118 protein-coding genes, 2 CRISPR repeat arrays and 1 riboswitch (1 of these 121 running past the window's edge) are annotated in these 115,343 nt (G+C 47.6%); of the genes, 60 read left to right on the top strand and 58 right to left on the bottom strand.

All coding sequences use genetic code 11. The annotated features are described in order from the left end of the window. From cas10 (DESPODRAFT_RS12650) to cas2 (DESPODRAFT_RS12570), 17 genes are all read left to right on the top strand, one after another. A protein-coding gene (gene cas10, locus DESPODRAFT_RS12650) for a type III-B CRISPR-associated protein Cas10/Cmr2 (RefSeq protein WP_004073969.1) crosses the window boundary here: on the top strand, positions 1-1,328 show its 3' portion. It extends 445 nt beyond the left edge of the window; 1,328 of the gene's 1,773 nt are visible here — the last part of the coding sequence; the start codon falls outside the window, past its left edge; the stop codon is at positions 1,326-1,328. A gap of 12 nt (positions 1,329-1,340) precedes the next feature. Next, positions 1,341-2,492 (top strand): type III-B CRISPR module-associated Cmr3 family protein, encoded by a 1,152-nt coding sequence (locus DESPODRAFT_RS12645; protein WP_004073968.1) that lies wholly within the window; start codon positions 1,341-1,343, stop codon positions 2,490-2,492. Between the two features lie 10 nt (positions 2,493-2,502). After that, a complete protein-coding gene (cmr4, locus tag DESPODRAFT_RS12640) occupies positions 2,503-3,414 on the top strand; it encodes a type III-B CRISPR module RAMP protein Cmr4 (RefSeq protein ID WP_004073967.1) in 912 nt (303 codons plus the stop codon). A gap of 1 nt (position 3,415) precedes the next feature. Further along, on the top strand, positions 3,416-3,799 hold the full coding sequence (gene cmr5, locus DESPODRAFT_RS12635) for a type III-B CRISPR module-associated protein Cmr5 (RefSeq protein ID WP_004073966.1): 384 nt from the start codon (positions 3,416-3,418) through the stop codon (positions 3,797-3,799). Beyond that, positions 3,796-5,193 carry a type III-B CRISPR module RAMP protein Cmr6 gene (gene cmr6, locus DESPODRAFT_RS12630; RefSeq protein ID WP_004073965.1) on the top strand — a complete coding sequence of 466 codons (1,398 nt, stop codon included), beginning with the start codon at positions 3,796-3,798 and terminating at the stop codon, positions 5,191-5,193. The genes cmr5 and cmr6 overlap by 4 nt, the downstream gene beginning before the upstream one ends. A gap of 39 nt (positions 5,194-5,232) precedes the next feature. Next, the gene (csx2, locus tag DESPODRAFT_RS12625) at positions 5,233-6,609 is read left to right on the top strand and encodes a TIGR02221 family CRISPR-associated protein (RefSeq protein ID WP_004073964.1); all 1,377 of its coding nucleotides are present in this window, start codon (positions 5,233-5,235) and stop codon (positions 6,607-6,609) included. Beyond that, positions 6,602-7,717, top strand: a complete 1,116-nt coding sequence (locus tag DESPODRAFT_RS12620) for a putative CRISPR-associated protein (protein ID WP_040015977.1) — start codon at positions 6,602-6,604, stop codon at positions 7,715-7,717. The genes csx2 (DESPODRAFT_RS12625) and DESPODRAFT_RS12620 overlap by 8 nt, the downstream gene beginning before the upstream one ends. After that, the gene (gene cas2, locus DESPODRAFT_RS12615; RefSeq protein ID WP_040015976.1) at positions 7,718-7,996 is read left to right on the top strand and encodes a CRISPR-associated endonuclease Cas2; all 279 of its coding nucleotides are present in this window, start codon (positions 7,718-7,720) and stop codon (positions 7,994-7,996) included. It begins immediately after the preceding gene. Positions 7,997-8,196: 200 nt separating this feature from the next. Next, positions 8,197-9,459: a CRISPR direct-repeat array (repeat unit 36 nt; unit sequence GTCCGAAAGATTGCCTCGATTAGAGAGGATTGAGAC). A 269-nt stretch (positions 9,460-9,728) separates the two neighbouring features. Then, a complete protein-coding gene (gene cas6 / locus DESPODRAFT_RS12610) occupies positions 9,729-11,063 on the top strand; it encodes a CRISPR system precrRNA processing endoribonuclease RAMP protein Cas6 (protein ID WP_004073962.1) in 1,335 nt (444 codons plus the stop codon). Next, a complete protein-coding gene (csx20, locus tag DESPODRAFT_RS12605) occupies positions 11,060-11,476 on the top strand; it encodes a CRISPR-associated protein Csx20 (RefSeq protein ID WP_004073961.1) in 417 nt (138 codons plus the stop codon). The genes cas6 and csx20 overlap by 4 nt, the downstream gene beginning before the upstream one ends. Positions 11,477-11,491: 15 nt before the next feature. Beyond that, on the top strand, positions 11,492-12,826 hold the full coding sequence (gene csx2, locus DESPODRAFT_RS12600; protein WP_004073960.1) for a TIGR02221 family CRISPR-associated protein: 1,335 nt from the start codon (positions 11,492-11,494) through the stop codon (positions 12,824-12,826). 73 nt (positions 12,827-12,899) lie between these two features. After that, positions 12,900-15,443: a type III-A CRISPR-associated protein Cas10/Csm1 gene (cas10, locus tag DESPODRAFT_RS12595; protein ID WP_004073959.1), complete on the top strand. Its 2,544-nt coding sequence runs from the start codon at positions 12,900-12,902 to the stop codon at positions 15,441-15,443. Beyond that, positions 15,436-15,837 (top strand): type III-A CRISPR-associated protein Csm2, encoded by a 402-nt coding sequence (gene csm2 / locus DESPODRAFT_RS12590; protein WP_004073958.1) that lies wholly within the window; start codon positions 15,436-15,438, stop codon positions 15,835-15,837. The genes cas10 (DESPODRAFT_RS12595) and csm2 overlap by 8 nt, the downstream gene beginning before the upstream one ends. 17 nt (positions 15,838-15,854) lie before the next feature. Continuing rightward, positions 15,855-16,553: a type III-A CRISPR-associated RAMP protein Csm3 gene (gene csm3 / locus DESPODRAFT_RS12585; RefSeq protein WP_004073957.1), complete on the top strand. Its 699-nt coding sequence runs from the start codon at positions 15,855-15,857 to the stop codon at positions 16,551-16,553. Between the two features lie 10 nt (positions 16,554-16,563). Continuing rightward, positions 16,564-17,547, top strand: a complete 984-nt coding sequence (gene csm4, locus DESPODRAFT_RS12580) for a type III-A CRISPR-associated RAMP protein Csm4 (protein ID WP_004073956.1) — start codon at positions 16,564-16,566, stop codon at positions 17,545-17,547. Next, positions 17,531-19,018 (top strand): type III-A CRISPR-associated RAMP protein Csm5, encoded by a 1,488-nt coding sequence (csm5, locus tag DESPODRAFT_RS12575; RefSeq protein ID WP_004073955.1) that lies wholly within the window; start codon positions 17,531-17,533, stop codon positions 19,016-19,018. Before csm4 ends, csm5 begins: the two co-directional genes overlap by 17 nt. A 64-nt stretch (positions 19,019-19,082) precedes the next feature. After that, positions 19,083-19,361: a CRISPR-associated endonuclease Cas2 gene (gene cas2, locus DESPODRAFT_RS12570; protein ID WP_004073954.1), complete on the top strand. Its 279-nt coding sequence runs from the start codon at positions 19,083-19,085 to the stop codon at positions 19,359-19,361. 200 nt (positions 19,362-19,561) lie between these two features. Beyond that, a CRISPR array of direct repeats spans positions 19,562-20,029; the repeat unit is 36 nt; unit sequence GTCCGAAAGATTGCCTCGATTAGAGAGGATTGAGAC. Positions 20,030-20,100: 71 nt separating this feature from the next. On the opposite strand, the gene DESPODRAFT_RS21735 is transcribed toward cas2 (DESPODRAFT_RS12570), so the two are convergent. Further along, positions 20,101-21,654 (bottom strand): PD-(D/E)XK nuclease domain-containing ATP-binding protein, encoded by a 1,554-nt coding sequence (locus DESPODRAFT_RS21735; protein ID WP_004073953.1) that lies wholly within the window; start codon positions 21,652-21,654, stop codon positions 20,101-20,103. 370 nt (positions 21,655-22,024) lie between these two features. Between DESPODRAFT_RS21735 and DESPODRAFT_RS12560 the strand changes: the two genes are divergently transcribed. The 11 genes from DESPODRAFT_RS12560 (at position 22,025) to thyA (ending at position 33,336) form a co-directional block, all read left to right on the top strand. After that, positions 22,025-22,504 (top strand): hypothetical protein, encoded by a 480-nt coding sequence (locus DESPODRAFT_RS12560; RefSeq protein ID WP_157488478.1) that lies wholly within the window; start codon positions 22,025-22,027, stop codon positions 22,502-22,504. Further along, a complete protein-coding gene (locus DESPODRAFT_RS12555; protein WP_004073951.1) occupies positions 22,501-23,553 on the top strand; it encodes a hypothetical protein in 1,053 nt (350 codons plus the stop codon). Before DESPODRAFT_RS12560 ends, DESPODRAFT_RS12555 begins: the two co-directional genes overlap by 4 nt. Positions 23,554-23,562: 9 nt before the next feature. Next, complete coding sequence (locus DESPODRAFT_RS12550; protein WP_004073950.1) at positions 23,563-24,714, top strand: hypothetical protein; 1,152 nt, start codon at positions 23,563-23,565, stop codon at positions 24,712-24,714. Continuing rightward, the gene (locus DESPODRAFT_RS12545; RefSeq protein ID WP_004073949.1) at positions 24,711-26,822 is read left to right on the top strand and encodes a magnesium chelatase domain-containing protein; all 2,112 of its coding nucleotides are present in this window, start codon (positions 24,711-24,713) and stop codon (positions 26,820-26,822) included. The genes DESPODRAFT_RS12550 and DESPODRAFT_RS12545 overlap by 4 nt, the downstream gene beginning before the upstream one ends. A 69-nt stretch (positions 26,823-26,891) precedes the next feature. Further along, positions 26,892-28,268: a tetratricopeptide repeat protein gene (locus DESPODRAFT_RS12540; RefSeq protein WP_004073948.1), complete on the top strand. Its 1,377-nt coding sequence runs from the start codon at positions 26,892-26,894 to the stop codon at positions 28,266-28,268. A 124-nt stretch (positions 28,269-28,392) separates the two neighbouring features. Then, positions 28,393-29,580, top strand: coding sequence for a CRISPR-associated primase-polymerase type A1 (locus DESPODRAFT_RS12535; protein ID WP_004073947.1), 1,188 nt, complete (start codon positions 28,393-28,395; stop codon positions 29,578-29,580). A gap of 16 nt (positions 29,581-29,596) precedes the next feature. Then, positions 29,597-30,610, top strand: coding sequence for a CRISPR-associated endonuclease Cas1 (gene cas1 / locus DESPODRAFT_RS12530; RefSeq protein WP_004073946.1), 1,014 nt, complete (start codon positions 29,597-29,599; stop codon positions 30,608-30,610). A 133-nt stretch (positions 30,611-30,743) separates the two neighbouring features. Next, complete coding sequence (locus DESPODRAFT_RS12525) at positions 30,744-30,971, top strand: TA system antitoxin ParD family protein (protein ID WP_004073945.1); 228 nt, start codon at positions 30,744-30,746, stop codon at positions 30,969-30,971. Then, on the top strand, positions 30,968-31,234 hold the full coding sequence (locus tag DESPODRAFT_RS12520) for a type II toxin-antitoxin system RelE/ParE family toxin (RefSeq protein ID WP_004073944.1): 267 nt from the start codon (positions 30,968-30,970) through the stop codon (positions 31,232-31,234). The genes DESPODRAFT_RS12525 and DESPODRAFT_RS12520 overlap by 4 nt, the downstream gene beginning before the upstream one ends. 87 nt (positions 31,235-31,321) lie before the next feature. Then, positions 31,322-32,452, top strand: coding sequence for an ATP-binding protein (locus DESPODRAFT_RS12515; RefSeq protein ID WP_004073943.1), 1,131 nt, complete (start codon positions 31,322-31,324; stop codon positions 32,450-32,452). A 17-nt stretch (positions 32,453-32,469) separates the two neighbouring features. Beyond that, on the top strand, positions 32,470-33,336 hold the full coding sequence (thyA, locus tag DESPODRAFT_RS12510) for a thymidylate synthase (protein WP_004073942.1): 867 nt from the start codon (positions 32,470-32,472) through the stop codon (positions 33,334-33,336). 67 nt (positions 33,337-33,403) lie between these two features. Here the strand turns inward: thyA and DESPODRAFT_RS12505 are convergent, their stop codons facing one another. The 4 genes from DESPODRAFT_RS12505 to DESPODRAFT_RS12490 form a co-directional block, all read right to left on the bottom strand. Then, positions 33,404-34,369 carry an electron transfer flavoprotein subunit alpha/FixB family protein gene (locus tag DESPODRAFT_RS12505; protein WP_004073941.1) on the bottom strand — a complete coding sequence of 322 codons (966 nt, stop codon included), beginning with the start codon at positions 34,367-34,369 and terminating at the stop codon, positions 33,404-33,406. A gap of 2 nt (positions 34,370-34,371) precedes the next feature. Beyond that, positions 34,372-35,157, bottom strand: a complete 786-nt coding sequence (locus DESPODRAFT_RS12500; protein ID WP_004073940.1) for an electron transfer flavoprotein subunit beta/FixA family protein — start codon at positions 35,155-35,157, stop codon at positions 34,372-34,374. 97 nt (positions 35,158-35,254) lie between these two features. Next, a complete protein-coding gene (locus DESPODRAFT_RS12495) occupies positions 35,255-37,324 on the bottom strand; it encodes a (Fe-S)-binding protein (RefSeq protein ID WP_004073939.1) in 2,070 nt (689 codons plus the stop codon). Between the two features lie 200 nt (positions 37,325-37,524). After that, the gene (locus tag DESPODRAFT_RS12490; RefSeq protein ID WP_004073938.1) at positions 37,525-38,109 is read right to left on the bottom strand and encodes a TetR/AcrR family transcriptional regulator; all 585 of its coding nucleotides are present in this window, start codon (positions 38,107-38,109) and stop codon (positions 37,525-37,527) included. A 488-nt stretch (positions 38,110-38,597) separates the two neighbouring features. Between DESPODRAFT_RS12490 and DESPODRAFT_RS12485 the strand changes: the two genes are divergently transcribed. The 4 genes from DESPODRAFT_RS12485 (at position 38,598) to DESPODRAFT_RS12470 (ending at position 41,333) form a co-directional block, all read left to right on the top strand. Continuing rightward, complete coding sequence (locus DESPODRAFT_RS12485) at positions 38,598-39,884, top strand: class II fructose-bisphosphate aldolase (protein ID WP_004073937.1); 1,287 nt, start codon at positions 38,598-38,600, stop codon at positions 39,882-39,884. 60 nt (positions 39,885-39,944) lie between these two features. Then, on the top strand, positions 39,945-40,379 hold the full coding sequence (locus DESPODRAFT_RS12480) for a DVU0524 family FlgM-associated protein (RefSeq protein WP_004073936.1): 435 nt from the start codon (positions 39,945-39,947) through the stop codon (positions 40,377-40,379). A 1-nt stretch (position 40,380) separates the two neighbouring features. After that, a complete protein-coding gene (flgM, locus tag DESPODRAFT_RS12475) occupies positions 40,381-40,695 on the top strand; it encodes a flagellar biosynthesis anti-sigma factor FlgM (protein ID WP_004073935.1) in 315 nt (104 codons plus the stop codon). Positions 40,696-40,880: 185 nt separating this feature from the next. Next, entirely contained in the window at positions 40,881-41,333 is a 453-nt protein-coding gene (locus DESPODRAFT_RS12470; RefSeq protein WP_004073934.1) for a hypothetical protein, read from the top strand. A 56-nt stretch (positions 41,334-41,389) separates the two neighbouring features. Here DESPODRAFT_RS12470 and mazG read toward each other — a convergent pair whose 3' ends face one another. Beyond that, complete coding sequence (gene mazG, locus DESPODRAFT_RS12465; protein WP_004073933.1) at positions 41,390-42,184, bottom strand: nucleoside triphosphate pyrophosphohydrolase; 795 nt, start codon at positions 42,182-42,184, stop codon at positions 41,390-41,392. After that, complete coding sequence (locus tag DESPODRAFT_RS12460) at positions 42,172-42,693, bottom strand: CvpA family protein (protein ID WP_004073932.1); 522 nt, start codon at positions 42,691-42,693, stop codon at positions 42,172-42,174. Before DESPODRAFT_RS12460 ends, mazG begins: the two co-directional genes overlap by 13 nt. Positions 42,694-42,841: 148 nt before the next feature. On the opposite strand from DESPODRAFT_RS12460, the gene DESPODRAFT_RS12455 reads away from it, so the two are divergent. Genes DESPODRAFT_RS12455 through DESPODRAFT_RS12435 form a run of 5 tightly spaced genes read left to right on the top strand, consistent with a single transcriptional unit; the run spans position 42,842 to position 48,261 of the window. Next, on the top strand, positions 42,842-43,783 hold the full coding sequence (locus tag DESPODRAFT_RS12455) for a PhoH family protein (RefSeq protein WP_004073931.1): 942 nt from the start codon (positions 42,842-42,844) through the stop codon (positions 43,781-43,783). Beyond that, entirely contained in the window at positions 43,767-46,157 is a 2,391-nt protein-coding gene (locus DESPODRAFT_RS12450; RefSeq protein WP_004073930.1) for an HD family phosphohydrolase, read from the top strand. Before DESPODRAFT_RS12455 ends, DESPODRAFT_RS12450 begins: the two co-directional genes overlap by 17 nt. Continuing rightward, positions 46,054-46,518 carry an rRNA maturation RNase YbeY gene (gene ybeY / locus DESPODRAFT_RS12445; protein ID WP_040015974.1) on the top strand — a complete coding sequence of 155 codons (465 nt, stop codon included), beginning with the start codon at positions 46,054-46,056 and terminating at the stop codon, positions 46,516-46,518. Before DESPODRAFT_RS12450 ends, ybeY begins: the two co-directional genes overlap by 104 nt. A gap of 21 nt (positions 46,519-46,539) precedes the next feature. Next, positions 46,540-47,259: a pyridoxine 5'-phosphate synthase gene (locus tag DESPODRAFT_RS12440; protein WP_004073928.1), complete on the top strand. Its 720-nt coding sequence runs from the start codon at positions 46,540-46,542 to the stop codon at positions 47,257-47,259. Positions 47,260-47,268: 9 nt separating this feature from the next. Then, entirely contained in the window at positions 47,269-48,261 is a 993-nt protein-coding gene (locus DESPODRAFT_RS12435) for a response regulator (RefSeq protein ID WP_004073926.1), read from the top strand. A gap of 3 nt (positions 48,262-48,264) precedes the next feature. Here the strand turns inward: DESPODRAFT_RS12435 and DESPODRAFT_RS12430 are convergent, their stop codons facing one another. From DESPODRAFT_RS12430 to DESPODRAFT_RS21130, 6 genes are all read right to left on the bottom strand, one after another. Continuing rightward, positions 48,265-49,110: an HAD family hydrolase gene (locus DESPODRAFT_RS12430; protein WP_004073924.1), complete on the bottom strand. Its 846-nt coding sequence runs from the start codon at positions 49,108-49,110 to the stop codon at positions 48,265-48,267. Between the two features lie 22 nt (positions 49,111-49,132). Continuing rightward, positions 49,133-50,638 (bottom strand): 30S ribosomal protein S1, encoded by a 1,506-nt coding sequence (locus DESPODRAFT_RS12425; RefSeq protein WP_004073922.1) that lies wholly within the window; start codon positions 50,636-50,638, stop codon positions 49,133-49,135. Positions 50,639-50,793: 155 nt separating this feature from the next. Further along, positions 50,794-52,614 carry an excinuclease ABC subunit UvrC gene (gene uvrC, locus DESPODRAFT_RS12420; RefSeq protein ID WP_004073916.1) on the bottom strand — a complete coding sequence of 607 codons (1,821 nt, stop codon included), beginning with the start codon at positions 52,612-52,614 and terminating at the stop codon, positions 50,794-50,796. 44 nt (positions 52,615-52,658) lie between these two features. Then, positions 52,659-53,033: a HepT-like ribonuclease domain-containing protein gene (locus tag DESPODRAFT_RS12415; RefSeq protein ID WP_004073915.1), complete on the bottom strand. Its 375-nt coding sequence runs from the start codon at positions 53,031-53,033 to the stop codon at positions 52,659-52,661. Further along, the gene (locus tag DESPODRAFT_RS12410) at positions 53,026-53,316 is read right to left on the bottom strand and encodes a nucleotidyltransferase family protein (protein WP_004073913.1); all 291 of its coding nucleotides are present in this window, start codon (positions 53,314-53,316) and stop codon (positions 53,026-53,028) included. Before DESPODRAFT_RS12410 ends, DESPODRAFT_RS12415 begins: the two co-directional genes overlap by 8 nt. A gap of 80 nt (positions 53,317-53,396) precedes the next feature. Then, positions 53,397-53,618: a rubredoxin gene (locus DESPODRAFT_RS21130; RefSeq protein WP_004073911.1), complete on the bottom strand. Its 222-nt coding sequence runs from the start codon at positions 53,616-53,618 to the stop codon at positions 53,397-53,399. A 737-nt stretch (positions 53,619-54,355) separates the two neighbouring features. Next, a riboswitch (cyclic di-GMP riboswitch) is annotated at positions 54,356-54,435 on the top strand. 113 nt (positions 54,436-54,548) lie between these two features. Here DESPODRAFT_RS21130 and DESPODRAFT_RS12395 point away from each other — a divergent pair. From DESPODRAFT_RS12395 to DESPODRAFT_RS12380, 5 genes are all read left to right on the top strand, one after another. Beyond that, positions 54,549-55,289, top strand: a complete 741-nt coding sequence (locus DESPODRAFT_RS12395) for a PEP-CTERM sorting domain-containing protein (RefSeq protein WP_004073909.1) — start codon at positions 54,549-54,551, stop codon at positions 55,287-55,289. 445 nt (positions 55,290-55,734) lie between these two features. Continuing rightward, complete coding sequence (locus DESPODRAFT_RS12390; protein WP_004073907.1) at positions 55,735-57,684, top strand: PKD domain-containing protein; 1,950 nt, start codon at positions 55,735-55,737, stop codon at positions 57,682-57,684. Between the two features lie 20 nt (positions 57,685-57,704). Further along, complete coding sequence (locus DESPODRAFT_RS21490; protein ID WP_280985088.1) at positions 57,705-57,830, top strand: hypothetical protein; 126 nt, start codon at positions 57,705-57,707, stop codon at positions 57,828-57,830. A gap of 587 nt (positions 57,831-58,417) precedes the next feature. Continuing rightward, on the top strand, positions 58,418-59,701 hold the full coding sequence (ltrA, locus tag DESPODRAFT_RS12385) for a group II intron reverse transcriptase/maturase (protein ID WP_216594003.1): 1,284 nt from the start codon (positions 58,418-58,420) through the stop codon (positions 59,699-59,701). A gap of 191 nt (positions 59,702-59,892) precedes the next feature. Next, entirely contained in the window at positions 59,893-60,723 is an 831-nt protein-coding gene (locus tag DESPODRAFT_RS12380; RefSeq protein ID WP_004073903.1) for a PKD domain-containing protein, read from the top strand. Between the two features lie 261 nt (positions 60,724-60,984). On the opposite strand, the gene DESPODRAFT_RS20635 is transcribed toward DESPODRAFT_RS12380, so the two are convergent. From DESPODRAFT_RS20635 to uvrB, 4 genes are all read right to left on the bottom strand, one after another. Next, positions 60,985-61,188, bottom strand: a complete 204-nt coding sequence (locus DESPODRAFT_RS20635; RefSeq protein ID WP_216594002.1) for a type II toxin-antitoxin system PemK/MazF family toxin — start codon at positions 61,186-61,188, stop codon at positions 60,985-60,987. 207 nt (positions 61,189-61,395) lie between these two features. After that, positions 61,396-61,656: a DUF2442 domain-containing protein gene (locus tag DESPODRAFT_RS12370; protein ID WP_004073901.1), complete on the bottom strand. Its 261-nt coding sequence runs from the start codon at positions 61,654-61,656 to the stop codon at positions 61,396-61,398. An 8-nt stretch (positions 61,657-61,664) separates the two neighbouring features. Then, complete coding sequence (locus DESPODRAFT_RS12365) at positions 61,665-61,913, bottom strand: DUF4160 domain-containing protein (protein WP_004073899.1); 249 nt, start codon at positions 61,911-61,913, stop codon at positions 61,665-61,667. 88 nt (positions 61,914-62,001) lie between these two features. Continuing rightward, entirely contained in the window at positions 62,002-64,002 is a 2,001-nt protein-coding gene (uvrB, locus tag DESPODRAFT_RS12360; protein ID WP_004073896.1) for an excinuclease ABC subunit UvrB, read from the bottom strand. Between the two features lie 74 nt (positions 64,003-64,076). On the opposite strand from uvrB, the gene DESPODRAFT_RS12355 reads away from it, so the two are divergent. Both DESPODRAFT_RS12355 and DESPODRAFT_RS12350 read left to right on the top strand, forming a co-directional pair. Further along, entirely contained in the window at positions 64,077-64,469 is a 393-nt protein-coding gene (locus DESPODRAFT_RS12355) for a CoA-binding protein (protein WP_004073894.1), read from the top strand. 54 nt (positions 64,470-64,523) lie between these two features. Beyond that, complete coding sequence (locus DESPODRAFT_RS12350) at positions 64,524-66,200, top strand: glutamine--tRNA ligase/YqeY domain fusion protein (RefSeq protein ID WP_004073891.1); 1,677 nt, start codon at positions 64,524-64,526, stop codon at positions 66,198-66,200. A gap of 140 nt (positions 66,201-66,340) precedes the next feature. Here the strand turns inward: DESPODRAFT_RS12350 and cysS are convergent, their stop codons facing one another. From cysS to DESPODRAFT_RS12330, 4 genes are all read right to left on the bottom strand, one after another. After that, on the bottom strand, positions 66,341-67,783 hold the full coding sequence (cysS, locus tag DESPODRAFT_RS12345; protein WP_004073889.1) for a cysteine--tRNA ligase: 1,443 nt from the start codon (positions 67,781-67,783) through the stop codon (positions 66,341-66,343). 18 nt (positions 67,784-67,801) lie between these two features. Continuing rightward, positions 67,802-68,287, bottom strand: a complete 486-nt coding sequence (ispF, locus tag DESPODRAFT_RS12340; RefSeq protein WP_004073887.1) for a 2-C-methyl-D-erythritol 2,4-cyclodiphosphate synthase — start codon at positions 68,285-68,287, stop codon at positions 67,802-67,804. A 226-nt stretch (positions 68,288-68,513) separates the two neighbouring features. Further along, positions 68,514-68,894: a CGGC domain-containing protein gene (locus tag DESPODRAFT_RS12335; protein ID WP_004073886.1), complete on the bottom strand. Its 381-nt coding sequence runs from the start codon at positions 68,892-68,894 to the stop codon at positions 68,514-68,516. 164 nt (positions 68,895-69,058) lie between these two features. Next, complete coding sequence (locus DESPODRAFT_RS12330; RefSeq protein ID WP_004073885.1) at positions 69,059-69,643, bottom strand: NifB/NifX family molybdenum-iron cluster-binding protein; 585 nt, start codon at positions 69,641-69,643, stop codon at positions 69,059-69,061. Positions 69,644-69,910: 267 nt separating this feature from the next. Between DESPODRAFT_RS12330 and DESPODRAFT_RS12325 the strand changes: the two genes are divergently transcribed. The 5 genes from DESPODRAFT_RS12325 to DESPODRAFT_RS12305 are packed head-to-tail and all read left to right on the top strand — an operon-like array spanning position 69,911 to position 75,842. Next, positions 69,911-71,905 (top strand): ABC transporter ATP-binding protein/permease, encoded by a 1,995-nt coding sequence (locus DESPODRAFT_RS12325; RefSeq protein ID WP_004073884.1) that lies wholly within the window; start codon positions 69,911-69,913, stop codon positions 71,903-71,905. A 41-nt stretch (positions 71,906-71,946) separates the two neighbouring features. Then, positions 71,947-72,519: a DNA-3-methyladenine glycosylase I gene (locus tag DESPODRAFT_RS12320; protein WP_004073883.1), complete on the top strand. Its 573-nt coding sequence runs from the start codon at positions 71,947-71,949 to the stop codon at positions 72,517-72,519. 16 nt (positions 72,520-72,535) lie between these two features. Further along, the gene (locus DESPODRAFT_RS12315; protein WP_004073882.1) at positions 72,536-74,095 is read left to right on the top strand and encodes a bifunctional ADP-dependent NAD(P)H-hydrate dehydratase/NAD(P)H-hydrate epimerase; all 1,560 of its coding nucleotides are present in this window, start codon (positions 72,536-72,538) and stop codon (positions 74,093-74,095) included. After that, on the top strand, positions 74,092-74,565 hold the full coding sequence (tsaE, locus tag DESPODRAFT_RS12310) for a tRNA (adenosine(37)-N6)-threonylcarbamoyltransferase complex ATPase subunit type 1 TsaE (RefSeq protein WP_004073881.1): 474 nt from the start codon (positions 74,092-74,094) through the stop codon (positions 74,563-74,565). Before DESPODRAFT_RS12315 ends, tsaE begins: the two co-directional genes overlap by 4 nt. A gap of 38 nt (positions 74,566-74,603) precedes the next feature. Continuing rightward, positions 74,604-75,842, top strand: a complete 1,239-nt coding sequence (locus tag DESPODRAFT_RS12305; RefSeq protein WP_004073879.1) for an aspartate kinase — start codon at positions 74,604-74,606, stop codon at positions 75,840-75,842. 48 nt (positions 75,843-75,890) lie between these two features. Here DESPODRAFT_RS12305 and pyrF read toward each other — a convergent pair whose 3' ends face one another. After that, entirely contained in the window at positions 75,891-76,625 is a 735-nt protein-coding gene (gene pyrF, locus DESPODRAFT_RS12300) for an orotidine-5'-phosphate decarboxylase (protein WP_004073876.1), read from the bottom strand. A gap of 301 nt (positions 76,626-76,926) precedes the next feature. Here pyrF and DESPODRAFT_RS12295 point away from each other — a divergent pair, with 301 nt between their 5' ends. From DESPODRAFT_RS12295 to moaA, 11 genes are all read left to right on the top strand, one after another. Continuing rightward, positions 76,927-77,979 (top strand): GGDEF domain-containing protein, encoded by a 1,053-nt coding sequence (locus DESPODRAFT_RS12295; protein WP_004073874.1) that lies wholly within the window; start codon positions 76,927-76,929, stop codon positions 77,977-77,979. A 187-nt stretch (positions 77,980-78,166) separates the two neighbouring features. Then, entirely contained in the window at positions 78,167-79,489 is a 1,323-nt protein-coding gene (locus tag DESPODRAFT_RS12290; protein ID WP_172635729.1) for an HDOD domain-containing protein, read from the top strand. After that, positions 79,470-80,876 (top strand): L-seryl-tRNA(Sec) selenium transferase, encoded by a 1,407-nt coding sequence (gene selA / locus DESPODRAFT_RS12285; RefSeq protein ID WP_004073870.1) that lies wholly within the window; start codon positions 79,470-79,472, stop codon positions 80,874-80,876. The genes DESPODRAFT_RS12290 and selA overlap by 20 nt, the downstream gene beginning before the upstream one ends. A 6-nt stretch (positions 80,877-80,882) precedes the next feature. Then, positions 80,883-82,112, top strand: coding sequence for a tetratricopeptide repeat protein (locus DESPODRAFT_RS12280; protein ID WP_004073868.1), 1,230 nt, complete (start codon positions 80,883-80,885; stop codon positions 82,110-82,112). A gap of 39 nt (positions 82,113-82,151) precedes the next feature. Further along, complete coding sequence (locus DESPODRAFT_RS12275; protein WP_004073867.1) at positions 82,152-82,724, top strand: D-sedoheptulose-7-phosphate isomerase; 573 nt, start codon at positions 82,152-82,154, stop codon at positions 82,722-82,724. Then, a complete protein-coding gene (locus DESPODRAFT_RS12270) occupies positions 82,714-83,715 on the top strand; it encodes a GSU2086 family protein (protein ID WP_004073865.1) in 1,002 nt (333 codons plus the stop codon). The genes DESPODRAFT_RS12275 and DESPODRAFT_RS12270 overlap by 11 nt, the downstream gene beginning before the upstream one ends. A 260-nt stretch (positions 83,716-83,975) precedes the next feature. After that, complete coding sequence (locus DESPODRAFT_RS12265; RefSeq protein WP_004073862.1) at positions 83,976-85,190, top strand: M20 family metallopeptidase; 1,215 nt, start codon at positions 83,976-83,978, stop codon at positions 85,188-85,190. Positions 85,191-85,300: 110 nt separating this feature from the next. After that, a complete protein-coding gene (locus DESPODRAFT_RS12260; protein WP_004073860.1) occupies positions 85,301-85,555 on the top strand; it encodes an FmdB family zinc ribbon protein in 255 nt (84 codons plus the stop codon). Positions 85,556-85,557: 2 nt separating this feature from the next. Continuing rightward, entirely contained in the window at positions 85,558-86,484 is a 927-nt protein-coding gene (gene hemC, locus DESPODRAFT_RS12255) for a hydroxymethylbilane synthase (protein ID WP_040015972.1), read from the top strand. After that, complete coding sequence (cobA, locus tag DESPODRAFT_RS12250) at positions 86,481-88,031, top strand: uroporphyrinogen-III C-methyltransferase (protein WP_004073855.1); 1,551 nt, start codon at positions 86,481-86,483, stop codon at positions 88,029-88,031. Before hemC ends, cobA begins: the two co-directional genes overlap by 4 nt. A gap of 8 nt (positions 88,032-88,039) precedes the next feature. Beyond that, positions 88,040-89,023, top strand: coding sequence for a GTP 3',8-cyclase MoaA (gene moaA / locus DESPODRAFT_RS12245; RefSeq protein ID WP_004073853.1), 984 nt, complete (start codon positions 88,040-88,042; stop codon positions 89,021-89,023). A gap of 284 nt (positions 89,024-89,307) precedes the next feature. Here moaA and rplQ read toward each other — a convergent pair whose 3' ends face one another. The 36 genes from rplQ to rplJ form a co-directional block, all read right to left on the bottom strand. Further along, positions 89,308-89,664 (bottom strand): 50S ribosomal protein L17, encoded by a 357-nt coding sequence (gene rplQ, locus DESPODRAFT_RS12235; RefSeq protein ID WP_004073849.1) that lies wholly within the window; start codon positions 89,662-89,664, stop codon positions 89,308-89,310. Positions 89,665-89,669: 5 nt separating this feature from the next. Then, a complete protein-coding gene (locus DESPODRAFT_RS12230; protein WP_004073846.1) occupies positions 89,670-90,692 on the bottom strand; it encodes a DNA-directed RNA polymerase subunit alpha in 1,023 nt (340 codons plus the stop codon). 47 nt (positions 90,693-90,739) lie between these two features. Beyond that, the gene (gene rpsD / locus DESPODRAFT_RS12225; protein WP_004073844.1) at positions 90,740-91,366 is read right to left on the bottom strand and encodes a 30S ribosomal protein S4; all 627 of its coding nucleotides are present in this window, start codon (positions 91,364-91,366) and stop codon (positions 90,740-90,742) included. 245 nt (positions 91,367-91,611) lie between these two features. Beyond that, positions 91,612-92,007, bottom strand: coding sequence for a 30S ribosomal protein S11 (rpsK, locus tag DESPODRAFT_RS12220; protein ID WP_004073842.1), 396 nt, complete (start codon positions 92,005-92,007; stop codon positions 91,612-91,614). Between the two features lie 25 nt (positions 92,008-92,032). Next, positions 92,033-92,401 (bottom strand): 30S ribosomal protein S13, encoded by a 369-nt coding sequence (rpsM, locus tag DESPODRAFT_RS12215; protein ID WP_004073840.1) that lies wholly within the window; start codon positions 92,399-92,401, stop codon positions 92,033-92,035. Positions 92,402-92,415: 14 nt separating this feature from the next. Next, complete coding sequence (rpmJ, locus tag DESPODRAFT_RS19520; protein WP_004073839.1) at positions 92,416-92,529, bottom strand: 50S ribosomal protein L36; 114 nt, start codon at positions 92,527-92,529, stop codon at positions 92,416-92,418. Positions 92,530-92,592: 63 nt separating this feature from the next. Then, positions 92,593-92,811 (bottom strand): translation initiation factor IF-1, encoded by a 219-nt coding sequence (infA, locus tag DESPODRAFT_RS12210; RefSeq protein ID WP_004073836.1) that lies wholly within the window; start codon positions 92,809-92,811, stop codon positions 92,593-92,595. Positions 92,812-92,841: 30 nt separating this feature from the next. After that, complete coding sequence (secY, locus tag DESPODRAFT_RS12205; RefSeq protein WP_004073835.1) at positions 92,842-94,161, bottom strand: preprotein translocase subunit SecY; 1,320 nt, start codon at positions 94,159-94,161, stop codon at positions 92,842-92,844. A 26-nt stretch (positions 94,162-94,187) separates the two neighbouring features. Further along, the gene (gene rplO, locus DESPODRAFT_RS12200) at positions 94,188-94,625 is read right to left on the bottom strand and encodes a 50S ribosomal protein L15 (RefSeq protein ID WP_004073833.1); all 438 of its coding nucleotides are present in this window, start codon (positions 94,623-94,625) and stop codon (positions 94,188-94,190) included. A 1-nt stretch (position 94,626) separates the two neighbouring features. After that, positions 94,627-94,809 (bottom strand): 50S ribosomal protein L30, encoded by a 183-nt coding sequence (gene rpmD / locus DESPODRAFT_RS12195; protein WP_004073831.1) that lies wholly within the window; start codon positions 94,807-94,809, stop codon positions 94,627-94,629. Between the two features lie 11 nt (positions 94,810-94,820). Further along, positions 94,821-95,321, bottom strand: a complete 501-nt coding sequence (rpsE, locus tag DESPODRAFT_RS12190; RefSeq protein ID WP_004073829.1) for a 30S ribosomal protein S5 — start codon at positions 95,319-95,321, stop codon at positions 94,821-94,823. 16 nt (positions 95,322-95,337) lie between these two features. Next, positions 95,338-95,706: a 50S ribosomal protein L18 gene (rplR, locus tag DESPODRAFT_RS12185; RefSeq protein ID WP_004073828.1), complete on the bottom strand. Its 369-nt coding sequence runs from the start codon at positions 95,704-95,706 to the stop codon at positions 95,338-95,340. 19 nt (positions 95,707-95,725) lie between these two features. Next, a complete protein-coding gene (gene rplF / locus DESPODRAFT_RS12180; protein ID WP_004073827.1) occupies positions 95,726-96,268 on the bottom strand; it encodes a 50S ribosomal protein L6 in 543 nt (180 codons plus the stop codon). Positions 96,269-96,283: 15 nt separating this feature from the next. Next, positions 96,284-96,682 (bottom strand): 30S ribosomal protein S8, encoded by a 399-nt coding sequence (rpsH, locus tag DESPODRAFT_RS12175; protein ID WP_004073826.1) that lies wholly within the window; start codon positions 96,680-96,682, stop codon positions 96,284-96,286. Positions 96,683-96,739: 57 nt separating this feature from the next. Beyond that, positions 96,740-96,925, bottom strand: coding sequence for a type Z 30S ribosomal protein S14 (locus tag DESPODRAFT_RS19515; protein ID WP_004073825.1), 186 nt, complete (start codon positions 96,923-96,925; stop codon positions 96,740-96,742). Positions 96,926-96,946: 21 nt separating this feature from the next. Continuing rightward, on the bottom strand, positions 96,947-97,486 hold the full coding sequence (rplE, locus tag DESPODRAFT_RS12170) for a 50S ribosomal protein L5 (RefSeq protein WP_004073824.1): 540 nt from the start codon (positions 97,484-97,486) through the stop codon (positions 96,947-96,949). A 22-nt stretch (positions 97,487-97,508) separates the two neighbouring features. Beyond that, the gene (gene rplX, locus DESPODRAFT_RS12165; RefSeq protein WP_004073823.1) at positions 97,509-97,829 is read right to left on the bottom strand and encodes a 50S ribosomal protein L24; all 321 of its coding nucleotides are present in this window, start codon (positions 97,827-97,829) and stop codon (positions 97,509-97,511) included. Between the two features lie 28 nt (positions 97,830-97,857). Next, on the bottom strand, positions 97,858-98,226 hold the full coding sequence (gene rplN / locus DESPODRAFT_RS12160) for a 50S ribosomal protein L14 (RefSeq protein ID WP_004073822.1): 369 nt from the start codon (positions 98,224-98,226) through the stop codon (positions 97,858-97,860). A gap of 18 nt (positions 98,227-98,244) precedes the next feature. Further along, complete coding sequence (gene rpsQ, locus DESPODRAFT_RS12155) at positions 98,245-98,505, bottom strand: 30S ribosomal protein S17 (protein WP_004073821.1); 261 nt, start codon at positions 98,503-98,505, stop codon at positions 98,245-98,247. 15 nt (positions 98,506-98,520) lie between these two features. Then, entirely contained in the window at positions 98,521-98,721 is a 201-nt protein-coding gene (rpmC, locus tag DESPODRAFT_RS12150) for a 50S ribosomal protein L29 (protein ID WP_004073820.1), read from the bottom strand. Further along, the gene (gene rplP / locus DESPODRAFT_RS12145; RefSeq protein WP_004073819.1) at positions 98,721-99,131 is read right to left on the bottom strand and encodes a 50S ribosomal protein L16; all 411 of its coding nucleotides are present in this window, start codon (positions 99,129-99,131) and stop codon (positions 98,721-98,723) included. The genes rpmC and rplP overlap by 1 nt, the downstream gene beginning before the upstream one ends. A 23-nt stretch (positions 99,132-99,154) precedes the next feature. Beyond that, entirely contained in the window at positions 99,155-99,808 is a 654-nt protein-coding gene (rpsC, locus tag DESPODRAFT_RS12140) for a 30S ribosomal protein S3 (protein WP_004073818.1), read from the bottom strand. A 16-nt stretch (positions 99,809-99,824) separates the two neighbouring features. Beyond that, a complete protein-coding gene (gene rplV, locus DESPODRAFT_RS12135) occupies positions 99,825-100,160 on the bottom strand; it encodes a 50S ribosomal protein L22 (protein ID WP_004073817.1) in 336 nt (111 codons plus the stop codon). Positions 100,161-100,189: 29 nt separating this feature from the next. Beyond that, complete coding sequence (rpsS, locus tag DESPODRAFT_RS12130; RefSeq protein WP_004073814.1) at positions 100,190-100,465, bottom strand: 30S ribosomal protein S19; 276 nt, start codon at positions 100,463-100,465, stop codon at positions 100,190-100,192. 10 nt (positions 100,466-100,475) lie between these two features. Beyond that, positions 100,476-101,309: a 50S ribosomal protein L2 gene (gene rplB, locus DESPODRAFT_RS12125; RefSeq protein ID WP_004073812.1), complete on the bottom strand. Its 834-nt coding sequence runs from the start codon at positions 101,307-101,309 to the stop codon at positions 100,476-100,478. Between the two features lie 12 nt (positions 101,310-101,321). Beyond that, a complete protein-coding gene (rplW, locus tag DESPODRAFT_RS12120; RefSeq protein WP_004073810.1) occupies positions 101,322-101,609 on the bottom strand; it encodes a 50S ribosomal protein L23 in 288 nt (95 codons plus the stop codon). Between the two features lies 1 nt (position 101,610). Beyond that, a complete protein-coding gene (rplD, locus tag DESPODRAFT_RS12115; RefSeq protein ID WP_004073808.1) occupies positions 101,611-102,231 on the bottom strand; it encodes a 50S ribosomal protein L4 in 621 nt (206 codons plus the stop codon). A gap of 137 nt (positions 102,232-102,368) precedes the next feature. Then, positions 102,369-103,001, bottom strand: coding sequence for a 50S ribosomal protein L3 (gene rplC, locus DESPODRAFT_RS12110; RefSeq protein ID WP_004073806.1), 633 nt, complete (start codon positions 102,999-103,001; stop codon positions 102,369-102,371). A 24-nt stretch (positions 103,002-103,025) separates the two neighbouring features. After that, positions 103,026-103,334, bottom strand: a complete 309-nt coding sequence (rpsJ, locus tag DESPODRAFT_RS12105; RefSeq protein WP_004073804.1) for a 30S ribosomal protein S10 — start codon at positions 103,332-103,334, stop codon at positions 103,026-103,028. 23 nt (positions 103,335-103,357) lie between these two features. Beyond that, entirely contained in the window at positions 103,358-104,551 is a 1,194-nt protein-coding gene (tuf, locus tag DESPODRAFT_RS12100) for an elongation factor Tu (protein WP_004073802.1), read from the bottom strand. Between the two features lie 47 nt (positions 104,552-104,598). Beyond that, a complete protein-coding gene (rpsG, locus tag DESPODRAFT_RS12095) occupies positions 104,599-105,066 on the bottom strand; it encodes a 30S ribosomal protein S7 (protein WP_004073800.1) in 468 nt (155 codons plus the stop codon). A gap of 76 nt (positions 105,067-105,142) precedes the next feature. After that, the gene (gene rpsL / locus DESPODRAFT_RS12090; RefSeq protein ID WP_004073793.1) at positions 105,143-105,514 is read right to left on the bottom strand and encodes a 30S ribosomal protein S12; all 372 of its coding nucleotides are present in this window, start codon (positions 105,512-105,514) and stop codon (positions 105,143-105,145) included. 102 nt (positions 105,515-105,616) lie between these two features. Next, positions 105,617-109,999: a DNA-directed RNA polymerase subunit beta' gene (rpoC, locus tag DESPODRAFT_RS12085; RefSeq protein ID WP_004073792.1), complete on the bottom strand. Its 4,383-nt coding sequence runs from the start codon at positions 109,997-109,999 to the stop codon at positions 105,617-105,619. A 10-nt stretch (positions 110,000-110,009) separates the two neighbouring features. After that, positions 110,010-114,140 carry a DNA-directed RNA polymerase subunit beta gene (rpoB, locus tag DESPODRAFT_RS12080; RefSeq protein WP_004073791.1) on the bottom strand — a complete coding sequence of 1,377 codons (4,131 nt, stop codon included), beginning with the start codon at positions 114,138-114,140 and terminating at the stop codon, positions 110,010-110,012. Between the two features lie 112 nt (positions 114,141-114,252). Further along, positions 114,253-114,645, bottom strand: a complete 393-nt coding sequence (gene rplL, locus DESPODRAFT_RS12075) for a 50S ribosomal protein L7/L12 (RefSeq protein ID WP_004073789.1) — start codon at positions 114,643-114,645, stop codon at positions 114,253-114,255. 69 nt (positions 114,646-114,714) lie between these two features. Further along, entirely contained in the window at positions 114,715-115,239 is a 525-nt protein-coding gene (gene rplJ / locus DESPODRAFT_RS12070) for a 50S ribosomal protein L10 (protein WP_040016348.1), read from the bottom strand. Positions 115,240-115,343: the final 104 nt, after the last annotated feature.

Here is a 115,343-nt window from a genome sequence, read left to right as displayed (position 1 = left end):
CAAAACTTGGCGGCCGAAAATCCCTTCGGGAGTTTAAGGCGCCGGCCTGGGATGGAACAGGCCTTGCCAAATCCAGCTTGGACGGCATCAGAGAGGCCGTGCTTACAGGCATACAAGAGAAGGATAAACGCAGTTTTCAGCTGAAAAAAGGGGAACACCTTGATGTGCTGGGTGTGGTCAAACGGTTCGGCCCTTGGAATAGTGCCGGTCGCCCCCATTTTGACAATATGGCACAGGTCGCTGCCCGGCCCTATCTGGCAGGGCTTCAAAAAGAAGTTATAAAAAGCAAAAGGGTTGCAGAACTGATTCCAGATATGGAAATTGTGAAAAACCTTTATCCCGGCTTGCCGGAAGGCAGCCCCCTTGCAGATCCTCCGTTGTGGGAGGGCTGGCCCAAAGGACTGTCCAGCGATCTCCTTCACCCGGCTGTATTGGAAGAGGAGAAAAAACTTATTGAACCAGGCCGGGAAAAAGCCTGGGCTGCACTTGAAAAAATATTGAAAAAACTGTGGGCTGCAACCAGTCAGCCCTCGCCATACGCCTGTCTGCTTCTTGGCGACGGGGACAACATGGGCAAAACCTTAGATGCCATTGTAACCGTTGACGGACACAGGGCGTTTTCCGCGTCTCTTGAAAGCTTCGCCTCAGGTATTCATGAAATAGCCGAAAGCTATAACGGGCGAATTGTTTATTCCGGGGGCGATGATGTTCTGGCCTATGTACCGCTTGACAGCGCCCTGTCCTGTGCTGAAGCGTTTAACAATCTGTTTTTTGAGACTATGGAAAAGGTTGGTAAAAAATTAAAGCTTGCCCCGCCCACGTTTTCTTTAGGTATGGTCATTGTTCATCAGCGAACGCCCCTGGCCGATGCCCTGACCCTGGCCCGCCAGGCAGAACATATAGCCAAAGATGTCGGGGGGAAAAACTGTCTTGCCGTCATTCAGGATAAACGCAGCGGTTCGCCTATAAGCATTCATGGGCCCTGGCAGGGGGACTCAGGTTTGCCTGCAAGACTTAACCGCTATCAGGAAGCCATCATTGCAGAAAGGCTGCCCAGCACCCTGGGATATCAGCTGCGCCTGATTGCGGATCAATGCGGTCCCAGCCTGGCATGGCAAAACAGCAGTGAACCTGCAAATCCCGCATGTGCAGAAGCGTTGCGAATAATCGGACGTAAACGGGACAGATCCACAAAACAGCTTTGCTCGGATGATGCAGCCTTCATTATTCAAGGAGAAACGGATTTGCGGCATATTTCAGATGAGCTTGTCATTGCCCTTCAATTGGCCAAAGCAAAAAAACTGGCCAACGCTAACTGGTCAAAATAAGGAGATGAACTGATGAATTTCACCATAACAAGCAGTGATCCTCTCATTTTTCGTGACGGTCGCCCCTTTGGTGAGCAGGGCCATGTCCACGGCGGAGCTCTGCGCTGGCCCTGGCCTTCTACGATCAGCGGATTGATCCGAACAAAAATCGGCGAGCAGCGGGCCAAAGATTATTTTACTGGGCCTGACCGGCTAAAGAATATTGAAATGATTCGAAAGGTTCGCAACTGTTGCCTGCCGTTATGGCGGAATGCGCTTGGCCAGGACTGGCAGCCCCTTTTCCCCGCTCCGGTTGATGCCTTTTGTTTTCAGGAAAAAAATCAGAATTCAAATGAGTTGAATATAATTCCTTTTTCTTATCAAGCCGCTGACGAGACAGGCGGAACAGATTTTAATGTGTCAAACTGGATGATTCCGATCCGGGAGGTAAATTCAAAACCAGCCAAAAGCAAACCGGATCTTTGGTTTAAGGATGTATTTTTGTATTGGCTGAAACATGGCAAACTTGAGAAACGCCTCTGGCAGGCTGAAAATTTAGGACTTAGCTGGCCACAACTGGAGTTGCGTATTCATACCGCCATTTCCGCCCATACCGGCACTGCAGATCACGGCCGTCTGTTTTCTTCCCAGGGAATACGGCTGGAAAGTGGCGGCCAGGCAGAAAGGCCGGGATACTTTGCCATCGGCATACAGGTGAACGGCATAGAGAGTAATGATCACCTGAAAGGCTCCTGTCATTTAGGCGGAGAAAGACGGGTTGCACAGATCGAACCGATCCGGACGTTTTTACCGCCTTGTCCGGACTGGCTGAACAATAAAAAATATTTGCGCCTGATCCTGGCAAGTCCGGGTAAATTCGGCGGATGGGCACCGGATTGGATGCTCCCCGATGAAAAGAACGAATTTAAAACGCACCCTGGAAGCGGCATCAAGGTCCGTCTGCGCAGTGCTCATGTGGAACGGTGGCAAGCCGTGAGCGGCTGGGAGTTTGAAAAACATGGGCCTAAGGCATTTTCCAAGCTGGTACCCGCCGGCAGTGTTTACATTCTTGAACTCAAAGAGAGCAGCAATTCCCAAACACTTGCCGAAGAATTATGGGGACACTCCCTGAATGATGATCCAGACGGATTCGGTTTAACTTTTATCGGCAATATTTCACTTTAAGGAAAATATTATGAAACAAAGAGTATACACGATCCTTACACGATCCGGACTGCATTGCGGTATTGGCCAAGGCCTTTCCGATATCGACCTGCCAACGGCAAAGGAGTCTGTAACAGGTTTTCCCTTTATTCCGGGATCATGCTTGAAAGGTGTTCTCCGGGACAGGTTCGATGACGGCAGCACTAACTTTCGGGCGGCCTTTGGACCTGACCCTGAAAATGCCGGTGATTACGCCAGCGCTTTAAGCTTTTCTGATGCCCGGCTGGTCTGCCTTCCGGTCCGGTCATGGTTTGGCACGTTTGCCTACATGACCTGCCCCACGGCGCTTGGCATTTGCCGTCAGATCCTTGGGCAGCCAGATACTGACAATCTGCCCTCTATTCCTTCGTTAAACAGAATTCATGAAAGCTATCAGGTGGCCTTGACTTCCGAAAGCGTGCTGACACCGCCCAACCATAACGATGCCGCACAGATTCTGCTGGAAGATTTGGACCTGACGGTGGCCGGTGCAGAGCAGGACAAGGCAGATGCCTGGGCTGGTTTGCTTGCAAAGTTATTTTATCCTAAAGCCCCGGAAGCACGGCCTTCCTTCATAAAACGGTTTGCGGTGGTTGACGATGATATTATGGCCTTTTTGTGTGAAACCGGTCTTCCTGTGGCTGCGCATAATGCCATCGAAGAGAATGGCACAGTCAAGGCCGGCGCCCTTTGGTACGAAGAATTCGTCCCTGCTGAAACATTCTTTGCAGGTGCCATTTATGCATCCACCCCTAAGCTTCCCAAAACAAATGAAGAAACATCCTGCACGGATCAGGGGCTGCTTAATTATTTCTGCACAAGTCCTGTCCATACTCAGGTCGGCGGCAGTGCAACCACGGGACGCGGATTGATTACCATCAGTTTTTCCGGCATGGAGGATTAATATGCAGACCAATAATCAGCGGTATTCCAATGAGGTCTTCCAGAAAATTCAGTCCATGGCGGAAGATCAGCAGGCAGGAAAGTATAAAACCATTTGTAAGAAGGCGGGAAGTCTTGTACGAAATTCAGGACTTATGCAGACCCTGGCGTTTATGAAAGCCCGGGGACAAAGGTCCAGCGAGGCCCACCACCACACCTTGCTTGATCATCTGCGGGACGAACTGATTAGCCTTGGCTGCGTTCCGGCTGGTATAAACGACCTGCCGGATTATATTCGGACGGTTTCGTTATCCAGCTATATGATACATACCCGTCAGGTGCTGCTGCTGTTAAACTGGCATAAGCGGCTGGCAGACACACTGATTTCACAGGAGGAAGAGCAATGATTCCGGCAATACGTGAAGATGTTCATAAGATTAGTAACGCTGGCTACGGCATCCCCCAGGGGCAGTTTGATAATAAGTCATTGATGTTTAACCGGCTTTGCAGAGAAATTGACGAACCAGTTCATAATGAAACAAACGCGAAAGAAAATGCGTTACTAGGGCTGATATCGGGGTATACCGAGGGATGCATACAGCTTTATAAGCAAGCATTCGATAACTGGCGCGGGTTTCTTGCCGGCCAGCAAGATGTCATCCTGTTTGAGATGCAAAATATAAGTCCGCTGATTGTGGGTAAGGGGGATCAAAATGTTCATGAATTCGGCATGACACTCCAATCTCCCTGGGCTACACCGGTTATCCCCGGGTCAGCAGTTAAAGGCGTTGTTTCCACATTTGCCCATGAAACCGCAGACCTGAACTGGCGCAAATCCTTTAGCCCGGAATCATATTCCGGCGCATACAGTCTTGTCATGTTCGGAGGTGTCAATGAACAGGGCAAGCAGTTTGCCGGTGCGGTTGATTTTCTGGATGCCTGGTGGATACCAAAAATCCAGACGCCTTTTTCCAAGGATATCATTAATACCCATAACCGATCCTGGTATCAGGCTGATTACGGGCATGGCCCGGAAAATTGGCCGGATGGCATGGATAACCCAGTGCCGGTTTTTTTTGCAACTGTCAAACCCGGGCAACGGTTTCTATTTGCTCTGCGCGGTCCTGGTATTTGGGCCGAACTTGCCAAAAGAATTATTGTTGAAGCAGGTATACAAAACGGATTTGGCGCAAAAACCCGGGTCGGGTACGGCATGTTTGAGTATCTTCCTTCGGATGAAGAAATAGCGGCTGACCTTCAACGTATGTCAGATGATCAGCTACTTAATGTATATAAAGAAAAGGGAAGCTCGGCTGAGCCGGTTCTCCAGGAGGCGTTTCGTAAAAGAGCAGAACAAGCGAACTATTCACAATCTCTTGAGCCGTTGTTGAAAAAATATAGGCCTGGGATGGTCATGCGGAATAAGTTGGAACAAATTCCCTTAAAAAATTTAAAGCAGGTAAAAAATATTTATGACCAGTTTAAAAGCGTTTTTGATATAGAACCAGTTAAAACAAGCGATCCTGATATACAAAAGATCTTTAACATCTGCATACAGTTTGAAGATGAGCTTAAAAAAATGCCGCCCGAGGCCTGGGTATGGCAGTTTGCTCCAAATGCGAAAGATTTTTTTGTGGGTAAAGACGCCGAGCAGTTGAATGATTTTATCGAGAATTATGATCAGACCTATCCGCCTCTGCGGGATTTCCGTCCAGCAATTGAGGAACTAAGGCTGGACGAGGAGGAAAAAGAGCTTCTTCTCATGGCCCTTGACGAGAGAATTGAAAAAATGCAGAAATGACGGCAAAAATTTTTAATAAATAAAAATGAGGTACCAGGCATGGGAAAAATATTTATCAGTTTTCTTGGAAGGAACAATTATAAATACTGCAATTATTATTTCAACGATGATGAATCAGATGTCGTTAAGGACGTACGCTTCGTTCAGGAAGCGTTGCTTAAAAGGCATTGTTCTTCCTGGGGAAAAGATGACCGGGCCTTAATTTTCCTGACGCCCGAGGCTGAGGATTGCAACTGGCAAGAGAACAAAATAGAAGAGAAGCTCCCACACGGCCTTGATTATTCCCTGTCGCAATTAGGGCTTTCCCTTTCCATAGAACCCATAAAAGATATCCCCATGGGCTACAATGAATCTGAGGTATGGGAACTGTTTGATTTGATCATTGAGAAAATAAATGAGGGTGATGAAATCTATCTTGATATTACCCACGGGTTTCGCTCCCTGCCCATGCTTGGCCTGGTTCTGGTCAACTATCTGAAAGTCACCAAAAATATCAGTGTTGGTGGCATTTATTACGGGGCTTTTGAAAAGCTGGGGCCAAGTCACGAAATAGACAAAATACCAATGGAAAAAAGAAATGCACCGGTTCTGGATCTGACTTCATTTCATATTTTACAGGACTGGGTCATGGGTGCCGACAATTTTATCAACTACGGCATTACGGGAAAAATTGAACAGGTAATTTCAGAAGAGATTAAAACCACGTTAAAAGAAACAAAAGGGCAGGACCCTAAAGCCGCAGCACTCAAGCAGTTTAACAATCAACTGAAGGAAATTCCAGCCGGTTTCCAAACTGTTAGAGGAAAAGAAATAATTGAAGGCACAAGCATCCAAAATTTAAAAGAGCAAATAAACAACATTAAACTGTTTAAACAGAATGCCCCACTAAGAAATATTCTGGACAAAATCAGCAGAAAACTGGCAGGCTTTAAAAAGGACGATGTTAAAAACGGCTTTTTAGGTGTTCAGTGGTGTATTGATCACGGCATGATCCAGCAGGGAATTACCCTGTTGCAGGAAAACACCATTACCTGGGTATTGACAGCATTAAAACGGAACTACACCGGGCCGCTTAACCTGGATTATACCGATAAGGAGATGAGAACGCTTGTTTCCCAATCTTTTCATATTCTGGGACGAGGGGACAGAATAACAAAAGAAGGGTGGAAAGACCCTTCGAAATCGTATCCTGATGATGCAACATATATTCAGAATTTTATTAAAACTACAGGGCTACTCAGCGCATACGCCAGTCTGTCAGAGTATCGAAATGATATAAATCATGGGGGCGTCACTAATACGCCTTCCAAGGGTCATAAATTCAAGCAGGTTCTGGAAAAAAGCTACCTGGAGCTGATGAAAAAAATAACAACCTATGAATCTGTCCGGCAGGAAAGAACGCAGCAACATGGATAGACGAAAATACATTTTATCCCCCTGCGGCACAAGTCTTTTGACCAATTTTACAAAGGATGGCGCACAGCGAAATCTGATTTATAAATATGCAAATGCAAAAAACAAATCAGATGTTCCGGAAGCTGACAGGGCCGTTCTTGCCGAACGGATTGAACAGCTTGCCCTGGAGATTGAAACTGCAGGATATGAACAGGCCCAGGATATGTCTGCCGAACTGAACAGCATCATTACGTTTTACGGCGGGGTTCTGCCAAAAGCCAATGACTTTCACCTGCTGGTCTGTTCAGATACCTGGCTTGGTGAGGTGACAGCCCGGTTTGTATCAAAATGGATTTTGCGGGCCTGCCCTGATATGGCCGTGGTCATTCACAGACAGGAAGGCCTGCAGACCGGGGAAATGACATCCTTTCAATGGGCATTGTCTGATCTTGTGAAAAAATTTTATGAAGAGCTGCCCAAATATAAGGCTGCCGGTTATGAGATTATCTTTAATCTGACAGGCGGGTTTAAGGCGGTACAGGGTTTTCTGCAAAGCATTGCCAACTTCTTTGCTGATGAAACAGTGTATATTTTTGAAAAATCTGACATGCTCATGCGTATTCCCCGGCTGCCGGTGAGACTGGATGCTGCTGAAATTGTGGAAAAGAATCTGGGCTGCTTCCGCAACCTTGCCATGGGGGTGCCATATAAAGGGGACGTCACGATTCCGGAAACCATGATTCTCAGCCTGGACGACGTTGTTGAACTTTCAGCCTGGGGCGAGGTGTTGTGGAATGAGGCAAAGGAACAATTATATAAGGCGCAATTGTGGCCCTCACCGAATCCGGAAAAAATCAGATATGGACCGGGGTTTCAAAAAAGCACCGCATCCATTGGGCCTGACCGGATGCGGCATGTGAATAATACCATAGATCAACTCAACCGGTTTGTTCACGACAACAAAGCCAATTTGAATTCCCTTGATTTCAAAGCGTTGAAAGGGGGTAAAATGCCCCCGTCAACCCATGAAGTAGACGCATGGGCAGATAGTGATGCAAGACGAATCTTTCTGCACAAAGATGAGAACGGCTGCTATATCCTGGACAAGCTGGCCAGGGGGCTTCATTAAATATTTTTCCTGGTCTGCTTTGACATCGTTGACAACCAGGTCCGGTACAGGGTAGTAAAGATCCTGAAAGGATACGGGACCCGGGTTCAAAAATCCGTGTTTGAATGCGCCAACATGACGGAACACAAATTCATGAAAATGCAGTCTGATCTGGAGGAGATCATTGACCATGGTGAGGATACCATCCGCTATTATCCGCTTTGCAGGCATTGCGTAGGTCAGGTGGAATTCTCCGGCACCGGGAATCCGCCCAATACACGGGCCTATTCGGTGTTATGAGGCTGCCACGATCTTTGATAATTTGTTCAAAAAATACCTTAAGGAGGTCCGTCATTTTTGTATCTCTTTTAAAATCAGAATGTTGCGCTAAAAACAGCATAAATTTAAGTGTGAAGTTTTTTTCCGAAACCCCAAAACGGGGTAGGTCCGTCAAATCGGCCCTGGAAAGCCTTGACAGATAAGTGTTTCAGATACCCACAGTCCGAAAGATTGCCTCGATTAGAGAGGATTGAGACTGAGCGGATGGGTTATTCATAAACACATTCATTTCCAGTCCGAAAGATTGCCTCGATTAGAGAGGATTGAGACTTCTCCACTTGCTGATACCATCTCCCAGGACATGAAGGTCCGAAAGATTGCCTCGATTAGAGAGGATTGAGACCACTATAATATGGGCTTCCGTCCCTATCTGTTGCTGTGTCCGAAAGATTGCCTCGATTAGAGAGGATTGAGACAGAGCCGTACTTTAAAGGGTTAAAAGACCTTCTTTAATGTCCGAAAGATTGCCTCGATTAGAGAGGATTGAGACTAGATTGGACCGAAATCTGGTTCGATCCAAGGATTTAGTCCGAAAGATTGCCTCGATTAGAGAGGATTGAGACCTTTATGCCTTCGCGCCTTGCCTTGCCTTGCCCTGTCCGAAAGATTGCCTCGATTAGAGAGGATTGAGACTTAACCGCACATTCTCCGCGCTTACCCTGTAGCCACCAGTCCGAAAGATTGCCTCGATTAGAGAGGATTGAGACTGAGCGGATGGGTTATTCATAAACACATTCATTTCCAGTCCGAAAGATTGCCTCGATTAGAGAGGATTGAGACTTGGTAAAGGTTGGAGATTGACAATAGAATAAGTCCGAAAGATTGCCTCGATTAGAGAGGATTGAGACTTCTTTCCAAATCTTCCAACAATTCCTCTAACGTACGTCCGAAAGATTGCCTCGATTAGAGAGGATTGAGACAGGTTGTTATCGTTTAGTGGGTGATCTTATCGTATGTCCGAAAGATTGCCTCGATTAGAGAGGATTGAGACTAAATGCTGCCTTGCTTGATGTAGTTATCGTCATTACGTCCGAAAGATTGCCTCGATTAGAGAGGATTGAGACTTAATCAGCTCATCTTTGTCGGTATGACCATTGTGTCCGAAAGATTGCCTCGATTAGAGAGGATTGAGACATAGTCTCCTTTTGCATTATGACGGCTTCCTATTTCGTCCGAAAGATTGCCTCGATTAGAGAGGATTGAGACGCCCTGCACCCACCGTTGATCGCCCACTTAACAAGTCCGAAAGATTGCCTCGATTAGAGAGGATTGAGACTATGTCATTACTGCAGCAATATATCTATACCGGGTCTTGTCCGAAAGATTGCCTCGATTAGAGAGGATTGAGACGTTATATCCTTCAGGGTAAGGTATATTATATATCTTCAGTCCGAAAGATTGCCTCGATTAGAGAGGATTGAGACTTTATAACAATGCTGATTCCCATTCCAAGGAATTTGCTGATTATAACGGATTTGGGGGACTGGGTCGGAAAGCGATGAAATAGACTGGAAAAATTCATTTGCTGAGTTATAGTTGAAGCGCTAACAGCAACTATAACAATTAAAGAAAATGATGATTTCACCATCTAACACCGCTCCTTCGACTGAATCGAACTATTTGTATGCATGGTTGTCAACCACAATATTACATCATCATTCAACATACCATCCAATTTCGGATGATATTAGGCATGCTCATCAAGGAACATCCTGAACTTTTTCCGCCTGAAATCGCCTTCGGATACAAAATGAAGGAGATCAGAGTCTCAAAAAAACTGAATTTGAAAATCAGAAGAATAGTCATAGCTGGTGTCAGTTACACAATAAGGCCGTCTTTTGCCATGCCCTATATGACTGGATTTGTAAAAGATGTTGATGAAAAACATACCCGCCTTTTGGGAGAAAAGACCTATATTGCCACGACGACTGGAAGCAAGCTTTCTTTTAGAGTCTTCCATGAGAGGGCTCTTAGCCTTCATGGAAACTTCAAAAACTTTTTCCAGGCAAATTTTTTTGAAAAACCGCCCACCAGCTCCGCAGATAGAGTAAACGGCAAAAAAATTAAATCCAAGGGATTATACACACCCATGAAATTCGGAAAATACCTGTTCCACATCACACTGACCCGGGACGCTGTTTTACCCGCGTACAAAGGATCCACATTCAGAGGGCTTCTGGGCCATGCCTTGAAACGAACCGTATGTGCGCTTAAAAACCAGACCTGCGCCACCTGTATTTTAAGGCAGAACTGCACCTATGCCCTGGTATTTGAAACCGCCCATGCCCTGCCGGCTCCGGAAAACGCCAAGATATCGGCCCCACCGCACCCCATGGTCCTGGAACCGCCTTTAACGGAAAAAAGAGAGTTCGCTGCCGGCGACACCCTGGCATGCGGCATGGTCCTTTTCGGGGACCTGAACCGGAACCTGCCCTATTTCATCTATGCCTTTGACCAGATGGGCCGTATCGGCCTGGGCAAAAGCCTGAACGGCACCCGGGCCGGGTTTACGCTGGAATCCGTCACCTTTGGGGATGAAACGGTTTATTCAAAAGAGGACGGCCGGGTGACATTGCCGGATATTCTGCCTGCGCTTGACCTGACACCGGATCAGGACGAAAATCCGGAACATGTCACACTCAAACTGCAAACCCCGTTCAGGATCAGCACGGACACGGGCCAGGCCCCAAATCTGCCCTTTGACCTTTTAATGCGTTCCCTGATCCGCCGGTGTACCGCCCTGTTCAACACATATGGGGATGGTGAGCCACCCCTGAATTACCCGGAGTTGGTGAAAAAAGCCTGCCGGGTGAACCTGACAGACAACAGCCTGGCCTGGTTTGACTGGCAGCGATACTCCTCCCGACAGGAGGCAAAAATGTATATGGGCGGACTTTTGGGACAAGTAACCTACCAGGGAGACCTTGGACCTTTTCTGCCGTTTCTGCGCATGGCGCAAACCGTTCATGCCGGAAAAAATACGGCGTTTGGGCTGGGCAAAATTGATTTGGAGACAATGAACAAATGAATGCCAAAAAACCGGCAAACCCTGAAAACATGTTCCTGATGTTTAATCACTCACTGTCCAAAGACCAGGAAACTGATGCCCAAAATATCTGGGGAGCGCAACTGCAATTTGTTGGGCTTCCGGCGCAGTTGAAGGCGCTTTGGGCACAAATTCCTGCAGATAAACAAGAGCTTTTTGACACGCTGGCTCCTTTTCGAACATGGCTTGAAAAGCAATCCCGGCCTAATGATCTTGTATTGATCCAGGGGGATTTCGGTGCCACCTGGCTCATGGTTCAATATGCACTGAACACCAATCTTGTACCGGTTTATTCTGTTACCGTAAGACTGGCCAGTGAAGAGAGATCACCGGACGGCATGGTAAAAAACACGCACTTTTTCAAACATCAAATGTTCCGACTATACGGCATATAAAATCAGGAGGGAAGTATGGCTAATGTTTTTATCAGTTTTCTTGGAATAGGCAGTTTCAACAAAAAACCGGGGTATGAGCGGGCCGAATATGTCTGGACGGAAAAGACACCGCAAACCATAACCTGCTGTTTTGCCCAGACCGCCATTCTTGCTGCTCTGGAAGCGTGTAAAAACGAAAACGATAGCGTGGACCGTGTGGTTCTGTTCTGCACACGGGAATCCTATGACAAACATTTTGAAGCGTTAGAGGATGAGTTCAAACACCATCTTAAACAGATGCCCAAAATCATTATCCCGGATCTGGTACCCACGGATATGACCGCAGAGAACCAGTGGAACTGGTTTGAACAGCTTCTGGACAATGTGGGCTTTGGAGACAGGCTGATCATAGATTTTACCCATGGCATGCGGGCCGTCCCCATTATCTTTTCCAGCGCCATCGGATTTCTGACAAGGGCAAAGCACATCACCCTGGAACATGCGTTGTATGCCTGGTACGACCAGAAGCGCCAGAACGGTGAGCCCCATCCCATTGTGGACATGAAAGATTTTTATGTCATCAATGACTGGGCCGAATCCGTGGCACGCTTAACCGACGATGCCGATGCCAGGAAACTGGGAGAAATGGCAAAACAATCCCGAGTAGATGCCCTGGCCCCTCTGGCCGATGAAGATCTGATAGCCGCTTTCCAGGAGATGACCGACTGCATCCGGAACGTGGATGTAAACAACGTCTCTCAGAAGGTCAATGACGCCCTGGCATACGTCCAACAAAGCCGCACCAAAGTAGGCGGTTCAGCCCGACTGATGCTGGATCTGGTCTGGGAAAAGTTCTGCGCCCTGGCCACGGACGATCCCCCCAGCGGCCGGTATGACCAGCCCTATTTTGAGACCCAGATCAAGATTATCGAAGTGTTGATGGAACACCGGCTTTTCATGCAGGCGTTTACGGTGATGCGCGAGCTTGTGGGCGCTATAGGGATGGCAGGTATCGGCGGCAAATATGCCAAGAAAAAAATGGCGTCAGGCGACGGCAAAAAATACAGAAAACGGTTTGCAGAAGTCTTTGTCAATATGATGCAGTTTCCGGTTGATGGCTGGAAATTTTCCGGTTTTACGGAAGAAACCCGCCTGAAACTGATGCCCTGGTTTGAAAATCTGCAAAAGGCCGGAATCGAACCGCAACTTCGGGAGATTGTCGATGACATGGTCAAAATCCGCAACGGGTTTGACCATGCCTGGACTTCGGAGAATGCGGCATTCCCCGGAATTGAAGATAAAGGAAAAGAATATTTGACGGTATTACACAACATTGTACGCCGAATGGCGGATCAGGAGTTGTTTTCCTGATTGACAGATCATTGGTTTAAGCAGTCCGGTGCACACCACGGCTCTGCTTTTAAAACATCATACGGAGAGGCTTATGAACAAAACCACATTAAAAATAGCCATGGCTGCTTTTTTCCATGACCTGGGGAAATTTATTGACCCCAAGGTACTGGAATTACCAGCAGGATATGCCGACGAGAATGCGGGCGCTTTCCTGCCGTCATTTGATGGAAAGTATTCCCACTGGCATGCCCTGTACACAGCCGGGTTCATTGAAAAAACATCGAAACATCTTCCTGCTGAACTCAACACCGGGAACTTTGGAGATGGTGATGCATTTATCAGGCTGGCTGCCGCCCACCATGACCCCTCATCAGCCATGGAATGGATTGTGGCTCTGGCGGATCGCATCAGCAGCGGCATGGACAGAAAAACCTTTGACAAGGAGAGCATGCAATCTGTCCAAATCAAGGATTATAAGACAACCCGGCTTTTACCTGTGTTTGAACATATGACCCTGGCTGATGCCCCTGAATCCCTGACAGCAGAAAAATGCAGGTTCAGATATCCGTTGAAACCTCTGACGGCCGAATCTATTTTTCCGATTCAACAGAAAAATGATTCACCGGCAAACCGTGCATCCGCCACTGCCGAATATCAGGATCTCACAAAAGACTTTCTCGCGCAGATGGGCAGACTGGCTCACGCGGAAACCGACACAGCGCTTTGGTTTGAACATTTTGATTCCCTGGTCAAGGAATATACCTGGGCCATTCCTGCCGCACGGGTGGGAAAAGTGATACCGGATGTTTCCCTGTATGACCATTTAAGGACATCTGCGGCAATTGCCACAGCAATGTACCTGTTTCATGCAGATTCCCATACATTGGAACCCCGGGCCGTTCAAAATATCGACGATGAGAAGTTTTTGCTGATTTCCGGCAGTTTCAGCGGCATTCAGAACTTTATTTTTTCCAGCGGCGGGGAGTCTGCCAAATACCGGTCAAAAATACTGAGGGGCCGTTCGTTTTATGTTTCCCTTCTTTCAGATCTTGCCGCACAGCTTTTATGCAGAAAAATTGGCCTGCCCCATACCGCTGTGATGTTTAATGCCGGCGGGCGGTTTACCCTGCTGGCCCCGAACACGGAGAGTGCTGCTGACGCTCTTGTTGCTGCTGAAAAAGAGATCAACGATTGGTTGGTAGCACGAACTTATGGTGAAACCAGCATGATCTTTTCATCTGTCACCGCAAAAAGCCGCGACTTTGAATCTACCCATTTCTCAGCATTGTGGGAACGGCTGGTAAACGCAGGGGATGAAAAAAAATATTCAAAACTGGATCTGGCCGCCTATGGTGGGGCAGTTGAAGATTATCTGGACAAATTCTGCAATGATCTGTCTTCCGCGCTCTGCCCGCTATGCGGCAAACGACCGGCCGAACGTGATGTTGCAGTACATGATATTCCGTGCTGTGCTCTGTGCAGGGATCACGTATTTCTTGGAGAAAACCTGGTGAAACATCCTTATGTTTTGATCACAGAAAAGAATGCTGATTTTCCGGGGAAACGGCTCTTTGATCCGGTTTTTGAGCAATTTCAGCTCTATTTTTCAACGACCGATCCCGCCCGGACCACCAGGTCCCGCACAATACTCAAGTACTGGTGCCTTGATGTCGGACAGGCAGATACTGATTTTGCCAGGGTCACCGGTCGGCAACTTAACGGGTATGTTCCAATATATTCGGATACAGAGGAGGGAGAAGATGCGGAACCGGGTATGCCGAAAACGTTAAACGACCTTGCCACCAGCGCGGCGACAAACGGCCAGGGGGTTGAAGCACTGGGCGTTCTTAAAGCGGATGTGGATAATTTGGGGTTGCTTATGGCATGCGGGTTAAGAAAGCATCTTTACACGGTATCGAGAATGGCCAGTTTAAGCCGGCAACTGGACCACTTTTTCTCGCTTTTTCTGCCGGATTTTTTGTCAAATTCGGAAAAATTTCAAAATATATATACGGTGTTTGCCGGTGGTGATGACCTTTTTCTGATCGGGCCGTGGAATCGTATTATTGAACTGTCCACGGTTCTTGAGAATAAATTCAAGGCGTATGTGTGCCAGAATCCGGAAATAACATTTTCCGCCGGTATCAGCCTGCACAAACCCCACACACCGATCAATACCCTTGCCAAAGCATCGGAAGACGCCCTGGAAAAATCCAAGCATGGCGGCAGAAAACGGATCACCCTGTTCGAACATACCGTGACGTGGCCTGTTTTCAAAGCGCTTGATGCGGTGCGTGACGAACTTTATCAATGGACGGCAGATCAATGGATCAGCCTGGTGTTTCTTTACCGGATCAACTTTTTTATTGCCATGGCAGAAGAGGAGAAACTGCTGTTCACCTCTTCACAAGAAGGAATACCCCTTGACCGGATGAACTGCACCCAGTGGCGCGCCAAACTGGCATATTCCCTGGAGCGAAGTGCTCTGCCCGGCATTGATCCAGGCCAAAGAAAGGAACGTCTGAACCATGTCAGAGAAAAAATGGCCATGTGGCTGACGGTTTACGGCGGTGATCTGAGAATCGCTTTATGGGTTTTACAATACAGCTTAAGAAAGGAGAGTAAAAATGGATAAAATAGAGTTCTGGAAAGACAGGGGGAAAAAGATCATTGATCCGGAATTGTTTTCAAAAAAAGCGGAGAACTTTGCCCTTAAAATTGCAAAGGATAATGAACAGTCCAGAGGCGTCAACAAAAGGACCCAGTTGAGAAAATTTTTTGATGAAATCGTCAGTCTCAACATGCGGGCCAAAACATCTCCCCACGCGTGGGAAAACATTCTCCCTCTGGTTCATATGGTAACGGCAAAAGCCGCGTATGCCAAAGGGCGCAAACTGATATCAGATAATTTTCTCAATTTTATTAAGGAGTCGGTAAACCAGGTAGAGGAACCTTGTGACCTGGATGTGTTCAACTCTTTTTTTGAATCTTTTATTGGTTTTTACAGACTTCACGGACCCAGTAAATAAGCGAAAGGATAGATAAAATGAAACTTGTGGATATAAAGGAAATTACCGGCACCATTCAGTTGAAAAGCGGACTCCACATCGGCGCAGGTGACACGGAAATGCGTATCGGCGGCACAGACAATCCTGTTGTGAAACATCCCCACACCAATGAACCCTATATCCCGGGGTCTTCCCTGAAAGGCAAAACCCGATCGCTTCTTGAACTCTCCTCAGGGCTTATGGGAAGGACCGGCGGGGCACCTCTGGGTATAAAAGATTATAAAAAGCTTGATGGCGTGGACAAAGCAACCTGTAAAGCCATTCTCTCCCTGTTTGGCGCCAGCGGGGCCGATGCTGATGAAAAAAATGAAATCGGCGTGACCCGTCTCTCCTTTGCCGATGCCCCGTTAAGTGAAAATTGGAAGGAAAAAGCGCTGGCAGGTCATCTTGCGTTCACTGAAGTGAAATCTGAAAATTCAATCAACCGTATCACGGGAACGGCCCGAGACCCCAGATTCACGGAGCGGGTACCGGCTGAAACGGAATTCAGCTTTTCAATTTCCCTGAAAGTACTGCAGGGGGACGAAGGGCTTGAAGACCTTTTATTTAAAGGGCTGAAACTGCTGGAGCAGGATGCGCTCGGCGGTTCGGGCAGCCGGGGGTATGGTAAAATTAAATTCTCGTTCGACCAGCCGGAAATACAGGAAAAATTTAATAACGCATCCCCTTTGATTTAGGAGGTGAGCATTGGAATTTTATAAAATAACCATCCGACCGGATTCAGGCTTCGGGACAAGTCTAAAGGGAGATACATTGTTCGGCCACTTCTGCTGGCAGGCGGCCCATGCCCCGGACCTTCTGAAAACAGATCTGGATACGGCCATTGAACAATACGCCCGAAAACCCTTTGCTGTTTTTTCTTCGGCCGTGCCAACGGATGCCGCCCAAGATGCCCCCCACTGTTTTAAACGGCCGGATATTCCGCTGGACTGGTTTATGTCATCTGAACATTTGTCAAAAAAAGAAAAAATCCTGGCGACCAAAGAGCTAAAAGGGAAAAAGTGGCTCAAGGGCAATGCCGATCTGATACTTGATGCCACACGGACAAATCTTGCGGCCGATACTGATTTTAAGGACAATGGGCTGGCTGAAACCGGGACATGCGCTCATAACACAATTAACCGGATGACCGGTACGACCGGTAAAGGTCGATTTGCCCCGTTTGAAACCTCTGTGTTCCGGTTTTATCCCAACGTTCTTCTTTCCTTGTTTGTCCTGATTGATCCAAAATTTCTCGACAAGGACCATCTGGTAAAAGGGATGTCAAGAATCGGAAAGTTTGGTTTTGGACGGGACGCCTCCACCGGCATGGGGCGGTTTACAATTATTGACACCTGTCCGCTTCCCCTGCCTGATCTCTCTGCGGGGGACGGTCTTTATACCCTTGCACCCTGCCTGCCGGAGAAAGGCAGGTTCAATCAAACCTGGTTCACCCCGTTTGTCCGGTTCGGCAAACACGGAGATCTGCTGGCAGGTGTGCGCCAGCCATTTAAAAATCCTGTAATCATGGCTGATGAAGGCGCTGTCTGCGTTCCGGCCGAAACCATTGACACCCCGTACATCGGCTGTGCCGTTACCAATGTATCAAAGGCCATGCCTGAAACTGTTGTGCAGGCGTATGCACCTGTGCTGCCCATCCGTATAGGAGCTCTCCATGAAAACAACCTATAAATGCGTTATTATAGTTAACTCTCCTTTGCACATCGGTTGTGACGAAGTGTATCAACCTATGGGATTTGTGCTGGACGAGGAACAAAAGACACTGATCGCCTTTGATCCCGTATCATTTATAAGCAGTTTGTCCCGGGCCGACAAGGACACCCTTTCTTCCCTGTGCCGTTTAGGGGATCTTCCTTCAATCCTTCGGATTTATAAGTTTTTCCAGGGCAGGAAAGCCGAGGGGAGAAGAGTCCGCGTGGCCCAGGCCTTTATAGACCATTATCGCAGCACATTAAAGATTCCCGAAAACAAAATCCAACAGGAACTCAACAAATTTGTTGTCGAGCGTACGGCATTTCGAACGGCTGACAACCGGCCTTTCATCCCGGGCTCGTCTATCAAGGGAGCCTTGCGGACAGGATACTTGAATCATGTATGCGGCGGAAAAAATATGCGGGCAAGAGATGCTGAGGCGCTTGAAAAAAAACTGCTGGATTATCAATCCATCGAACAGGATCCTTTTGGGCATGTAAAAGTGTCGGATTTCCAACCTGCCGGAGATGTTAAAACCAGGATCGTATATGCCGTCAACAAGAAAAAAAAGGTATCGGACAAAGAAGCCCGCGGGCCTTATCAGATTCTGGAAGTCATTGAGCCCGGATCCACTTTTACCGGGGAGATAACCGTTGGGCGACCGGACTCTAAAAGCCCTGTCCGGCAGCCGGTTCAGCTCAAAACGCTTTTGTCCGGCACCCACGACTTTTATGCAGGAGAACACAAAAGGGAAAACCGGGAACTTCGCTCAGTGGGTATTCCTGCCCAGGATTTTATTCAACCGGATACCCTGTTGATGCGTATGGGACGTCATTGCGGCGCTGAATTCGTTACCATTGCAGGAAACCGGAATATCATGATTAAAAAAGGTCCTAAAAAAGACCAAAAAGACTACCTTGATCATGCCACAACCCTATGGCTGGCTTCTCCTGCCCGGAAAGATGAAAATGTCAAAGGGCTTCACCCTTTTGGCTGGACCGGTATCTCCCGTCTTGATGCTGACCTTGAAACCAGGTTGGCTGAACGGGAAAACGCCTATACAGTCCTGAAAGTCCAGGAGGAGAAAAAACAGCTGGCTGAAGCGCAGTTACAGGTTCAAAAGGCCACTGAAGCCCAAAAAGCGCTGGAGGAGAAGGCAGCCCGTGAAGCGGCTGAAGCAGCGGAAAAAGAAAAGAAACAAAAAGCGCTGGAAGCCATGTCTCCCCAGGAACAGGAACTGGCTCAAATATTTGATGAGAACCCGGTTAATGAAAATAAGGTAGTGGGGCTGTATAACCGACTTGATGAAATGGAAGACGACTTCAAGCTCAAGTGCGCTAAAAAGATAAAGGCGTTTTATATCAGTGAAAATAAATGGAGCGTGAATAAAACGAAGAAAAAACAATTTGCAAAAATTCAGCATCTCAAAACGATTCTGGGTGAGTCCTGATATCTGAACAATGCAAATGGGAATTGCTATGTTTTTGAAAAAAATAGCCAAGAGGCTTTTTTAAATGTTTTTCCTGGTCTGCTTTGACATTGTTGACAACCGGGTCCGGTACAGGGTAGTAAAGATCCTGAAAGGATACGGGACCCGGGTTCAAAAGTCCGTATTTGAATGTGCAAATATGACCGAATACAAATTCATGAAAATGCAGTCGGATCTGGAGGAGATCATTGACCATGGTGAGGATACCATCCGCTATTACCCGCTTTGCAAACATTGCGTAGGCCAGGTGGAATTCTCCGGCACCGGGAATCCGCCCAATACACGGGCCTATTCGGTGTTATGAGGCTGCCACGATCTTTGATAATTTGTTCAAAAAATACCTTAAGGAGGTCCGTCATTTTTGTATCTCTTTTAAAATCAGAAGTTTGCGCTAAAAACAGCATAAATTTAAGTGTGAAGTTTTTTTCCGAAACCCCAAAACGGGGTAGGTCCGTCAAATCGGCTCTGGAAAGCCTTTACAGATAAGTGTTTCAGATACCCACAGTCCGAAAGATTGCCTCGATTAGAGAGGATTGAGACATACCTTGTTTATCATATCCACAAATCATTTTAGCAGTCCGAAAGATTGCCTCGATTAGAGAGGATTGAGACGTATAGTATTCTATGTAAGCTTCAATAGCTTGTGGTCCGAAAGATTGCCTCGATTAGAGAGGATTGAGACTATTTGCAATTAGCTATCAGAGAATCTTTAGCATTCTGTCCGAAAGATTGCCTCGATTAGAGAGGATTGAGACATGAAAACCCAGTGGCCTTTTTGCAGTCTGTCAACGGTCCGAAAGATTGCCTCGATTAGAGAGGATTGAGACTCGTTTATTATTCAAGCATATGTTTTTTTGCTTTTTCTGTCCGAAAGATTGCCTCGATTAGAGAGGATTGAGACTTACAAGCTCGGACATGGCTGCTTCAATGATCGCAGTCCGAAAGATTGCCTCGATTAGAGAGGATTGAGACCTATTCGCCACGCCCTTAGACTCTGCCACGCCCTCAGGTCCGAAAGATTGCCTCGATTAGAGAAGTGATCATTATCCTTGCGAAAATTGTTCCCATTCAAACCGGATAATATTGCGCCGGCCCCGGTCGAATTCCACACCGATCAGGTAAATTTCATCGGTGATTCCCCGGTATTTATCTGCATAACCCTTTTGTTTGATCTGGTTCAGGGCCGTCTGCTGAGATTTATCAACGTCCACCACCTTGAATTCAAAGATATAGATTCTGCCGTCTATTCGCACCGTCATATCAATACGGCCGTGACTGGTCGTATCTTCAGCAGTCACATCCAGGCCAAGCGCCGTAAAATAGCAATAAAAGACCGACGCATAATACCCTTCGTATTCAAAAAGCTTATTTTTACGGTACCAGTCATGGGGGATGGAAGAGAACAACGCCTGAAAAACCGTGTTCAGGGCATCCGGATTATTTTCCTGGAAAGCCCGGTAAATTTGAAGCTGCACCTTTTCTTTGACCACCCTGTCATGAGAATACCTGTTCAGGATATAATCCGATAAACTGGCTTTGACTTCCATGTTCGGGTACCGGAGTTTATAAAAGATCTTGCCCGCCACTCTTTGTCCTTGCTCAATGGTAAGATAGCCTGCCTGGAAAAGAAGGTTTTCGGGTTCGATAAAATCAATATCAAACGCGCCGATCAAGGATTCAGACGCCTCGATATTTTCAATACCCGGGATATAATATCTGTTTTTTTTCAGCAGATTGATCAGGAAGGTTGGTGTTCCGGTCTCAAACCAATAGTTGCGGAACGCTCCGGTTCGAAGGTAATTGAGGATGCTGAAGGGATTATAAACCTTCTCCCCAAGCCAGGAATAGCCATTGTACCATTTGCGGATATCTTCCCGGGATTTGTTTTTCAGATGATTTGAAAAAACCTGGGTCAGCTCATCTTCTGAATAACCGCAACTTGCCGAATATTCGGGATCCAGGGAAATATCGGTCAAATTGTTCAGTCCGGAAAACAGACTTACCTTGGAAAATTTGGATACGCCGGTAAGGAACGCAAACTGAATATTGGCATCTTGCCCTTTAATGACCGAATAGAGGTTTTTCAGCCCTTCCCTCATCTCTTCGGCGATTATTGGTTCAGTGATATTATCCAGGATTGGTTTGTCATATTCATCAATCAGGACAACAGTACGAAGGCCGTATTTTTCCTTTGCTTTGCGGATAACCCCACTGAACAGACTGGAGATACTGTCCTGATATTCACAAGTAATGCCTAATCGTTTTTGATTTTCATCAAGGATCGTTAGAATTTTACCGTCTAACTCCGCTCTGTTCCGAAGCACGCCCTCGGCAAAGGAGATGTGAATCACGGGAAACCGCTTTTCCCAGTCCCAGTTGTCACACAGCCACAGGCTTTGAAAAAGCGCTTTATTCCCTTCAAACGCCTCTTTAAGCGTGTCAACAAACAATGATTTTCCAAACCGCCCGGGCCGGGCAAGAAAGTAGTACTTCCCCCGTTCAACAAGGTCATAGACAAACCGGGATTTATCCACATACGCATAACCTTGTTCAATAATTTCTTTTAAATTGCTGATACCCACAGGTAGTTTTTTCACGGTTACATCTCCGGTGATTTAAAAATATCGAAACAAACAACAAAGTAAGCGTGGAGTTAAAATATAACCCTAACAAGCTTGACAACCATATCATAGTATATAAAAGAAAAAATCCAATTCAAAAAACTTTCTTTCAGCGTTTAAAAATCAGGGTAAAATGGCAGTTGAACGCTATATTTGTAACATTTTCAATACCGTCCCATATTTTCTTTTGACAACAACCTATGTACCTCCGTATCTGGAATTAGGCGCTTATCGCCATTTAAACCTCTGCTGGTCTGCTTCAGGGCTTGTTTTAGAAAAAAGAAAAAGGTATGGTGCAAAAAATCAACAATTCCAATATTCATCATTTGTTCAAAAGCGAGGATTTATGACCCGCAACACGTCCCGTCTCACCTTTGACGCCATCTGGGGAACACCGCCCGGAACCATGACGGCGCAAACCGACCTTGAACGGATTCTTGTGGAGGGGGCCCGCCTTCCTTTGGCACACTGGCGCAGCAATTTCTTTTTCATGGGGGGCCTGAACCGTACCCTTTCAATCCTGACCCGGGGGCAGTTCCCGGCCAAGGCCGATCCCGACGGCACACATCCTGTATTTGCCCTGCATCCGGTTGCCAGTGGTGCCGGTTTTGCGGTATGTCCATCTTCATCCTCCGGCCGGAACAGCCTGAAATGGGTAACCCGGAACACAAAACTGCTTCATACCGGATATCTCATGGAAAAGACCTCTTATATCATTGACCGGATACGGTTCAACATCCCGGCTTCCGAAGCCTCAAAACTGAGTTTCAAGGGAGAGATACCCGTATCCGCCATTCAAACCATTTCGCAGACATGTTCGCAATGATGAAAAGAAACGCCTTGACCACACAATTCCAGAGCTGGCTGGCAAAGCCGGAAAATGCCCGGGCACTGGACACCCTGGCGGATGCGGTTCACCGTAAAATGAAAATTGCACGGCTGGACTTGTATGGTTGTGCCCCGGAGCAGGTTGACCGGCAAGATATCCGGCAGGAGCTGATCGTATTTCTTCTCAGGGATGAAAATATGCTTTCCGGGCTTATGGGAAGGAAACCCGGCGCCATAAAACAGGTGCGGCAATTTTTGTGGCACCGGATGATTGATCTTTCCAGAAGCAAAGACGCTGGTCAGGATATTCACAAGGATACCTGGCGTCTTTTCTACCGCCATGTTCTGGAGGTTTTAGCTGAATCCGACGATTTCATCAGGGACAGGGGTGCAGCGAAAGGAAAAATGCGTTTCAGCATGACGGAAAATCCTGCACAAACGCTGATCATGGCGGATGATTTTATGACCATTGCGTTTCCGCCTGACCTGCCCGGGGAGTTCGGCAGACTGAACACCCGGGAGAACATTCTTACGCTGGCCCGGCATTTCTGGAGCTCCTCAGCCCGTGCCGCCGGGGTTCATGACCTGTGCATGAAGATCCAGGATTTCCTGGCCTGGGTGAACAGGCATGTGGTTCTCCAGCCCGGGGTGGAGAGCTATCCGGTAACCGACGGGGAGAAAGATGCCTTTAACCCGTTGACCGAACGTCCGGCACCGGGCGGTCTGGATAACATGAAAAAAAATATGCTGACGGTCTGGGCCCAAAATTTCTTCAACCGGCTGAAAAATACCGAACGGAAGATCTTTTTTTATTACGACTGTGAAGGTCTTACCCACAAAGCTGTTTCCGAACTTATGAAAAAAAAAGCCGGCCTCTCTTACCAGCGGGACAAGATCAGGGAAAAGCTCAGATCTTTTTTGAGGGCATTGGACTGGGTCTCCCCTGACTATGATACCAAAGGACAGGACGGCAGAGACTTTGAATTTTTTCTTCTCAATCTGTGTGACAACCTGGGCTCCTGGGTTAATCTTGGTGAAAAGGGGTAAAGAAAACAGATGTACACCAGAAAACAGGCACTGGCGCTGGCAAGGCAGTTGAGAACCTGCCCGCCGCTATCCGTAAAAAATGATCGCAAACATGAGGAGCAGGTCCGTCGTCATACGGCAATCTGTCCTTTTTGCGCCACGGCACTCAGGGATGATATAGATGCCTTGGATATTTTGTCGGAAAAACTGAAAACGGCATTTGCCAAGAACCCAATTACCCCTGAAATGGGGCCGGGTCAAATTCGGGCCATTGACCCCGGACTTTCCTGCTGGCGGGATAACTATTTTTACAATCCGCCCGAAGTTGTCGTGCTCGAAACCGGCCCGGGCAATATGGTGCAGGTGGCCCAGATCTGGACGGATAATGCCCTGGCAGGCCCCGGGGATCTTGTCTTACCGGAGAGGATGAGAAAAGGTTTTTCAGAGCTGTTTATTGAACCCTGGAATATCTACACCCTGAACAAAAGTTTTCTTGGGGCTTGTACCGGTACGCTGGATCCGGCCGTGATTGACAGTGTGCTAAAAATGGCAGATACGCCGAACTGGCGGCCGGACTGGGCGCTGCCCCCCATGCCCATGAAAGAAAATGACCCCAGAATATATTTCCGAGAGCTTGAAATAGAGGTCGGGTACACCTTTGCATCCATGGCAGTGGGTACGCTTGTATCCGGAATTGAAACCGCCGGGTTTCCCCTTGAACTAGAGTCCCTTATAACCCGATTAAAGGAAAAATTTTCAGGCATCGCCTGGGACTGGGACCCCCTGAACGTTGAGGAGTGCCTGGCTGCCCTGCGACTGCCTTCCCATGTGCTGCCCATGGCTGCGGCTGACCGGGATCAAAAAATGCTGACAGCCGTGTATGTCTGCGTTGACGACCGGGATCTGGTGGAAATACGCCCGGTGCAGTGTCGCATAGACTACACTGCACCACCGCCCGATCCTTATTCCGCCAGCGGTGTCATTGAAGATCTGCCTGACGGTATCCCGGCAGATGCTTTCCAGTGCCGGATCAAAGAGAGTCAGAACAAACGGCTAAGCCCCTGTGCCTGGTCATGGAAGGATGAAGAAAAAAGGTTCGTGGCCGTATTTGACAGGCCGTTGTCCGGGGATGAGACGCTTGTACTTTTCATTGTTCATCACACAGACAGCCCTTTTCCATGAGTCCGGCATTTAACATCCGGAGCCTTGCCTTTGCCGCTGAAAAAAATACCGGACATTTTCAGGCCATGGTAACAGATCTCGCCTGTGTGCCATGGTGCGACATTGGGCGCGATGATTTCTGCACCTGCTTTGAAAACATGATCTCCCATATGAATGACCCGGCCCTGAAACAGCTGTTTGAACTCAGCCTGGGGGCAAATTTTTTGATTGCATCTTCCAGGCCGGCATGGATCAGGGACTTTCTGACTGAAAATACGGGGTTTGTATCCATGCCGGGGCACGATATCGGGGTGCTTGAACAGGGGAAATGGATTAAAATCCCGATTCTTCTCGCCAATGACCATTGCGCCGGGGTGGTCTGGTTCATTGCCGGTCTTGTCGCCCTGAAGGCCGATGCCGTCCATATCCCTGAATGGGCGGCCCAGATGATGGATGCCCGGTTCATTGACGCGATAGACACGGCTGAGCAAGTTGTCCGGCGATGCGCCCCTGATCCGTTAAACCACCGGTTTATTCTTTTCCCGGTTTCGCAGATCAGCACAGAGATCCGTTTCACAGGCGGATCAGCATCCCTGCCCATTGCCCTTGGCCTGAAAAGCCTTTTGCAGGGCACGCCGCTTTCAAAACGATTCATTGCCACAGGATGCCTGGACAATTCGGGCAACGTGCGGCCCGTGGCATACCTGGACGCCAAACTCAAGGCATCCCGTGACCGGGGGTTCACATGTGTGATCCTGCCTGCCGAAAATCATTATAGAATAAACCACAGCAATAAAGGGATCATACCGGTATCAAGCATGGATCAGGCATGGACCATGGTATCCCTGTATTCGGAAAAACAGGAAAACCTGCTGTTCTTCTTTTCCCGGGCACTGCAGGAGCCCGCATCATTTATTGATAAAATGGACAGCCTGCCCGGCCGCTGGATGGAGAAGGAGCAGGTGGCGATAAAAGACCTTTTACACCGGATTTTCAATGATCCCGGTCTGTTTGACCGGTTTACCCGTAAATTTTACGACATGGTTGCAAACTATGCGCTGGACAGGTGCCGGGCCATTGCCGCCCTTGCACCTGAAACACTGCCCGAAACATGGCCCATGGCATCAATCAGGTGGTGCACAGCCAACCTTGGGCTTGCCAACCACCTTGGCCGGGTGGCGTCGGCAGAAAAATGGGAGCTGCGTGGGCAACTCCTTTTAAAACAGGTGATGCAACTGGATCTCAACCTTGCAGCTGATTTTTTCAACCATACGCTTGTGGCGGCCCATAATCGCTATGCGTTTTCCCCGGACGTGCCGGACAGCCTCACGCGGCTGCTCGGATTCATGGAAAAACGCCATGACATGCAGCAGGAGTTTGGCTGTGTTGCAGATCCCTGCCTGGAACGAATTTACGGCACCCTGGTTCAGAACTCGGCCTTTTGCGGTCCCCGGCATATCGGACAAACAGAAGCCTTATCCCGGAAAGCCAGGCTTGCGCTTGGGGAAAATTATTCACAAGAGCTTAAACCTGAATGGGTGCGCCAATACCATTATCTTGGGTTTGCCCGGCTGGATGCCGGGGATGTTGAAGGCGCACGCATCTGCCTGACAACCTGTCTTGGCATCCGGGATCTGAATATGGACGTTTACCGGTGCCAGGATCTGACCGCCTGGCAGTTTTTTCTGCTCTGCAGATATCTTGCAGAAACCGTCTCGGATTATTCTTCCGCCCTGTTGTTTACTTCTCTGGTTCAAACAGCCTTAAAAAATTTCACCCAACACCATCCATGGCAGCTTATCTTTTTCAACCTTGGCCGGGCGGCCCTTTTGCGCGGGGACAGGGAGCAGGCCCTGCGTCTTATGCAAAAGAGCTTTGATATCTGCCTTAAAACGGGTGAAGGGCCGACCATTGAAATCATGGCGTTAAAACCCCTGGCGTTTCTGGAAAAAATTGTCCCGGCAGAACAGTTTGATGCCGGGTGTTATGGGTGGGAAAAACAGTTACGGCAGGCGGCTGTCCATCTGGATACCCATCATTTTTCATTTTTTCATCAAAGAACGTTTAAAGAGGCCCTTGATCATGTCAGGAAAAACCATGACGCTCTTTTTCCGTTTTCGTATGGATAATATTTGAAAGATTTCCAACCCGCCTCCGTATGGGTTTTTAGACGATTGAAAATTCCAAAGGAGGCGATCATGGTAAAACTTCAGGCCGCAGCAAGAATTATTCAGACCCCCCAAAGCAAAACACCGGCACCGATGGATACCCCCTGTACCGGCACCCAGGCAGATCTGTTTTCCGACCAGGAGCTGTTTGGCGTTAAAAAAGGGGAATTCATCAAAAAATCCCGAAACCGGGTCCTGGCCGATATTGAGGATCTGTCCAAAAACAACCGGTGGGATGATATCTTAAGCCTATACCATCCTGTGGGCGATAAGTTGCCGGATCTTATCCGGGCAGGTGCCGATATCCCGGTGCGCCAGAAAATTGCATTTGCACTGGGACAGACCGGCGCGTTTGATGACGCCATTAAAGAATTGATGGTGTGTGTCCGCGCAGAACCGGATAATTTCATGGCCCGGGCATCCCTGGCCTATACGGCCTATAATTGTCTGTATGCCGCAAAAAACAAAAAGGTTTTTCTGGCAGGTGAAGCCAGAACCAAACGTATCGCCCTGGCCCATGAGCATTTTAAAAAAGCCCAGGAGCTGCGCCCGGACGGCATCACAAACTTCTACAGACAGGGGATGCTGTTTTCCCAGATTGAAAACAAACCCGGACCGGGCCTGGAAAAATTTGACATCGCCTGTTTTAACTGGGAGCGTCTGACTGACGAGGAAAGGGCGGAAAGGCAGCAGGAAAAAAAGAATTATGTGAAATCCCTTTACAGATCTGCGTCCCTTTTGCTGGCAGCGGGAAACGGAACGAAGGCGCTTGAGCGGATTACGGCCTGCCTGAAACAGGATGAACAGACCAATTACATCAGTCTGGCATTCAAATACTTTGCCCTGGGCAAGGTGCAATTCTGCATGGATCGCTATGACGAAGCCAAAAGCGCCCTGCTTTTCGCCCTGCAGAGCAGCAGCCGGAATGCCTCAACGGATTTCATCCATGAACTTCTGGCCCGGACCTACCTGGCGATGGGGAAAACCGACAAGGCCATGGAAGCCATCGGAGGTATTCCGGAGAAATTCAGAAGGCCCTATTACCGGTGGACCGAGGCAGATGTCCTGTGTACGGCCGGTCAGTTTGAACAGGCGAAAACGATTCTTAACGCAGCAGCTGCCGGGGATTCCAGATCACGGCATATCAGCCTGATCCGGCTGGCAAAAATCGAGTACAGCTTAAAAAATTACACCCAGGCCTTGGAACATGCGGCAAAGGCAGGCGAATTTTTCACCAGCAACTGGGGCAACCCATACCTTGAAGGACTGTTCTGGCAAAGCCTGTGTGCCTTTCAAGCAGGTCAACTCCAAAAGGCGGACCGGCTTTTGACCGAACTGGAACGTCATAGCCGGTTTTATCCTAACCTGGACAGGCTCAGAGCAATGATCCGACATTCTGACGATTAAACCAACGATAAAGGGAAAAGAGCAGTGATGGAACAAAAGGCACAGGAAATATTCACAGGTCAAGCCAGTACAGATTATACGCTTCTGCTCAAACGCATCGGTCAGGTCCTTGTCAGGGATACGGATGCATACCAGGCAGGCCCTGGTGTCACACTTCATGGGTCTGTTTTTCAGCCGGACCGATGTGTTTGCACGGCAGTGGGCGGACAAGCAGCAGGGGAGATCCGGCTATGTTCCGGTCAGGCGGGCGATTACCCCACAGGATCTGGAAGATCATTTCAGGGGCATCAAAACCTATGGGTTTTACCTGATGGACACGAATGCCACAGTCCGGTGTGCAGTCATTGATGCAGACCTGGTACCGGACCTGCGGCAATCTACAGGCAAGGCTTTGGCCAAAGCCCGGGCTGATATCCACAAGGACCGCGCATATATGGTATCCAGGATCACGGATTCAGCACAAGATATGGGCCTGTTTCCTGTGATCGAATTCAGCGGCGCAAAGGGGTATCATTTCTGGTTTTTCATGGAGACCCCGGTAAAAGCGGCCCGGATCCGACAGGCACTGACCGCCGTATGCGATCATCTGGCCCCGGATCTTTCCTGTTTCAGTCTGGAGGTATTTCCCAAGCAGGATCACTTGTCGGGCAAGGGCATGGGGAATCTGGTCAAACTGCCTTTAGGCATTCACCGGCAAACCGGCAAACGCTCTTTTTTCATAAAATGCTCCCAAAGGGAGATTGAGGCCCAGCTGGAATTTTTAAGGAATGTTCCCCGTTCAGATCCGGATCGGATTCAGTGTAGAAAAAAGGAGACTGGCAGCGCGCCCCTGGTGCTTCATCCGGGGATGAAAGAATTGAATGATAAATTTTCAGATCTTTTTGAACTGGGGAAAAAATGCCCGGCACTGGGCAGATTGTTCGCCCTGGTGCGGGAACGACACAGCATCGGAATCAGGGAAGAAAAAATCCTGTTCCAGACCCTGGGGTTTCTGCCCCGGGGCAAACACATGCTGCACTATCTGCTGGCCTGTGATCCGGAATACAACCCTCACCTGGTGGACTATAAGCTCAGCCGTGTCAGGGGAACGCCCCTGGGCTGCCGGCGGATCCACGCGTTGACCGGTTATGACAGGGACTTTTGCCGGCTTGAGCCTGACGAGACCGGCTACCTGCATCCCCTGATCCATCTGGCCTCATGGGCGTCGATCCCGGGCGGGAATCCTGGGAAATCCGAAAAAATTGAAAACCTTTCCGACGCGGTCATGAACATGAAAACCGCTCTTGTTCAGCTTGAACGATTTTTAAAGTAACGGGACAGGATAAGCCATGGAAACGCTTTATGTGGTGGAACAGGGTGCATATATCCGAAAAAACGCAGAGAGCCTGGATATTATCAAAAAGGGCCAGGTGCTGGAATCTGTGCCCGCCAAAGGGTTGGAAAAACTGGTACTGACCGGCTATGTCTCCTTAAGCGGTTCGATGATGGATTTTTTAATCAAAAACCGTGTGGAAACCGTTTTTCTGACACCCACCGGCCGGTTTCGGGCCAGGCTCATGATTGATGAGCATAAGCATGTGGCGCTGCGCAAAGCCCAGTACCTAAAACTGGAAGACCCTGTTTTCAAACTGGCGGTTATGAAGGTGATTGTTGCAGGCAAACTCAATAACATGGTTATGTTTTTAGCCCGGCGGGGCAGGGATTACAAGGAGCCCCGGCTTGGGTCTGCCGCGGCCGGAATCAAGGCGCTGAAGTCTTCACTTGAAAAAGCAGAGACCCCTGACGAGGTGCGTGGGTTTGAGGGGGCAGGTTCCAGGATCTATTTCAGCGTATTTAAATTGCTCATACGAAACGACCGTTTTTTCTTTAATAACCGGAACAGGCGTCCGCCCAAGGACCCGGTAAATGCCCTGCTCTCCTTTGTTTATACCTTATTGACGAATGAGGTGATCTCGGCAATAAAAACATGCGGGCTGGATCCATATATGGGCACCCTGCATGAGATCGCTTACGGCCGGCCGTCCCTGGCCTGCGACCTGGTTGAAGAGTATCGATGCCTGATCGGCGACCGCTTTGTATTGAATCTGCTCAACCGAAAAATGATTCGCCCGGAAGATTTTCTTTTCAGGGATAAAAAAATCGAAGCCTATGCCGATGAAAAGGAGCTGGTCGCCCAACGGGTCGTGGAAATGAAGCCCCATCTCTATCGCACCTTTATATCCGCCTATGAGGAGCTTATGCGGGGCACATCTTCATTTCGCAGGACCATTCAGACCCAGATCCGGGGATTTGCAGACTGTCTTCTGGATTCCGGAAAGACTTACCGGCCCATGACCTTTTGAATGAATCTGCGCTCTTTGACAATTTGTTCCGCCTCCAGGTCTCCCCAACGCACAATGAAGCCATAATGCAATTGTGTATTGCATTATGCAGCACAGCGCATTATGCTTAAAAAAATACAATAAGGGGATTATCATGACAACAGCAGTAAGAATAACTGACGAATTGGTTCGGGAAGCAAAGATATTCAGCAAAATAGATAAACGATCTTTAACTGGGCAAATTGAGCATTGGGCCCGGATTGGAAAATGTGCTGAAGAAAACCCCGATTTAACCTATAACCTTATAAAAGAGATCCTCATCGGCATCGCTGAATTGGAACACGAAGCAATAAGTGAATATAAATTTGGGCAGCAGAAATGAAAATTTTTCAATCCCGATCTTTTGAACGCAAGGTTAAAAAATTCACTACGCAAGAAAAAAATAGACTTGATGACGAAGTGAAAAACATTGCTGAAAACCCAACGATCGGCGCAGAAAAAAAGGGAGATCTTAAAGGGGTTTTTGTTCATAAATTTAAAATAAAAGCAATTCAATATCTGCTTGCTTACCGTTTTGTGGGCGATGATCTTGAATTAATCATGATCGGACCACATGAAAATTATTATAGAGATTTAAAGAGTTAAGTACCATCCGGACCAACAAATCGACTTTATCGAATCTGATTCCGAAAAAGTCTTGACTATTTCGGAATTCATGTCAGAATAACCATCATGAAACGATATCTTACAAAATATATTCAAGAAGATTTGAATAATAAAATTATCCTGCTGACCGGGCCGCGCCAGACCGGAAAAACGACGCTGTCAAAAATGCTCGAAAATAATTTTGATTATTTCAACTATGATAATATTGATGATCGGTTAGACTTACAGGAAAGATCCTGGGACCGCTCAAAGCCCATGGTTATCTTTGATGAACTGCATAAGCTGAAAAACTGGAAAGCATGGTTGAAGGGCATTTATGACAAAGAAGGCATTCCACCAGCAATCCTTGTTACGGGCAGTGCACGATTAGATACCTATAAAAAAGTGGGTGATTCCCTTGCAGGAAGATTCTTCCAATTCAGATTGCATCCTCTGGATCTTAAGGAAATCAGCACTTTTTTAAAACCCGACAACCATGACGTTGAATTAGACAAGCTTTTATCGTTTGGTGGTTTCCCAGAGCCTTTTTTGAATGGAACAAGTCGTTTCTATAACCGCTGGAAAAAATCTCATCTTGATATCATTTTAAAACAAGATCTCATTGACATTGAAAATGTTCAGCAGATCACCCAGATTGAAACGATGATTCAGCTATTAAAGCACCGGGTAGGCAGCCCAATTTCCTATAGTTCCCTGGCACAGGATATACAATGTTCAGATAAAACGGTAAAAAGGTGGTTAACGATACTCGAAAATATGTATGTGCTTTTCAAAATATCACCCTTCCATAAAAACATTGCCAGGGCTATTCAGAAAGCACCTAAGTTTTATTTCTACGATACAGGCCAGGTTATTGGTGATCAAGGCATTAAGCTGGAAAATGCCGTGGCATGTGCCATACAAAAAGAATTGCATTTCCGGGAGGATTGCCTGGGAGAAGAAGGAAAGCTATTTTATGTAAAAAATAAGGACGGCAAAGAGATCGATTTCTGTATTTCAAAAGAGGATCGCCCGTCCTTATTGTTAGAGGTAAAATGGAACGATAATAATTTGAGCCCGAATTTTGAAATATTTAAAAAATTTTTTCCTGAAATCAAAATGGTGCAAATTTCAAAAAAACTGGACAGAGAAAAAACTTTTCCAAACGGAGCAGAAATCAGGCTTGCATCCAACTGGCTGTCAGAATTAAACTTTTAATACAAACGGACACACACATGGACGCCTATTCAAATATTGTCAAAAAAGTCCTTAACCAGGGACAGATCAAGGAGAACCGCACCGGGGTGAACACCATTGCCATTGCCGGGGCCATGTTTGAACATGACATGGACCAAGGATTTCCATTGCTCACTACCAAATATGTGCCCTTTGCCCTTGTGGCCTCGGAACTGGAATTTTTCATCAAAGGCATCACAGATAAAAACTGGCTGCAGGACAGAAACAACCATATCTGGGATGAATGGTGCTCACCGGCCAAGGTCGCCTACGGGCATGATGATGAAACCAGAAAAAAAATGATGAAAGAACGGGAACTTGGCCCCATTTACGGGTTCCAGTGGCGACATTTCGGCGGCGGATACCAGGCCTGGGACAAGGCACCGGTCCCGTCCGGGGTGGATCAGCTTAAACACCTGGTGGCCACCCTGAAAACCAATCCCGATGACCGGCGCATGATCGTGTCGGCCTGGAATCCCATGGATATCGGCCAGATGGCCCTTCCGCCCTGCCACTACGGATTTCAGGTCACCGTCATCAATGGCCGGCTTAATCTGCTGTGGAACCAGAGGTCCGTGGATACTGCCCTGGGTCTTCCCTTCAACATTGCAAGCTATGGACTTCTTCTGACGCTTCTGGCCCTGGAATCAGGATTTAAACCGGGCACTCTTGTGGGCTTCCTGGGGGATACGCATATTTATGAAAACCATGTGGAAGGAGTGACACAGCAGCTTGAAAGAAAACCCTTTACCCTGCCTGGTATAGAAACCACTGCTTTTTCCTCTATTTTTGACTGGCAGTACAAGGATACGGTTTTAACGGACTACCGGCACCACCCGGCCATTCGATTTGAAATTGCTGTTTAGACAATAAAAAGCCCTGCAGGCATTAAAAAATCCGCAGGGCTTTGTTGTACTTTCCGCTTATGCCTGTTTAAAGAGCCTCAATGGCTTCCTGGAGTGCAGGCATAAACTCAAGGATATCTTCCACAATCCCCACATCAGCAACCTGGAAAATGGGTGCTTTGGGATTTTTATTCACGGCAACGATAAAGGGATTGCCCTTGATGCCGCCCATGTGCTGGAAGGAACCGGAAATACCCATGGCCATGTAGACTTTGGGTTTAACGGTCTGGCCGGAAGTACCAACCTGGCGGGATTTTTCAAGCCATTTGGCGTCAACGATGGGACGTGAGCAGGAAACCACCGCACCCATGGCGTCAGCCAGTTCCTGGGCAATCGCAATATTGTCTCCATCTTCAATACCACGGCCAATGGAAACCAGAACGTCGGATTTGGTGATATCAACATCGCCGACTTCAGCTTCAACCACTTCCAGGAAGGTTCTTTTGGCCGAAAGATCACCGGCATCACCGGACTTGTCAACCACGGAACCGGAAGCACTACCCTCAGCCGGGGCAAATGCACCCGGACGGATAGTGAGGACAGCGCCCGCAGATGCATCGCAGGTCGCATGGGTGGAGACAGCGCCGCCCAGTTCCTGACGGACGAGTTTCAGGGCATCACCGTCCATACCTTCAACGTCGACAACGTCGGCAGCATAGGCTGAATCCAGTTTTATGGAGAGACCAGGGGCCAAATCCATGCCAAAGGTATCATGGGCCACCAGCACAATGGCATCGGATGGAATGATATTGGTCAGGGCTTTTCTCACGATCTCGGCATTGGGATAGGCCAAGGCGGGATTGTCGATTTTGATCACTTCTGCGTAAGTCTTGGTCAGCGCGTTGGCCACTTTGTCCAGATCCGCGCCGGAACCGGCAACCACGGCAGTAAGAGAGGCACCGGCATCAATCTTTTTTGCAGCACCCGGGAATTCCATGGCCACATCTTCGGCCACCCCGTTTTTAAATGGAACATATGCAAAAATCTGTGTCATGATCAAAGACCTCCTTTGGCTTTCAACTTCTCAATCAATTTTTCAATTATTTCATCAGTGGAGCCTTCAAGCATTTCAGCACCATCACCCAGATCGGGTACAAAATAATCCACGCGTTTGGTCTTTGCACCGGCTTCCCCCACGCTGCCCGGATCCACACCAAGGTCAGCGGCACCCTTTACGGGAATCTCAACGCCGGCCACCTTACGGATACCGCGGATGCCGACATAACGGGGTTCGTTGATACCGGTCTGAATGGAAAGCACGCAGGGCAACTCAATTTCGTTCATCTCCTGGTTGCCGCCTTCAATTTCCCGACCCACTTTAATTTTTGCATCAGCAGGCTCAATCTTGTTCACCAAAGAGGCATAGGGGTAATCCAGCATCGCTGCAAGCATGCCGCCAACCTGGCCTGCGCCGTCATCAGCCTGGGCGCCGGTAAGAATCAGATCATAATTGCCTTTTTCAACTTCAGCTTTGAGGATGGCGGCAATACCTCTGCCGTCAGATCCTTCAAAGGCGTCATCAAAGAGAAGAACGCCGTTATCAGCACCCATGGCCATTTCACGTCGCAGGACTTCTTCAGCGCCGTCATCACCCACGGTTACGACAGTTACGCTGCCGCCCACCTTATCCACGATCTGGATGGCCTCTTCAACGGCATAGTTGTCCCACTCGTTCACGGAATAAACCAGATCATCACGATCCAGATCATTTCCTTCGGAATTGAGTTCAAATTCGTTCTCAGCAGTATCCGGAACGCGTTTGACGCACACCAAAATTTCCATTATTTCCTCCTTAAACTTATTTTTTTTGGGGTCTGCCGTGCTTATTAAACCAAACCCGGCAGAGAACTTATGTTAAGCGTTTTATGTTAAGCGTTGATTATGCTAAATGTTCCTCGATCAGTTGCGTAAAATCAAGGGCTTCCATCTCGCCTTCTTTTCCGGCCACTTTAATGGCATCCTGGATATTCACCAGACAGAAAGGACAGGCCGTGACAATAACATTGGCCCCGGCTTCTGCTGCCATATTGACCCTGAGAACCCCCATGCGGGTCTCTTCTTCGGGCTCATAAAACAGCATCAGGCCGCCGCCGCCGCAGCAGAAGGAGCGGTCACGGCTCTTTTCCAGTTCCACCCGTGTCAGGCCGGCAATGGCATCCATCGCCTCTCTGGGGGATTCATAAATACTGTTGTGGCGCCCCAGATAGCAGGGGTCATGGTACACATATACTTTATCCCGGTCCTTGCACGGTTTCATGGTCAGGGCACCGGATTTAATCTTTTCAGCCACAATTTCACTGATGTGTTTGACCGGTGGCAGGCCCGTGTAGTCATTTTTCAAAGCATTCAGGGCATGGGGGTCTGCCGTGACAATCTGTTTCACACCGGATTCAAGGATGGCTTGGGTATTGTGGGCTTTGAGATCCTGGTAAAGCATCTCTTCACCAAACCGGATCACCTCGTTGCCGCTGTCTTTTTCCTCCTTGCCCAGGATGCCGAAATCCACGCCTGCCTTTTCAAGGATGATGGCGGTTCTGCGGGCTATCTCCTGAATATTGTCGTCATAGGAGGTGATACTGTCTACAAAGTAGAGGGTATCGGCGCTCTCTTCACCCAGATCTTTGACCGTATGGGTTTCGGCAAATGTTTTTTCCAGGGCCCAGTCCGCGCGTTTTTTCTCCATTTTGCCATAGGGATTACCGCGTTTTTCAAGGGCTTTAAGGGGTTTTTGCAGGGACTGGGGCACCATGCCCTCATCCACCATGCCACGACGCAGGTCAACCATCTTGTCAATATATTCAATCCCCAGGGGGCACTCCTCTTCACAGGCACCGCAGGTGGTACAGGACCAGATCTCATCCTCCGTATAAATGTCCTCCACCAGCAGTTTGTCGGATTTATAGATCACACCGGACTTGATGGGATAATTCTTAAAAATAAGATCCCGGGCCTTGATGGTGATAAACCGCGGAGACAAGGGGCGGCCGGCTGCATTGGCAGGACACTGATCGGAACAGCGGCCGCAATCTGCACAGGAGTAGAAATCAAGCATCTGCTTCCAGGTGAAATCCTCAAGTTTTTTAACGCCAAAGGACGCCAGATCATCCAGTTCCTCATCGGAAACACCGTACTTAACCGGTTTGATATTGCCTTTTTTCACCCGCATGAAAAAAACGTTGAAAATTGAGGTGATGACGTGGAAATGTTTGCCCATGGGCAAAAAGCACAGAAAAAAGAAAAAGGTAACATCATGCACATAATACATAAAAATGTGCAGGCCCTGGAGAAATTCCAAAGATCCAAACTGAAATGTTTTTGAAAAAACCCAGGCCAGGGAAAAAGGTGCCAGGAAGTGGGATTCACCAAGGGACTTATAGTTGTAAGCGACAGCTGACGCGTCAAACATACTTTCTGAAATCATCAGGGTGCAGATGATACCCAGAACAAACACCGCTTCTGCAGTATGGTCGTGACCATATTTTTCAGGCACGGCATAGCGGGCAGGCTTTTTTATGCCCCGGCGGTAAGCCGCGATGATACAGGCCACAAAAACGGCCGTGGCTGCATAATCTTTAATGAAATTATAAACGACACCCAGGAAACCGCCCAAGCCGGGAAACACAAAGCCGTCATAGAGGCCGATAATAACAAGGCTGATGGAGCGGATGGAAAGAATTAAGAAACCGGCAAATATAATGATGTGCAGCACACCTGCCTGCATGTATCTGGGCTGACGGATCTGACCTAACCAGACCACGATCAGATTTTTAATCCGTTCCGGAATATTGTTAAACCGATAGTCCGGATTGGCCCGGACCAGAGGCGCAATTCTTCGCGCGATGATGTAGGTAAACAGACCTACACCAATGACCGGCAAAAGAAACGAAAAAATCACTGTTGGAAAAAAGCCGAACAACAGATAGTGTGCCGGAGCAATAATCATAGACATACTTAACTTACCTCCATTTATATTTGAGTAATGAATTCAGGCTCATTGTGCTTTAGTAAACATCAAGTTTGGCGTCAAGGAAAAAGCATAAATTTCACGTCAACGCAACGATCCCTCCCCGGAAATATCCGGGCTGAAATTTCTGTTTAAATTCAGGAAAGGAAAAAACAATGTCAGATCATCTCTGATAGGGACCGGTTTTACCCCCCTCGAACGCCCGTCATATAAAGGTCCACCAAAGGTTCTGCCATGGTCGTAAGATCGTAACGGCCATCGGCGCTTACCCATGTCGAAATCACACCTTCCACCGCTCCGAGGATAAATCGTTTCACAAGCCCCACAAAGAGATCCTGACGCATGGTGCCCTCGACCTGACCCTGCTCTATAATATCGGACAAAAGATCAAAGTACATCTTTGAGATATCCTTGACCTGGGACTCAATATCCCGAAGATATCTCACCTCTGATTGGAAAATAATTGCCATGTTTTTGTCTCTTTGAAACTCCTCAAGATGACAGCGAATCAGATTTCTCAGTTTGCTTTCCGCATCTGTGCCTTTGGCCACGGCAGCATTCATTTTTTCAAACACCACATCTGTTTTAAAGCTCAGGTACTGATAAAGGATATCGTCCTTGTTCTTGAAATAAAGATATAACGTGCCGTCCGCCACCCCTGCTCTGGCAGCAATCTGTGAAATAGTGGATTTGTAAAAACCATGCTCTGCAAACACTGCTCCGGCACAGTTTAAAATGTTATGATATTTATCGGACTTACGTTTCTGCAAATGAGCACATCCTTCTCTTACCTAAATGAATAACGGATCATCCACCTGAAATTTGATCGATGCAAGCTAACAATAGATCCATCCAAATGTCAAGCTTTGTAACAAAATTCAAACACAAGACATTCTGTTAATATATATAGATAGTTATAAATCATTAACTCATAAAATTTTTATCGGACCCAAATCAGCCTATTTTTAATCCCCACCATCAAAAAAAGATGAACATTGATTCATCTAAAAATTCCCCATACGGTGGCAGCTTATATGAATTTTTCAAATAACAGGGATGGGCTGATATAAGTTTTTCACCGCGGCTCAACCTATAATAAAAATTGTAGGTTCAGTGTAGGTTATACAGACTTTCATTTAAAATTACGTTCATTTCTTTTATTGAGCTTGATTTTAGGTTATTTTAATGTAAAAAAATTTATGATTCCTAACCATTCTTAATATACAAGACATTACTTAGCGTACGGGAGGATTCCATCATGACCCATTCACAATCCGAAGAATACCGCAAACTGCTTGACTACGGCAGACCCCCCAATGTGAAAAAATGCTTTCCCAATTCAAAAGCATTAATTGTCAGCGGGAAATATATTGACCGTGCCATGCTGGCTAAAGGCGGCTGCATGACCATCGCGGCCAATGGGAGGAACGCCTTTGTCATCAAAGGAACCCTTGCCGCAGCCCAGCGTGCCAATGCTGCCGTTATCATCGAAATTGCACGTTCCGAGGGAGGCACCGGGGCCTATTGTTCCACCAGCCTTTGGAATATTGCAAGACAGACAGATGCGTATATGAATGAAATGGGGATAACCATACCCGTGGCCATACATGCAGACCATTTCGGAATAAAAAAACCCGAAGATATTGAACCGGCAAAAACCGAAATCCGGTCTTTATTTGATGCCGGCATTACCTCTATTGCCATTGACGCATCCCACATGCCCGACGACCAGAACCTTTTGGCCAATCTCGAATTAAATCCTTTTGTGCCTGAATGGGCCGGCCTCGAAACTGAAGTTGGTGAAATAAAAGGAAAACTTGGTCTCTCAACCCCTGAAGAAGCGCTGTTTCTTATTCAGGGGCTCAATGCCAACGACATTTTTCCTGACTGGATCGCCCTGAACAACGGCACCACCCACGGCATTGAGCAAAGCGATGCAGGCATCAATGTCGCATTGACTGTGCAAATTCATGAAGCCCTTGCCCCCTACGGGATCTCCGGAGCCCAGCACGGCACATCGGGGAACAATTCCGACCGGTTGCGCCAGATTGCAAAAAAAACAAAAACCACAAAGGCCAATGTTGCCACAGCCCTTCAGATGATATCCTGGGGGGTGAAGGTTAATGATTTCGGCAATGCCATCATGGATGAATCGGGCAGCTTCATCAAGGAGGCCGGCAAAGGGGTCTCTCGGGCCACCTGGGAAAAGATGTGCGCGTTTGCCGCAGCCAATAACTGGCAAAAGGGGAATTTTAAAAACCTGAACCTTCCTTTTGAAAATATTCTGACTGCCCAGGATGCACCAATTCGGGAGCGGATGATCAAAGGCGTTGAAGATTTTGTATTTACGCTGCTCACGGACGTGTTCAACACGGCAGATACAGCGGACCTGGTAAAAAAACAAATATTTGAAACCCAATCACACACGCCCGGCTTCAAAACGAAAAGAATTGAACAAAAAAATGAATGGACCCGGGAAAAAATTATTGAAAAGGCATCCAAAATCGCAGTAAATAAAGGCCCTGAAGGGGATTTTGATGATTAAACATTTTTTCTAAAGTTTTAATTTTACCAAGCCGATATTGGTTTTAAGGAGAAAATTAAAATGCAGATACCTTCATACCAAATACAAAATGTTTTGAAAGTGTATTCAAGGCAATTCAGTCAAGGCAAACTGCTGGGGAAAAATAAATTCAGCGATGCCAACAAGGTTTCTGCAGACAGTGTCAGCATCTCATCGGAAGGCAAACGTCAGGCCATTATAGATAAGGTTGCAAGCAACATTGTTGACAAGATTATCATCGAAGGCCCAAATGAAAAGGATGAGACCCAGATCACTGATCAAATTGAGAAAGAGCTGGGGAAAAAGATTGATTTCAGCAAAGGGAGAAATCAATTCACTTATACCTCGGTTGATGCAAATAATAACAAGGTCGTCCAGACCTTATCCGTGGAGGATTCCAGGTTTGTTTTTGAACGGATGACGGAACTGGCTCGCCAGGTGGCTGATTCCAACATGGAATCCCAGGAGGGTGTTTAAAATGAAAATTAATTCCACACAGCAGTATATCAATCAAAGTTACGCTGCAAATAATGTCAAGGCCAACACCAGCGCCAGCGCTAATACTCCGGCGGATCAGGGCAAACAGTCTGAAGAGACCCTATCAGACACAATTAATTTGTCCTCCACCACCAGGGACCTTCAGAAAATTTCCGCCGCATCTGCTGAAGAACCAAAGGGCAGAGCCCAGATGGTTGAAAACCTCAAACTACAGGTTCAGTCCAATCAGTACACCGTGAATGCCGAGCAGGTAGCGGAAAAAATGATCGGCTCCATTATGAACGAAGTGGGTTAAGCAGGCGGCATTTTTTTCCCCTTCTGCCTGAAGCATTCAGGGCTTCAGGCAGAAGAATTTATTCCATCACAAGATAACTGCCTTATTTTTAAAAAAATCAAAACACCTTCCAAGCGTCAAAAAACCACACACAACCGGCACGTTTGTTGCTTAATTCTTCCTTAAAGAAAAAAAAGGAGGACTATATGACCAGTATTAACAACATCCAAGGTATCACTCCAATACCTGGCACTCAGTCAACCCAGGTATCCCAGAGCAGCAAGACACAGGGCTTTGAATCTTTGCTCAATTCCGCATTGGAGAAAACACAGGAGTTGAAGGAAGGAACGAAGACCGGTGAATTATCTGAAATCCCTGCGCTGGAGTTTGATATTCAAACCGTATCCGACATTGTTACCGATAAAACCGACAAACTGCTGACCAGTTTAGAAAGCTATGCATCACAGCTTCATGACACCAGTGTCTTCTTAAAGGACATTGAGCCCATACTTGAAGGACTTAATACAGATGCCGCATCTTTATTGGAAGAGACACTGTCTCTTGGGGAAGATGATCAGGAACTCATAGATATTGCCACCAGCACGGCGATCACTGCAAAAACCGAATATCTGAAATTCCAGAGGGGTGATTACCTGTAATCAAGAAACCAGAAACTTGAAACAAGAATGGCCTGACAGCTTGGCGTATGTGGCTATCAGGCTTTTTTCTGATCATGCATCTCTTTGGCTGCTTGCCAGTGTTTCTCCTTCTCTTCGGAGGAGAGCTGCTTTAAATTAAGGCCTTGTTTTTCAAGGGCGGTTTCCATAATTCTGAATCGCTGCTCAAATTTGGAAGTGGCGCGGCAAAGGGCGGTTTCCGGATGAAAACCGGCAAATCTTGCCACGTTGACAAGAGAAAAAAGGATATCACCAAATTCAAGCATGGCATCATCCTGGTCCATGGAGAGCGCAGCCTCAAACTCATGTATTTCCGAAACTGCCGTATCCAGAACCTGACCCAGATTTTCCCACTCAAATCCGGCTTTAACCGCAGATTTGGAAACTTTTAAAGCCCGCAACAATCCCGGCATCCCGGAAGGCACATTGTCAAGGGCAGAGCGTCTTTCAGATACACCGGAACCGACCTTTTCCCCAGCCTTAATAGCCTCCCATTGTTTATTCAACCCATCTTCGGATGTAATACGACTGTCACCGTAGACATGGGGATGACGACGAATCATTTTCTCAGCCACGGCATTAACCACCCGGTCAAAGGAAAATCTGCCGGCATCGGCATAAATTTCCATAATAAAGAGGATCTGGAAAAGAACGTCTCCAAGCTCTTCTACAATATTAACCTCATCATCTTTGACAATGGCATCCTCCAGTTCATATAACTCTTCGGCCAGGCACCTCCACATGGTAGACGGGGTCTGTTTCCTGTCCCACGCACATCCGTTCTCCCCCCGAAGCCTTCGGATAATCTCAAGCAGGGGAATTATTGTTTCCACGTTTTTTTCAACCTTTCCAGCTCTTTGCTGAAATCCGTTTTGATGTTCCGGGAAATAAACAGGGTCAGGGCATCCGCAACCTGCGCAAGGTAGGGTGCCGTGCGGGAGGCTGCCATATGAGCATGACCGTTGGGCACAAAGCTTGTAATCAGTATAAAAATGATGGCTGTAATGAGTATGCCTTTGGCAGCCCCGAAGATGACACCGAATGTTCTGTTCGCCCAGCCTAAAAATACAATGTTCAGCAATTTGTGGATCAGGACGGCCACAATCCCCACAGCAATGAGAATCAGACAGAATAATAGAAAAAAACAGACAAGCTTTTGAATCTGCGGTGATGAAATCCATGAATCAATATAGGGAATCAACTGGGGATAATAGGTATTGGCCCCGTAAAAACCGGCAACAACACCCACGATACCGGAAATTTCCCGGACCAGACCTTTAAAGCCTCCCCGAACCAGGAAAACCCCCACAATGATCAATACGCAAAGGTCAAAAAAATTCATACCTTCCCTTAATTAATTTTTGTAACGCCCCAGATGGGTGATTTCTCGTTCAATCGCTCAAATACCAAAGTAAACAGATAACAGCAGGGTCTGCTACCAGTCAAGATTTTTATTGACCTTTAAACCAATAAAATGCACCCTATAGCGCATGAAAAATCTTGAATTTCAAAATATCCCCCTTGCCCAGAAACTCTTTGGGACACACAACGCCAACCTGGAAAAGATCGCCCGGGCCTTTGATGTTGAAATAAACTCAAGGGGGGGGGCTATTTCAGTCAATGGTTCAGAAAAGAAAACTGACAAGACAATTGACCTGATCAACCAGCTTTATGAACTCCTGGAAGAAAAGATACGGCTGACACCTGCGGTCATAGATGCAGCCATCAATGCGGCTCAACAGGGTGGTGCCACTTCCTTGAAAAAAATTTTTACCACTACAATAGTGCTAACGGCCCAAAACAAGCCCATTACCCCCCGAACTCCCACCCAGCTCAAATACACCGAGGCCATAAAATCCAATGATATCCTTTTCGGCATTGGCCCGGCCGGTACCGGAAAAACTTACCTTGCCATGGCCATGGCCGTCGCAGCGCTTACAAAGGGTGATGTAAAAAAAATCATTCTCACCCGTCCCGCGGTGGAAGCAGGTGAGGCGTTGGGTTTCCTTCCGGGTGACCTGGCCGAAAAAATAAATCCATATTTGCGGCCTCTGTATGACGCCCTTTATGATATGCTTGATTTTGAAAAAGCCAGAGCCTATATTGAGCAGGAAATTATTGAGATCGCACCCATTGCATTTATGAGAGGCAGAACCCTGAACAATGCATTTATCATCCTGGATGAGGCCCAGAATACCACCTCCCAGCAGATGAAAATGTTTTTGACCCGGATCGGATACGGGTCAAAGGCCATTATTACGGGTGATATTACCCAGACAGACCTGCCCGGAGGAAAAAAATCAGGACTGGTGGAAGCCAGAAAACTGCTTGCCCGGATAGAGGGGATCTCATTTATAGAATTCTCAAAGGAAGATGTTGTCAGGCATCGGCTGGTGTCCGACATCATAGACGCCTATGAAAAAAATAAATAATCAGGGTTGGGTTAAGCACGCCGGGCAAGCCCTCTGCTCCACCCCGTATCTCCCGCCGGTGATGTTGCTTCTGGTGGTGGCGCTCTTTGCCCTTGCCCAGATCTTTGACCACACGACTGAATCATATGCATATAAGATAGGGGATGTGGCAGGCAGGGACATCAAAGCGCCCAAAGATTTCTTCATAGAAGACAAGGCCACCAACCTGGCCAAAATGGATAATGTCAAGGCATCAATCAGAACCGTATATGATTTTGATGAAAACCTGTTAAAGAATATAACCGACGGTATTGCATCGGCCATGGATTTTGGTCGGCAAATGCTCCAGTCCCGGGACAATGCTCTGGACATTACTTCACCTGAATCTGCTGAATCTTCGGATACCACCTTTTCCATGGCCTTGGCATCCAAACCCGAATTCGAAAAAAAACTGGGTATAGAAATTTCCAACGGTGCATTCCAGATCCTGTTTAATGAAAAATTTTCCGAAGAGGTTACAGGCTACCTTACTGCCATTATCAGCACTATTCTGACCAATGGGATCGTAAGCAACAAAGAAATTCTTCTAGGTGAAGAAGAAAAAGGCATCACCCTTAAAACAATTCAGTCCCACAAAGAACGTATTGTTACCGACCTCAAGGTGTTTTACGGACCGGACCAGGCGAAGACCATGGTAAGGGTTGTGGGCCAACCCATCCTGAAAGGCGTCAACTACAACCTGGCCAACCTGGTTGTAGATATCTGCGAGCGGCTTTTGCGGCCCAATATCACCCTGAATAAGAATGAAACGGAAAAGCGCATCAGTCAGGCCCAGGCACGCATCAAACCCACCCTTTACCAGATCAAGGCAGGCGAAATGATCGTTCGGGAAGGGGAACGGGTTGATGAACTCAAGCTGGTCAAGCTCAACGCCCTGAACGAGCAGGTCGAAGATAAAAATGTTATCATGACCATTACCGGCATCTGCATGTTCACCAGCCTTTTGCTTCTTGTGGTCTATTTTCTTTACCTCAAAGATCATCCAAAGCTTGGCCGGGACATGAACAAACACATAACCTTTCTGACCCTGGGCCTTTTGCTTTATATCGGATTCACCGAGCTTGCCGTGTACATTGCCCACACCTCAAATCCGGAAATGTCCGGCAAAATAGCCTCAAGTGCAATATATATGGTGGTACCGTTGCCGGCTGCAGCCATGATCACCTGCATTTTCCTGGGGTTTGACATTGCCCTCTATTTTTCTTTGGTGCTTTGCAGTTTATGCACCATATCCTTTGGCGGCGGGTTCGAGATCTTTTTGTTCTTTTTTTTCTCCAGTATCACGGCAGCCTACTGGATCAAGGAACGACACGAACGGCACCATTTCATTGTTGCCGGATTCAAACTGGCGTTGTTCAATGGATGCCTTGCCATCGCCCTGGGTTTTTTCATGCCCTCCCAGGCGTTGCCCTGGGCCATATTGGTTAAACAGGTGATAATGGCAGTGGGGGGCGGTGTATTTGCGGCCATTCTTACAGTGGGATTCACACCGCTGATAGAGGTTTTGTTCAATTACACCACGGCAGCAAAACTGCTGGAATTTTCAAACCTGGATCAGCCCCTGATAAAAAAATTAATGATTGAGGCCCCGGGAACTTACAATCACAGTGTCATTGTAGCGACCCTTGCGGAAGCAGCCGCATCCGCCATCCATGCAGACAGTCTCAAGACCAAGGTCATGGCATATTACCATGACATCGGCAAACTGGACAAAACCATGTATTTCATTGAAAATCAGTCTGACGGGCGAAACCGCCATGACAAGCTCTCCCCCTCCATGTCCGCATTGATCCTCATCGGCCATGTCAAAAAAGGCGTGGAAATAGCCAAAAAATATAAACTGGGCAATGAAATTGTGGAAGGCATTATCCAGCACCACGGCACATCCCTGATAAAATATTTCTATAACAAAAGTCTAAAAGCGGGCAATGAAAACATCAATGAAGATGATTTCAGATACCCGGGCCCCAAACCCCAGACAAGGGAGGCGGGCATCGTCATGCTCGCAGATGTGGCAGAAGCCGCGACCCGGGCTCTTGAGCGCCCCACCCCATCCAGAATCCAGGGCCGTGTAAAAGAGCTGATCAATGACATATTTGCCGACGGCCAGCTTGAAGAGTGCGAAATGACCCTGAAAGACCTGCACCAGATAGCCAAGAGCTTCAACACGATTTTAACCTCCATTTATCACAGCCGCATTGAGTACACAGACAAACCCCAGGACAAGAAGAATGGAAAATCTAAGGATACTGATAGACAACCGCCAAGAGGAGAGGCTGGCAACAGCCCCCCTGTACAAAAAGACCGAACAGATCTTAAACGCCTTGGGCTGTGATGATCACGAACTTTCCATCGTGATCACGGATGATGCCCAGGTCAGGGAACTGAACCGGACATACCGGGGCAAAGACGAACCCACCAATGTGCTCTCCTTTCCCATGCAAGAGGGAGAATTTTCAGATATTACCCCGGGGCTCCTCGGGGATGTGGTGATCTCCCTTGATACGGCCGAGGCCGAGGCCATAGCCGCAGGTATTTCCACGGATGAACGGATGTCTCAATTATTGGTACACGGCATTCTCCACCTGTTTGGATTTGACCATGAATTGGGTGAAAACCAGGCCCGTGAAATGAAAGAAAAAAGCCTGGCACTGCTCAGACGTATTGAAGAAAACCCTGATCTAACTGCATTCTAAAGAGCATGAAAGGAGATTAATATGGCTGAGTTAGCAGTAAATGTAGACCATGTGGCAACCCTGCGCCAGGCAAGAGGCGCCAAATACCCTGAACCGGTTCAGGCAGCGCTGGCCGCAGAAACCGCCGGGGCAGATGCCATTGTCGTACATCTGCGCGAAGACCGCCGCCACATCCAGGAACGAGATGTCCGGCTGATTTCCCAGACAATAAAAACCCGATTGATTCTTGAAATGGCGGCCACCAGTGAAATGATGGACATTGCCCTGGACATCAAACCTGACACCGTCACCCTGGTGCCTGAAAAAAGAGAGGAACTGACCACCGAAGGCGGACTTGATGTAATTACCCATATGCAGCACATCCGCCAGGCTGTGATCACCCTGAAAAATGCCGGAATCAAGGTCTGTATTTTCATTGACCCCGACCTGGATCAGATCAAAACGGCTCATAAAATTAATGCCGATTCCATTGAAATACATACAGGTGCATTCTGCGATGCCACAACCTCATATGACCGGGAAAGGGAATATACAAGAATCGTGGATGCGGCAAAAATCGGTGCCCGCCTGAACTTAGGCGTTCATGCAGGACACGGAATTTGCTACCATTCAATCAAGGCGTTTAAGGGATTGCCTGAGATCACGGAATACAGTATCGGACATGCCATCATCTCAAAGGCTGTCATGACAGGTATGGACACAGCCGTCAGGGATATGGTGCAATTAATTCAAAATCTGTGAGCTATAAACATGCACCAGGGAACACTTCTCATCATAGACGATGAGATCTCAATCAGAGAAAGCCTGGCTTTTTTGTTCGAAGATGAAGGATACCGGATTTTTACGGCAGAAAACGGGCATGTGGGGCTGGATCTGTTTTTCCGGGAAAAAGTGGACGTGGTCATCACGGACCTGCGAATGCCGGTCATGGACGGCCTGGAGGTCATGCGCACCATCCATGCCTCTGACCCGGATCTACCCATGATTGTCATTTCAGGCGCCGGCAAAAAAAAAGATGTCATCCAGGCCCTTCAGATGGGTGCCAAAGACTATATTTCCAAACCCATAATTGACCTGGACATCATTGTTCATGTGGTAAGAAAAGTCTTCGAAAACAGACGACTGGCTTTTGAAAACAAAGCCTACAGCGAACGGCTGAAAAAAAGCGAAAAACAGTACAGGACCATTACCGAACAAATTGCAGAAGGGGTGCTTACCGTAGATGCCCAGGAGAATATTACCTTTGTCAATCCGGCATTCTGCAAAATGATGGGCTATTCAGCAGACAGACTTTTATCAATGAACCTTGAGCAGATATCCACCCGGGACAGCTTCTTGTATATACTCAAACAGACCCAGATCCTGAAACAAGGCAAAACCAGCCGGTATGAAATCCAACTGGTTCATGCAAATGAACACCCCGTGCATGTGGAACTCGCCTGCAGCCCTATCAACCAGGGCAAAGATCAGACTTACACCGGTACCATTATCATGGCCCGGGACATATCCCGGCGCATTGAATTACAGCGCCAATATCAATATTTTATTAAACATGCCAAGGAGATGCCCGAGCATGTCATTGCCATCTGCGCCAACTGCAAGAAAATCAGGGGAGAGGACCGCCTGTGGAAAGATATTGAAAAGGCCTTTAACCAGCTGACATTCTCCCACGGAATCTGCCCGGATTGCTGTAGAAAGCTGTACCCAGATATGGACTTTGAAATAACAGAAGATGACAATTAGGCACTATCTTAAAAGTCCTGCCATCTTTGCCGCCTCACTCACCCCACATTCATTATTGGAGCCTAAAGATATAAACTTATTTTTCATGGCATCCGGACTGTTATTCAGCAAAAAACCCTGACTGGCCCAGTCCAGAAGGTCTTCATCATTATAATCATTCCCCACGGCAGTCACCATTCCCCGGTCGACACCAAGGTGCCGGGCCAGCCATTGGGATGACGCACGCTTGCTTACCCCAAAAGGAAAGACCTCTATCCACGAAGATTTATGGTCCAAAGGAGAAGTCGCCGGAATCACGCTGAATCCGGCCAGTTCCCGGCGAAGCGCATCCAGATGCGCCCAGGGAAATCTGCCGGGCACAATGGCCAAAACCTGAGTGGACTGCTCATAAATCGTGGTTTCCGCTTCAAGGGGCGTAGCAAAATTCGAATACATTGCCATTCGCCGCTCAAAATCAGGATTGTCGCCGGATGTAAATTTAAACAGAAAAGATGAGGTGTCGGGAATGGCTTTATGGATCATATAATCGAAGCCAAAACGATCAAAACAGGCTGAAATTTCCAAGACCCCCTCTTCAGGGATGGAAGATGAACGGATCAATCTATCCCCGGGCCAAGCCATGATGCCGGCACCCGTGGAAAAAATCAGATAATCAAGGGGCAGATCTTCCGGGTGAAAATCCATATGCTTAAGGGCGCGCCTGAAGGAATAGAGGCTGCGCCCCGTGGCAATGACCGTGATTACACCGGCAGACCTCAACCCGGCCAGGGTCTCCAGATCCCGGCTACGGATACGCATGTCATCCGTCAGCAGGGTGCCGTCAAAGTCGGTGATAAACATTGCTGGCATTTAAGGCACCAGGGTGTGTCCCCTATTTCGTTTTCTCCAACGCCGCGCGTAAAATGCTTTCCATAGACCCAAAGGAAGAGGCGCCTTTGGCACTTTTCGCAAACTGCTTCCAATTGTCTGAAGATTTCTGGTCCGGAGGAGCCAGGGTCATCCGCCGGTTATCCTCATCCACGTCCTGAACCAGTACCGGGACAGCATCTCCGGGTTTCAGGGACTCAAATTTTGCTGCCTCTGCGGACTGCCGCAAGTTTGACGTGGGCATAAGGCCTGTAATGCCGGGTTCCAGGCGGATAAACAGTCCAAAGCCTTCCTTTTTCTCCAGGATACCCTCCACGACACTGCCCACGGGATATTTGGCCAGAACACCGGTCCAGGGATCGCCTGCCGCATCTTTCATACTCAGTGAAATCCGTTTACTGTCCATGTCAATGGCCTTGATCATGACCTGAACGGTCTGCCCGACACCCACTTCGTCCTCGGGACGCAGGACCCGTTTCACATGGCTCATTTCAGATATATGGACCAGACCGTCAATACCCGGGGCGATCTCGACAAAAGCCCCGAAAGAGGTCAGACGCACCACTTTACCGCTGACCTGGTCTCCGATATTGAAGGTGGTGCCGATGTTATCCCAGGGGTTACCCGAGGTCTGTTTAACGGACAGGGAAATTTTGGGAGAGTCGGAAAGGGGTTTTTCAATCTTTAATACCTTGACAGGCAGAATATCATCCACCCGAACCACTTCTTCAGGCTTTTCCACCCTGGACCAACTCAATTCTGAAATATGGACCATACCCTCCACGCCGGGCGCAAGTTCAACAAATGCGCCGTAGGACATCAGCTTGGTCACCTTGCCCTGAACCGTATCTCCTTCGGCCAATTCTTTCATGAATGCCGTACGTTCTTCCCTGATCTGTTCGTTGAGCAGATCCCTGCGGGAGACAACAATATTCCTGCCCTTTTCCTCATACCGGGTAATCAAAAAATGGTAGGTCTGGCCCTCATAATCCTCAAGGGATTCCACATATTTGACATCAATCTGACTCACCGGACAAAATGCCCTCTTGCCCAGGAGATCCACGGAAAAACCGCCTTTGACAACCCCGGTCACCCGGCCTTCAACAGGGGTATGCCCGCGATAGGCATCCTCAATCATGGCAGCCATCCCGGCCCCGGAAACCGCCTTGGACAAAATCACTTCGCTTTCGCTCAAGGAAACCACATACAGTTTAAGGATATCACCCACTGAATACTGAAATTCACCATTTTCATCCAGCAGCTCGGACTTATCCATCACACCGTCGGACTTTGTCCCCGTGTCCAGGTAAACTGAATTTTCTCCGATGGAAATAATCTGTCCTTCCACCATATCCCCGGGCTTGAATTCCCGGCCGATTTTTGAATCATAGGCATCAAGCATCTGCTCAAAGCTCATCTCATCCATGTTCTGGTCGATGCTCTGGTCGATGTTCTGGTCGGTACCCTGGTCAGTATTCTGGGTGTTGTCGTCCTCAAACCTGTCGTTCATTTTGTTCTCCCGGCCCTCAGTTTTCTGAATCTGACGGGTCCGTTGTTAATTGGGTTTTCGCCAAAAAATTGGATCATAATACAATCATTAAATTTTGTCGAAACAAAACAATATCTAATAGAACAGTTGAGTGTAAATGTCCACCATATTGGAGCTTATTCAGACAGCACCTGGAGCAGATTTTTTGCCATGTCCAGCGTAATGCCGGGAAGTGCGGCAAGTTCTTCCGGCGACTGGTTTCGGATATTATCAATGCCCTTAAAGGTGGTAAGCAGCAGCTTCTTTTTTTTCGGTCCAATGCCGGGGATACCGTCAAGGGCGGAGAGTTTTCCCCGCTTTTCCCTGCGGGAGCGCTGGAAGGTAACGGCAGACCTGTGGGCCTCATCCCGAATCTGCGCCAACAGAAAAAGGGCCTTGGCAGACTGGGCCGTATTCAAGGGATTGGACCGTCCCGGCAGGTAAACCTTGTCTGCTTTCTCGCCCTTATCCGCATCCTTTTTGGCCAGCCCTGCCAGGGTAAACTTCCCCTCCAGCCCCAGTTCCCTGACCACGCTCACGGCCATGGACAACTGTCCTTTACCGCCGTCCACCACCAGCAGGTCCGGCAGGGGAATATCTTCCCGGTCGTGCCGGAATCGGCGGGAGAGTACATGGGTCATGTAGGCATAGTCATCCTGCTGGTCAATACCCTTTATAATAAATTTACGGTAGGCATTTCTATCCGGCCTGCCGCCGGTGAACACCACCATAGCCGCGACAGGATCTTTTCCCTGGAGATTGGAGTTGTCAAAGCACTCCATGCGTTCGGGCAGCCGGTCCATGCCCAGAAGGTGCTGGAGCATGGTAAGCCCTGCCCGGGCCTCGGCCTCCCTGTCCAAAATTTTTTCAAGTTCGCCCTTTGCGTTAAGCCGTGCCATATCAGCCAGCCGTTTCTTTTCCCCGCGGACCGGATAATGGAAATGTACCCGGTGATCGGCCACCTCATTGAGCCGGGCTTCGGCCCGGACCATATCGTCGGAGGGATGGCTGAACAGGACGGAGCCCGGAATCTGGGCGGCTTTCTCATAATACTGGATCACAAAGGCGGCCAAAACCTCATCCGGTTCCTTGAACCCCAGATTCAAAGGGTAGTAGGCCGTGTTTATGAGATGCCCGGACCTTACCTGCATGACCGTCACCACAGCCAGGTCCCGGTCCCAGGCAAGCCCGAGCACATCCCGGTCCTGCCCGTCCGCACTCACCACCACCTGGCGCTCCATGATCCGCTCCACGGCAAAGATGGTGTCCCGGACCTGGGCTGCCTTTTCAAAGGCCTGGGCAGCTGCAAATTCCGACATCTCAAGGCGCAGCTTCTTAATCACCTCCCGGGTCCGCCCCCTGAGAAACAATACCGCAGCCTTAACCCGGGCCTGGTACTCCCCAGGGTCCACCGCATTGCAACAAAGCCCCAGGCATGCCTTGATCTGATAATTCAGGCAGGGCCGGGACCTGTTTTTAAACTGGGCCTCCCGGCATTTTCGAAGCTTGAAAATCCGCTGGATCTGTTTTAACGTCTGGTTCACGCTCTTGGAGGAGGAATAGGGCCCGAAATAGAGGGCCTTGTCCTGTTCAATACGACGCACCCGCTGGATGGAGGGATAAGGTTCATTCATGTCAATGCGCAGCAGCGGATAGTTTTTACCGTCTTTTAGAAGGACATTATATTTGGGGGAATGTTCTTTGATCAGGTTGGATTCCAGGATAAAGGCCTCCTGGTCGGACTGGGTGACCACCAGGTAAAAATCATCTACCAGGGCCAAAAGTGCTGCGGTCTTGTGCTCGGGCTGGTCCTTTCTCATAAAATATGAGGCCAGCCTCTTTTTTAAATCCTTGGCCTTGCCCACATAAAGAATGTTGCCCTTTTTGTCCCGCATGAGATAAACCCCGGGGGCATGGGGCGCCTGATCGTATTTTTCCTTTATTTTCTCGGAAATCAATAGTCCAACCGATTTTTATAAAAACTGAAAATGAACGAAAAGTATCAAACTTTTAAATCATTGATGATTTTTTGAATTGTCACAAGAAGATCGGGTATTTTCCTTTTGCACGTAAAAAATACAGTATCAGCGTTTATATCAGCATAGTGATGAGTGATAATATCTCTCATCCCTTTTGCTTTTTTCCAGTCGATATCAGGATATTTAGAGAGCAAATCATTATCGGTCAATTTATCGAGTTTTTTCAAAGATTCACCAATAACAATAAGCATCATGCAAATGGCATCCATTTTCTCAACGCCATTCGACGTATCGGTGAAATCATTTGGTTTGCTTATTATCTGAAATCGCTGAATAACCTTCTGGGCCGATTCCTGAATCTGATGAAGAATTTCTAAAATTAGCTCGTTGTCACGCATACACAGCCTCATTATCTATTCGTTTTTTTAAAAAAGCATTCATTGAGTCTGTGTACGTAACAATATCAACAGGTTTCTTAAGCCTATCTTCCAAGTCGTTTTTTATTCCAGCAAGCATGAAAAAATCCGGTTCTGAGACACGAATTACAATATCGACATCACTTTCATCATTTGCTTCCCCCCGGGAAATTGATCCAAAAATTCCAATTTTTAAAATTTTATATTCATTGGCCACTTCTTTTTTATAACGACGTAATATTTCTAATATGTCTTGCTTGCCCATGAATAAACCTCAGATGCTTTGCTGTGTTATGTATTTGTGATACTGGTCCTAATTCTACCACTTCTTAAGAATAGCACAACTTATTTGTCTTTTCGAAATTCATCTTTGCATTCTCCGCAGACAGGACAGGTCCAGTCTTGGGGAAGGTCTTCAAAGGCAGTGCCGGGGGCAATGCCTTTGTCGGGATCGCCTTTTGCCGGGTCATACACGTAGTCACAGGGTCGGCATGCGCCTGGGCTCCCGTCACATCCAGGCGCATCATCATACACGTAGCCATTGGGACCGCATACATATTTTTCCATAGTTTTCTCCTTATTCTATTTTTGCTGGTCTATAAACAAGGGGTTTTGCCCATCTCCCCGAAAAGTACGGTGGAATCATGGAACCCTATGAGTCTTTACCCTAATTAGGGTACCACGAATATGGCCCAATGACCACATAAGTACCGGGACTAAAGTTTTTCCCTGTTAGCATTTTCAAAGGAATCCACTACCAATACAGTTCTTTGATGAATAAACAGGGAAAAATTTATGTCCTATCACTTATATCTATTCTCCGAATAATAATGTCATGTCATGGGATTCTGTTGATACGCCTTAATTCTCTTCTTTTTTTAGATACACCCCTTATCCCGGATAGTCTCTTCTCTTTTTCCCGGGAAAGGGGTGTTCTGTTTTCAGCTTTTTTAAAACAGTATTGAAGATTTCCGGCCTGGCCTTTTTTTCTGAATACCTTGTAGAACCCGTCTCCAGATGCGGAAGACAATCCTGACTATGGTATTGATCCGATCCTCAGCCGGCACACGCCGAGTTCAACATTCTCAACAATAGGGTGAAAATTATGCTATAAAAGTTTTTCTTAGACTGTGAAATAAATACCACATTATTGTGAAATAAATACCACAATAATAGTAATACTTTTGGGTCTTACCGTTCAGGAAAACAAGGCAAGTTTTTCTTATATATTTGAATTTATAACTTAATTTCGCAATTCTTCTTTTTCATTAAATTATTGGATCGATTTTTGCTTCTAAGCATTCAACAGTCAAAGCCAAACCTGACGAAAGTCAGGGACGGAAAGACACGGATTCTAATTAAAGGGGACAGCCGGGTTGCCTGAAAGTTAAAAGTTGCGGGTAATGCGGTTTTTGGTTTCAGGAATGGGGGGGACTGTTTGACGGAAGTTGAGTTAAAAAAATTACTATCGTTAGAATTTACTTAGGGAGGAAGCTTATGAAAAAGTTTAATTTATTTTTGATTGTTTTCTTAGTGTTATTGGGACTAAACGCCTATGCATCACCACTTATGGTCGAAGACGGAACTAATACGATAATAGGCCCAAGCAAGAAGAATTACACTGTCGTTGACCGAGACACAGGGAGTTACGGTACTTATGTTGGTGTTCCTGTATATGGTTATGAAGATCATGAGACAACAAACCCACCCATATGGACAGGATATTATATCGGCACTATTACTAGCGAGAACAACGACAGCGAGCCAATGATTGAGGATCTTATTCGTTATTACCTTGGTGACAACAATTATAATATTACCAGCGACAAAGTCGAACTACCAGATGACGCCAGCGGATCCGGCTCTGGCACAACTGGTGATTTGACAGTAACGTGGGACGCAACCCAAATGACTGGTACATGGTCCACATTAGACTCGACAGACAAACCTTATGTCGAGTTTTACAGTGTAAAAACTGCTAACGAATTTGCTCTGTACTTTTTAGATCCAACTGTGCAATCTGGTTTCTGGACCACAACACACCTTTTGACCCCCCCCAATTCGAACACTGGTGAAAGCAATATACCTACAATCTCACACTTTACTGCCGCTTACGGCGATCCCACACCCCCTTATACTCCTCCGAACACCCCCACCCCCGAACCCGGAACCATGATACTTTTGGGGTTCGGCCTGATTAGTCTGGCAGGTATCGGCCGCCGAAAAATTAAAAAATAAGTATTCACGAAGAACATAGTAAACTAACAAAGCCGAATCGGTAACCCGCTTCGGCCTTGTCTATTCAGGTATCAACGAGAATATGAGTAGTAGTCCGGAGGTTGTAAACGATCTGCCCAGGGTTCACTTTACCAATTTTCCCACTTTTTATGACCCTTATCGTTTTTGTCTCCGTCTTTTCTTTTCCTCGGAAGGGTATCTTGTTTTTGTGGTGATATATCGCAGTTTTTATGGTGATATTTGACCATTTGAACAAAAACCTGTGACATCCCCTTTGAAATTTCAATATACAGAATGTCTCGTTTAATAAAAATCCTGCGGTGAAACGCTTATGAACAAAGGCGTTCAAACTTTCATACATGCAATGCCCAAACCGTGGCATACATTTTGTCTATTAGTCCTGTCATGTCTAATGACAATTCTCACTATTTAAAAGGAGGCGTGAATGAAAGCAAAACCCATGACAATAAAGGCGATCGGCCTGATGATAATTGTACTGTTCCTGTTGAGCAGTGCCGGATTTTTATCAGCAAAAGAACAAGAAATGTACAAAACCGGGCTGCCCGAACTGACAGAAGAAGAACTCCAGTGGCAGAACCAGAATATGCTCAAGGTCAAGAAAGTTAAACTGAACAAAATCGGGCTGGAGCGTGTCAACCAGTGGCGAGCCAAAAAGGGAAAAGGAAAAATAAAGAAAGACAAACCGGATATGGCTGCCGTCGGAAACGATCTGGAAGTGGTCACCGGGGCATCCGCACCTGTTGATTCCTCTTCTGAGCTGCCGTCTGCAGACTACCCAGGGTATGTGGACAACAGCCAGTTACAATATTTTCCCCCCATCGGGAATCAGGGTTCATTGAATTCCTGCGGTGTTTTCAGCGGTACCTATTATGCCATGACGCACATGCATGCCATGGCAAACAACCTGGATGCCAAAAACGGCGGGGATGCCATGCGTCTGAGCCCCAAATGGACCTATAATATGGTCAACGGCGGCGGGAATAACGGGACCTGGTATTACTGGGCCTATGAAATCGGCCAGAAACACGGTTCTGCCACCTGGGCGGAATTTCCTTATGATTCGAATTACAGAGCCTGGAACCTGAATCCAGATACCTGGGAAAACGCCTTATACCGGCGGTTTGACCAGTACGGGTATGTGTTGAACACCCATCAGGATACAGGTATTGACCAGGTAAAGCAGATGCTGGTCAACGGCTATATCCTCAATATTCCGACCTATATTTACTCATGGCAGTACCAGACCATTGGAAATGACCCCTCTACCAGTGAAGACGATGCCTTTGCCGGTAAAAAATGTGTCTCCTGGGTTAACGGTACCTCCGGATACCATGCCATGACGGTTGTGGGATATAATGACAATATCTGGGTGGATATCAACGGAAACGGTGTCGTGGATTCCGGGGAAAAAGGCGCTTTCAGGATTGCCAACTCCTGGGGGACCACCTGGGGTGAAGCCGGCTTTGCCTGGATGTCCTATGATGCATTGAAAAATCCATCTGCTGTGGTCGGAGGGCCCTCAACGGGCCGGATCTACGGATGGTATCCTTCCAGGGCCCACTGGGTAACCGCCAAAACAGGCTACCAGCCAAAGGTTATCGGAAAGTTCAAGTTAAATCACCCCAAACGGGATCATCTCCGGATGACCCTGGGTACCTCAGACCTCAACCAGTCAACGCCTTCCAGTATGTGGATCCCGGAAATGATCTATAACCAGGGCGGCGAATACGGATTTGACGGCACAACCAATGCCGTTGACGGCACCTTTGTCTTTGATTTTACCGATCTGACGCCTTCCGGCGGGGGGCTGGCGACCTGGTATCTGGGGGTACAGGATGATACCGCAGGCAGCGAGGCAACCCTTGGGACCTTTACCCTGATTGATGTTGCAAACGGCAATACAGTGATTGAGAGCCTGGAAGTTCCCCAAACCGTTGACGGTAACCAGGTTTATGCGGGCATTGATTATGATCCTTCCGGTGAAAATCTTCCGCCTTCAGCCCGGGCAGATGCCTCTGTATTTTCAGGGTACGCACCGCTTGAGATCAATTTTGATGGGTCATCTTCCTATGACAATGACGGAACAATTGCCTCCTTTTCCTGGGATTTTGGAGACGGCGCATCCCAATACGGAATCCAGCCTGTGCACACCTATGATCAGCCGGGAACATATATCGCAACCCTCACGGTAACCGATAATAACGGTGCAACCGATACCGATTCCGTTACTATTGAGATTGATGCGGATCCTTCTAAACAGGTTCATGTGTCGGATATTCAGGCAATACTTGTTGTCGTTGCGTCAAGCAAGCCCGAAGCATTGGGAAAGGAGGAAGTAAAGCCAGGAAATTTGCTATTGTTACCCAATGGGTGAGAGTCCCATCTGAATAAAGCATGGCCAGCAGTTCAGTAGCAATGCCCGAGGGTAAACCCGGAGACGGGAATCCTAAGCCGGGCATGAGTGAGGATGCAGGCCCTGTATTGAGCTCCGAAAAAAGTATTATTGTGGTCATTGGATAAATTCCCACCAAGCGTGGTGATGAAAGCCGACGTTCTCGATAAAACGGAAGGCAGCAGTTCTCTATACGTTCAGGCCAGAATAGAGGACACCACCGTAGTCTGAGACCAGGGCATGTATTCAAAGGGGTGGCTCGGGAACTTGAGAGAGCCCAAAGTTTCCTTGTATTATTGACGGTTCCAGGAGATCCGTACCAAAAAGAAAAAACTCCCGGTGTTCAGGACGATCGTTTTCCTCTTCTGAGCAAGTCTGGAATGCATATTTGGAATGTATTCCGGAGCTACAAATAAGGGGAACACACAAGGTATCAGGCGAGGAGAGCGAATAGCAAACAAACCTGAGATGGACTTTAGGCAGTCTTAGTGGAACATAGTACCGTTAATCAACGGAAATCCGTTGTTTGGTAAGGTGGGGAAGTGATGTCCAAGCGACCCACTGCAGGGAAGGTGAAACCGGGCATAACGTTTTAAGGTGAAGAACTATGGAAGACACACAGAGGTCACAAACCACATCAGAACAGAACCGTAAAAGTGTGGAACAGACCACTCACAACAACCAGAACCGTTTAGCAGACGAGGATAAACCTCCGGTGCTTGTTGGGGAAGCATCTTTGCAAAAGATTGCCGGTATGGCAAGAGAGAATCCAGAAATGGTATTCACAGCAGTGGCACACAGAATAAACCTGCCATTACTGCATGAAGCCCACCGAAGGATTAAGAAAGGCAAGTCCATCGGTGTTGATGAAGTATCAGCCTCAGAATATGCGGTTGAGCTTGATAAAAACCTCTATAATCTACATCAGCGACTGAGCAGAGGTCAGTACGTTGCAACACCAGTGAAAAGAATATGGATAGAGAAAGACAACGGCAAAATGCGTCCAATCGGTATACCGGCATTTGAGGATAAGATTGTCCAAAAAGCTGTAGAGATGATACTGAGCGCTATATACGAGCCAAATTTCTATGACTTTTCTCATGGCTTTCGAGCCGGACACAGCCAGCACATGGCAATAAAGCAGCTGCGGGAAAGTTGCATAGAGTGTAACAGCAACTGGATTGTGAGTGCAGATATTACAGGATTATTTGATAACATTGACCACGGCCATCTAAGGGAATTCATAAAGCAACGGGTCAATGATGGTGGAATCATCCGGCTATTGGGAAAGTGGTTGAAAGCAGGTGTAATGGAAGAAGAAAAATACTACCATTCAGAATCCGGCACGCCACAAGGCGGGGTCATATCTCCCGTACTGAGCAACATCTTTCTTCACAACGTGCTGGACGACTGGTTTGTTAAGGAAGTCCAGCCAAGAATGAAAGGTCGAAGTTTTATTATCAGGTTTGCTGATGATTTTATAGCCGGTTTCGAGCTGGAAACAGATGCAGTTAAAACCATGACGGCAATGAGAAAGCGGTTTAACCGTTTTGGCCTTGAATTACATCCGGATAAGACTAAACTGATACGTTTCGGCCGACCAACAGCTAAAAGCTGTAAGGGAAACAAGCCTGGGACCTTTGATTTTCTTGGGTTTACCTTTTACTGGGGCAAATCACGACAGAACTACTGGGTGATTAAGAAAAAGACAGTTCAGAAAAGGCTCAGCCGATTCAATAAAAGAGTATGGGAGTGGTGCAAAGTAAACAGGCATAAACCTATACAGGAACAGCATGATTCTCTGTGCAGTAAACTCAGAGGGTATTATCAATACTTTGGAGTGATTTGTAACTATAAAGCGCTCTCAAAAGCACATTACTATGTTACAAAGGCCTGGAGGTTCTGGCTGAGCAGAAGATGTCACAAAGGAAAAGTGAAATTTCAAGAGCTGGCTGCAAAATATCCACTACCCAAGCCAAGAATAATCCATAGTTTCTGAATGTCGATAGGATAGCACAGTTATGCGCCAAACGGGGAAACCCGTTTGATCTTCAGCTTGGTAAAAAGAGCTGAAGCTGAGGAACCGTATGCGGGAGTTCCGCACGTACGGATCTGTGGGGGAGGCATCGGGTAACCGATGCTTCTACCCGGAAAGAAACAGGCCAGCAGGCCCGGGTCAGTGTTGAAATTTTGGACAATAACCTCAATCCCATTCCCGGAGCACTGGTTGAAGGGCACTGGTCCGGACTGGTTTCAGGAAATGTGTCCGGCACGACATCTGAAAACGGCATGATCGAATGGGTGTCCGCTGCAACGATTCAATCCGGCACCATCACATTTACTGTGGATACGATTTCTGCATCGGGATATGATTATGACCCTTCTTTAAATACCGTCTCATCCATCAGTATCAAAACCCAGGAAAGCTCTAATCAGAGTCCGGTGGCCGTTATCGACGGCGGTCCAGTCAGCGGTATGGAAGGCGATTCTATTTACTTTGAAGGTAAAAACTCCTATGATCCCGATGCCGGTGATACCCTTTCCTATGAATGGCGGATGGGAGAAGAGATCCTCTCATACGGTACATATTTAATTCATGAATTTTCCACCGCCGGTACCTATGAGGTGATTCTGAGGGTGGAAGACGACTGGGGAGCCGTTTCCGAAGACAAGGTTACCGTAACCATTGAAGCAGAAAGTGGAAATGACGCTTTTATACACGTTTCCAGTATAGAGATGCAGGTTAGCTATTTGGGGAGAAATTCCCTTGGGCTTGCAACGGTGAAAGTCGTTGATCAATATGGAAATCCCATTGAAAACGCCGCTATTAAAGGTGTCTGGAGCGGTGTTGTCACAGCTTCCCAATCCGGAATCACGGCCGGCGACGGTACGGTTATGTTCACTTCACCAAAGACAAAGACATCCGGTGAGTTTGTATTTTCCGTAGATGGTGTAACCGCCTCAGGTTATGTATATTCGCCTGATGATAATGTTCTGGAATTGAACTCTATTAATAATTAATAGCCCCATGTCCCGATGAACACAGCAAACATAGAAAGCAATTAGCTGAGAGCCTTCCATGCGAAGGCTCTTATGCTTTAAGTTAAACCTTAAATTTGATCACCATAGTCACTGAAATCATTTTGCCACTGATATGGTTTGCACCCCTTTGTGCAGGGCTTCCTGATAATTGTCCGCGAGGCCGCCTAATCTTTTTATGATCAGGCCTTTTTCAACCGTACTCAGAATCGGCTTGATGACCGATGCTTTTAAAAGACCGGCCTACCATTCTTGAATAGGGATATCACCAAAATAACCAGAGCGGTGGATTTGGCTGGTGACGGCCATAATGACAACATCCGGGCCTCTTTGATTGTATGGGGTTGAGCTGATAATAACTGCCGGACGCTTTTTGCTGGTACTCTGATCAGTAGTAATTAGAATAAACCGTTCTTGTTCGCTGAATGATATGGTGTTGTGATGCATTATAATCCCTGTGATTATATTAGTTGATTGCAAAAATAATCAAGGTTTGACCTTCCATCCCCTTTGTTGAGCAATCTGTAGGCGAAATTATTGCTGAGGTCAGAAATGCATGAATATTGAGTCACGCCTTCAGCAAAATCAGATTTAATTAAAATCTGGGACTATACTGTTGAAACATGAGGTGAGAAACAAGAGGCTGTTAACAAATTAGGCGTTTAAAGAATTATCAGAAATTCCGTTTTTCCATAATTCGTATTCACTTATATCAATCATATCATTCCAATATACAGCATAACCGCCTGGTTCGACCTTAACATTTTTAAAAAATGCCTGATTTTTAAGTGGTGAGAACACTTCATTGGTTAACAGCCTGCTGATGTTGTATTGTTTGACTTCACCGTTATCAAAAGTAATAACAAGCGTATTTTGATCTGCAACGACCGCAGTTTTTATTTTTGGCACAATCATTTTTAAAATCACTCCAAAGGCGGTAATTTTTTAAATTTCTGAGTTTCCCAGATTGTCTTTAATTCAGTCTGATAGTTTTCAGCCCATTCCACAACTAACTTTCTGGCCCTTGGCGGAAGATCTCCTTCAATAACGTTTAAAGTGTTTATATCAAAAAGAGCGATATATTCTCCATATACAGCATGAAAGTGTGGCGGTGGATGGTCTCCAAAAAAGAGTTTGATAATGATCCCATAAAATCTCGTAATTTCAGGCATCTCAACTTCCTGGTTTTAGGTTAACAGTTTTAATAATTATATTGCAAAGAGATTTTTTTCTCAATATATTCTAAAATTTTGTCACTGATCATGGCTGGGCTGTTTTGATCTTTTTCAATTCCCGGATCTTATCCCTGTATTGTGCGGCCTGCTCAAATTCCAGTTTTTCAGCCGCTTCATTCATTTTTGCCTCAAGGTCCCGGATCACATCGTCCAGATTCAGTTCATCCGCCTCATAGGCTTTGAGTTCCTCATTTACGGCCGCTTCGACCCTATTGGCATTCATGTCGGCCATGGTGTAATCAAAGGCATTGATCTTTTTATTGATGGTGGCAGGTGTAATGCCGTGGGCCTGGTTATACACCTTCTGGATCTTTCGACGGCGGCGGGTTTCAGCCAGGGCCTTTTTCATGGAGCCGGTCTCTTTTTCCGCATACATGATAGCCCGGCCATAGGCATTGCGGGCGGCCCGGCCGAAAATCTGGATAAAGGAACGAAAGGAGCGTAAAAATCCCTCCTTGTCCGCATCGAGAATGGCCACAAGCGACACTTCCGGGATATCCAGACCTTCTCGCAGCAGATTGATGCCGATGAGCACATCGAACAGGCCCCTTCGCAAATCCTGAATAATATCAATACGCTCCACCGTGCCAATGTCCGAATGCAGGTATTTTACCTTGATTCCCAGATCCGTATAATAGTCGGTAAGGTCCTCTGACATGCGTTTGGTCAGCGTGGTCACCAGAACCCGTTCCCGGGCCTCCACCCGTTTGAGGATCTCCTGGTAGAGGTCGTCAACCTGTGTTTTGGCATCCCGGATCTCCACCTGGGGGTCAAGAAGGCCAGTGGGCCTGACAATCTGCTCGGCCACCCGGACACCTGCCGTTTCCAGTTCATAGTCCCCGGGAGTTGCAGACACAAAGATGGTCCGGGGCACCCGGTCCTTGAACTCCTCGAATTTCAACGGCCGGTTGTCCACGGCAGAGGGCAGACGGAACCCATATTTAACAAGCGTTTCCTTCCTGGAGCGATCCGCCTTGTACATGGCCCCAAGCTGGCTGACCGAAATATGGCTTTCATCAAAAAAGAGTAAAAAATCCTGATCAATATAGTCCAGAAGCGTGGGGGGCGGCTGTCCCGGAGCCCGGCCCGTGAGGTGCCGGGAATAGTTTTCAATGCCGTTGCAATACCCGATCTCCTCGAGCATCTCAAGATCGTACCGGGTGCGCTCCTCCAGGCGCTGGGCCTCCACCAGCAGGTTCTGGTCATTCAAAACGGCCAGCCGCTCCTTAAGTTCGGCCACAATACTTTTCACGGCCTGATTCCGGGTCTTTTTATTGGTGACGTAATGGGAGGCCGGATAGATGGTGATCTGCTCAAACCGTTTGGTCACCGACCCTTTCAGGGCATCAATCTCACTGATCTCTTCAATGGTGTCCCCGAAAAAATCAATGCGGAGAGCCTTGTCCTCCTCGTAGGCCGGAAAAATCTCCAGGCGATCCCCCCGAACCCTGAAGGTGCCCCGGTGGAAATCCATGTCATTACGGGTGTACTGGATATCGACAAATTTCCGGATCACATCCTCCCGTGAAATCTCCATATCCCTGTCCAGGGTCACCCGCAGATCCAGGTACTCTTCAGGCGCTCCCAGACCGTAAATACAGGAGACCGATGCCACCACGATCACATCCTTGCGGGCCAGAACGCTCCGGGTGGCCGAGTGCCGCATTTTGTCAATCAGTTCATTAATGGAAGAATCCTTCTGGATATAGGTATCCGAAGACGGAATATAGGCTTCGGGCTGGTAATAATCATAATATGAGACAAAATACTCTACGCAATTATCCGGGAACAGCATCTTGAACTCATTGTAAAGCTGAGCCGCCAGGGTCTTGTTGGGGGCAATGACCAGGCTCGGCTTTTCCACCCGGCTGATGATGTTGGCCATGGTAAAGGTCTTGCCCGATCCTGTGACCCCCAAAAGCACCTGGTATTTTTCACCCGCCTTTACCCCCCGGACCAGATAGTCAATGGCCTTTGGCTGGTCCCCGGCCGGGCCATAGGGAGACACCAGATTAAACAGTCCCATATTTTTTCCTGTACTTTCCTTTGTTATAAACAGATACTTATGGATAAATATAACACACAGGAGATACAAAACCCATGGAAGAAAAAAAAGAGACCGTTGCGGTGGTCGGCGCAAGCCCCTTGAAAGACAGATATTCCAACAAGGCCCAGAATATGCTGGAAGAGTACGGACACAGCCCCATACCCGTAGCGCCCAAACACGAGACCATTGAAGGCAAAACCGTCTACCATGCGCTTACCGATATTCCCCAGCCCATTGAGACGGTAACCATGTATCTGGGCCCGGCCCGGCAGGACAAGGTGATTGAGCAAATTCTCGACCTTAAACCCCAACGGGTGATTTTCAACCCCGGCACGGAAAACCCCCAAGCCTATGAAAAACTCAAATCCGCCGGAATCAAGGTCCAGGAGGCCTGTACCCTGGTTCTTCTGAAAACCGGCCAATATACGAAACCCTTTAATCCTTAATGTGAATATGATATTTAGATTCATCTTTTAACAACCCACTGGAAAGAAGAATAAATGGAAACACAAACCGCCAAAGGGCATTTTATTGAAAACATTATCAAAGAAGATCTTGCCGGCAATAAAAACAACGGCCGCGTAGCCACACGCTTTCCACCGGAACCCAACGGCTTTCTGCACATCGGCCATGCCAAATCCATCTGCCTGAACTTTAAAATGGCCCAGCAATTTAACGGAAAGTGCAACCTGCGGTTTGATGACTCCAACCCGGCCAAAGAAAAACAGATTTACATCGACGCCATCAAGTCAACGGTCAAATGGCTGGGGTTTGACTATAATACACCGTTCTATGCATCAGACTATTTTGATGCCCTTCATGACTTTGCCGTGGAACTGATTAAAGCGGGTAAAGCCTATGTGTGCAGTCTGTCCGCTGATGAAATGAAAGAGTACCGCGGCACCCTCACCGAATCGGGAAAAAATTCCCCATACAGGGACAGGAGTGTTGAAGAAAACCTGGATCTGTTCCGGCGGATGAAGGAAGGGGAGTTCGATGAAGGCGAGCACACCCTGCGGGTCAAGATCGACATGGCCTCACCGAACATGAACATGCGGGACCCGGTGATCTACAGGGTCAAAAAAGCACCCCACGCCCGCACCGGGGACAAATGGTGCATTTACCCCATGTACGACTTCACCCACTGCATCTCCGATGCCCTGGAAGGGATCACACACTCCCTGTGCAGCCTGGAATTTGAGGATCATCGGCCGTTGTACGACTGGATTCTGGACAATATAACCATACCCTGCCATCCCCAGCAGATTGAATTTGCCCGGATGAATATCAACTATACGGTGTTAAGCAAAAGAAAACTGCAGCGTCTGGTCAGCGAAGGCCTGGTGGCCGGATGGGACGATCCCAGACTCCCCACCCTGGAGGGTATGCGCCGCCGGGGATATACCCCGGCGGCCATCCGGAATTTCTGCGATGTGATCGGGGTGTCCAAAAAAGAGAGCCGCATTGACATGGGCCTGCTTGAATCGTGCCTCCGGGACGATCTCAACGAAAATGCCCCCCGGGTCATGGGGGTTATCCGGCCCCTGAAAGTTACCCTGGAAAACTACCCCGAAGGAGAGACCGAAACCATGGAGGCCATGAATCACCCCCAGAAACCGGAAGCCGGCAAACGGGATGTCAGTTTCTCCAAGCATCTCTATGTTGAGAAGGATGACTTCATGGAAGATCCCCCCAAAAAATTCTTCCGCCTGGGACCGGGGCGGGAAGTGCGCCTGCGGGCCGCCTACCTGATCACATGTAAAGAAGCCATTAAAAATGAAACCGGGGAAGTGGTTGAACTGATCTGCACCTATGACCCTGAAACCCGCGGCGGGAATGCCCCGGACGGCAGAAAGGTCAAGGGGACCATTCACTGGGTAAATGCCGAGGACTGCATAGATGCACAGGTCAGAATTTATGACAGACTTTTCAAGGATGAGAACCCGGAAAAAGATGGTCAGGATTTTGTGGAAAACCTCAATCCGGATTCCCTTGAGATTCTGGAACACGCCAAATTGGAAAGAAGCCTTGAAAAGGCTCAGCCCGAAGCGGCTTACCAGTTTGAACGGTTAGGCTACTTCTGCCTGGACTCAAAGGAGAGTACCCCTGAAAGACCGGTTTTCAATCGCACCGTTACCCTCAGGGATACCTGGGCAAAGGTAGTGACAAGAAACTAGAGATTAGAAACAAGAGACAAGAAGGCGAAGCGCCTGCTGCGCTCATTTTAGATCTGCATTTTTGTGCTTTTTGATTGTTGTGAGTTGAGCCTGGGTGTCGATGTTCAGGCTCAACCCGTACATAGCATACTCCGGGGCTGTTATTCAATGCGCCAGGTTGTACCCTGGGGCCCATCCTCCAACACAATCTTCATTGCCTGGAGTTGGTCCCGAATCTCGTCGGCCCGGGCGAAGTTCTTAGACTTTCGGGCATTGGCCCGCTCGACGATCAGGGCGTCAATCATGGCAGAATCCACATCCTGATCGGCCATGGCCCTGTCTTTCTTGGCTGCAAAATAATCAGCAGCGCAGATCATAAATATGCCCAGGATTTCCGAAGCAGACCTGATATCTGCATAAATACCGGCCAGGACTTTTCTGTCACTTTCCCCGGGTGCGTCATTGGCATCATCCAGCAGTTTATTGCCTTTCTTAACCGCGTCAAATATTTCGGCCATGGCTTTTGCGGAATTGAAATCATCGTTCAACGCCTCAACAATATCCGCCCACAAAGGACCGTGTTCCCCTCCGGCAGCATCCGGGGGGGTAATGCCTGCCTTGTCCAGACGTTCCAGGAACCCATAAATACGATCAAGCGCCACGGACACCTCACGCATGCTGTTTTCGCTGTAATCGATGGGAGAACGGTAATGCTTGGATAAAAGGAACATGCGGATCACTTCCGGGCTGTAGTCGGCCAGCACCTCCTTGATCATGGTGAAGTTACCCAGGGACTTGGACATCTTCTCATTGTTAATGTCCACAAATCCGTTGTGTATCCAGTATTTGACAAAGGGCACACCAAAAGACGCCTCGCTCTGGGCAATCTCGTTTTCATGGTGGGGAAAAATTAAATCCTTGCCCCCGCCATGGATATCAAAGCTTTCGCCAAGGTATTCGTAACTCATGGCCGAACATTCAATGTGCCAGCCGGGGCGCCCTTTTCCCCAGGGGCTGTCCCAGTATGGCTCACCGGGTTTGGCCGGTTTCCACAAAGTGAAGTCCAGCGGACTTCTCTTTTTTTCGTCCACGGCGATCCGGGCACCCGCCTGCATATCATCGGGGTTGCGGTGGGACAGTTTTCCATATTCACTGAAAGATGAAATGGAAAAATAGACATCACCGCCTTCCACATGATAGGCCTTGCCCAGATCAATCAGACGCTGGACAAACCGGATAATATGATCAATGTGCTCGGTCGCTTTAGGCGCGATGGTGGGCCGGAGCACATTGAGCGCGTCCATTTCATTGTGAAATTCGTCAATATATTTTGTGGTGATAGCCGTGCAGGAGTCGCCCGTCTCATTGGATTTTTTGATAATCTTATCATCCACATCCGTGAAATTGCGCACATAGGTCACCTCATACCCGAGCTGCATCAGCCAGCGGTACACCATGTCAAACACCACCACGGACCGGGCATGACCGATATGGCTGGTATCATATACCGTGGGACCGCACACATACATGCCGACCTTATTGGCTCTAATTGGAACAAATTCTTCTTTTTTCCCGCTCAGGGTATTATAAATCCGTAAACTCATTGCTTTTTATCCCGTCTCTTAACTTTTATTTTTATACAGCAGCACAGTGGCCTGGGCTGCAATGCCCTGTTTTCTGCCGATAAATCCCAAATGCTCGGTGGTGGTGGCCTTGATGTTTACACAGTCCGGTGACAATTCCAGGACCGTGGCAATACAGGATGCCATGGCCTTTTTATGGGGACTCATCTTCGGGGCCTGGGCAAAGATGGTGCAGTCCAGATTGGCGACCATAAATCCTTTATCCTGAATTTTCCCTTTGCATATATGCAGAAACCGGGTGGAGTCCATCCCTTTATATGCGGGATCCGTATCCGGAAAGTGTTCCCCGATGTCACCCAGGCCCGCTGCCCCTAAAAGGGCATCACAAACGGCATGGAGCAGCACATCCGCGTCTGAATGTCCTTTCAACCCCATGGGATGGTCGATCTCGACCCCGCCGATAACCAGCCTGGGCCCGGCCACCAGTTCATGGACATCGGTTCCTGTGCCCACCCTTATATTCATCTGCAATTAAATCTCCTTTGCACAAATTAGCCCTTTAATATATGCATCTTAAAACCAAAAGTCAAAAATTCAATTTCGCATCTTCATGATCAATGTCATGAAATTAAGATGGTTTCAGATTAAAACCACGAAGAACAGGAAGAACACGAAGTTCAGTACGCTAATATCTTCCTGAACTTCGTGTTCTTCCTGGTAAAATACTCAATGAATAGATACGTTTCTTTTTTTACTCAAAGGTGATCGGAGAATAATCCTTGGGCAGGTGGGCCGTCCCCAAGATGCAGGGCAGGCCCGAGGCCCGGGATATATCGGCCGCGATTTTTTCAATGTCCGGACAGAACCCGCCTTTGGTCTTATCCCATCCCTCTTCGGTTTTGGACGCAAATGTACAGGTGCACAAATGGATAACCTGTGCCCCTTTTGACTTAAGTATTTTTGCCATATCCGCCACATTGTTCCCGGGGCACCGGCAGGTAAAGACACCAACCGGGGTACAGGCATCATAACCGGCAAATCCCTCGGTGGTTTCAAGCATTGTTTTAAAACAATTGGTCAAAGGACATCTGGTTTCATTTTTTTCGCACCGGATGAGTCCCACTTTTGTCATACACACCTCCTGTTATACTTAATGGTGTTTGAACGGCTCGTTAGAGGAGCGCATGCTCACAAAGCCGGCCATCTGAGGCGTTGCAAATTTTTCTGCGCCTTGCATCTGGGCAACTTTTCATCCAAACACAGGGTTTTGGTTCAAGCACTAAATAAAAAATTGACCTAACGCCGGCCCATGCCGCCGCCACCGCCGCCCATACCTCGACCGCCACCGCCGCCCATACCTCTACCGCCACCACCACCCATACCTCTACCACCACCGCCGCCCATACCTCGACCACCACCGCCACCCATGCCGCGACCTCCTCCCATACCTCGGCCTGATCCCATGCCGGGAGTTCCGGAATTTGGATCTGCCGTGGGTCTTTGGGAGGGAGCTGCCGGGTTCACACCTGCCTTCTCTTCCGCTGTGGCCTGGGTCACACTTGTCAATTCATTATTTTTCAGCCGAATTACGGCCTGGGACGCGGTACCTGACTGCCCCGGATACACAGCGACTCCGGCGGAATTAAAAACCTCCATGGCATTGGGACCACAACTGCCCGTTAAAACCGCCTGGACACCTTTGGAGATAACAAAGGAGGCCGTCTGGATACCTGCACCCCCGGTCAGATTCATGCTTTCATTGGCAAAGCTTTCACAAGCCATGGTATCCGTATCAACGATCAAAAGAAACTCACACCTGCCAAACCTGGGATTGATCTCAGCATCCAGGTCCCGGCCGTATGCACTGATTGCGACTTTCATAAATACTCCTTAAGCGTAAAGGGTTGAAAGATTGCTACACCAAATAAATATTAGCAAAACCCGTACCATTTTTTATATTCTTTATTATCAGAATGTTATATTTTAACACACCTTCCAGGAGCAGTAAAACAAAAACCATGGGTCGCATAATTGCAATGGGGTAATGGCCGAATTAATTTATCCTTATCTTCCGTTTTTATCATTTGCCATCTATAATAGCCCAATGACTAAAGCGCCACACAGCAACACCTTAGACAGGATAAATGAATGACGCCCAGTGACATCTCCGGTTTTTCGAGACTGGATCTCAACCTATGGAAGGAATACCTGGACATTGCCCAGGAATTCTGGCTGCCTCAAAGCCTTAAAAGCAAAACGCGTTTTATTGTGATGCTGTGCCTTTTGATGGCCTTTGTAGCGTCTGTGCTTTTTTTGTTCATTGCGATCACCACAACCGCCACCCACGCCTTTGCGCCGGAGTTTGTCACCCAAACCGCTCCGGGCCTGATGGACTGGATTGAGGGCATCACCCACTCCCGGCTGATCTGGATTCTGGCCGCCGGATTCCTGATTCCGGCCCTGGTCTTTTCCCTTTATTCAAAAAAACTCAAAGGGTTCTTTTTGCCCTGGGGCATCCTTGGGATTCTTCTTTTGCTCTCATTCACGGTGTCAGGGCTTAATGTGGTTTTAAGCTATGTGGGCCGTTTTTTTCAGACCGCCCTTGCCCAAAAGGACCAGCCTACATTCTGGCGGTTTCTCTATGTGTATGCCTCGGTGTTTGTGATAGGCACCCCCATTGTGGTTATTTACTCATACATCAGAAAAAAACTGGGGCTGTTCTGGCGGGAGTGGATCACCACCAGTTTCATTGACAATTACCTTAAAAACCGGGCCTATTATGCCCTGACCACCAGCAAGGAAATTGACAACCCGGACCAGCGGCTGGCCGAAGATTTAAAAGAGTTCACGGTCACCAGTTTAAGTTTTCTTCTTATTATTCTGGGCGCCGTTATTGACCTTGTGGCCTTTACCGGTATTTTGTGGTCCATTTCCAGACTGTTGTCCGGCATCCTTTTCGCCTATGCGATCTGCGGCACCCTGATCACCATATTTATCGGCAAGCGCCTGGTGGGGCTCAACTACAACCAGCTGCGCAAGGAAGCCGATTTCAGGTACGGTTTGATTCACATTAGAGACAATGCCGAATCCATTGCCTTCTACAAGGGCGAAAAAGGGGAAAAGGCGCAGATCCTCAAGCGGTTCAAATCGGTGTTGAAAAATTTTAATTTTCTCATCGGCTGGCAACGAAACCTTGAGTTTTTCACCACCGGCTACAATTACCTGGTCATTATCCTGCCTGCCATGATTGTGGCACCCATGTATTTTGCAGGCAAGGTGGAGTTCGGCGAAATCTCCCAGGCCTCATTCGCCTTTGGCCAGGTATTGGGTGCCTTTTCCATTATTGTCCAGTATTTTGACAGCATCAGCGCCTTTGCCGCCGGCATCAATCGTGTCTCCACCTTCAAGGAACGGCTTTTTACGGCATCCGGATCAAAAACGGCAGAAAACGGCGGGAACCGGACCCGGATTCAGCGTGTTGCCAAAGAGAGCATTAACCTGCAAGACCTCACCCTGCAAACCCCTGATTACAAAAGAACCCTGATCCGGAACCTGAGCCTTGATCTTCACACGGGACAAAGCATCCTGATCATGGGCCATTCCGGTGTCGGTAAAAGTTCTCTGCTGCGAGGCATCGCAGGGCTCTGGGCCTCGGGCTCCGGCATCATTGAACACCCGCCGGCGGACAGGGTCATGTTCCTGCCCCAGAAACCGTATATGGTGCTGGGCAGCCTGCGGGAACAACTCCAGTACCCCAGCGGGGGCCATCTGAACGACAATCAGATCAAAGCGGTCATGGAGAGGGTCAACCTCACGGACCTGTACCAAAAAATGCAGCGTGCCGCCGGGGACGACTCTTTTATAGATGCGGAAAACAACTGGGAGGAGATGCTTTCCCAGGGCGAACAGCAGCGGCTGGCCTTTGCAAGACTTTTGATCTCAAAACCTGAGTTTGCCATACTGGATGAAGCCACCTCCGCCCTGGATGTGGACAATGAAAAGGCTTTGTACAATACCTTGTCACGGCTTAACATCACCTACATCAGCGTGGGCCACCGCCCCACGTTGAAAGCCTATCACGACAAAATTTTATTCATACAGGGTGACGGCGCATGGGAAATCCGGAATACCACAGACCAATAAGAATGATGGCGGATTGACAAAAGTTATTGTATAGATCTGTCATGAACGATATTAAACGTTGCGGCTGGGTGACCAGTGACCCTTTATATATCCGTTACCATGACACGGAATGGGGGGTGCCGGTTCACGATGACCGAAAAATTTTTGAATTTCTCATCCTGGAAGGGGCTCAGGCAGGGTTGTCCTGGCTGACGATCCTCAAGCGTCGCCAGGGATATTGCAATGCATTCTGTGAGTTTGACCCTGAAAAGATAGCCCGGTTCACCGAAGCCGATATTCAGAAACGGCTTAAAGACCCAGGCATCATCCGAAACAAGCTCAAGGTCCAGTCTGCAGTCACCAATGCCCGGGCGTTCTTAAAGATCCAGGAAGAATTCGGCACCTTTGACACCTATGCCTGGCGGTTTGTGGACGGAGCGCCCATCATCAACCGCTATACCAGCCAGGAGCAAGTTCCGGCCAGATCCAGCCAGTCCGACGCATTTTCAAAAGACTTATGTAAGCGCGGGTTTAAATTTACCGGGTCCACCATCATCTATGCCCACATGCAGGCCACGGGCATGGTGAACGATCACCTGGTCTCCTGCTTCAGATATAAAGAGGTAATGGCCTGAAAAAGGAAGGCAAATCATGATTATTGTTACCACCAGACAGATGCAGCAGATGGATAAAAACACCATTGAATCCTTTGGCATTCCTGGCCGGGTACTCATGGAAAACGCAGGCCGGGGTGCCATAGAGATGCTCTCCGAGCACTTCGACCTTGAAGGCGCCAGGGTGGCAGTGGTGGCGGGCCGGGGCAACAACGGCGGCGACGGGTTTGTGATCGGACGTTACCTCATGGAGATGGGGGTGAGCGTCAGCTTCTTTCTTTTATCCACCCGGGACCGGGTCCAGGGCGATGCCGGGGCAAATATGGACCTGATACTGGACCTTCTGGCCGAACACGCCCTGTCACAATTCATTGAAATTCCCGACAAAGACGCCCTGGAAGCGGTAACCGAAATCCTGCTGGACCATGACCTGTTTGTGGACGCCATTTTCGGCACAGGACTCAATGCCGATGTCCGGGGCATTTACCGTGATGTTATTGAACTGATCAATGATTCGGACAAAGCGGTGTTCAGCGTGGACATCCCCTCGGGAATCAATGCGGATACAGGCGCAGTCTGCGGGGTGGCCATCCGGGCAGATGCCACAGCCACCTTTGCCTTTGCCAAGGCAGGGCACATTCTGTACCCGGGCAATTTTCACACCGGTGACCTGGAGGTCGTTGACATCGGTATTCCCGGCCACATTGCAAAAGCACAATCTCCCCATATTTTCCTGCCGGAACCCCACGACATTGCAGGCCTGATACCGGCCAGGGCGTTCAATGCCCACAAGGGCAGTTTCGGCCACCTGCTGGTACTGGCCGGCTCGCCGGGTAAAACCGGAGCTGCGGCATTATGCGCCAACGCGGCCATGAGGAGCGGTGCAGGCCTGGTGACCTTGGGCGTTCCAGAAAAGCTTATGCCCGTCATGGAACCTATGGTCGTCGAACCCATGACAACCGCGCTTGCCCAAACCTCTTCGGGCGGCCTGGATGCCGCAGCCCTGGATGACATTATTACACTTTTGGCAGACAAGGCCGCTTTGGCCTTAGGACCCGGCATGGGCACGGATTCCGGCACCCAGGAGCTGATCAAAAGCATTCTGGCCATTGCATCCGTACCCATGGTCATTGACGCCGACGGCCTGAACTGCATTGCAAAAAATCCTGACATTCTCGCCACAGTCAAGGCCCCGGTTATCCTGACCCCCCATCCGGGTGAAATGGCCCGTCTAACCGGAAAAACCACTGCGGATATTCAGCAGAACCGAATGGAAACCGCCAGAAACTTTGCAGAAAAACAGAAGGTTATCCTCGTGCTTAAAGGTGCCCAGACCCTTGTGGCCTACCCGGACGGGGCCGTATTTATCTGTCCCACGGGAAATCCCGGCATGGCCTGCGGCGGCATGGGCGATGTGCTTACCGGCATGATCGCTGCATTCCTGGCCCAGGATTTATCCCCTGAATCAGCTGCCCTTGCAGGCGTTTATCTTCACGGACTGTGTGGGGATCTGCTGGCCGAAGACCACGCCTTTGGGTTTTCGGCATCCGATATGGTGGCGGGCATTCCCCAGGCGCTAACTACCCTTTTGTCATGAAACAGATTATATCCCAAAGCCCGGAACAGACCCAGGAAGCGGCCAGGCGCCTGGGCTTATATATCCGCAAACAGCACTTAAGTTGCGCCATAGCCCTGACAGGAAATCTTGGCTGCGGCAAAACCTGTTTTGTCCAGGGCCTTGCCAGGGGGCTGGATGTGGGCGACGGGTACTACATCACCAGTCCCACCTTTACCATCATGAACGAATATCCGGCAGGTAACATGCGCCTGTGCCACCTGGACCTCTACCGGCTTTCAGACCCGGACGAGCTGGACTATATCGGCATTGAGGATCAGATGGGACAAGACAGCGTCACCGTGGTGGAGTGGCCGGATCTTCTCATTGAAACCGGCTTTGAATTTGATCTTCACATCCATTTTGAATTTGATGCCGACTTTAATAGAAAAATAACCTTTTCTCCATCTGGACAAGCCGGAATAAATCTGCTAAGCAATCTATCCCTGTAATAAATATATTAATAAAAGCTAAAATTTTGGGAGACACAATGGCTTTACGGGTGCAAAAATTTGGCGGCACATCTGTGGCAGATCTCGAAAGGATCTCCACGGTGGCCGACCGGGTACAAAAGGCCCATGAAAACGGAGACCGAATGGTGGTGGTGCTTTCAGCAATGGCTGGTGTGACAAACAATCTGATCAACCTTGCCAGACAGGCATCCGAAAACCCGGATGAAAGGGAACTGGATGTGCTGCTGGCAACCGGAGAACAGACTACGGCGGCCTTAATGGCCATGATGCTCAAATCAAGAGGGCTTAAAGCCAAATCTTTCTTAGGTTTCCAGGCCGGCATCCAGACCAACCATATGTCAGGCAAAGCCAGAATCCGGGAGATCGACAGCCAGAACCTGCGTGGGGCACTGGATGAGGGGAATATTGTCGTGGTGGCAGGATTCCAGGGTGCGGACGACCACGGGGATATCACCACCCTGGGCCGGGGCGGATCCGACACCTCGGCCGTTGCCATTGCCGCATCACTCAAAGCCGATGTCTGTGAGATCTTCACTGACGTGGACGGGGTGTACACAACCGATCCAAGGATATGCCCGCAAGCCAGGAAAATCAACAGAATTTCCTATGATGAAATGCTTGAAATGGCCATTCTGGGAGCAAAGGTTCTCCAGATCAGGTCTGTGGAATTTGCAAAAAAATACAATGTGCCCGTGCATGTCCGGTCATCATTCAATGAGGAGGAAGGAACCATGGTTGTCAACGAAAGTGCGGATATGGAAAGCCCTGTGGTGTCAGGCATCACCTGCGACATGAATGAAGCAAGAATCACGTTCAAACGCGTCCCGGACCAACCCGGCATTTCAGCCAAAGTTTTCGGAGCCCTTGACGAGGCCGGTATCTCAGTGGACATGATCATTCAGAACTCGCGCTCCGGCGGCGAAAAAGACCCCGGCGGCGAAACGGATCTGACCTTTACCGTGACCAAGGATGATTTTAACCGGGCAATGAAAATTTCCGAAAAAGTGGCGAATCAGATCAATGCCGGCGAAATAAGAACCGCCACCGATATTGCCAAAATATCAGTCATCGGCCTGGGGATGAAAAGCCATTCCGGCGTGGCTGCGGTAATGTTCAAGGCCCTGGCCGAAGAAAACATCAACATCCGTATGATTTCAACCTCTGAAATCCGTATTTCATGCGTTATTCAGGCCAAATATGCGGAACTGGCCGTCAGAAGCCTGCATGCAGCCTTTGGTCTGGACAAGGAACAATAATTTAAAACTTTTTTTCGCTATTTTTTAACGCCGGTCTGTTCGGCGGCCTTACGCGGCTGGGCCGGATAGACCGGCTTCAATTTCCAGGGCCACCCTTTCAGCGGCCCGGGCCGGGTCGTCAGCATCCCGGATGGGCCGACCAATCACGATATAATCAGAACCCGCCTGCACAGCCTTAGCCGGCGTGACAACCCGTCTCTGGTCATCCCCGGGTGTCAGGCACCATTGGGGCCGAATCCCCGGCGTAACAGCCAGGCACCCTTTGCCCAGTTGTGCTTTCAACATAGCGGTTTCCTGCCCTGAGCACACCACACCGGCACATCCGGCCTCCATGGCCATACGGGCCCGCAGCAGCACCAGCTTTTCCGGCGCATTAACATATTCATCCTTAAACCCCTGGGCACGAACCGTCTCTGCGTCATTGTCCGTAAGCAGGGTCACGGCAAGCACTTTGGTTTTTCCGGCATTTTGAACGGCAGACTCAAGCATTTTTTGTGAGCAAGCCCCGTGGACTGTCACCAGATCCACCCCGAGATCCGCCACCCGGGCCATGGCCCGACCAACCGTAGCGGAGATATCATGCAGCTTCAAATCCAGGAAAATCCCTGCACTGGACATCTTTCTGACCATCCCCACCACAGCCGGACCCTGGCGGATAAACAGTTCAAGGCCTATTTTAAACATACCCACCCGGTCGTCAAGCTGCCGAATATGAAACTGGGCCGCCGCCATGGAGGGAAAATCCAGAGGAAAAATAATGTATTCTTTTGCTGTTGTCTGCATAATCGCCCTTTGCGATCTTAGGGGTTGAAACATAATAAAAAAAATTACCCGGATCTTACCACAAAAGGCATTTTTTTGCTTTAAAAAAATACGAGCAAAAGAGGTGTAACCCATAGTCAGTGTTCTGCCTGGCAACAAGAATTTTTGTTGATTCATTCGCTGTTTTTATGGTAACATGTCAGTTGTCCTTGTCATTTTCCGAATGTCAAATTTTATTAAGATTTTTATAAGATGTAGATGTAACGTAATATTAACAACTATTAATTCCGGTCCCATTTAAATTTAACGGAAAGGGAACTCAATGTTAAAAAACTTATATCTTGATTCCCTGGAAGCCTCAGTAAAATATCTTCGAATCATTCTCAAAGAGATTGCCGAGCTTAAACTTCCTTATACGCCAATTGTTTATGCGGTCTGGTATGAGTATGTTTCGGGCCAGAATCCCAAACTGAGCAAGAATATTCAGGCAATCCGTAAAAAAAAGGAACTTATAGACTATCAAAAGGTCCTTGAATGGTTCAGAGAGTACGTTTCCGACAGGCAAGTGTTTATCACCGAAGAACAAACCAGAAAAGCGGGAAACCTTCTTGAGGGAATCACCTCACGCCTCACCGAGGGCGGAAACCTTATGGAGCGGCAGGGAGACCGGCTCAAAGCACATATCGAGAAGCTGGACAGTGCCTCAAACCAACCGGATATCAAAAACATTTGCCGAGACATAGTTTTGGAAACCCATCGGATCATTGACGGTAATACAGAGCTTAAAAACGATATTCACAGCACCGTCACTGAACTTCATGCGCTAAAGCTGGAACTTGAAAACCTGAGAAAAGCGGTAAAAACTGATCTGCTCACAGGACTTCTTAACCGCCGTGGTTTTGACGATGCCATTGAGAAACACATGAAGGATGCCCAGGAGCAGACCGCACCCTTAAGCCTGATCATTGCAGACATCGACCGGTTTAAACGAATAAATGATAACTATGGCCATCTTACCGGGGATAATGTACTCAAACTGATATCCAAACTTATACAGAGACACATCAAAGGCAGAGATATTGCCTGCAGGTTCGGCGGCGAAGAATTTATCATGGCCTTGCCCGAAACCAAAATGGACGGCGGTTTTGCCCTGGCCGAACAAATCCGTACCAGCCTTGAAAAAGTGAGATGGCAGTCCAAAAGCTCAGGCAAGGATATCGGGACGATCACCATCTCTTTAGGCGTGGCCCAGCTCATTCCCGGCGAAGACTTAAACGCCCTTATTGCACGGGCAGACAAGGCCCTTTATGCCGCCAAAAAAAATGGCCGAAACCGCACCGGCACCCACAATGGCAAAGAGGTGATTCTTCCTTGAAAAAAAACAGATACACCCTGACCATGCTGGTTGAAGATGATATTAAAGCCCTGATTCAAAGTTAGATTAGGATTGAATCCTTCCGACAATTAATGATAATTAAGACGATTTTAACGCCAATCAGTATCTGTATTTTTATCTAATGAACCATATACAAAACCATCACATTCCCGCAGGCCGCTTGAGGGTGGGGAGAAAATCTCCTCAAATATTTCAGGCCTGCCTTGGCACCTGCCTGGGCGTGGCGCTCTATGATCAAGAGCGGAAAGCCGGAGGGCTGATCCATCTCCTTCTACCCTCCCCGCTGGGAAATGCGGGCTTCGAAGCGGACACCCCGGGAAAATATGCCTCCACGGGCATTCCCATGCTGATCAACGAACTTACACGCATGGGATGCACCACAAAGGCACTGAAGGCCACCATTGCAGGCGGAGCTCTGGTCGGGCCTGTTTCCCGCATAGACCTGGGCCTGGACATCGGGGGCCGCTCTGCAGATATTGCCCGCCGTATATTAAAGGAACAAGGCATTGAAATTCTAAGGTCCGAGACCGGCGGTTTTTTTGCCTGTACCCTTGAACTGGACATGATGACCGGCAAAACAAAAATTGCGCCGGTCTGGCAAACGGGGATTGAACCGGGCACTATTGCACCGGTTTCGGGTCCTGAAGCCATCATGGAGACCATTGACAAGCTCCAACCTATCCCGCAGACCGCATTAAAAATTTTAAGGATGTCCAATCAGGATGGCCACAGCATTGATGATATTACCCGGGAGCTATCCCAGGACCAGGTACTGTCCGCACGGACATTACAAATGTGCAACTCCGTCCTTTTTGCGGGCATCATAAAAATTGACACGCTCAAGGACGCGCTGATGATGCTTGGCGAGGAAAGGCTGGTTAAAAGTGTAATAACAACAGCCATTGAGAGCTATTTTGGACAGGTCGGTCCATCAGGCTATTCCCTATGCAAGGGAGGGCTTTTTTTCCATGCCGTGGGTGTGGCTTGCCTTGCAGAACGGCTGGCAAGGCAGAGCGGTTTAGCTGATCCCTCGCAGGCGTATATGGCAGGACTGCTGCACGATATCGGCAAAGTTGTTCTGGACCAGCATATATCAGCGCATTTACCGTTTTTTTTTCGTATCCTGGGGAGTGAAAAGCAAAATATCATCCACGCAGAAGAAAAAATTCTGAACTTCAACCACTGTCGGGCAGGCGTGATCCTGGCGGAGAAATGGGGCTTTTCAGACGCACTGACCGAAGCCATCCGCTGTCACCATACCCCTGAAGAGACAGGCGGCCACTCACGACTGGTGGAAATTATTTACCTGGCGGACCAAATTATGGAAAAATTTTTCACATTCTTTGATATTGATAAACCAGATGCCCTGCACCTGGAAGCTATCATAAAAAAATTGGATCTGGACGGTGCATCCCTGGTCCGGTGCATCGACGATCTGCCCTTGGATATACTGACACAGGATCTGACGGATGAAACAAGCAATACCTGATAAGCATTTACAATTAAAATCCCTGCCCGGTGTAGATCATATTCTTGCCCTTGCCCAAACAGATGACCGATTTGCACGGATACCGCGCAGCCTCGTGCTTGAATCTGTACGAAGAGCCATTGACAATACCCGCACAAAAATACGTGAAGGCAGCCCTGTCACAATCAATGATGAAGTTATAATAAAGCAGGCAGCCCTGCTCGCTGCCCAGAAAATGAAAAACCGGCTAACCCCTTTGATCAACGCCACAGGCGTGGTCCTGCACACCAATCTGGGCAGGGCATTGCTCTGCCGGGATGCCTTAGATAATATCATGGCGGTCGCATCCGCTTATTCCAATCTTGAGCTCAATCTTGTAACAGGCAAACGTGGCATCCGTTACGCGGCAATTGAAGAGCTGATCTGCGAATTGACCGGGGCCCAAGCAGCCATGGCCGTAAATAATAATGCCGGTGCCGTACTGCTGGCCTTAAATACCCTTGCCCAAGGACGCCAGGTTATTGTTTCCAGAGGAGAGCTTGTGGAGATCGGCGGCTCCTTCAGAGTGCCGGACGTAATGATAAAAAGCGGGTGTATTTTAAAGGAAGTGGGGACCACCAACCGTACCCACCCCCATGATTACACCAATGCCATTACCGAAGATACAGGACTTTTACTCAAGGTCCATACCTCCAATTATAAAATTGAAGGGTTCACCACAGCGGTTTCTCTCAAGGAACTGGTGGACATTGGAAAGGCTCATGGAATTCCGGTAATGGAAGACTTGGGCTCAGGTACGCTGATTGATTTGAGCGCATTCGGGCTGCCTTCCGAACCCCCGGTTTTTGAACAGGTCGCCTCGGGTGCTGACGTGGTCACCTTCAGCGGAGACAAGCTTTTAGGCGGTCCCCAGGCCGGTATTCTTGTCGGCGCAAAACAATGCATGGACCAGATCAAGGCCAACCCCCTGACCCGGGCCCTGCGTATTGACAAAATGACTCTGGCCGGTTTGGAAGCAACTCTCAAGCTTTACCGGGACACCCTGGTGGCGGTTGAAGAAATTCCCACCCTAAGAATGCTGACCTTGTCCTACGAACAAATTTGCCGGGATGCAGAGGCTCTGTTCTCGCTGGTTACAGACGCGGTGGGGAAGCAGGCAGAACTTGCCCTGGCAGATATGACCTCCAGGCCGGGCGGAGGGTCCTATCCCGGACTGACCCTGCCCACCCGATGCCTGACCATCCGCCCCAAAACCATCTCCGTAACAGCTTTGGACAAAAAACTGCGGGCCTTTGATCCGCCCGTCATGGGGCGTATTGAGAACGATCGGTTCATCATTGACCCCAGAACACTTCAACCCGGACAGGACAAGATTCTTGCCAACATTTTAAAAAAACTGATAGATTAATTATTTATGATGCTAAAATTCATTGCAAAAGAACTTCAATTTTTAAAAACAACCGGGGATGCCCCTGAGCTTACCCCCCCGGAAATTTACTATTCAGACCTGATTATGCAGCCATCAAAGGAATTCGCAATTTTTTCCCGGCGTATAGCCGATACCTGCGCATCCCAAAAAACATTTATCACGGCGGCCATACAGATTGATCCGGCAGCGCCGGAAAAGACGATTGACACTGCCAATGATATATTTGACGCCTGCTTTCATTCGGTGCTGGATGAAGACAGAGGCATCTGGGAATGCCTGGACCCGTTCACTGCCATCTTTGCGTTCTGGGATTATCAAGCACCTACCCAAGGGAAAAAACTGCTTGACCTGCTCAATGAAAAAATTTCCCAGGCCGTGAATGCCAAACTGATCATGGGAACAATTGCCTTCCCCTTTCATGATTTTCCGGTTGAAGAGATGGCAGGATGCGCGCTCAAAGCCCTGGACCATGCAGCTTTTTTTGGCCCGGGCCATGCTGTTGAATTTGACGGTCTGTCCCTGAATATCAGTGGAGACCGGCTGTTCCAGCTCAATAACATTGACGCAGCCATTACTGAATACGAAAAAGGGCTTTCCATTTCTCCAACTGATTTCAACCTGCTCAACAGCCTGGGCGTTGCCTTTGGGGTGGACGCCTGCCTGGACAAGGCCATGGAATTTTTTGAAAAAGCCAGAAAGATCAATCCCGAAGAGGTGATGGTCATCCACAATATCGGCCTGATCCACCGGATCAACGGTAAAAACGATTCGGCCCTGGCATACCTTAAAAAAGCCCATGGGATTGACCCGGATCTATTTGAAATTGAGTTGCTGTTGGGCCATCTTTTATTCAAGGAAAAAAAATTCGACCCCGCCATTAAACACCTGGATGCCGCTATCCGGCTCAAACCCGAGTCAGGCACAGCGTTTACAATCAAAGGCAAGATACTTCTGGAAAGGCAAGATGCCGCCGGTGCCGCAGCCCAATTCAACCAGGCCGTCAAACTCAATCCCAATGATCCCGAAGCGTTGTCCGGATATGCCAGGGCCATGGCGTTACAGAAAAGAAATCTGCCCATAGCCCTCAGCTTTGCAAAAAAAAGTCTGGCTCTGGACCCTGGGAATAAACAATACAGACAATATCTTGAAGAAATTCAAAATCTCTACAGCCGGATTGCAGAAAAAAATCAAGACCGTTCCATCAAATCAGCCTGATACCGCTGCGTAAAAGGAACCTAAAACAAGAGGAAACAAATGAAATCGCTGATCCGAAAAACTGTTCAGGATGCTATTGAAACCAAGCAAAAATTCTTTGCAACGCATGAGGATCTCATTGAAACCTGTGCCCGGCAAATGGCACAGACCCTTGAAGCCGGGGGGAAACTGCTGCTTTTCGGCAATGGTGGCTCTGCGGCAGACTGCCAGCACATTGCTGCAGAATTTGTCAACCGGTTTCAGATGGAACGTAAACCATTACCCGCCATTGCCCTGACCTGCGACACCTCAATTATCACCAGTATCGGCAACGACTACTCCTTTGACGAAATTTTTTCAAAACAGGTCCAGGCCCTGGGAGACAAAAAGGACATAGCCATTGGGATTTCAACCTCGGGCAACTCTGCCAATGTGATCCGGGCGGCAGCCGTGGCAAAGGATCAGGGACTGATCCTGGTGGGATTTTCCGGGGCCGGCGGAAAGCTCAAGGAAATCAGCGATATTGCCTTTTGTGTGGACAGTCCAGTAACAGCGCGTATCCAGGAGGTCCATATCACCCTGAGTCATATTCTTTGCGACCTTGTCGAAAGGATGCTGTTCCATGACCAATAAAAACATGACCAATAAGAAAGGAGCTGGGCAGCCCCCCCTGTATTGCTCAAAACCGGATCACGCAAAGCTGGATTACTCAAAACTTTCCACCTATTCCATTAAAAACAGGAAAAGCCTGGTATCCCGGGATGATTTTGCAGCCCCCTGGACAAAGGGCGCAGGCCTTGGGACTTTTTTTGACCGGCTGCCCGCCATTCTTGCGGGCAAAGATATCCGGAATGTGATTGATGCCATTGCAGGAGCCGCTCAAAAAAATCGCCAGGTCTGCTTTGGCATGGGCGGCCATGTGGTCAAAACCGGCATGGCACCCATCCTGATTGATCTCATGGAAAAAGGCGTAATCACCCATCTGGCCATGAACGGATCATGTATCATCCATGATTTTGAGGTGGCATTCACCGGCCGCACCAGTGAAGATGTGGCCGAAAGTCTGGCCTCGGGCAGCTTCGGCATGGCCAAAGAGACCTCGGAATTGCTCAACCAGGCCATTGCCATGGCCCATGAACAAAAAACAGGACTGGGACGGGCCGTGGGTCGGCTTATCGAGGATCTGAATCTGCCCTTTAAGGAGTCAAGCCTGACCGCTGCCGGCACACGCCTGGATTTGCCCGTAACTGTCCATGTGGCCATTGGTACGGACATTATTCACATGCACCCGGGCTTTGACGGTGCGGCCTGCGGTGCGGCAACCCTTCATGATTTTAAGACCCTGGCATCAACCATAGCAGACCTTGAAAACGGTGTATTCATCAATGCGGGGTCAGCTGTCATTCTTCCTGAAGTATTTTTGAAAGCCCTGACCCTGGTCAGGAACCTGGGCCATACGGTGGATGATTTCACCACGGTAAATCTGGATTTTATCCGCCATTACCGACCCATGACCAATGTGGTCAACCGCCCCACCCAGGGCCGGGGCAAAGGGTATGCCATTGTCGGGCATCACGAAATACTGATTCCCCTGATCGCTGCCGGCGTGATTGAGGCCCTTTAGACAAAAACAGAATTCAGCCGGTTTCCATCAAAAAAAAATCGATTTATTCTTGTATAAACAGGCGGTAAACGATATAAATTTCATAGTCAAAAAATTCATGTCCGGCACTGATTAGCGGCATTATTAAACAACATTTTATCAATTTTGACACTGCAAGTATCAGCACCAACCCAATAATAGTCAATATAGATGATATGACGGTTACGATGACTAAATAATTGGTCAAATATGAATTACCACCCCATTGAAAACACTGTTGGATGAGTACTCCAGAAGAACTGACCCGATCCATATTGAAAACTCACGAACAGGATTTGCTGTCCGTGGTGCGCAAAATTCATGAAACACCGGAACTTTCAGAAAAAGAGACCCGGGCATGTGCCTGGCAGACAGATCTGCTGAAAGCCTGGGGGTTTTCTGTGGAAACGGGCTATAAAGGCCTTGCCACGGCCTTTAATGCAACAGCAGGCCAAAACGGACCCCATATCTGTTTTATGGCTGAATACGATGCCCTGCCCGGCATGGGTCACGGGTGCGGTCATAACCTGATTGCCGGTGTGGCATTAGGGGCGGGCGTGGTGGTGAAAAATCTTTTGGCCCACCATCATTCACCCGGCAGGGTTACGGTAATGGGCACCCCTGCCGAAGAGCAGCGGGGCGCCAAGATTGATCTGATCAAGGCCGGTGCCCTGAAAGATGTGGACCTGGTACTCATGGCTCACCCCTCGGATGATGCCACATCACCTTATGCCGGAGAGTCCGGTATAAGACAATTCATGGTCTCGTACACAGGGAAAACCGCACATGCAGCGGATTGTCCGGAAAAAGGGATCAACGCCCTGGACGCCCTTCGGCTTTTGTTCAACGGTGTAGATGCCTGGCGCCAGCAGCTCACTGAGACCAGTCGGGTCCATGGGGTGATCCGGGACGGGGGACAGGCTCCCAACATTATCCCGGATTTTGCCCGGGCCGAGTTCTATTTACGCGATTTTGATCTTAATTTTCTTGATCAGATGCAAGTCCGGTTTGAAAATATTGCCAAAGGCGCGGCACTTATGACCGATACAACGCTGAAATTTTCCGCAATCCCCAACCCTTATAAACCCGGCATTCCCAATGATCCGCTCAATCAGGCCTTTTTCTCTCTTGCCCGGGATGCGGGCATGCAGCCCAAATGGTCGGAACCGTCCCGTGCCTCCTCGGATTTCGGAGATGTAACCCATGAAGTACCTGCCATGCACGCCTATTTTAATATTACCCAAGATGATCCGGGTATTATTATTCACTCCAGGGAATTTTCCCAGGCTGCAGCAACGGACTTTGCCTTTTTACAGATGAAAAAAATTGCCCGGATTCTTGCCCAGATTGCCTGGCAGTTCTTAACTGAACAGGATTTCAGGCACAAAGTTAAGGAAGCCTTCCACTTTGACAAAAAGAGAGTACTCCCCCGCCCTGACACTTCCAGGCTATCATAAACCATCCGGCAGCAATGCAAATTATTGAATCATGCCCTTGAAAAACAAGCCCTATAGCCTTATATTGTTACGTTATTTCTAATTATAAACCAATAAAAAGGGGCGGAAGAATGCCGATTTATGAATATACCTGCAACGCTTGCGGTAAAAACTTTGAAACCCTGGTAATGGGCAGTGATATACCGAAATGCCCGGCATGCAGCAGTGAAGACCTGGCACGACTGATGTCAAAATGCGGATTTGTCTCCAAATCAACAGGCCCCGGCGGCCAGATTCAGACAACAAAATCAGCGGGCAGTTCCGCCTGTGCCGGCTGCTCCTCAACAAATTGCAGTTCCTGCAGTTCCAGCGCAACGATCGGATGAACATGAAATCAACTATCTGTATCGGCACCCGGGGAAGCACGTTAGCCCTGTGGCAGGCCAACCATGTAAAAAACAGCATTGAAAAAAATTTTCCGGACACCCGTATTGATATAAAAATTATCAAAACCACAGGCGACCGGATAACGGACCGTCCCCTTGCCATGGTGGGGGGCAAAGGCCTTTTTGTCAAAGAGATCGAAGCGGCACTTTTAGACGGCAGTATTGACCTGGCTGTTCACTCCATGAAGGATATGCCGGGTGAACTGCCGCAAGGACTGATGATCGGGGCCATACCGGAACGGGCCAACCCCTTTGATGTGCTCATATCTGCCCAGGGAGCATTTTTCAAAGATTATCCCCGAGGTGCGGTTATCGGCACATCCAGCCTTCGCAGAGCCTCCCAGCTTAAACACCTGCGCCCGGATATTGAAATAAAATCCATCCGGGGCAATCTGGATACCCGGCTTAAAAAAGTCAAATCCGGTGAATATGCGGCCATTGTTCTGGCGGCTGCCGGGCTTGAACGGTTGGGCCAGGGCAGCGAGATCACCGAGTACCTTGCAGAAACCGACATGGTGCCGGCGGTTGGCCAGGGCGCGCTTTGCATTGAAACCCGGGAGAATGATCCGGACATGGCAGAAATTTTATCGACCCTGGACCATGATCCCACGCGGATCTGTGTGACCGGGGAACGGGCATTTCTCAAAGCGATTGAGGGCAGCTGCCATATCCCAGTGGCCTGTTTCGGCAAGATCCTGGACAATCGGGTCATGCTTACCGCGGTGGTGGCATCGGAAGACGGCGAATCCTTAATTAAAGAAACCATTGAATCAACCCCTGAACAGGTGGCCGAAAAAGGCCGGGAACTGGCAAAACTTGTTCTTGAGAAAGGCGGACAACGCATATTGGAGGCACTTAATATCCCATGAGACAGAGCAGGGGCAAGGTTTATTTGATTGGTGCAGGCCCGGGAGACCCAGGGCTCATCACCGTAAAGGCAAAAGAGTGCATTCAATCTGCGGATGTGGTGGTTTATGATTACCTGGCATCTCCCGTTCTGCTTGATTATGCGAAAAAAGAGGCTGAAATTATCTACGTGGGCAAAAAGGGAGGGGATCACACCCTGACCCAGGAGAAAATCAACCTGCTTCTGGTGGAGAAGGCCAGAGAAGGCAAAAGTGTGGCCCGCCTCAAGGGCGGGGATCCCTTTGTTTTCGGCCGCGGCGGGGAAGAGGCCCAGGAATTGCTGTCCTATGGCATTAGCTACGAGGTAATTCCCGGTGTCACGTCCGCAGTGGCGGCCCCGGCCTATGCCGGGATTCCTGTGACTCACAGGGACCATACCTCCTTTGTCTCCTTTATAACCGGTCACGAACGGCCCGATAAAAAAGAGTCCCGGATGCAGTGGGACATATTTGCAAAATCCGACGCCACCCTGGTCTTTCTGATGGGGGTCAAAAATTTATCTAATATCGTAACAAAACTGATGGAACACGGCAAACCGTCTGACACCCCTGTAGCCCTGGTACGCTGGGGAACCACCACGCGCCAGCAGACCGTAACCGGCACCCTTGACACCATCGTTGATGCGGTTGAAAAAGCAAGATTGAAATCCCCCGCCATCATTGTTGTGGGGCATGTGGTCTCGTTACGGGACGAACTGGCCTGGTTCGACAAAAAACCTTTGTTCGGAAAAAAAATTGTGATTACCCGGGCCCGTGCCCAGGCCTCCGGCCTTGTAGCCGAGCTTAACCGCCTTGGTGCCCAATGCATCGAGATCCCCACCATTAAAATCGCACCACCTGAAGATAAAAATCCGTTGGAAGCAGCCATTGATCACCTGGACCGGTATGACTGGCTGGTGCTGACCTCGGTGAATGGCGTAAAATTCTTCTTTGACACCCTTTTTGAAAAGGGAAAGGATGTCCGTGCCCTGGGGCATCTTAAATTTGCCTGCATCGGCCCTGTGACCAAAGAACGCCTAGCCGACTATGGCATTATTTCCGATATTCTCCCCGAAACATATCAGGCGGAATCTGTTGTGGATGCGTTTTCAGGCCTTGATATGACCGGCAAAAAGGTATTGCTGCCCCGGGCCAAAAAGGCGCGCACCATCCTGCCCGAACAACTGACACGCATGGGCGCCCTGGTGGATGAGGTAACCGCATATGAGACCCGGCTGGCAGATGAGGGGAAAGACCTTCTCATTGATATGCTCAAGGATAGGGATATTGATGCAGTAACCTTTACCTCATCTTCCACGGTAACCAATTTCTTGACTCTGCTTGACGGGCAAAACCTCCCTGCCCTGCTTGAAGGGGTGATTCTTGCCAGCATCGGCCCCATCACGTCGGATACCATCCGGGCCAAAGGGCTTGCTCCGGATATTGAAGCGGATTCTTTTACCATTGAGGGTCTTATTGAAGCACTGCTCGAACATTATGAAAACGTCCTGCCCGGTGTTGCAGACAATTAAAGGATACGATGATTGCCGGAACCAGGGAGATAAATTATCTGAGAATTTCCGTTACGGATCGGTGTAATTTCAGGTGCATATATTGTATTCCTGCAGCACCCTTCAAGCGCATTGAGCATGACAGCATTGCCCGGTATGAAGAAATTTTAAGGATTGTCCGCCTTGGCTGTGATATGGGCATCACCAAAGTCAGGGTCACCGGCGGAGAGCCCTTTGTCAGAAAGGGTATTTTCTCCTTTATCCGCCGGTTATGCCGCATTCCCCAGTTAAAAGATATCTCTATTACCACCAACGGTTCCTGCCTGAACCCGGATAAAATAAAAGAGTTGATGGATATGGGCATCCAAAGGCTCAACTTCAGCCTGGATACCCTGGTGCCGGAAAAATTTATCCGGATTACCCAGCGCGATCAGTTCCAAAGGGTATGGGACAATATTATGGCAGCCCTCGACATAGGCATATCACCCATAAAAATCAACACTGTGGCGTTAAAAGGCTTCAATGATGATGAAATCCAGACCATTGCCGGACTGACCCGGGAATACCCCTTTCATGTCCGGTTCATTGAATACATGCCCATGGGAGATACAGATGTGGATGCAGACCGGCAAATCCTGACCCGGGATATTAAGGATATTATCATTAACACCCATGGGCCTTTGGCGCCAGTCCCTAAAGGAATAAATGACGGACCGGCAAAAACGTACAGACTGGCCGGGGCACCGGGAATCTTAGGTTTCATCACACCGATCAGCTCCAATTTCTGCAGTGAATGCAACAGGTTGCGCTTAACTTCCCGGGGAACCCTTCGCCCGTGCCTGCTGAGCAACAATGAAACCGATATTCTCACCCCCCTGCGCAACGGTGCCGATGATGAGGCATTGAAACAACTCATGGTAACAGCGTTGAAAGACAAACCGTTATACCATAACTTGGAGAAGAGAACCGCCCGGGATGTGCCGTTGAATCATATGACATCCATCGGTGGATAATGCTCTGGCAGTGCGTTGCCTCTTTTCATTTCCATTTTTTACGGCTTTTTACCCAGGTTTATAAAGGAACCCAGCGGGCATATAATCTTGTTAAACAAATTATGGGCTTTCCTTGAAAAGCCTTTGGATACACATCTGTTACTCAGCACAATTAGAAAATTATTTGACAACGAAAAAAGCTTTGACAGGGTGTAATCTTACTGTCAAAGCTTTCAAGCGGAAATCTATCGCCTGAATGGGCATGGTTTTAAAATCATACCCATCCCGCGATATGATTAATATGATTAATCGGTGATCAACTCAATCTGAACCATGGGGGCAACATCCCCTTTTCTTGGTCCTAATTTGGTAATTCTAGTGTATCCACCCTGCCTTGAGTTAAACTTCTCTGCTACCTCTTCAAAAAGGGCATGCACAACATCTTTTTCACGGATTACCGCCATCGCCTGACGCCTGGCATGAAGATCCCCACGTTTGGCTAGGGTAATCATTTTATCGGCAATTTTACGAAGTCCTTTGGCTTTGGCCTCAGTGGTTTTGATGCTGCTGTGTTTGAACAGAGAAGTTACCATGTTCCTAAACATCGCCTTTCTATGGGCGGAGGTTCTGTTCAGCTTTAATACGGATTTTCTATGCTTCATGGTATTTATTCTCCTTCCTGAATATTCACATCTTCCGGCGGTTCGATCCCTTCAAGGTCCATCCCCAAAGACAGCTCCATTGAATTGAGCACTTCTTTGATTTCATTGAGTGATTTTCGGCCGAAATTTTTTGTCTTGAGCATTTCGCTGTCGGTTTTCTGGACCAGCTGGTAAATGGTATGAATTCTCGCATTTTTCAGACAGTTTGAACTGCGAACGGAGAGCTCGAGCTCATCCACGGAACGATAAATATTCTCATTAAATCCCTTTTCACCGTCATCGATTTTATATTCCGATTCATCAGGTTCAAGTTCTTCATCAAAATTGATAAATGGATTCATCTGTTCCTTAAGGATTTTTGCACCGTAGGCAACGGCATCTTCAGGCGTAACACTACCGTCTGTCCAGACTTCAAAGGTCAGTTTGTCATAGTCGGTTTTCTGGCCGATACGTGATGTGCCCACCACATATTTTACTCGCTTAATGGGGGAAAATGCAGAATCAATGGGGATGGTACCGATAGGGGCATCGTCGTCCTTATTCGCAGAGGACAGGGCATAGCCCTTACCTGTTTTCACAACCATGACAATATTGAGTTTTCCATTTTTATTTACCGTAGCAATATGCTGTTCCGGGTTAAGAATCTTCACCCGACCGTCCGGACTGACGATATCTGCACCTGTAACCTCCGCCTCGCCAGTGACATTAAGGGTTAATATTTTTTCCTCTGGATCGTCAACTTTGAGCTTTAATTCTTTCAGATTTAGAATGATCTCGGAAACATCCTCTCTAATATCTGAAATAACGCTGTATTCGTGAAGTGCATCATCGAATTTCACGGAGACTATGGCGGCACCATATATGGATGATAAAATTATTCGCCGAAGCGAGTTACCAATGGTGATGCCGTATCCCCTCTCAAGGGGTTCACACACAAACTTGCCATAAGTGGAAGTTGTGGTAACATCAAGCTTTTCCGGCTTGATCATCTCTCGCCAGTTAACATATGCAAGATTTTCAGATGACATTTAAATCTCCTGAATAGATAATTTGGTAGATCATGGATATGATAAACCTATTTTGAATAAAGCTCGACGATCAACTGTTCTTGGATCGGCAGTGAAATATCTTCCCTTCCAGGAAGACCTTTTATTTCACCTTTAAAACTATCTTTGTTAATTTCAAGCCACTGGGGAATACCACGCCTTACAATGGCGTCAAGGGAATCAATAATGGCCTGGATCGTTCTACTTTTTTCACACAATTCGATAACATCCCCCTTTTTTACATGATAGGATGGGATATTAACCTTTTTTCCGTTTACGGTGAAGTGATTGTGGCGCACAAAATGTCGCCCCTGATTTCTGGAATTTACGAATCCAAGTCTAAATACGGTATTATCTAACCTAGTCTCAAGTAATGTCAACAAATTAATACCGGTGATACCTTTTTGACGGTCTGCCCGTTTGAATGTGTTTCTAAACTGCTTCTCAGATAGCCCATAAATGCGTTTAACTTTCTGCTTTTCCCGAAGCTGCATACCGTAATCTGATTGTTTGGCTCTTTTTTGACCGTGTTGACCAGGGGGGAATCCTCTTCTGTCAAAACTACATTTATCAGAAAAACAACGATCCCCTTTTAAAAAAAGCTTCATGTTTTCACGTCTGCACTGCCTGCAGACAGAACCTCTATATCTTGCCAAGTTTCCTCCTTTATCACTTTAGATAAAGTTTACACGTTTTTACACGTTTAAATTTTTTTTCGAAATATTCACTTGATATGTCCGAAATAAAATGTATCTCGTTCCTAGTTTGGACAAAGACTTGCCCAGATGCACGACGCATGAAAATTTAAAACCGGATCACCCTGAAGGGTTGTGAGGCCCGATCTTATAATTTGGCAATTTTTTATGCAACGCCGCAGATCGGTGACTATTCCTTCAAACAATTACACACGTCTTCTTTTAGGTGGGCGGCACCCATTATGGGGTACCGGGGTAACATCCTTGATCATCGAAATGTTAAACCCAAGAGCATGAAGAGCCCGAAGCGCGGATTCTCTTCCGGGGCCAGGGCCCTTAACATATACCCCGACGTTTTTCATACCATGTTCCATTGCTTTGGCCCCTGCATCTTCAGCAACCAGTTTAGCCGCAAACGGCGTAGATTTTCTGGACCCTTTGAACCCCTGCATCCCGGCGGATGACCAGGAAATCGTGTTACCATTTTCATCTGCAATGGTGACAATGGTGTTGTTAAAGGTAGACTGAATATGCACTATGCCGGTTGATATATTTTTTTTAACCCGCTTTTTGGCAACGACCTTTTTAGACTTTTTCGCCATAATTGTTATCCCTTTTTATTATGTCCTACTTCTTCTTCTTCACTGCCCCACGCTTGGGACCTTTTCTCGTTCTGGCGTTGGTACTGGTCCGTTGTCCGTGGCAAGGTAGGCCTTTACGATGACGCAATCCCCTATAACATCCGAGATCCATCAACCGTTTAATATTCATGGATACTTCAGAACGCAGTTCACCTTCAACCTTGAACTCGGCATCAATGACCTTCCTGATTTCATTTACCTGTTCTTCGGTCAGATCGTTGGCCTTGATTGTGGGCTCAATGCCCGTTTTTTCAAATATATGCATAGACCTGCTACGCCCTATACCATAGATATAGGTTAAAGCAATCCACGCATGCTTATCTCTTGGTAAATCAACTCCAGCTATACGTGCCAAATTTTTCTATCCTCCTATCCCTGACGCTGTTTATGGCGCTTGTTGACACAAATGACTCTGATGACACCGCGCCTTTTAATGACTTTGCAGTCTCTACAGATTTTTTTTACTGATGCTCTGACTTTCATCTAACTGCTCCTCATTTCATTATTTCAATGTGTGCTTAATTATTCTTAATTAGCCCCCCGGATTTATTTATACCGGTAGGTGATTCTGCCACGACTTAGGTCATAGGGTGAAATTTCCACAGTCACCCTGTCGCCAGGCAGTATCTTTATAAAATGCATTCTCATTTTCCCAGAAATATGTGCCAGCAGAACATGCTTGTTTTCCAGCTCAACCTTGAACATGGCATTGGGAAGCGTTTCAAGGACTTTACCATCCACTTTGATGGGCTCTTCTTTTGCCATAACTAAATTCTTCTCCTTTATGGTGAGATATCAGGACCGGCTTTTGATTCGTTTACTTCCAGAGCGCCCTAGAAAACCATCATAATTACTGGTAATCAAATGGGACTCAATCTGGGAAATGGTATCAATGGCAACACCGACAACAATCAACAACGCTGTCCCGCCGAAATAAAAAGGTACGTTAAACTTATCCATCAATACAGTAGGTAGCACACAAACCACTGAGACATAAGCTGCACCGCCCACAGTAATTCTTGTAAGCACTTTGTCAATATACTCAGATGTCCGTTTTCCCGGTCGAATGCCTGGGATGTACCCGCCGTTCTTTTTCATATTTTCGGCCACATCATCAGGGTTGAACTGAACTGCAGTATAAAAAAAGCAGAAAAAGACGATAAAACCAACATATAAAAGGTAATACCAAATAGTTCCCGGACTGAACATGCCGGCCACTGTCTGCATAACTGGCAGATTGATAAACTGGGCCAGTGTGGTCGGAAACATGATGATGGAAGATGCAAAAATAGGCGGAATAACCCCTGATGTATTAATTTTAAGCGGAAGATGCGAGGTCTGTCCACCATACATCTTTCTTCCGACCACACGTTTTGCATAATGAACCGGAATTCTGCGCTGGGCCAATTCCATAAAAATAATGGCACCAATCACAGCAACCATCAATACAATGAGTATGATGATTGAAAACAACCCCATCTCCCCGGTGCTCAATAACCTGCCCATCTGAATAGCTGCTGACGGCATATTGGCGACAATACCGGCAAAAATGATCAAAGAAATACCATTGCCGATTCCCCTTTCGGTAATCTGTTCGCCAAGCCACATGATAAATGCAGTTCCCGCCGTCAAGGTGATAATGGCCATCAGTCTGAATCCCCACCCTGGATAGGGTACAATGGGAATACCGGCAGGCGATGTCATAGATTCAAGGCCAACAGCAATACCAAAACCTTGTATGGCGCTTAGAACAACCGTACCATAACGGGTTAACTGGGTTTTCTTTTTACGCCCGGCATCTCCTTCTTTTTTGAGCTGTTCAAGATAGGGAATGACCACAGTCATCAGTTCCAGAATAATGGAAGCACTAATATATGGCATAATGCCCAGGGCAAAAATAGAAAGCCGCTCCAGCGCTCCACCAGAGAACATATTGAACATGGAGAATAAAGTGCCGGACGCCGATGCGAAAAAAGATTCCAGTGCGGCCCCGTCAATACCAGGCGTAGGGACATGCACACCAACCCTGTAAACAAAAAGCAAGGCAAGGGTTATCAGTATCTTGCGTTTGAGCTCCGGCAATTTGAGCATATTCTGGTAGCTGTTCTGAATCATTGAGACGCTTCCTTATACCTTTACACTTATTCTATGCTGCCACCGGCAGTTTCAATTTTTTCTTTGGCGTTCTGGGAAACCAAAATGTCTTTCAAGACAAACTTCTTGGTTACCTCACCATTTCCAAGAAGTTTAACACCGTCCACAGCACCTTTGACAAGACCGACTTCTCTGAGAACGGCCTCTGTGATCTCGGACCCGTCATCAAATCTGTCAAGATCTTTGACATTGAGAACTGCATTGTGGGTTTTAAACAGATAGTTTTTAAACCCGCGTTTGGGCAGCCGCCTGTAAATAGGCATCTGCCCACCTTCAAAACCTGGACGGACAGATCCACCGGAACGTGCCTTAAGTCCTTTATGCCCTTTCGTAGAGGTCTTACCCATACCGGAGCCGGGACCACGCCCGATTCTTTTTCTATTTTTTCTGCTGCCGGGGGCAGGGGCCAGATCATGTAATTGCATCCTAAACCTCCTCTACTTTCACCAGGTGTGAAACCTTTTTCACCTGACCCATGATCACAGGGGTATTATTGTGCTCCACAGTGTGGTGCATCCGTTTAATGCCCAGAGAGCGTATAATCCGTCCATGCTTTGCAGGACGGCCGATAGTGCTTCTTATCTGCGTAATTTTAATTTTATCAGCCATTGTCCGCCTCTTTATATTTCTTCAGGTTTAAGCCCGCGTCTTTTGGCAACTTCCTCCTTGGTACACAAGGACTGGAGGCCGGCCATGGTGGCTCTTACAATATTCTGGGTGTTGTGGGAACCAATACATTTGGTCAAAATATCAGTTACGCCAGCTGCTTCAAGGACCGCACGGATACCACCACCTGCAATCAGGCCAGTCCCGGGAGAAGCCGGTTTAAGCAGGACCCGACCGGATCCGGCGTGGCCCAAAACTTCAAAGGGAACCGTGCCGTTCAAGATAGCGACCTTTTTCATATTCCGTTTGGCTTTTTCCATTCCCTTTTTAATGGCTTCAGGAACTTCCTGGGCCTTTCCAAGCCCGTATCCCACACTGCCTTCACCATCACCTACCACAACCAGGGCAGTAAAGGTAAAGTTCCTCCCACCTTTAACGACCTTCGCAACACGGTTAATTCTGACGACCTTATCTATCAGACCTGTATCTTCCATCTGCTGTTGTTGTCTTGCCAAGGGTGTTCCTCCTTAATTAGAATTCAAGACCGGCTTCCCGGGCCCCGTCTGAAAGTGCTTTTACGCGTCCGTGAAAAAGGAATCCATTCCGGTCAAAAACAACCTTTTTAATTCCTTTATCCATTGCCCTTTTGCCGATAAGGTTGCCCACAGACTTTGCAACATCCTGCTTTTTTCCATCCACAGGCGTGTCTTTGTATTCTTTGTCAAGGGTTGACGCTGCTACCAGCGTAATACCTTTTGTGTCGTCTATAATCTGGGCATAAATATGCCTGGCTGTTCTGAAAACGCTAAGTCGAGGACGTTCCTGGTTGCCAAATATATTTTTTCTAATCCGTTTTTTTCTTTTAAGCCGTGCGACTAGTCTTGGTGATGTATTTGCCATAATCTATATTCCCCACCTTTTAATCTTTACCAGCAGTCTTACCTGCTTTTCTGATAATTCTTTCATCAGCATACATAATGCCTTTGCCTTTATAAGGCTCGGGAGGTCTAATAGCTCTGATGTTTGCTGCAGCCTGGCCCAAAAGCTCTTTATCTATACAGGCAAGGGTAACTTCGACGTTTTTATCAACCGCTGCAGTTACACCATCAGGAAGGGCAAAATCGACAGGGTTTGAATACCCCACAGACAGTACCAAACTTTTTCCTTTGGTCTCAGCCCGGTAACCAATGCCGGAAAGTACCAGTTTTTTCTCATAACCTTCTGTGACGCCATGCACCATATTATATATAAGAGACCTGTAAAGCCCCTGCAGCGCCACTTTCTTTTTATCGGAGGTGTCGGTGCTCACATTCAACACCTGATTATCAATTGCAATATTAACTGCCGGATGCAGCTTGCGGTGAAGGCTGCCTTTAGGCCCTTTGACATTGATGATATCGCCATCAAGGGTAATTTGAACCTTATCTGGAAGCTGAACCGGCTTTTTTCCTATTCTGGACATATTATAGCTCCTGTCTTACCATACGTTACAAAGAATTTCACCGCCGACCTTTGCTTCTTTTGCCTGCTTGTCGGTCATCAACCCCTTAGAAGTCGAAATGATGGAAATACCTAAGCCATTTAATACCGGCTTGATATTTTTTGATTTGGCGTACACCCTACAGGAGGGCTTGCTGACGCGCTGTATACCAAAAATAGTGGGTTCGCCTTCTGAAACATATTTCAGGACCACCCGGATAACACCCTGGGTCTCATTTTCTAGAAATTTGTAATCTTTAATATACCCTTGTTCCTTCAGCACCCGCACCATTTCAAGTTTAATTTTTGATCCGGGGATATCCACCTTGGACAGACCGGCTTTACCACCATTTCTGATTATGGTCAGCATGTCTGCAATGGGATCACTAGTTGCCATTTGAAAATCTCCTTAAATAAGCTGATATTTAAATAATCGTTAGAATCTGAAATAACACTACCAAGAAGACTTGGTTACGCCCGGCAGTTTACCCTGTGAGGCAAGCGTTCTAAAACAAATTCTGCAGATACCAGCTTTTCTAATAAATGCACGTGGTCTACCGCATAAGGGGCACCTGTTGTAAGCCCGTACACCAAATTTGGGTTCTCTTTGTGCCTTTGCGATTAAAGCTTTTTTAGCCAAACGATCTTCCTCCTTAGGTCCTTAGTTTTTAAAGGGCATTCCAATCAATTTCAGAAACGCTTTTCCTTCTTCATCGGTTTTGGCTGTGGTGACAACCGTTACATTGAGGCCCTTGATGGCGTCGGTTTTATCATAATCAATTTCAGGAAAAATGATATGCTCTGTGATACCTAAGCTGTAATTGCCGCGGCCATCAAATGCCTTTCCTGAAATCCCTTTAAAATCCCTTACACGGGGAAGAGCAATGTTGATCAGTCTGTCAAGAAAGTCATACATTTTTTCCCGTCTCAGGGTCACTTTGCAGCCAATGGGAAGATCGGCACGTAATTTAAAATTTGCGATGGGTTTTTTTGCGCGGGTAATCACTGCTTTCTGCCCTGCAATCAATCCAAGTTCCTGGGCTGCTGTTTCAACAATTTTCGGATTTCTAACCGCCTCACCAAGCCCCATATTCAGTACAACTTTTTCCAACTTGGGCACCTGGCACTGATTGGTGTATTTAAACTCTTCAGTCAGTGCAGCAACCACTTCGTTGGTATACTTTTCCTTAAGTGTAGTCATTTATTTTCTCCGGCTGTAGGTGTTATGAGTCTATTTGCTGATTGCATTTTTTACAGACTCTTACCCGCTTTCCATCTTCAAGCTGTTTGATTCCGATGCGGGTTGGTGTTACACAGGAATTACACATCAGCATAAGATTGGACACATCCATGGGCATGGATTTTTCAACAATTCCCCCCTGGGGATTTGCCTGGGAAGGTCTCTGATGAACTTTGACCATGTTGATATTTTCAACAACGATGCGGTTCGTCTTTTTGACAACCTTGAGCACCTTGCCGATTTTCCCCTTGTCCTTGCCGGTCAATACCTTGACTTTATCGTCTTTTTTTATTCTTATTTTCATGACTTAATTCTGTCTCCCTGGCCTTGGATCAAAGTACGTCCGGAGCAAGGGAAATGATCTTCATAAAACGCTTCGCGCGAAGTTCCCTGGCCACGGGTCCGAAAATACGGGTTCCCACCGGTTCGTTATTTTTGTTAATCACAACAGCGGAATTATCATCAAAACGGATGGATGATCCGTCGGGCCGGGAGATCTCTTTTGTCGTTCTGACAATAACGGCCCGGACTACATCTCCCTTACTGACCTTTGAATTGGGAATAGCCTCTTTAACGGAAACAATAATAACATCTCCGATGGTGGCGTATCTTCTTTTAGAACCGCCAAGTACTTTAATGCAGTATAGTTCCTTGGCGCCTGAATTGTCAGCGACTGTCAGTCTGCTTTCACTTTGAATCATTATTCAACTCCTTAGACACTATACCGCTTTTTTAACAATTTCAGTAATCCGAAACCGTTTGTGTTTACTTAGCGGCCTGGTTTCGATAATTTTGACTTCGTCACCAATCCTGCATTCATTTTTCTCATCATGGGCTTGATATTTTTTGTAGCGTTTGATGAATTTTTTATACATCTTATGCTGTACAAATCTTTCAACCCCGACCACCACGGACTTATCCATTTTGTCGGACACGATCAGACCAATCAGCTCTTTTTTATTTTTTTTAATAGTTTCCATATCGATACTCGTTAATTAGCTAATTTTGATATTCATTTCTTTGGAAATCGTGTAAAGTCTGGCGATGTTTTTTCTTACACTGGACAGATTGGCTGTATTCGGGAGCTGACCAACATTATTCTGGAAACGAAGGTTAAACAGTTCCTTTTTGAGCTCAAAGATCTTATCTTTAATCTGGCCTGCATCCATATCTCTGATTTCACTGGCCTTTAACATTATTTTCTCCTTTCCACAAAACGGGTTTTGACGGAAAGTTTTCTGGCAGCCAGCCTTAAGGCTTCTTTGGCCAATTCTCTGTCAACGCCTTCCATTTCATAGAGAATCTTGCCCGGTTTTACTCTTGCCACCCAGGCATCTGTTGCGCCTTTACCCTTACCCATTCTGACTTCAGCCGGTTTCTTGGTAATGGGATGATCAGGAAAAAAACGAATCCAGCTTTTACCCTGTCTTTTTGCTTTTCTGGTCATCGCGACCCTGGCTGCCTCAATCTGTCTTGCATTAACATACCCGCATTCCACAGCCTGGAGCCCAAAATCTCCAAAACTCAATGTGTTGCCCCGCGTGGGCGTTCCTTTGGTTCTACCGCGGAATTGTTTGCGGAATTTGACATTTCTGGGACTCAGCATTTGCTAATTTCTCCTTATTGCCTCTAATTAGTTGCCAGAGTCTGTTCACCCGGGCTTAAAACTTCACCCTTAAATATGAACACCTTAATACCGATGAGTCCATAGGTGGTCTTGGCTTCAATGAATCCGTAATCTACATCTGCTCTAAGCGTGTGCAAGGGGATTCTGCCTTCCTTGTACCATTCGGTTCTGGCCATTTCAGCACCACCCAGCCGACCCGAGCAGATGATTTTAATACCCTTTGCTCCAAATCTCATGGCAGAGGAAACGCTTCTTTTCATTGCTCTTCTGAAGGCGATGCGTTTTTCAAGTTGGCTTGCAATATTTTCTGCCACCAGCTGTGCATCAATTTCAGGTCTTCTGACCTCTTTAATATCGATCAGAACTTCAGGATTAAGCATTTTTTCAAGTTCATTTTTCAGCAGCGCAATCTCTGCGCCTTTTTTGCCGATAATGATACCGGGCCTGGCTGCAAAGACTCTGAGCCTGATCTGTTTAGAAAACCGCTCAATCTCAATTTTGGAAATACCGGCATGGTATAATTTCTGTTTCAAAAATTTTCTTACTTTGAAATCTTCTTCAACAAAGCTTGCATACTCTTTGTCGGCGTACCACCGGGAATCCCAGGTTCTGATGATGCCTAATCTTAATCCGGTAGGATTTACTTTCTGGCCCAAGCCTTTTCCTCCTTGTCTATATGGTTTCTTCTACAACCACTGTTATATGACTGGTTCTTTTTAGAATACGGGCTGCTCTTCCCCTTGCCCGCGGCCTGAACCGTTTCATGGATGGTCCATGATCAACAATCACATTTTTCACTACCAGTTTATCCACATCCATCTCGTTGTTATGTTCAGCATTGGCAATGGCAGACTGCAGGGTCTTGTACATAATCCCTGCAGCCTTTAAGGGCATGAACTTCAAGAGAGTCAGCGCCTGTTCCGCATTTTTGCCCTTGATTTCGCTGATGGGCAGCCGAAGCTTCAACGGTGAGATTCTTGTATATCTTGTAGTCGCTTTAACTTCCATATCTTAAAATCCCTCTAAATCACGACAGATTAGCGTTTAGCTTTTTTATCTGCGGCATGACCCCAATAAGTTCTTGTGGGTGAAAATTCACCAAGTTTATGCCCCACCATATTTTCCGTTACAAACACTGGAATAAATTTTTTTCCGTTATGAACAGCAAAGGTGTTACCTACCATTTCAGGTAAAATAGTGGAACGACGCGACCAGGTTTTTATAACTTTATTGCTACTGGACTTCTGGGCTTCAAGAACTTTTTTAAGAAGCTCAGGCACGATATAGGGTCCTTTTTTTAATGATCTTGGCATAATTTATTACCTATTTCCTTTTAGCCCTTCTTTTAACAATATACTGATCTGTTCTGGCATTATTTCGGGTTCTTTTACCCTTGGCAGGGAAACCCCAAGGAGAACAGGGCTGACGCCCACCAGAAGAACGGCCTTCACCACCACCCATGGGATGATCCACAGGGTTCATTGCAACACCACGAACCGAAGGACGTTTCCCCATCCATCTGCTACGCCCCGCTTTACCGATGCTGACATCGCCGTGTTTCTCATTCCCGACACGTCCGACAGTGGCTTTGCATTTAATATGAATCATGCGAACTTCACCTGAAGGAAGCAGGATCTGGGCATAAGCACCTTCTTTGGCCATCAGACGTGCATACCCGCCGGCACTTCTGACAATCTGTCCACCCTTGTTCTGCTTTAACTCAATGTTATGAATTCTGGTACCGGTGGGGATATTCTCGAGGGGAAGACAGTTTCCTGGTTTAATATCAGCATCGGGACCCGTTTCAAGAATATCACCAACTTTGATATCAAGGGGAGCCAATATATATCTTTTCTCACCGTCCGCGTAGGTCAACAGTGCTATTCTGGCAGATCTGTTCGGATCATATTCTATTGCAGAAACCTTGGCTGGAATTCCGTCTTTGTCCCTTTTAAAATCAATAATACGATATTTTTTCTTAGCCCCGCCGCCTCTGTGTTTGGCGGTGATTCTCCCATAGGAATTTCGACCGGACCGTTTATTGATATTTTTAGTCAGCCTTCGCTCAGGACTTTCTTTTGTAATTTCCTCAAAAGATAGATACTCTTGAGCGCGTCTTCCCGGAGATGTCGGCTTGCTCTTAATTATTGTTGACATATTAATACCTCTTTACACACCTTCAAAAAAATCAATTCGTTGTCCGGGCATCAGCGTGACAACGGCTTTTTTCCAGTCCTTTTTTTTGCCGATAATTCTGCCACGCTGCTTTATTTTACCTTTAACCTGTAAGGTTCTAACCTGCTTGACCTGCGCATTGAACGCTTTCTCAACAGCATTTTTAATTTCAACCCGGTTGGCATCCTTGGCAACTTTTAACGTCACTTGGTTGAACTGTTCTCTTTGGAGGGTAGATTTCTCGGTAACTACAGGTCCTCGGAGGATGTCATATTCAATCATCTTAGCTCAGCCTCCCCTTAATGTTCTCAATACTGGATTCAACCAGCAAAAGATTTTTAAACTTTAAAATGTCATAAACATTGAGACCTTCCGTTTTAATCACCTTGACATCCGGAATATTTCTGGAGGACAATGCAAGCTTTGCATCATCAGCGTCCGAAACAATGAGAAGATCATTGAGCTTCAATGTGGAAAGCACATTAGCCAACGCCTTTGTTTTAATTTCTTCGAGTTCAAGCGCGTCAACAACAAAAAGCTGACTGTCTGAAAATTTTGCACTTAAAGCCATCTTAAGAGCAAGCTTTCTTACTTTTTTAGGCACTTTTATTTCATAGGATCTGGGGCTGGGACCAAAAATAACTCCACCACCTTTACGCAAAGGAGATTTTACGCTACCGGCCCGGGCATTACCGGTTCCCTTCTGTCTGAACAATTTCCTCGTAGAACCTGAAACCATACCCCTGGTCTTAGACGCAGCAGTCCCTACCCGTTTTGATACGAGCTGAGACCGAACGACTTCGTGAAGAACACTTGTTTTGACCGGTATGCTGAAAATTTCGTCAGGCAGCTCCACTTCAGACACTTTAGCACCTGCACTGTTTAATACATCTACAGCAGCCATTATTCTTCCTCTTCAATTTTGATCGACTATGCATCACTGCGAGATAATTGCAATACCCATAGCCGCTATTTGTCTATTTAATTAGACTGATGTTCTGCCGCATTTTTAACTTCTAAAACACGGCGTTAAAAACTGTTTTATTTTTTTACATCAGCTTTGCGCACCTCGACAACACCGGTTTTAAAACCCGGAACAGCACCTTTTACAAGAAGAAGGTTGTCGTTGCGCTTAATATCTACAATTGTTAAATTTTTAACCGTAACTTGATCCACGCCTTTGTGGCCAGGCAATTTTTTTCCCTTAATTACCTTTGCAGGCCATGCAGAGTTACCGATTGAGCCCGGTTTTCTATGATTCCGGTTACCGTGGGTTTCTGGCCCCCTGGAAAATCCATGACGCTTGATGGTTCCCTGAAAGCCACGGCCCTTTGAAATGCCGGTCACAGTTACTTTATCTCCAATTGAAAACATGTCAACACCGATGGTAGCACCGGCTTCTATCTCTTCAACTGAATCTTCTCTAAATTCTCTTAAGACCCCAAAGCCCTTATCCGATGCTTTTTTCAAATGTCCTGCAACAGGTTTGTTTAAACGCTCAACCGGCTTTTCATCAAACCCCAGCTGCAAGGCTGTATACCCGTCAGTCTCTTCCGTTTTAATCTGGGTTACGACACAGGGTCCAACCTGCAAAACTGTAACAGGAACGAGCTGCCCATCGGAGGCAAACACATTGGTCATCCCGATTTTTTTTCCAAGCAATCCACTCATCATAACAAATATGTCCCTGTTAATGCACTATAATTTAATTTCAACATCCACGCCGGGGGACAGGTCAAGTTTCATTAACGCGTCCACTGTCTGCTGTGTCGGCTCAAGAATATCCATCATTCTTTTGTGCGTTCTGATTTCAAACTGCTCACGAGATTTTTTATTCACATGAGGTGAACGCAACACAGTAAACTTGTTGATACGGGTAGGTAAGGGAACCGGCCCCACAATTCTGGCACCGGTTTTCCTTGCCGTATCAACAATATCTACTGAAGACTGATCAAGCAGCTTATGATCGTAAGCTTTGAGCCTAATTCTAATTTTAGTCTTCAACATTATTATTATTCTTTCTTAATCTACTATTCTACGATTTCACCAACAACACCGGCCCCAACGGTACGGCCACCCTCACGAATAGCAAAACGAAGTTCCTTTTCCATCGCGATGGGGTTGATCAATTCGACATTAATGCTCGCATTATCACCAGGCATAATCATTTCAACGCCTTCGTCCAAGGTCAGAACACCCGTAATGTCAGTGGTCCTGAAGAAGAATTGAGGTCTGTAACCGGTAAAGAAGGGCGTATGACGACCACCCTCTTCTTTGCTCAGAGCATACATTTCAGCTTTAAACTTGGTATGCGGAGTAATGGTACCGGGTTTGCAGACAACCTGACCACGTTCAACCTGATCACGCTTTGTACCGCGAAGCAACAAGCCGACATTGTCACCAGCTTGCCCTTCATCCAGAAGCTTTCTGAACATTTCAACACCCGTGCAGACCGTCTTGGAAGTGTCTCTGATACCTACAATCTCAATTTCTTCGCCGGTTTTGATCACACCACGCTCAATACGACCGGTGACTACCGTACCACGACCGGAAATGGAGAAAACATCTTCGATGGGCATCAGAAATGGCTTAGCAATATCTCTTTCTGGTTCGGGAACATAGGAGTCAAGAGTATCAAGAAGTTCAAAAATGGGCTTGGCTTCTTCGGCGTTCACATCGTCACATTCCAGAGCCCTAAGCGCAGAACCGCGGATAATAGGTGTATCATCTCCCGGGAATTCGTAGGTATCAAGAAGTTCCCGAAGTTCCATTTCAACCAGCTCAATCAGCTCTTCATCATCGACCATATCGCATTTATTCAGGAAAACAACGACTGTAGGCACACCGACCTGACGGGCAAGCAGAATGTGCTCACGGGTCTGGGGCATGGGACCGTCATCGGCGGACACAACAAGAATAGCACCATCCATCTGAGCAGCGCCGGTGATCATATTTTTAATATAGTCAGCATGGCCCGGACAATCTACGTGCGCGTAATGGCGGTTCTCGGTCTCGTATTCAACATGGGCAGTGGCGATGGTGATACCACGCTCTCTTTCTTCCGGGGCCTTGTCAATTTCATCAAAGGGAACGCATTTACCATGGCCCTTCATGGCTGCAAGTTTGGTAATCGCCGCAGTCAGAGTGGTTTTCCCATGATCGATATGCCCGATTGTCCCGATGTTTACGTGCGGTTTGTTCCGCTCAAATTTCTCCTTAGCCATCTTCTCTATTCCTCCTGTGGAATGTTTACAAAGATATTTTTAAATTTCTACCACCTAAAATGCGCGAAAGCCTTGTTGGCTTCAGCCATTCTATGTGTATCTTCTCTTTTCTTGATTGCCCCGCCACGCTCGTTATAAGCGTCCATCACCTCAGCAGCAAGCTTATTCGCAAAACCTTTTTCAGAACGGCTTCTGCTGAAATTGATAAGCCACCTGAAAGCCAGAGCTGTCTGGCGACCGGGTTTTATATCAGTAGGCACCTGATAGGTAGAGCCGCCGATCCTTCTTGATTTCACTTCAACAGAAGGCCTGATATTATCAATCGCTTTTTTAAACACTGCCAGAGCAGGCTCGCCAATCTTATCCTCAGCAATCATCAACGCATCAGCCACAACTTTTCGGGCAGCATTCTTTTTGCCGTCTTTCATAACACAATTGACAAACTTGGCTGCTATCTTTTCTTCATGCGTGGCATCCTGCATGAAACCTTCCTTAAACACTAATTTTTCTGCCATCTTAAAAAGTCCACCAAATTTATATTTTATTAATATGAATGCTTATACCCAATCATGATTATTTGGGCCATCATGACTATTTGGGACGTTTGGCACCATACTTTGAACGCCCTTGGCGACGATCATCCACACCCAGCGTATCAAGGGCACCCCTGACAATATGGTAGCGCACACCTGGAAGGTCTTTTACCCTTCCGCCCCTGACCAGAACAACAGAGTGTTCCTGGAGATTATGCCCCATGCCCGGGATATAAGCTGCGACTTCCATACCGGTTGTCAGACGAACCCTTGCAACCTTCCTTAGAGCTGAGTTCGGCTTTTTAGGAGTAGAAGTATACACCCTAGTGCAAACCCCGCGCTTTTGAGGTCCGCCCTTCAACGCCGGCGTACTAACCTTTTTTTCAGACTTCTTTCTACCTTTTCGTACCAATTGATTTATGGTCGGCATAACTCCACACGCTCCTTCATCAAACTTAATAAGTCGCCATATACGACAAAATGTTTAATTTTACTTATACTTTTTCTAAATGTCAATAATATTTTATTTTTTCTATACTTCAGCAACTTCACCATATCCCACTTCTATATTGCGATAGCCTGGAAAACCCGTACCAGCCGGTATGAGTCTACCCATAATAACGTTTTCCTTCAACCCCTTAAGCCCGTCATACTTGCCTTCAATGGCTGCAAGAGTAAGTACCTTGGTGGTTTCCTGAAAAGATGCTGCAGACAAAAAGCTATCTGTAGACAAAGAGGCTTTGGTAATACCAAGAATCAAGGGTTCGCCCTTGGCCGGCTCACCACCTGCCATGGCCACTTTGCGATTGGTTTCCTCAAAAAGAATACGATCAACCTGTTCGTCGGGTATAAAATTAGTATCTCCGGTGGAGATCACTTTAACCCGGCGCATCATCTGGCGAATGACTACCTCAATGTGCTTATCGTTGATTCGTACACCTTGAAGCCTGTAAACTTCCTGGACCTCGTCAACCAGGTATTTGGCTAGGGCCACTTCACCCTTGATGTTCATGATATCCTGGGGATTGGCCGAACCTGCGATCAGCGGATCACCTGATTTTACATAATCTCCGTCATACACTGACACATGCTGCCCCTTGGGGATGGCATACTCTTTGGCCTCTCCAACATCGCCAGGCTTAACCGTGACCTTTTGACGGCCTTTAGTCCCCTTTGAAACGGTGACATAGCCATTAATTTCAGTCAGCACTGCGGGATCCTTTGGCTTTCTGACCTCAAAAAGCTCAGCGACCCTGGGAAGACCACCGGTAATATCTTTGGTTTTAGTGGTGGCCCGCGGCAGTTTGGCAATAACCTCTCCTGCCATGATGTTGTCATCCTCATCAACAGTTAGAATCGCGTTTACCGGCAGGTAATACCTGGCTGGGGTTTTAGAGTTGAGCAACTTGACCGCTTTACCCTCTTTATCTTTGACGGTGATCCTGGGCCGAACCTCAACATCCTTGCTTTCAATAATCGTCCTTGACGCTTTGCCGGTAACCGGGTCAATCTGTTCTTGAACCGTATTCCCCACGATGATATCAGCAAATCTTATCCGACCGGATACTTCCGTGATAATCGGCGTGGTAAAGGGATCCCAGGAGGCGATAATGTCGCCCGGCTCAATCTGCTGACCATCCTTGATATGAAGGGTGGCACCATAAATCACATTATCCTTGGCACGCTCACGCCCCTCTTCGCCGACAATGGTCACGCCGCCACCTTTACGGTTCATGACAATAACATCGCCCTGGGCCGAAGTAACGGTCTGAATATCCTCGTTAAACTTTACAATTCCACCGACACGGGCCTTGACCTCAGCGACCTCTACCTTTCTGGATGCTGTACCGCCGATATGAAAAGTGCGCATGGTCAACTGAGTACCGGGCTCGCCAATGGACTGGGCTGCCACAATACCAATGGCCTGACCAATTTCCACCGTGACACCATGGGCAAGGTCACGACCGTAGCATCTTGAACAGACACCGTGCTTTGAGTTACATGTCAATACGGATCTGATTTTTACGCGTTGAACGCCTGCGGCCTCAATTTTAGCCACATGGGCTTCATTAAGTTCTGTGTCAGCCGCCACAATAAATTCATCGGAATAAGGATCGCGGATATCCTCCTGAGTAACGCGCCCAAGAATTCTTTCTCCAAGGGTCTGAATAATTTCACCACCCTCATACAAAGCTTCAACTTCAATGCCGTTGATGGTACCGCAATCTGGCTCCACTATCGTGCAGTCCTGACCGACATCAGCCAAACGGCGGGTAAGATAACCGGAGTTTGCTGTTTTCAATGCAGTATCAGCAAGCCCTTTCCGGGCACCATGGGTGGATATAAAGTACTGTAGTACGGACAACCCTTCACGGAAACATGCGGTGATGGGATTTTCAATAATCTCACCGGAAGGTTTGGCCATCAAACCACGCATACCGGCCAACTGACGCATCTGATCCTTGGAACCACGGGCTCCGGAATCCGCCATAACATAAACGGCATTGAGTTCCTCTGAGCTGTCCGCCCCTTCTTTTTTGGGCGGATTCTTCATCACTTCCATCATGGCGTTCGCAATATCATCTGTGGCCTGGGCCCAGATATCAACCACCTTGTTGTATTTCTCACCCTGGGTAATCAAACCTTCGGAATATTGATTTTTAATATCTTCAATATTTTTTTCTGCTTTACCAATGAGATCCCATTTGTTTGACGGAATAATCATGTCATCAATACAGATGGACAGGCCGCCAAGTGTTGAATGTTTGTATCCAATGTCCTTTAGACGGTCGGAAAGGATAACGGTTTCCTTTAAACCGATATTTCTGTAGGCATAGTCAATGAGCTTTACAATGGATTTTTTATCCATCAGCTTGTTCACCAGACTGAACGGCAAGGTAGAGGTTCTTTCTTCCACTTTAAAAATGGTGTACTTTTCGCCGACCATCCGCACATCGGTGAACTGCCCTTGTTTAAGTCCGTAAAGCTGCTCCACCACCACGTCGGAAACCTGAAAAATATTTTTAAATTCCTTACGCGTTAAAACGCCTGTTGCCCCCCGGGTCTTTTTAATCTCCTCATCCGCGTATTTATTCAAAACAGCATCAAAATCTTCACCTGCTTTTAATTCAGCAAGCGCGGCTTCGCCGGCCTCAAGGCTTTCTGTCCGGATACGGTTCATGTTTAAAAGCACGTCACCGGGGATGGTCTCCCACAAAAGAATTCGGCCGGTAGTGGTATCATAGATCACATCGTCAATGCGAACCTTGATTTTGGCATGAATGCTCACCTCTCCCGCATCAAAGGCAAAACGGACCTCGTCTGTACTTGAAAAGGTGCTCCCCTCTCCCTGCTGACCGGACATTGCCCGGGTCATATAATAAATTCCCAATACAATGTCCTGGGTGGGAACAATAATCGGCTGACCGTTTGCCGGGGATAAAATATTGTTGGTAGAGAGCATCATGATCCTGGCTTCCAGCTGAGATTCCAGGGAAAGCGGCACATGTACGGCCATCTGGTCTCCGTCAAAATCAGCGTTGAACGCCGGACACACCAGAGGATGAAGCTGAATGGCCTTGCCTTCGATCAATACCGGTTCAAACGCCTGGAACCCGAGACGATGCAAGGTGGGCGCTCGGTTAAGCATAACCGGGTATTCCTTTACCACGGCTTCAAGAGCATCCCATACTTCGGTCTCCTCGCGCTCAACCATTTTCTTGGCACTTTTTACCGTGGAGACCAGGCCTTTCTGCTCAAGGTAATTGTAAATAAACGGTTTGAAAAGCTCCAACGCCATTTTCTTGGGAATGCCGCACTGGTGGAGCCGAAGTTCAGACCCCACGGTAATTACGGTACGCCCGGAATAATCCACACGTTTACCTAAGAGATTCTGACGGAACCGCCCCTGTTTGCCTTTGAGCGTATCAGATAAAGATTTCAACGGACGCTTGTTGGTCCCTGTGACCACCCGGCCATGGCGTCCATTGTCAAAAAGGACGTCTACAGCTTCCTGGAGCATCCGTTTTTCGTTTCGGACAATAATATCCGGTGCATTGAGATCAACCAGCCGCTTAAGGCGGTTGTTGCGATTGAGCACACGGCGATACAGATCATTGAGATCCGAGGTGGCAAACCTGCCACCCTCAAGGGGTACAAGGGGGCGCAGATCCGGAGGCAAAATGGGACAAGCCGTCAGGATCATCCGAGAAGGCTCTATACCTGATGTCAAAAAGGCATCAATGACCTTCATGCGCTTGGCCATTTTTTGCTGTTTGGCCATGGATTTGGTCAGGCCGATCTCTTCGGTAAGTTCATCATGAACTGCCTGAAGATCAATCTGATTCAGCAGGGTTAAGATAGCCTCAGCGCCGATCCCGGCAATAAATCCCTCCTCACCAAATTCTTCAATGGCCTCATAATACTGGTCATCGGAAAGCAGCTGCATTTTTTTCAACCCGGAACCTTTAGGGTCGATAACAATATATGAATCAAAGTAAAGAACCTTTTCCAAATTCTTCAACGTCATATCCAGAACATTGCCGATCTTGGAAGGCAGACTTTTCAAAAACCAGATATGGGATACGGGCGCGGCAAGTTCAATATGCGCCATACGCTCGCGTCTTACTTTGGACTGAATAACCTCAACCCCGCATTTTTCACAAACAACGCCCCGATGCTTCATGCGTTTATATTTACCGCAATTACACTCGTAATCCTTGGTCGGTCCAAATACCTTAGCACAAAAAAGACCGTCACGTTCAGGCTTAAAGGTTCTATAGTTGATCGTCTCAGGCTTTTTTATTTCGCCGTAGGACCATTCCCGAATCTGATCGGATGATGCAAGGCTGATCTGAACGCCCTCGTAACTTTGGGGATCCTTGGGTTTTGCGAAGAAATCGTAAATATTATCCAAAGTCTTCTCCTTATTTGCTGCCTTCTATAAGATTCATATCCAGCCCCAGAGCATTGAGCTCTTTAATCAGAACCCTGAAAGATTCAGGCATCCCAGGTTCCAGGACATTCTGGCCTTTAACAATTTTTTCATACATACGGGTCCGGCCGGTCATATCATCGGATTTCACCGTAAGAAATTCCTGAAGCGCATGGGCCGCACCATAGGCTTCCATGGCCCAGACCTCCATCTCCCCAAGTCGCTGACCGCCGAACTGGGCCTTACCGCCAAGGGGTTGCTGGGTAACAAGGGAGTACGGCCCGATGGACCGCGCATGCAGCTTATCATCAACCAGATGATGAAGTTTGAGCATATACATGGTGCCCACAGTAACCGGTTTATCAAAGGGTCTTCCGGTACGCCCGTCATAGAGGATGGACTGGCCCGAGGGATCACTGTCGGACATGCTGATCAAGTCTTTGATCTCTTCCTCTGTGGCACCGTCAAATACAGGTGTGGCCGTATGTACCCCGTTTTTATAGAGGGATGCGAATTCTATAAATTCTTCATCATTCATGGCGTCAATGTCACGGACAATGGCATCATCCACCTGTCCCTCCCTTTGTTTCCGGGTCAGGGAGAAAATCTGTTTGGCCTTATCCCGCAATGCGTCCAGCCGTTTTTCCTCCAGCATCTCGTCAATCTGCTGGCCCAGGGCATAGGCAGCCCAGCCCAAATGAATCTCAAGAATTTGGCCCACATTCATACGGGAAGGCACACCCAGGGGGTTAAGCACCATGTCAACAGGGCGGCCGTCTGCAAAATAAGGCAGGTCCTCAACCCGAAGAATTCTTGAAACAACACCCTTGTTCCCGTGGCGGCCGGCCATCTTATCTCCAACAGAAAGCACCCGTAACATGGCAACAGAGATTTTAATAAGTTTTAGAACCCCAGGCGGGAGGTCATCACCCTTCTCAAATCTGGAAACCTGACGGTTGAAATGCTCCCGTGCCTTTTTTATCTCATCCTGGGCCTGTTCAAGAATAACCTGAATTTTTTCTGTTAATACAGCGTCCTCAACAGTGACATTTACCAGTACGGACACAGGTACTTTTTCAAAAACACCCGGAACCACTTTGGTTCCGGCCTTAACCAAGACCTTTCCGTTTCGTTCCAGACTGTTAAGCAGTGTATGACCGTCAAGTACGGATTCAACTTTCTCTCGGCCCACATCGGAAATAATTCTTATCTCATCATCCCGATCTTTTTCAAAACGCTCAATCTCTTCATCCTCAATCTGGCGCGTTCTGTCATCCTTGGGCAGGCCGCGACGTGAGAAGACTTTGGCATCAATAATTTTTCCATGAACACCCGGAGGTACACAAAGTGACGTATCCTTTACATCTCCTGCTTTTTCACCAAAAATGGCGCGTAAAAGCTTCTCTTCCGGAGAGAGCTGGGTTTCACCCTTAGGCGTGATTTTACCTACCAGGATATCACCAGGTTTGACCTCGGCACCCAGACGGATAATGCCGCTTTCATCCAAATTTTTCAAAGCATCTTCACCCACATTCGGAATGTCTCTGGTAATCTCTTCCTTGCCAAGCTTGGTATCCCTGGCAAGAACTTCAAATTCCTCAACATGAACGGAGGTGTATACGCCGTCTTTGACCAACCGCTCGGAGACCAGAATAGAATCCTCATAATTGTAACCGTCCCAGGGCATGAAAGCCACGGTTACATTTTTTCCAAGCGCCAGCTCTCCCAACTCAGTAGACGGACCATCAGCAATGACCTGCCCCTTTTTAACCCGTTCGTTTTTCTTTACGATGGGTCTGTGGTTAAAGCAGGTGTTCTGGTTGGAACGGACAAATTTGGTACAGTTGTAAATGGAGACGACCTTATTAAATTTGGGATCATCATTGTCATCATTTTTGACAACAATTCGCTTTGAATCTACATCAACCACCACCCCGTCGCACTCAGCAACAATGGTAACCCCGGAATCTCTGGCAACAACCGCTTCCATGCCGGTACCCACTAAAGGCGCTTCACTGCGAATCAACGGCACTGCCTGGCGTTGCATGTTCGAACCCATAAGTGCCCTGTTGGCGTCATCATTTTCAAGAAACGGGATGAGGGATGCGGATACCGATACCAACTGGTTTGGCGATACGTCCATAAACTTTACTTCTTCGGGTGCCACCATCTCAAATTCCCCGGCCACCCGTGCAGAGACCGTGGAATTGATAAAACTTCCGTGAACGTCCAAAGGTGCATTGGCCTGGGCAATCGGGTGTTCCTTTTCTTCAAATGCGCTTAAATGCTGAATTTTTTTGCTGGCATTTCCTTCATTCACGATCCTGAAAGGGGTTTCAATAAATCCAAAATCATTGACCCGGGCATATGTACATAGAGAAACAATCAGACCAATATTAGGACCCTCAGGGGTCTCAATAGGGCAGATACGGCCATAGTGGGACGGATGAACGTCACGCACCTCAAAGCCTGCACGCTCACGGGTCAAACCACCGGGCCCCAGAGCTGAAAGGCGCCGCTTATGCGTGGTTTCAGACAAAGGATTGGTCTGGTCCATGAACTGGGACAATTGTGACGTGCCGAAAAACTCGCGAACAACCGCGGACACGGGTTTGGGATTAATAAGGTCGTGGGGCATCATGGCGTCCACTTCCTGCATGCTCATCTTTTCCTTGATGGCACGTTCCATGCGGACAAGACCGATGCGGTAATGGTTTTCTAAAAGTTCACCCACAGCCCTGACCCGCCGATTTCCAAGGTGGTCTATATCATCCACCTGACCCTGGGTGTCTTTGAGTTCAATCAACGTCGCTGCCGTAAGCAACACATCCTCTTTTCTCAGGGTTTTTACATCGATTTTCGTATTCACCCCGAGACGATGATTCATTTTAAGACGGCCCACTTTAGACAAATCATAATATGCCTGGCGGAAAAACAGATGATCAATAAAATCCTGGGCCACCTCAATGGTAGCAGGATTGCCGGGACGAAGCCTGCGATAAATATCCATTAAGGCCTCTTCCTTGGATTCAATCTTGTCCGACAACAGGGTTTTGCGCATGGAATCTGAACTGCGGGGATCTACATAAAGAATCTCAAAGGTATTAATATCTTTTTCTTCAAGCAGTTCAAATGTGTCCTCTGCAATGGCTGCACCGGCATAAAACAATGGCGCCTGGTCACTGCTTTCCAGGAAGAAATTACTTGCGAACGCTTTGCCAATGAGTTCATTTTCAGAAATAGGAATAAAATCCAAATGTTCATCGGAAAGTTGTTTTAAAGCACGTTTAGTAAAAATTCGACCGGCCTTGACCACAATCTCTCCGGTTTCAGGAGATTTTATATCATAACCGGCCCGTTGACGGACCAAATTGTCAGGTACGAATTCTCTAAAATAAGAGCCATTTTTACGGACAATTTTTTCCTTGGTGTAAAAAAAGTCAAGAATGTCTTCCCCTGTATATCCAAAGGCCTTGAAAAGAATGGAAACCGGAAATTTACGCCGGCGGTCAATACGGATATAGACAATATCCTTGGCATCAATTTCCATATCAATCCACGACCCACGCACTGGAATAATACGCGCATTATAAATAATTTTACCTGAGGAATAGTTTTTTCCTTTGTCATGATCAAAGAAAACACCGGAAGACCGGTGAAGCTGGGATACAACTGCACGTTCAGTTCCATTAATGATGAAAGTTCCCCTCGGCGTCATCAAAGGAATGGTGCCAAAATATATTTCCTGCTCCTTTATATCACGGATAGTTGACACACCTGTATCTTTGTCATAGTCGTAGACGACAAGCCGAACCCTTATATTGATCGGGATGTCATAGGTCATCCCGCGACTGATACACTCCTGCATGGAGTGTTTGGTCTCCCCAAAGGAATAAGAGACATATTCAAGGGAGGAGGTATCGGTAAAATCCTTGATAGGAAAGACGGATTTAAAAACCGAATGCAACCCCTTTTCCTCTCTGTCCTGGGGGGAAACATCCCTTTGAAGAAAACCTTCAAAGGATTCTCTTTGCATCCCGATGAGATCAGGGATGTCTATAATTTTACGTTTACCGCCAAACTCTTTTCTAACACGCTTGTTCGTCAAAAGACTTCCGGTCATGATATCTCCCGATGTGAGTTTTTCCAACCGTAAAAGCGGAGACACGACCCAATGGCCTTGCCCCCGCGTATAGTTTATGCACAAACTATTTGTGCTTATCAGCTATGCTAAACTACTTTACAGACACCTGAGCACCGGCACCCTCAAGCTGTTCTTTGATTTTCTGTGCCTCTTCCTTGGCAATACCTTCTTTTACAGCTTTGGGAGCTTCTTCAACAAGTGCTTTGGCTTCTTTCAGCCCAAGACCTGTGATGGCACGAACTTCCTTGATTACATTAATTTTTTTGTCACCGGCAACTTCAAGGATAACATCAAATTCTGTTTTCTCTTCTTCTGCTGCAGCGCCGGCATCAGCGCCGGCAGGCATGGCACCGGCAGCAAAGGCGACAGGTGCTGCTGCGGATACACCAAACTTGTCTTCAAGTTCCTTAATGAGTTGGGAAAGTTCCAGAACGCTCATATTTGAAATAAATTCAATTACATCATCTTTTGTAATATCAGCCATTTTTATCTCCTGAAAATATACGAATATCTGAATCGTACTTATAAATTTAAAGTTTTGGTTTATTTTAAGTTACGCTGCATCTTTTTGATCTTTAACAGCATTAAGCACATTGAGAAAAGATCTGGGAACACCGGCCAGCACATTGACAAAATTCGTGGGAACGGCATTAAGTGTATATACCAGTTTGGCCAGCAATTCTTCTTTGGAAGGCATCTTGGCAAGCTGCGCCACATCTTCTGCGCTTAAAAATTTTCCGCCAAGGGCCCCACCCTTGAGTTGTACTTTCTCATTGGTTTTCAGAAATTCTGATATGACCTTGGCAGGTGCCACAGGATCATCTTTGGAAATGATGATCGCATTGGGTCCTTTAAAAAGATCAATTAATACCTCAGAGCCGGTCCCTTTCGCCGCCAGTCTCATCAAGGTATTCTTTACAACTGCCATTTGAGCACCGGCTTCCCGTAGTTTTGCTCGAAATTCGGTCACTTGGGACACAGTCAGACCCTTGTAGTCTACCAAGAAAGAAATCTCTGCATCGCCGAGATCCCTTGCAAGTTTTTCGACCAGTTCTTTTTTCTGGGAAATATTCAGCATTTTTTTTACACCTCCTTCCATAAATAAATTAGTATCGAAGGTGCCAACAAAACCAAAACAAAATTTATTTTCTATCTCGGCAGGCCGGCAAATCCGATTATGCA

This window comes from Desulfobacter postgatei 2ac9, assembly GCF_000233695.2.
GTDB classification, from domain to species: Bacteria; Desulfobacterota; Desulfobacteria; order Desulfobacterales; family Desulfobacteraceae; genus Desulfobacter; species Desulfobacter postgatei.
The sequence above is the reverse complement of the archived record's forward strand: the minus strand, read 5'-3'. Positions and strand labels throughout refer to the sequence as shown.

Bases quoted from the DNA above. Each gene is read 5' to 3' on its own strand.
- DESPODRAFT_RS12550 (WP_004073950.1), top strand. From the start codon at position 23,563: ATGTACACCAGAAAACAGGCACTGGCGCTGGCAAGGCAGTTGAGAACC.
- ybeY (WP_040015974.1), top strand. From the start codon at position 46,054: ATGGAAAATCTAAGGATACTGATAGACAACCGCCAAGAGGAGAGGCTG.
- csx2 (WP_004073960.1), top strand. From the start codon at position 11,492: ATGGCTAATGTTTTTATCAGTTTTCTTGGAATAGGCAGTTTCAACAAA.
- DESPODRAFT_RS12330 (WP_004073885.1), bottom strand. From the start codon at position 69,643: ATGAAAGTCGCAATCAGTGCATACGGCCGGGACCTGGATGCTGAGATC.
- DESPODRAFT_RS12305 (WP_004073879.1), top strand. From the start codon at position 74,604: ATGGCTTTACGGGTGCAAAAATTTGGCGGCACATCTGTGGCAGATCTC.
- cobA (WP_004073855.1), top strand. From the start codon at position 86,481: ATGAGACAGAGCAGGGGCAAGGTTTATTTGATTGGTGCAGGCCCGGGA.
- thyA (WP_004073942.1), top strand. From the start codon at position 32,470: ATGGACGCCTATTCAAATATTGTCAAAAAAGTCCTTAACCAGGGACAG.
- DESPODRAFT_RS12505 (WP_004073941.1), bottom strand. From the start codon at position 34,369: ATGACACAGATTTTTGCATATGTTCCATTTAAAAACGGGGTGGCCGAA.
- DESPODRAFT_RS12495 (WP_004073939.1), bottom strand. From the start codon at position 37,324: ATGTCTATGATTATTGCTCCGGCACACTATCTGTTGTTCGGCTTTTTT.
- rplR (WP_004073828.1), bottom strand. From the start codon at position 95,706: ATGGCAAATACATCACCAAGACTAGTCGCACGGCTTAAAAGAAAAAAA.
- flgM (WP_004073935.1), top strand. From the start codon at position 40,381: ATGAAAATTAATTCCACACAGCAGTATATCAATCAAAGTTACGCTGCA.
- rplF (WP_004073827.1), bottom strand. From the start codon at position 96,268: ATGTCCAGAATAGGAAAAAAGCCGGTTCAGCTTCCAGATAAGGTTCAA.
- rplE (WP_004073824.1), bottom strand. From the start codon at position 97,486: ATGACTACACTTAAGGAAAAGTATACCAACGAAGTGGTTGCTGCACTG.
- cmr5 (WP_004073966.1), top strand. From the start codon at position 3,416: ATGCAGACCAATAATCAGCGGTATTCCAATGAGGTCTTCCAGAAAATT.
- DESPODRAFT_RS12315 (WP_004073882.1), top strand. From the start codon at position 72,536: ATGATTATTGTTACCACCAGACAGATGCAGCAGATGGATAAAAACACC.
- DESPODRAFT_RS12540 (WP_004073948.1), top strand. From the start codon at position 26,892: ATGGTAAAACTTCAGGCCGCAGCAAGAATTATTCAGACCCCCCAAAGC.
- hemC (WP_040015972.1), top strand. From the start codon at position 85,558: ATGAAATCAACTATCTGTATCGGCACCCGGGGAAGCACGTTAGCCCTG.
- DESPODRAFT_RS12260 (WP_004073860.1), top strand. From the start codon at position 85,301: ATGCCGATTTATGAATATACCTGCAACGCTTGCGGTAAAAACTTTGAA.
- csx2 (WP_004073964.1), top strand. From the start codon at position 5,233: ATGGGAAAAATATTTATCAGTTTTCTTGGAAGGAACAATTATAAATAC.
- cas2 (WP_004073954.1), top strand. From the start codon at position 19,083: ATGTTTTTCCTGGTCTGCTTTGACATTGTTGACAACCGGGTCCGGTAC.
- DESPODRAFT_RS12335 (WP_004073886.1), bottom strand. From the start codon at position 68,894: ATGACAAAAGTGGGACTCATCCGGTGCGAAAAAAATGAAACCAGATGT.
- rpsL (WP_004073793.1), bottom strand. From the start codon at position 105,514: ATGCCGACCATAAATCAATTGGTACGAAAAGGTAGAAAGAAGTCTGAA.
- DESPODRAFT_RS12440 (WP_004073928.1), top strand. From the start codon at position 46,540: ATGGCTGAGTTAGCAGTAAATGTAGACCATGTGGCAACCCTGCGCCAG.
- DESPODRAFT_RS12410 (WP_004073913.1), bottom strand. From the start codon at position 53,316: ATGGGCAAGCAAGACATATTAGAAATATTACGTCGTTATAAAAAAGAA.
- DESPODRAFT_RS12455 (WP_004073931.1), top strand. From the start codon at position 42,842: ATGAAAAATCTTGAATTTCAAAATATCCCCCTTGCCCAGAAACTCTTT.
- rplN (WP_004073822.1), bottom strand. From the start codon at position 98,226: ATGATTCAAAGTGAAAGCAGACTGACAGTCGCTGACAATTCAGGCGCC.
- rplW (WP_004073810.1), bottom strand. From the start codon at position 101,609: ATGATTGAATATGACATCCTCCGAGGACCTGTAGTTACCGAGAAATCT.
- DESPODRAFT_RS12370 (WP_004073901.1), bottom strand. From the start codon at position 61,656: ATGATTGTGCCAAAAATAAAAACTGCGGTCGTTGCAGATCAAAATACG.
- DESPODRAFT_RS12270 (WP_004073865.1), top strand. From the start codon at position 82,714: ATGACCAATAAAAACATGACCAATAAGAAAGGAGCTGGGCAGCCCCCC.
- ispF (WP_004073887.1), bottom strand. From the start codon at position 68,287: ATGAATATAAGGGTGGGCACAGGAACCGATGTCCATGAACTGGTGGCC.
- DESPODRAFT_RS12450 (WP_004073930.1), top strand. From the start codon at position 43,767: ATGAAAAAAATAAATAATCAGGGTTGGGTTAAGCACGCCGGGCAAGCC.
- DESPODRAFT_RS12280 (WP_004073868.1), top strand. From the start codon at position 80,883: ATGATGCTAAAATTCATTGCAAAAGAACTTCAATTTTTAAAAACAACC.
- rplQ (WP_004073849.1), bottom strand. From the start codon at position 89,664: ATGAAGCATAGAAAATCCGTATTAAAGCTGAACAGAACCTCCGCCCAT.
- DESPODRAFT_RS12435 (WP_004073926.1), top strand. From the start codon at position 47,269: ATGCACCAGGGAACACTTCTCATCATAGACGATGAGATCTCAATCAGA.
- tuf (WP_004073802.1), bottom strand. From the start codon at position 104,551: ATGGCTAAGGAGAAATTTGAGCGGAACAAACCGCACGTAAACATCGGG.
- DESPODRAFT_RS12390 (WP_004073907.1), top strand. From the start codon at position 55,735: ATGAAAGCAAAACCCATGACAATAAAGGCGATCGGCCTGATGATAATT.
- DESPODRAFT_RS12365 (WP_004073899.1), bottom strand. From the start codon at position 61,913: ATGCCTGAAATTACGAGATTTTATGGGATCATTATCAAACTCTTTTTT.
- DESPODRAFT_RS12520 (WP_004073944.1), top strand. From the start codon at position 30,968: ATGAAAATTTTTCAATCCCGATCTTTTGAACGCAAGGTTAAAAAATTC.
- selA (WP_004073870.1), top strand. From the start codon at position 79,470: ATGAAACAAGCAATACCTGATAAGCATTTACAATTAAAATCCCTGCCC.
- tsaE (WP_004073881.1), top strand. From the start codon at position 74,092: ATGAAACAGATTATATCCCAAAGCCCGGAACAGACCCAGGAAGCGGCC.
- csm2 (WP_004073958.1), top strand. From the start codon at position 15,436: ATGGATAAAATAGAGTTCTGGAAAGACAGGGGGAAAAAGATCATTGAT.
- DESPODRAFT_RS12560 (WP_157488478.1), top strand. From the start codon at position 22,025: ATGACCCGCAACACGTCCCGTCTCACCTTTGACGCCATCTGGGGAACA.
- DESPODRAFT_RS12355 (WP_004073894.1), top strand. From the start codon at position 64,077: ATGGAAGAAAAAAAAGAGACCGTTGCGGTGGTCGGCGCAAGCCCCTTG.
- DESPODRAFT_RS21490 (WP_280985088.1), top strand. From the start codon at position 57,705: ATGGCCAGCAGTTCAGTAGCAATGCCCGAGGGTAAACCCGGAGACGGG.
- moaA (WP_004073853.1), top strand. From the start codon at position 88,040: ATGATTGCCGGAACCAGGGAGATAAATTATCTGAGAATTTCCGTTACG.
- rplO (WP_004073833.1), bottom strand. From the start codon at position 94,625: ATGCAATTACATGATCTGGCCCCTGCCCCCGGCAGCAGAAAAAATAGA.
- rpsK (WP_004073842.1), bottom strand. From the start codon at position 92,007: ATGGCGAAAAAGTCTAAAAAGGTCGTTGCCAAAAAGCGGGTTAAAAAA.
- cas1 (WP_004073946.1), top strand. From the start codon at position 29,597: ATGGAAACGCTTTATGTGGTGGAACAGGGTGCATATATCCGAAAAAAC.
- DESPODRAFT_RS20635 (WP_216594002.1), bottom strand. From the start codon at position 61,188: ATGCATCACAACACCATATCATTCAGCGAACAAGAACGGTTTATTCTA.
- DESPODRAFT_RS12275 (WP_004073867.1), top strand. From the start codon at position 82,152: ATGAAATCGCTGATCCGAAAAACTGTTCAGGATGCTATTGAAACCAAG.
- DESPODRAFT_RS12485 (WP_004073937.1), top strand. From the start codon at position 38,598: ATGACCCATTCACAATCCGAAGAATACCGCAAACTGCTTGACTACGGC.
- rpsS (WP_004073814.1), bottom strand. From the start codon at position 100,465: ATGCCAAGATCATTAAAAAAAGGACCCTATATCGTGCCTGAGCTTCTT.
- rplV (WP_004073817.1), bottom strand. From the start codon at position 100,160: ATGGAAGTTAAAGCGACTACAAGATATACAAGAATCTCACCGTTGAAG.
- rpsG (WP_004073800.1), bottom strand. From the start codon at position 105,066: ATGGCAGAAAAATTAGTGTTTAAGGAAGGTTTCATGCAGGATGCCACG.
- csm5 (WP_004073955.1), top strand. From the start codon at position 17,531: ATGAAAACAACCTATAAATGCGTTATTATAGTTAACTCTCCTTTGCAC.
- rplX (WP_004073823.1), bottom strand. From the start codon at position 97,829: ATGAAAATAAGAATAAAAAAAGACGATAAAGTCAAGGTATTGACCGGC.
- DESPODRAFT_RS12545 (WP_004073949.1), top strand. From the start codon at position 24,711: ATGAGTCCGGCATTTAACATCCGGAGCCTTGCCTTTGCCGCTGAAAAA.
- csx20 (WP_004073961.1), top strand. From the start codon at position 11,060: ATGAATGCCAAAAAACCGGCAAACCCTGAAAACATGTTCCTGATGTTT.
- DESPODRAFT_RS12460 (WP_004073932.1), bottom strand. From the start codon at position 42,693: ATGAATTTTTTTGACCTTTGCGTATTGATCATTGTGGGGGTTTTCCTG.
- rplJ (WP_040016348.1), bottom strand. From the start codon at position 115,239: ATGCTGAATATTTCCCAGAAAAAAGAACTGGTCGAAAAACTTGCAAGG.
- rplC (WP_004073806.1), bottom strand. From the start codon at position 103,001: ATGATGAGTGGATTGCTTGGAAAAAAAATCGGGATGACCAATGTGTTT.
- DESPODRAFT_RS12645 (WP_004073968.1), top strand. From the start codon at position 1,341: ATGAATTTCACCATAACAAGCAGTGATCCTCTCATTTTTCGTGACGGT.
- rplD (WP_004073808.1), bottom strand. From the start codon at position 102,231: ATGGCTGCTGTAGATGTATTAAACAGTGCAGGTGCTAAAGTGTCTGAA.
- DESPODRAFT_RS12325 (WP_004073884.1), top strand. From the start codon at position 69,911: ATGACGCCCAGTGACATCTCCGGTTTTTCGAGACTGGATCTCAACCTA.
- DESPODRAFT_RS12555 (WP_004073951.1), top strand. From the start codon at position 22,501: ATGATGAAAAGAAACGCCTTGACCACACAATTCCAGAGCTGGCTGGCA.
- rpsQ (WP_004073821.1), bottom strand. From the start codon at position 98,505: ATGGAAACTATTAAAAAAAATAAAAAAGAGCTGATTGGTCTGATCGTG.
- cysS (WP_004073889.1), bottom strand. From the start codon at position 67,783: ATGAGTTTACGGATTTATAATACCCTGAGCGGGAAAAAAGAAGAATTT.
- csm3 (WP_004073957.1), top strand. From the start codon at position 15,855: ATGAAACTTGTGGATATAAAGGAAATTACCGGCACCATTCAGTTGAAA.
- rpsJ (WP_004073804.1), bottom strand. From the start codon at position 103,334: ATGTTGAAGACTAAAATTAGAATTAGGCTCAAAGCTTACGATCATAAG.
- DESPODRAFT_RS12230 (WP_004073846.1), bottom strand. From the start codon at position 90,692: ATGTCATCTGAAAATCTTGCATATGTTAACTGGCGAGAGATGATCAAG.
- DESPODRAFT_RS12295 (WP_004073874.1), top strand. From the start codon at position 76,927: ATGTTAAAAAACTTATATCTTGATTCCCTGGAAGCCTCAGTAAAATAT.
- DESPODRAFT_RS12415 (WP_004073915.1), bottom strand. From the start codon at position 53,033: ATGCGTGACAACGAGCTAATTTTAGAAATTCTTCATCAGATTCAGGAA.
- rplB (WP_004073812.1), bottom strand. From the start codon at position 101,309: ATGTCAACAATAATTAAGAGCAAGCCGACATCTCCGGGAAGACGCGCT.
- rpmC (WP_004073820.1), bottom strand. From the start codon at position 98,721: ATGTTAAAGGCCAGTGAAATCAGAGATATGGATGCAGGCCAGATTAAA.
- DESPODRAFT_RS12430 (WP_004073924.1), bottom strand. From the start codon at position 49,110: ATGCCAGCAATGTTTATCACCGACTTTGACGGCACCCTGCTGACGGAT.
- DESPODRAFT_RS12500 (WP_004073940.1), bottom strand. From the start codon at position 35,157: ATGGAAATTTTGGTGTGCGTCAAACGCGTTCCGGATACTGCTGAGAAC.
- DESPODRAFT_RS12265 (WP_004073862.1), top strand. From the start codon at position 83,976: ATGAGTACTCCAGAAGAACTGACCCGATCCATATTGAAAACTCACGAA.
- cas6 (WP_004073962.1), top strand. From the start codon at position 9,729: ATGCTCATCAAGGAACATCCTGAACTTTTTCCGCCTGAAATCGCCTTC.
- rpsH (WP_004073826.1), bottom strand. From the start codon at position 96,682: ATGGCAACTAGTGATCCCATTGCAGACATGCTGACCATAATCAGAAAT.
- DESPODRAFT_RS12470 (WP_004073934.1), top strand. From the start codon at position 40,881: ATGACCAGTATTAACAACATCCAAGGTATCACTCCAATACCTGGCACT.
- DESPODRAFT_RS12425 (WP_004073922.1), bottom strand. From the start codon at position 50,638: ATGAACGACAGGTTTGAGGACGACAACACCCAGAATACTGACCAGGGT.
- DESPODRAFT_RS12395 (WP_004073909.1), top strand. From the start codon at position 54,549: ATGAAAAAGTTTAATTTATTTTTGATTGTTTTCTTAGTGTTATTGGGA.
- cmr6 (WP_004073965.1), top strand. From the start codon at position 3,796: ATGATTCCGGCAATACGTGAAGATGTTCATAAGATTAGTAACGCTGGC.
- uvrB (WP_004073896.1), bottom strand. From the start codon at position 64,002: ATGGGACTGTTTAATCTGGTGTCTCCCTATGGCCCGGCCGGGGACCAG.
- DESPODRAFT_RS12480 (WP_004073936.1), top strand. From the start codon at position 39,945: ATGCAGATACCTTCATACCAAATACAAAATGTTTTGAAAGTGTATTCA.
- DESPODRAFT_RS12535 (WP_004073947.1), top strand. From the start codon at position 28,393: ATGCATACCAGGCAGGCCCTGGTGTCACACTTCATGGGTCTGTTTTTC.
- cmr4 (WP_004073967.1), top strand. From the start codon at position 2,503: ATGAAACAAAGAGTATACACGATCCTTACACGATCCGGACTGCATTGC.
- rplL (WP_004073789.1), bottom strand. From the start codon at position 114,645: ATGGCTGATATTACAAAAGATGATGTAATTGAATTTATTTCAAATATG.
- DESPODRAFT_RS12525 (WP_004073945.1), top strand. From the start codon at position 30,744: ATGACAACAGCAGTAAGAATAACTGACGAATTGGTTCGGGAAGCAAAG.
- rpmJ (WP_004073839.1), bottom strand. From the start codon at position 92,529: ATGAAAGTCAGAGCATCAGTAAAAAAAATCTGTAGAGACTGCAAAGTC.
- DESPODRAFT_RS21130 (WP_004073911.1), bottom strand. From the start codon at position 53,618: ATGGAAAAATATGTATGCGGTCCCAATGGCTACGTGTATGATGATGCG.
- rpmD (WP_004073831.1), bottom strand. From the start codon at position 94,809: ATGGCTGATAAAATTAAAATTACGCAGATAAGAAGCACTATCGGCCGT.
- cas10 (WP_004073959.1), top strand. From the start codon at position 12,900: ATGAACAAAACCACATTAAAAATAGCCATGGCTGCTTTTTTCCATGAC.
- DESPODRAFT_RS12515 (WP_004073943.1), top strand. From the start codon at position 31,322: ATGAAACGATATCTTACAAAATATATTCAAGAAGATTTGAATAATAAA.
- pyrF (WP_004073876.1), bottom strand. From the start codon at position 76,625: ATGCAGACAACAGCAAAAGAATACATTATTTTTCCTCTGGATTTTCCC.
- DESPODRAFT_RS12320 (WP_004073883.1), top strand. From the start codon at position 71,947: ATGAACGATATTAAACGTTGCGGCTGGGTGACCAGTGACCCTTTATAT.
- rplP (WP_004073819.1), bottom strand. From the start codon at position 99,131: ATGCTGAGTCCCAGAAATGTCAAATTCCGCAAACAATTCCGCGGTAGA.
- secY (WP_004073835.1), bottom strand. From the start codon at position 94,161: ATGATTCAGAACAGCTACCAGAATATGCTCAAATTGCCGGAGCTCAAA.
- rpoB (WP_004073791.1), bottom strand. From the start codon at position 114,140: ATGACCGGAAGTCTTTTGACGAACAAGCGTGTTAGAAAAGAGTTTGGC.
- infA (WP_004073836.1), bottom strand. From the start codon at position 92,811: ATGGCAAAAGAAGAGCCCATCAAAGTGGATGGTAAAGTCCTTGAAACG.
- DESPODRAFT_RS12350 (WP_004073891.1), top strand. From the start codon at position 64,524: ATGGAAACACAAACCGCCAAAGGGCATTTTATTGAAAACATTATCAAA.
- DESPODRAFT_RS12620 (WP_040015977.1), top strand. From the start codon at position 6,602: ATGGATAGACGAAAATACATTTTATCCCCCTGCGGCACAAGTCTTTTG.